At 61.9% G+C, this 113,541-nt stretch carries 105 protein-coding genes, 2 tRNA genes and 1 pseudogene; 79 read left to right on the forward strand and 29 right to left on the reverse strand.

The window, feature by feature from the left end; all coding sequences use genetic code 11:
* The 5 genes and pseudogenes from WBR68_RS01400 to WBR68_RS01420 form a co-directional block, all read left to right on the forward strand.
* Window positions 1-264 (forward strand): annotated as a pseudogene (locus WBR68_RS01400) (ParA family partition ATPase); the annotation flags it as partial.
* Complete coding sequence (locus WBR68_RS01405; RefSeq protein WP_012213889.1) at window positions 261-524, forward strand: hypothetical protein; 264 nt, start codon at window positions 261-263, stop codon at window positions 522-524. The pseudogene WBR68_RS01400 and the gene WBR68_RS01405, both read left to right, overlap by 4 nt.
* Window positions 521-1,069 carry a DUF2840 domain-containing protein gene (locus tag WBR68_RS01410; protein ID WP_023082451.1) on the forward strand — a complete coding sequence of 183 codons (549 nt, stop codon included), beginning with the start codon at window positions 521-523 and terminating at the stop codon, window positions 1,067-1,069. Before WBR68_RS01405 ends, WBR68_RS01410 begins: the two co-directional genes overlap by 4 nt.
* A complete protein-coding gene (locus WBR68_RS01415) occupies window positions 1,066-1,665 on the forward strand; it encodes a S26 family signal peptidase (protein WP_023082452.1) in 600 nt (199 codons plus the stop codon). The genes WBR68_RS01410 and WBR68_RS01415 overlap by 4 nt, the downstream gene beginning before the upstream one ends.
* 448 nt (window positions 1,666-2,113) lie before the next feature.
* Window positions 2,114-4,108: a relaxase/mobilization nuclease and DUF3363 domain-containing protein gene (locus WBR68_RS01420; protein WP_023082453.1), complete on the forward strand. Its 1,995-nt coding sequence runs from the start codon at window positions 2,114-2,116 to the stop codon at window positions 4,106-4,108.
* A gap of 46 nt (window positions 4,109-4,154) precedes the next feature.
* On the opposite strand, the gene WBR68_RS01425 is transcribed toward WBR68_RS01420, so the two are convergent.
* Window positions 4,155-4,880 (reverse strand): sulfite exporter TauE/SafE family protein, encoded by a 726-nt coding sequence (locus WBR68_RS01425; RefSeq protein WP_023082454.1) that lies wholly within the window; start codon window positions 4,878-4,880, stop codon window positions 4,155-4,157.
* A gap of 11 nt (window positions 4,881-4,891) precedes the next feature.
* Window positions 4,892-5,788 carry an oxidoreductase gene (locus WBR68_RS01430; protein ID WP_023082455.1) on the reverse strand — a complete coding sequence of 299 codons (897 nt, stop codon included), beginning with the start codon at window positions 5,786-5,788 and terminating at the stop codon, window positions 4,892-4,894.
* A gap of 75 nt (window positions 5,789-5,863) precedes the next feature.
* Here WBR68_RS01430 and WBR68_RS01435 point away from each other — a divergent pair, with 75 nt between their 5' ends.
* Both WBR68_RS01435 and WBR68_RS01440 read left to right on the forward strand, forming a co-directional pair.
* On the forward strand, window positions 5,864-6,748 hold the full coding sequence (locus WBR68_RS01435; RefSeq protein ID WP_023082456.1) for a MurR/RpiR family transcriptional regulator: 885 nt from the start codon (window positions 5,864-5,866) through the stop codon (window positions 6,746-6,748).
* Window positions 6,748-7,608 carry an EamA family transporter gene (locus WBR68_RS01440; RefSeq protein WP_023082457.1) on the forward strand — a complete coding sequence of 287 codons (861 nt, stop codon included), beginning with the start codon at window positions 6,748-6,750 and terminating at the stop codon, window positions 7,606-7,608. The genes WBR68_RS01435 and WBR68_RS01440 overlap by 1 nt, the downstream gene beginning before the upstream one ends.
* Window positions 7,609-7,652: 44 nt before the next feature.
* Here the strand turns inward: WBR68_RS01440 and WBR68_RS01445 are convergent, their stop codons facing one another.
* A complete protein-coding gene (locus WBR68_RS01445; protein WP_202807818.1) occupies window positions 7,653-8,267 on the reverse strand; it encodes a TetR/AcrR family transcriptional regulator in 615 nt (204 codons plus the stop codon).
* Window positions 8,268-8,356: 89 nt separating this feature from the next.
* On the opposite strand from WBR68_RS01445, the gene WBR68_RS01450 reads away from it, so the two are divergent.
* The 20 genes from WBR68_RS01450 to WBR68_RS01545 all read left to right on the forward strand — a co-directional run bounded on the left by WBR68_RS01450 (window position 8,357) and on the right by WBR68_RS01545 (window position 28,230).
* Window positions 8,357-9,286, forward strand: a complete 930-nt coding sequence (locus tag WBR68_RS01450; RefSeq protein WP_023082459.1) for a ketopantoate reductase family protein — start codon at window positions 8,357-8,359, stop codon at window positions 9,284-9,286.
* Window positions 9,279-10,130: an alpha/beta fold hydrolase gene (locus WBR68_RS01455; protein ID WP_024310275.1), complete on the forward strand. Its 852-nt coding sequence runs from the start codon at window positions 9,279-9,281 to the stop codon at window positions 10,128-10,130. Before WBR68_RS01450 ends, WBR68_RS01455 begins: the two co-directional genes overlap by 8 nt.
* Window positions 10,130-11,107: a DMT family transporter gene (locus WBR68_RS01460; protein ID WP_023082461.1), complete on the forward strand. Its 978-nt coding sequence runs from the start codon at window positions 10,130-10,132 to the stop codon at window positions 11,105-11,107. Before WBR68_RS01455 ends, WBR68_RS01460 begins: the two co-directional genes overlap by 1 nt.
* A 49-nt stretch (window positions 11,108-11,156) precedes the next feature.
* On the forward strand, window positions 11,157-12,101 hold the full coding sequence (locus WBR68_RS01465; RefSeq protein ID WP_023082462.1) for a LysR family transcriptional regulator: 945 nt from the start codon (window positions 11,157-11,159) through the stop codon (window positions 12,099-12,101).
* Window positions 12,098-12,361, forward strand: a complete 264-nt coding sequence (locus WBR68_RS01470) for an EexN family lipoprotein (RefSeq protein ID WP_023082463.1) — start codon at window positions 12,098-12,100, stop codon at window positions 12,359-12,361. The genes WBR68_RS01465 and WBR68_RS01470 overlap by 4 nt, the downstream gene beginning before the upstream one ends.
* A 232-nt stretch (window positions 12,362-12,593) precedes the next feature.
* Window positions 12,594-14,597, forward strand: a complete 2,004-nt coding sequence (locus WBR68_RS01475) for a conjugal transfer protein TraG (RefSeq protein ID WP_023082464.1) — start codon at window positions 12,594-12,596, stop codon at window positions 14,595-14,597.
* The gene (locus WBR68_RS01480) at window positions 14,594-15,070 is read left to right on the forward strand and encodes a ribbon-helix-helix protein, CopG family (RefSeq protein ID WP_023082465.1); all 477 of its coding nucleotides are present in this window, start codon (window positions 14,594-14,596) and stop codon (window positions 15,068-15,070) included. The genes WBR68_RS01475 and WBR68_RS01480 overlap by 4 nt, the downstream gene beginning before the upstream one ends.
* Entirely contained in the window at window positions 15,067-16,110 is a 1,044-nt protein-coding gene (trbB, locus tag WBR68_RS01485; RefSeq protein WP_023082466.1) for a P-type conjugative transfer ATPase TrbB, read from the forward strand. The genes WBR68_RS01480 and trbB overlap by 4 nt, the downstream gene beginning before the upstream one ends.
* Window positions 16,107-16,490, forward strand: coding sequence for a TrbC/VirB2 family protein (locus tag WBR68_RS01490; RefSeq protein WP_023082467.1), 384 nt, complete (start codon window positions 16,107-16,109; stop codon window positions 16,488-16,490). Before trbB ends, WBR68_RS01490 begins: the two co-directional genes overlap by 4 nt.
* Entirely contained in the window at window positions 16,487-16,768 is a 282-nt protein-coding gene (locus WBR68_RS01495) for a VirB3 family type IV secretion system protein (protein ID WP_023082468.1), read from the forward strand. Before WBR68_RS01490 ends, WBR68_RS01495 begins: the two co-directional genes overlap by 4 nt.
* Window positions 16,769-16,778: 10 nt before the next feature.
* The gene (trbE, locus tag WBR68_RS01500) at window positions 16,779-19,229 is read left to right on the forward strand and encodes a conjugal transfer protein TrbE (protein WP_023082469.1); all 2,451 of its coding nucleotides are present in this window, start codon (window positions 16,779-16,781) and stop codon (window positions 19,227-19,229) included.
* Complete coding sequence (gene trbJ / locus WBR68_RS01505) at window positions 19,226-19,963, forward strand: P-type conjugative transfer protein TrbJ (RefSeq protein ID WP_023082470.1); 738 nt, start codon at window positions 19,226-19,228, stop codon at window positions 19,961-19,963. Before trbE ends, trbJ begins: the two co-directional genes overlap by 4 nt.
* Window positions 19,964-19,975: 12 nt before the next feature.
* Complete coding sequence (locus WBR68_RS01510; RefSeq protein WP_023082471.1) at window positions 19,976-20,314, forward strand: hypothetical protein; 339 nt, start codon at window positions 19,976-19,978, stop codon at window positions 20,312-20,314.
* Window positions 20,311-21,675, forward strand: a complete 1,365-nt coding sequence (gene trbL / locus WBR68_RS01515) for a P-type conjugative transfer protein TrbL (protein ID WP_023082472.1) — start codon at window positions 20,311-20,313, stop codon at window positions 21,673-21,675. Before WBR68_RS01510 ends, trbL begins: the two co-directional genes overlap by 4 nt.
* 30 nt (window positions 21,676-21,705) lie before the next feature.
* On the forward strand, window positions 21,706-22,410 hold the full coding sequence (gene trbF / locus WBR68_RS01520; RefSeq protein ID WP_023082473.1) for a conjugal transfer protein TrbF: 705 nt from the start codon (window positions 21,706-21,708) through the stop codon (window positions 22,408-22,410).
* Window positions 22,407-23,399: a P-type conjugative transfer protein TrbG gene (trbG, locus tag WBR68_RS01525; protein WP_023082474.1), complete on the forward strand. Its 993-nt coding sequence runs from the start codon at window positions 22,407-22,409 to the stop codon at window positions 23,397-23,399. Before trbF ends, trbG begins: the two co-directional genes overlap by 4 nt.
* A 125-nt stretch (window positions 23,400-23,524) precedes the next feature.
* The gene (locus tag WBR68_RS01530; RefSeq protein WP_230693370.1) at window positions 23,525-24,289 is read left to right on the forward strand and encodes a TnsA endonuclease N-terminal domain-containing protein; all 765 of its coding nucleotides are present in this window, start codon (window positions 23,525-23,527) and stop codon (window positions 24,287-24,289) included.
* Complete coding sequence (locus tag WBR68_RS01535; RefSeq protein ID WP_230693371.1) at window positions 24,286-26,154, forward strand: DDE-type integrase/transposase/recombinase; 1,869 nt, start codon at window positions 24,286-24,288, stop codon at window positions 26,152-26,154. Before WBR68_RS01530 ends, WBR68_RS01535 begins: the two co-directional genes overlap by 4 nt.
* Before the next feature lie 8 nt (window positions 26,155-26,162).
* Complete coding sequence (locus WBR68_RS01540) at window positions 26,163-27,056, forward strand: TniB family NTP-binding protein (protein ID WP_230693372.1); 894 nt, start codon at window positions 26,163-26,165, stop codon at window positions 27,054-27,056.
* Window positions 27,043-28,230, forward strand: coding sequence for a TniQ family protein (locus WBR68_RS01545; protein WP_230693373.1), 1,188 nt, complete (start codon window positions 27,043-27,045; stop codon window positions 28,228-28,230). Before WBR68_RS01540 ends, WBR68_RS01545 begins: the two co-directional genes overlap by 14 nt.
* A 224-nt stretch (window positions 28,231-28,454) precedes the next feature.
* Here the strand turns inward: WBR68_RS01545 and WBR68_RS01550 are convergent, their stop codons facing one another.
* Both WBR68_RS01550 and WBR68_RS01555 read right to left on the reverse strand, forming a co-directional pair.
* Window positions 28,455-29,897, reverse strand: coding sequence for a hypothetical protein (locus WBR68_RS01550; protein WP_230693374.1), 1,443 nt, complete (start codon window positions 29,895-29,897; stop codon window positions 28,455-28,457).
* A 78-nt stretch (window positions 29,898-29,975) separates the two neighbouring features.
* A complete protein-coding gene (locus tag WBR68_RS01555) occupies window positions 29,976-31,349 on the reverse strand; it encodes a hypothetical protein (RefSeq protein WP_230693375.1) in 1,374 nt (457 codons plus the stop codon).
* A gap of 805 nt (window positions 31,350-32,154) precedes the next feature.
* On the opposite strand from WBR68_RS01555, the gene WBR68_RS01560 reads away from it, so the two are divergent.
* From WBR68_RS01560 to WBR68_RS01630, 15 genes are all read left to right on the forward strand, one after another.
* Window positions 32,155-32,790 carry a sulfotransferase family 2 domain-containing protein gene (locus tag WBR68_RS01560; protein ID WP_230693376.1) on the forward strand — a complete coding sequence of 212 codons (636 nt, stop codon included), beginning with the start codon at window positions 32,155-32,157 and terminating at the stop codon, window positions 32,788-32,790.
* Window positions 32,791-32,822: 32 nt separating this feature from the next.
* A complete protein-coding gene (locus tag WBR68_RS01565; protein WP_230693377.1) occupies window positions 32,823-33,920 on the forward strand; it encodes an oxidoreductase in 1,098 nt (365 codons plus the stop codon).
* Between the two features lie 24 nt (window positions 33,921-33,944).
* Window positions 33,945-34,556 carry a hypothetical protein gene (locus tag WBR68_RS01570; protein ID WP_230693378.1) on the forward strand — a complete coding sequence of 204 codons (612 nt, stop codon included), beginning with the start codon at window positions 33,945-33,947 and terminating at the stop codon, window positions 34,554-34,556.
* On the forward strand, window positions 34,553-35,764 hold the full coding sequence (locus WBR68_RS01575; protein ID WP_230693379.1) for a DegT/DnrJ/EryC1/StrS family aminotransferase: 1,212 nt from the start codon (window positions 34,553-34,555) through the stop codon (window positions 35,762-35,764). The genes WBR68_RS01570 and WBR68_RS01575 overlap by 4 nt, the downstream gene beginning before the upstream one ends.
* Window positions 35,765-35,844: 80 nt before the next feature.
* Entirely contained in the window at window positions 35,845-36,771 is a 927-nt protein-coding gene (locus tag WBR68_RS01580; RefSeq protein WP_230693380.1) for a nucleotidyltransferase family protein, read from the forward strand.
* 6 nt (window positions 36,772-36,777) lie between these two features.
* Window positions 36,778-38,802, forward strand: coding sequence for a glycosyltransferase (locus WBR68_RS01585; protein ID WP_230693381.1), 2,025 nt, complete (start codon window positions 36,778-36,780; stop codon window positions 38,800-38,802).
* Window positions 38,799-40,007: an HlyD family efflux transporter periplasmic adaptor subunit gene (locus WBR68_RS01590; protein ID WP_110238521.1), complete on the forward strand. Its 1,209-nt coding sequence runs from the start codon at window positions 38,799-38,801 to the stop codon at window positions 40,005-40,007. Before WBR68_RS01585 ends, WBR68_RS01590 begins: the two co-directional genes overlap by 4 nt.
* A 35-nt stretch (window positions 40,008-40,042) precedes the next feature.
* Window positions 40,043-40,282, forward strand: coding sequence for a phosphopantetheine-binding protein (locus WBR68_RS01595; RefSeq protein WP_110238520.1), 240 nt, complete (start codon window positions 40,043-40,045; stop codon window positions 40,280-40,282).
* On the forward strand, window positions 40,279-41,415 hold the full coding sequence (locus WBR68_RS01600) for an acyl-CoA dehydrogenase family protein (protein ID WP_110238519.1): 1,137 nt from the start codon (window positions 40,279-40,281) through the stop codon (window positions 41,413-41,415). The genes WBR68_RS01595 and WBR68_RS01600 overlap by 4 nt, the downstream gene beginning before the upstream one ends.
* Before the next feature lie 18 nt (window positions 41,416-41,433).
* Complete coding sequence (locus WBR68_RS01605; RefSeq protein WP_016495554.1) at window positions 41,434-42,525, forward strand: hypothetical protein; 1,092 nt, start codon at window positions 41,434-41,436, stop codon at window positions 42,523-42,525.
* A 16-nt stretch (window positions 42,526-42,541) separates the two neighbouring features.
* Window positions 42,542-43,846, forward strand: coding sequence for a 3-phosphoshikimate 1-carboxyvinyltransferase (gene aroA / locus WBR68_RS01610; RefSeq protein WP_016495555.1), 1,305 nt, complete (start codon window positions 42,542-42,544; stop codon window positions 43,844-43,846).
* 23 nt (window positions 43,847-43,869) lie between these two features.
* Window positions 43,870-44,382 (forward strand): adenylyl-sulfate kinase, encoded by a 513-nt coding sequence (gene cysC / locus WBR68_RS01615; protein ID WP_016495556.1) that lies wholly within the window; start codon window positions 43,870-43,872, stop codon window positions 44,380-44,382.
* A gap of 578 nt (window positions 44,383-44,960) precedes the next feature.
* Window positions 44,961-46,220: an HAD hydrolase-like protein gene (locus tag WBR68_RS01620; protein ID WP_230693382.1), complete on the forward strand. Its 1,260-nt coding sequence runs from the start codon at window positions 44,961-44,963 to the stop codon at window positions 46,218-46,220.
* The gene (locus tag WBR68_RS01625) at window positions 46,221-47,900 is read left to right on the forward strand and encodes a DNA-processing protein DprA (RefSeq protein WP_230693383.1); all 1,680 of its coding nucleotides are present in this window, start codon (window positions 46,221-46,223) and stop codon (window positions 47,898-47,900) included. It abuts the gene before it with no gap.
* Window positions 47,900-49,036, forward strand: coding sequence for a hypothetical protein (locus tag WBR68_RS01630; protein WP_230693384.1), 1,137 nt, complete (start codon window positions 47,900-47,902; stop codon window positions 49,034-49,036). The genes WBR68_RS01625 and WBR68_RS01630 overlap by 1 nt, the downstream gene beginning before the upstream one ends.
* A 144-nt stretch (window positions 49,037-49,180) precedes the next feature.
* Here the strand turns inward: WBR68_RS01630 and WBR68_RS01635 are convergent, their stop codons facing one another.
* From WBR68_RS01635 to WBR68_RS01655, 5 genes are all read right to left on the reverse strand, one after another.
* Complete coding sequence (locus WBR68_RS01635) at window positions 49,181-50,317, reverse strand: lysozyme inhibitor LprI family protein (protein ID WP_230693385.1); 1,137 nt, start codon at window positions 50,315-50,317, stop codon at window positions 49,181-49,183.
* Window positions 50,318-50,591: 274 nt separating this feature from the next.
* The gene (locus WBR68_RS01640; protein ID WP_230693386.1) at window positions 50,592-51,104 is read right to left on the reverse strand and encodes a hypothetical protein; all 513 of its coding nucleotides are present in this window, start codon (window positions 51,102-51,104) and stop codon (window positions 50,592-50,594) included.
* Between the two features lie 239 nt (window positions 51,105-51,343).
* The gene (locus WBR68_RS01645) at window positions 51,344-52,633 is read right to left on the reverse strand and encodes a hypothetical protein (RefSeq protein WP_230693387.1); all 1,290 of its coding nucleotides are present in this window, start codon (window positions 52,631-52,633) and stop codon (window positions 51,344-51,346) included.
* Window positions 52,634-53,084: 451 nt separating this feature from the next.
* Complete coding sequence (locus WBR68_RS01650; protein ID WP_230693388.1) at window positions 53,085-53,537, reverse strand: HAD domain-containing protein; 453 nt, start codon at window positions 53,535-53,537, stop codon at window positions 53,085-53,087.
* A 220-nt stretch (window positions 53,538-53,757) separates the two neighbouring features.
* On the reverse strand, window positions 53,758-54,354 hold the full coding sequence (locus WBR68_RS01655) for a hypothetical protein (RefSeq protein ID WP_230693389.1): 597 nt from the start codon (window positions 54,352-54,354) through the stop codon (window positions 53,758-53,760).
* 345 nt (window positions 54,355-54,699) lie between these two features.
* Between WBR68_RS01655 and WBR68_RS01660 the strand changes: the two genes are divergently transcribed.
* Genes WBR68_RS01660 through WBR68_RS01670 form a run of 3 tightly spaced genes read left to right on the forward strand, consistent with a single transcriptional unit; the run spans window position 54,700 to window position 58,277 of the window.
* Entirely contained in the window at window positions 54,700-55,251 is a 552-nt protein-coding gene (locus WBR68_RS01660) for a hypothetical protein (protein WP_230693390.1), read from the forward strand.
* Window positions 55,248-57,746 carry a DNA methyltransferase gene (locus WBR68_RS01665; protein WP_230693391.1) on the forward strand — a complete coding sequence of 833 codons (2,499 nt, stop codon included), beginning with the start codon at window positions 55,248-55,250 and terminating at the stop codon, window positions 57,744-57,746. Before WBR68_RS01660 ends, WBR68_RS01665 begins: the two co-directional genes overlap by 4 nt.
* Complete coding sequence (locus WBR68_RS01670; protein WP_230693392.1) at window positions 57,747-58,277, forward strand: type II toxin-antitoxin system VapC family toxin; 531 nt, start codon at window positions 57,747-57,749, stop codon at window positions 58,275-58,277. It begins immediately after the preceding gene.
* 42 nt (window positions 58,278-58,319) lie between these two features.
* On the opposite strand, the gene WBR68_RS01675 is transcribed toward WBR68_RS01670, so the two are convergent.
* On the reverse strand, window positions 58,320-60,152 hold the full coding sequence (locus tag WBR68_RS01675; RefSeq protein WP_230693393.1) for a hypothetical protein: 1,833 nt from the start codon (window positions 60,150-60,152) through the stop codon (window positions 58,320-58,322).
* A 39-nt stretch (window positions 60,153-60,191) separates the two neighbouring features.
* Between WBR68_RS01675 and WBR68_RS01680 the strand changes: the two genes are divergently transcribed.
* Window positions 60,192-61,460 carry a TrbI/VirB10 family protein gene (locus WBR68_RS01680; RefSeq protein ID WP_230693489.1) on the forward strand — a complete coding sequence of 423 codons (1,269 nt, stop codon included), beginning with the start codon at window positions 60,192-60,194 and terminating at the stop codon, window positions 61,458-61,460.
* Window positions 61,457-61,702, forward strand: a complete 246-nt coding sequence (locus WBR68_RS01685; protein WP_023082476.1) for a DUF2274 domain-containing protein — start codon at window positions 61,457-61,459, stop codon at window positions 61,700-61,702. The genes WBR68_RS01680 and WBR68_RS01685 overlap by 4 nt, the downstream gene beginning before the upstream one ends.
* Before the next feature lie 264 nt (window positions 61,703-61,966).
* Here WBR68_RS01685 and WBR68_RS01690 read toward each other — a convergent pair whose 3' ends face one another.
* The 9 genes from WBR68_RS01690 to WBR68_RS01730 form a co-directional block, all read right to left on the reverse strand.
* Entirely contained in the window at window positions 61,967-63,262 is a 1,296-nt protein-coding gene (locus tag WBR68_RS01690) for an NAD(P)/FAD-dependent oxidoreductase (RefSeq protein ID WP_024310280.1), read from the reverse strand.
* An 18-nt stretch (window positions 63,263-63,280) separates the two neighbouring features.
* On the reverse strand, window positions 63,281-64,111 hold the full coding sequence (gene fghA, locus WBR68_RS01695; RefSeq protein ID WP_007182551.1) for an S-formylglutathione hydrolase: 831 nt from the start codon (window positions 64,109-64,111) through the stop codon (window positions 63,281-63,283).
* 58 nt (window positions 64,112-64,169) lie between these two features.
* Window positions 64,170-65,504, reverse strand: a complete 1,335-nt coding sequence (locus tag WBR68_RS01700; protein ID WP_019726353.1) for a DUF3422 family protein — start codon at window positions 65,502-65,504, stop codon at window positions 64,170-64,172.
* A 182-nt stretch (window positions 65,505-65,686) separates the two neighbouring features.
* Window positions 65,687-66,085, reverse strand: coding sequence for a VOC family protein (locus WBR68_RS01705; RefSeq protein WP_009459624.1), 399 nt, complete (start codon window positions 66,083-66,085; stop codon window positions 65,687-65,689).
* Between the two features lie 43 nt (window positions 66,086-66,128).
* Window positions 66,129-67,238, reverse strand: coding sequence for an S-(hydroxymethyl)glutathione dehydrogenase/class III alcohol dehydrogenase (locus tag WBR68_RS01710; RefSeq protein ID WP_011871467.1), 1,110 nt, complete (start codon window positions 67,236-67,238; stop codon window positions 66,129-66,131).
* 59 nt (window positions 67,239-67,297) lie between these two features.
* On the reverse strand, window positions 67,298-67,573 hold the full coding sequence (gene frmR, locus WBR68_RS01715; protein ID WP_007182548.1) for a formaldehyde-responsive transcriptional repressor FrmR: 276 nt from the start codon (window positions 67,571-67,573) through the stop codon (window positions 67,298-67,300).
* A 282-nt stretch (window positions 67,574-67,855) separates the two neighbouring features.
* Window positions 67,856-68,746 carry a carbon-nitrogen hydrolase family protein gene (locus tag WBR68_RS01720; protein WP_009459621.1) on the reverse strand — a complete coding sequence of 297 codons (891 nt, stop codon included), beginning with the start codon at window positions 68,744-68,746 and terminating at the stop codon, window positions 67,856-67,858.
* A complete protein-coding gene (locus tag WBR68_RS01725) occupies window positions 68,743-69,351 on the reverse strand; it encodes a GNAT family acetyltransferase (protein WP_009459619.1) in 609 nt (202 codons plus the stop codon). Before WBR68_RS01725 ends, WBR68_RS01720 begins: the two co-directional genes overlap by 4 nt.
* 1 nt (window position 69,352) lies before the next feature.
* Window positions 69,353-69,760, reverse strand: coding sequence for a ketosteroid isomerase-related protein (locus WBR68_RS01730; protein ID WP_009459611.1), 408 nt, complete (start codon window positions 69,758-69,760; stop codon window positions 69,353-69,355).
* 154 nt (window positions 69,761-69,914) lie between these two features.
* Between WBR68_RS01730 and WBR68_RS01735 the strand changes: the two genes are divergently transcribed.
* Window positions 69,915-70,820: a LysR family transcriptional regulator gene (locus tag WBR68_RS01735; protein WP_009459605.1), complete on the forward strand. Its 906-nt coding sequence runs from the start codon at window positions 69,915-69,917 to the stop codon at window positions 70,818-70,820.
* A 150-nt stretch (window positions 70,821-70,970) separates the two neighbouring features.
* Here the strand turns inward: WBR68_RS01735 and uvrB are convergent, their stop codons facing one another.
* Both uvrB and WBR68_RS01745 read right to left on the reverse strand, forming a co-directional pair.
* Window positions 70,971-72,947 carry an excinuclease ABC subunit UvrB gene (gene uvrB, locus WBR68_RS01740; protein WP_009459603.1) on the reverse strand — a complete coding sequence of 659 codons (1,977 nt, stop codon included), beginning with the start codon at window positions 72,945-72,947 and terminating at the stop codon, window positions 70,971-70,973.
* 374 nt (window positions 72,948-73,321) lie between these two features.
* Complete coding sequence (locus WBR68_RS01745; RefSeq protein WP_009459601.1) at window positions 73,322-73,753, reverse strand: DUF488 domain-containing protein; 432 nt, start codon at window positions 73,751-73,753, stop codon at window positions 73,322-73,324.
* 492 nt (window positions 73,754-74,245) lie between these two features.
* Here WBR68_RS01745 and WBR68_RS01750 point away from each other — a divergent pair, with 492 nt between their 5' ends.
* The 3 genes from WBR68_RS01750 (at window position 74,246) to WBR68_RS01760 (ending at window position 78,262) form a co-directional block, all read left to right on the forward strand.
* The gene (locus tag WBR68_RS01750; RefSeq protein ID WP_009459599.1) at window positions 74,246-75,187 is read left to right on the forward strand and encodes a LysR family transcriptional regulator; all 942 of its coding nucleotides are present in this window, start codon (window positions 74,246-74,248) and stop codon (window positions 75,185-75,187) included.
* Window positions 75,188-75,653: 466 nt separating this feature from the next.
* On the forward strand, window positions 75,654-76,868 hold the full coding sequence (locus tag WBR68_RS01755; protein WP_009459598.1) for a glutathione-independent formaldehyde dehydrogenase: 1,215 nt from the start codon (window positions 75,654-75,656) through the stop codon (window positions 76,866-76,868).
* A gap of 503 nt (window positions 76,869-77,371) precedes the next feature.
* The gene (locus WBR68_RS01760) at window positions 77,372-78,262 is read left to right on the forward strand and encodes a LysR family transcriptional regulator (protein ID WP_019726376.1); all 891 of its coding nucleotides are present in this window, start codon (window positions 77,372-77,374) and stop codon (window positions 78,260-78,262) included.
* A 22-nt stretch (window positions 78,263-78,284) separates the two neighbouring features.
* On the opposite strand, the gene WBR68_RS01765 is transcribed toward WBR68_RS01760, so the two are convergent.
* Window positions 78,285-78,578, reverse strand: coding sequence for a helix-turn-helix domain-containing protein (locus WBR68_RS01765; RefSeq protein ID WP_009459591.1), 294 nt, complete (start codon window positions 78,576-78,578; stop codon window positions 78,285-78,287).
* Here WBR68_RS01765 and WBR68_RS01770 point away from each other — a divergent pair.
* Window positions 78,536-79,351, forward strand: coding sequence for a substrate-binding domain-containing protein (locus tag WBR68_RS01770; protein ID WP_023095485.1), 816 nt, complete (start codon window positions 78,536-78,538; stop codon window positions 79,349-79,351). The genes WBR68_RS01765 and WBR68_RS01770 overlap by 43 nt on opposite strands.
* A 118-nt stretch (window positions 79,352-79,469) precedes the next feature.
* A complete protein-coding gene (locus WBR68_RS01775; RefSeq protein WP_009459580.1) occupies window positions 79,470-80,438 on the forward strand; it encodes a Dyp-type peroxidase in 969 nt (322 codons plus the stop codon).
* 37 nt (window positions 80,439-80,475) lie between these two features.
* Here WBR68_RS01775 and WBR68_RS01780 read toward each other — a convergent pair whose 3' ends face one another.
* From WBR68_RS01780 to WBR68_RS01790, 3 genes are all read right to left on the reverse strand, one after another.
* Window positions 80,476-82,419, reverse strand: coding sequence for a tyrosine-type recombinase/integrase (locus WBR68_RS01780; RefSeq protein ID WP_009459572.1), 1,944 nt, complete (start codon window positions 82,417-82,419; stop codon window positions 80,476-80,478).
* A 226-nt stretch (window positions 82,420-82,645) separates the two neighbouring features.
* Window positions 82,646-82,721, reverse strand: a tRNA-Gly gene (locus WBR68_RS01785).
* Between the two features lie 115 nt (window positions 82,722-82,836).
* Window positions 82,837-83,916: a GlxA family transcriptional regulator gene (locus WBR68_RS01790; protein ID WP_050447285.1), complete on the reverse strand. Its 1,080-nt coding sequence runs from the start codon at window positions 83,914-83,916 to the stop codon at window positions 82,837-82,839.
* A gap of 293 nt (window positions 83,917-84,209) precedes the next feature.
* Here WBR68_RS01790 and WBR68_RS01795 point away from each other — a divergent pair, with 293 nt between their 5' ends.
* The 10 genes from WBR68_RS01795 to WBR68_RS01840 are packed head-to-tail and all read left to right on the forward strand — an operon-like array spanning window position 84,210 to window position 96,362.
* Window positions 84,210-85,487, forward strand: a complete 1,278-nt coding sequence (locus WBR68_RS01795; RefSeq protein WP_050447284.1) for a serine hydroxymethyltransferase — start codon at window positions 84,210-84,212, stop codon at window positions 85,485-85,487.
* A gap of 29 nt (window positions 85,488-85,516) precedes the next feature.
* Window positions 85,517-86,518, forward strand: coding sequence for a dipeptidase (locus WBR68_RS01800; RefSeq protein WP_050447282.1), 1,002 nt, complete (start codon window positions 85,517-85,519; stop codon window positions 86,516-86,518).
* Window positions 86,515-87,036 (forward strand): 4-vinyl reductase, encoded by a 522-nt coding sequence (locus WBR68_RS01805; RefSeq protein WP_050447281.1) that lies wholly within the window; start codon window positions 86,515-86,517, stop codon window positions 87,034-87,036. Before WBR68_RS01800 ends, WBR68_RS01805 begins: the two co-directional genes overlap by 4 nt.
* Window positions 87,037-87,044: 8 nt before the next feature.
* The gene (locus WBR68_RS01810; RefSeq protein ID WP_230693394.1) at window positions 87,045-89,108 is read left to right on the forward strand and encodes an NADH:flavin oxidoreductase; all 2,064 of its coding nucleotides are present in this window, start codon (window positions 87,045-87,047) and stop codon (window positions 89,106-89,108) included.
* Between the two features lie 2 nt (window positions 89,109-89,110).
* Window positions 89,111-91,012: a (Fe-S)-binding protein gene (locus WBR68_RS01815; RefSeq protein ID WP_230693395.1), complete on the forward strand. Its 1,902-nt coding sequence runs from the start codon at window positions 89,111-89,113 to the stop codon at window positions 91,010-91,012.
* On the forward strand, window positions 91,009-92,115 hold the full coding sequence (locus WBR68_RS01820) for an electron transfer flavoprotein subunit alpha/FixB family protein (protein WP_230693396.1): 1,107 nt from the start codon (window positions 91,009-91,011) through the stop codon (window positions 92,113-92,115). The genes WBR68_RS01815 and WBR68_RS01820 overlap by 4 nt, the downstream gene beginning before the upstream one ends.
* The gene (locus WBR68_RS01825) at window positions 92,108-92,869 is read left to right on the forward strand and encodes an electron transfer flavoprotein subunit beta/FixA family protein (RefSeq protein ID WP_230693397.1); all 762 of its coding nucleotides are present in this window, start codon (window positions 92,108-92,110) and stop codon (window positions 92,867-92,869) included. Before WBR68_RS01820 ends, WBR68_RS01825 begins: the two co-directional genes overlap by 8 nt.
* A gap of 9 nt (window positions 92,870-92,878) precedes the next feature.
* The gene (locus tag WBR68_RS01830; RefSeq protein ID WP_230693398.1) at window positions 92,879-94,156 is read left to right on the forward strand and encodes an aromatic ring-hydroxylating oxygenase subunit alpha; all 1,278 of its coding nucleotides are present in this window, start codon (window positions 92,879-92,881) and stop codon (window positions 94,154-94,156) included.
* Between the two features lie 9 nt (window positions 94,157-94,165).
* On the forward strand, window positions 94,166-95,281 hold the full coding sequence (locus tag WBR68_RS01835; protein WP_230693399.1) for a hybrid-cluster NAD(P)-dependent oxidoreductase: 1,116 nt from the start codon (window positions 94,166-94,168) through the stop codon (window positions 95,279-95,281).
* Between the two features lie 16 nt (window positions 95,282-95,297).
* Entirely contained in the window at window positions 95,298-96,362 is a 1,065-nt protein-coding gene (locus tag WBR68_RS01840; protein ID WP_083447390.1) for a GlxA family transcriptional regulator, read from the forward strand.
* A gap of 14 nt (window positions 96,363-96,376) precedes the next feature.
* On the opposite strand, the gene fdhA is transcribed toward WBR68_RS01840, so the two are convergent.
* Window positions 96,377-97,573 carry a formaldehyde dehydrogenase, glutathione-independent gene (gene fdhA, locus WBR68_RS01845; RefSeq protein ID WP_050447274.1) on the reverse strand — a complete coding sequence of 399 codons (1,197 nt, stop codon included), beginning with the start codon at window positions 97,571-97,573 and terminating at the stop codon, window positions 96,377-96,379.
* A 247-nt stretch (window positions 97,574-97,820) separates the two neighbouring features.
* On the opposite strand from fdhA, the gene WBR68_RS01850 reads away from it, so the two are divergent.
* From WBR68_RS01850 to WBR68_RS01865, 4 genes are read left to right on the forward strand one after another with little or no spacing between them, the layout of a single operon-like run.
* On the forward strand, window positions 97,821-99,065 hold the full coding sequence (locus tag WBR68_RS01850; protein WP_230693400.1) for a sarcosine oxidase subunit beta family protein: 1,245 nt from the start codon (window positions 97,821-97,823) through the stop codon (window positions 99,063-99,065).
* 15 nt (window positions 99,066-99,080) lie between these two features.
* Complete coding sequence (locus WBR68_RS01855) at window positions 99,081-99,359, forward strand: sarcosine oxidase subunit delta (protein ID WP_127183643.1); 279 nt, start codon at window positions 99,081-99,083, stop codon at window positions 99,357-99,359.
* Entirely contained in the window at window positions 99,356-102,376 is a 3,021-nt protein-coding gene (locus tag WBR68_RS01860) for a sarcosine oxidase subunit alpha family protein (RefSeq protein WP_230693401.1), read from the forward strand. The genes WBR68_RS01855 and WBR68_RS01860 overlap by 4 nt, the downstream gene beginning before the upstream one ends.
* Entirely contained in the window at window positions 102,366-102,971 is a 606-nt protein-coding gene (locus WBR68_RS01865; protein ID WP_050447267.1) for a sarcosine oxidase subunit gamma, read from the forward strand. Before WBR68_RS01860 ends, WBR68_RS01865 begins: the two co-directional genes overlap by 11 nt.
* A gap of 74 nt (window positions 102,972-103,045) precedes the next feature.
* Here the strand turns inward: WBR68_RS01865 and WBR68_RS01870 are convergent.
* Together WBR68_RS01870 and WBR68_RS01875 are read right to left on the reverse strand one after the other, a co-directional pair.
* Window positions 103,046-103,121, reverse strand: a tRNA-Gly gene (locus WBR68_RS01870).
* Window positions 103,122-103,189: 68 nt separating this feature from the next.
* A complete protein-coding gene (locus WBR68_RS01875; protein ID WP_230693402.1) occupies window positions 103,190-103,843 on the reverse strand; it encodes a cytochrome b in 654 nt (217 codons plus the stop codon).
* 339 nt (window positions 103,844-104,182) lie between these two features.
* Here WBR68_RS01875 and gspG point away from each other — a divergent pair, with 339 nt between their 5' ends.
* Genes gspG through WBR68_RS01935 form a run of 12 tightly spaced genes read left to right on the forward strand, consistent with a single transcriptional unit; the run spans window position 104,183 to window position 113,404 of the window.
* Window positions 104,183-104,611, forward strand: a complete 429-nt coding sequence (gene gspG / locus WBR68_RS01880) for a type II secretion system major pseudopilin GspG (RefSeq protein ID WP_050447265.1) — start codon at window positions 104,183-104,185, stop codon at window positions 104,609-104,611.
* On the forward strand, window positions 104,601-105,083 hold the full coding sequence (locus WBR68_RS01885) for a lytic transglycosylase domain-containing protein (protein WP_050447264.1): 483 nt from the start codon (window positions 104,601-104,603) through the stop codon (window positions 105,081-105,083). The genes gspG and WBR68_RS01885 overlap by 11 nt, the downstream gene beginning before the upstream one ends.
* A 1-nt stretch (window position 105,084) precedes the next feature.
* On the forward strand, window positions 105,085-106,278 hold the full coding sequence (locus WBR68_RS01890; protein ID WP_050447263.1) for a type II secretion system F family protein: 1,194 nt from the start codon (window positions 105,085-105,087) through the stop codon (window positions 106,276-106,278).
* A 41-nt stretch (window positions 106,279-106,319) separates the two neighbouring features.
* Window positions 106,320-107,918, forward strand: a complete 1,599-nt coding sequence (locus tag WBR68_RS01895; protein ID WP_050447322.1) for a GspE/PulE family protein — start codon at window positions 106,320-106,322, stop codon at window positions 107,916-107,918.
* Entirely contained in the window at window positions 107,899-108,654 is a 756-nt protein-coding gene (locus WBR68_RS01900; RefSeq protein ID WP_230693403.1) for a hypothetical protein, read from the forward strand. The genes WBR68_RS01895 and WBR68_RS01900 overlap by 20 nt, the downstream gene beginning before the upstream one ends.
* Complete coding sequence (locus tag WBR68_RS01905; RefSeq protein WP_230693404.1) at window positions 108,642-109,169, forward strand: hypothetical protein; 528 nt, start codon at window positions 108,642-108,644, stop codon at window positions 109,167-109,169. Before WBR68_RS01900 ends, WBR68_RS01905 begins: the two co-directional genes overlap by 13 nt.
* Window positions 109,166-109,738, forward strand: coding sequence for a hypothetical protein (locus WBR68_RS01910; RefSeq protein ID WP_127183648.1), 573 nt, complete (start codon window positions 109,166-109,168; stop codon window positions 109,736-109,738). The genes WBR68_RS01905 and WBR68_RS01910 overlap by 4 nt, the downstream gene beginning before the upstream one ends.
* Window positions 109,739-109,749: 11 nt before the next feature.
* Window positions 109,750-110,205: a hypothetical protein gene (locus WBR68_RS01915; RefSeq protein ID WP_230693405.1), complete on the forward strand. Its 456-nt coding sequence runs from the start codon at window positions 109,750-109,752 to the stop codon at window positions 110,203-110,205.
* Between the two features lie 50 nt (window positions 110,206-110,255).
* Window positions 110,256-112,091, forward strand: coding sequence for a secretin N-terminal domain-containing protein (locus WBR68_RS01920; RefSeq protein ID WP_050447257.1), 1,836 nt, complete (start codon window positions 110,256-110,258; stop codon window positions 112,089-112,091).
* A 9-nt stretch (window positions 112,092-112,100) separates the two neighbouring features.
* Window positions 112,101-112,577, forward strand: coding sequence for a type II secretion system protein (locus tag WBR68_RS01925; protein WP_050447256.1), 477 nt, complete (start codon window positions 112,101-112,103; stop codon window positions 112,575-112,577).
* Window positions 112,552-112,941: a type II secretion system protein gene (locus WBR68_RS01930; RefSeq protein WP_230693406.1), complete on the forward strand. Its 390-nt coding sequence runs from the start codon at window positions 112,552-112,554 to the stop codon at window positions 112,939-112,941. The genes WBR68_RS01925 and WBR68_RS01930 overlap by 26 nt, the downstream gene beginning before the upstream one ends.
* A complete protein-coding gene (locus WBR68_RS01935; RefSeq protein WP_230693407.1) occupies window positions 112,916-113,404 on the forward strand; it encodes a type II secretion system protein in 489 nt (162 codons plus the stop codon). Before WBR68_RS01930 ends, WBR68_RS01935 begins: the two co-directional genes overlap by 26 nt.
* Window positions 113,405-113,541 lie beyond the last annotated feature (137 nt).

Below are 113,541 nucleotides of genomic sequence, written 5' to 3' on the forward strand. Positions count from 1 at the left end.
ATCCGTGAGGCACAGGTGTTCCGGCCTGCGCTGCGCGCGGCCTTCGTCATCAATCGGCGCGTCAGCACCACCATCATCGGCAGGGAAGCGCGGCAATCGCTGGCCGAACAGCCGCTGCCGGCGCTGCGCAGCGAAGTGCGCCAGCGCATCGTCTTCGCCGATAGCGTGGCCGCTGGCCGGCTCGCCCGCGAGACAGCGCCCGACAGCGCCGCCGCACGCGAGATCGCCGCGCTCGCCGATGAACTGCTGCGGTGGCCGACATGAGCAGCCCGCGCAGCAAGCGCGTCGGCATCGGCGCACGTCCGCCCGCGAATCCGCACGCCGAGGCGTGGATTCGCCAGGGCGATGCCGATGCGCTCAATAAGGGCGACCTCTACACCGCACGCTTGACCCTCGACGTGACGCCCGCGCTGCGCGCGCGCATCAAGATCGCCGCTTTCGGCCAGGGCGTGACCGTGGCCGAACTGCTGCGCGGACTACTGGAACGAGAGTTCCCCGACAACCGCACGGAGAACCTGCCATGAACGCACCCGCCTTGCCTGCCGCTCAGGCGGCGACGGCTGCTGCGCTGCCGCCTTCGCTTTCGACGCTCGCCGGCCAGGCCGGCAGCGTGCCGCTGACTCGCGTATCGCTCGCCTACATTGAACCGCGATTCAAGCTCTACCTGCGTTTCGGCGAACCGGCGCGCATGCTGCGGCTCGACCGCTGGCGGCGCTGCGCGGTGTTCCTGCCGCGTGCAATGTTCTGCCGCGTGCGCTGGGAAGCAAACGACTACGGCACGATCCGTTGGCAGCTCATGGTGATGCAAGCCGCCACGCCGCTGGACGACATGCAGTGCATCCCCGGCGTGCAGCCGGGCGCACGCCTGCTGCTGCACGCCGAAGGCGAAAACGCGGTGCGTGTCGTGCTGGAACGCATCGACGGCATCGAAGGGCAAGACATCGCCGCCATCGACGTGTCGCCCGCGTACTGGCGCACGCTGGGCAACCGTCTGGCGGCCCGCCTAGCGCTGCCCGAATACACCGCCGAGCGGCACGCCGCTTGGCTGGCCGGAAGGGCGCTGCCATGACGACCCAATCCAACACCACATGCACGCACGAAGTCGCGCCGCATCCTCGCTCGCGCCTGCGCGTTCGCATCGTGCTGGCGGGCTTCGCCGCCGTCGGCTTCGCTGCGCTGGCCTGGGCGGCTTTCGTGTCGCCGCTGCCGCGTCTGACCTACAACCCGTCCGACAGCGTGGCGGTCGGCTGGTATCGCATCGAGCCGCTCGACCTGCGCACCGCCTCGCTGCCACGTCCGTTGTCCGTGGACAGCATTGTGCTGGTGCCGCTGCCCGACAGGGCCGCCATGCTGGCTGCGCAGCGCGGCTACCTGCCGACCCGCGTTCCGCTGCTCAAACGTGTGGGCGCAGTCGCGCCGCAACACGTTTGCATCGTCGCCGGGCAGGTACGCATCGACGGCGTGCCTGCGGCCGCCGCGCTGCCTGCCGACCGGCTGGGCCGGCCGCTGCCATCCTTGCAGCTTTGCCGCCGCCTCGAACCGGGCGAGCTGTTCCTGTTGAGCGTGACCAATCCGGCGTCGTTTGACAGCCGCTATTTCGGCCCGGTCAGCGCATCCGCCGTGATCGGCATCGCGCACCCGGTCTGGCTGGAGACACGCCCATGATGGCCGCCGATTCGCTGCACGTTGCCGTGCCTCTCATCGTGCCATCGAGCATGTCGTTCCAGTGGCTGCTGCCGTGTCGTCGCGCGTGCAGCGCGGGCGCATTCGCGCCGCGCCTCGCGCAACATCCGGCGCAGCCATCCAGCGTGCAGGCGTCTTGCCTCGAACGCGCCCGGCCTGCGGCCATTGGCGCGTTCGCCGGCGCGCTGGCTGCAAGCAGCGCAGCGCCGCCGGGCCGCCGACGCCCGGAGCGACAGCGAGGGGCAAAGGCGGAAGGCAAGACAAAAGGACGCGGCACCGGGCCGCGTCGAAAGCCTGTCTGCACATGGGGGTGGCGCGGCACGGAGCGGCTTCGCCGCCGTGCCGCGTGGGGCGCGAAGGTCGCGCCAATGCAGGCATGTCCGCGTACTTCGCACGACAGGACACGCCAGAGCTTGCAGGGGGAGCGGCCATGACCGACCGCCGCGACGACGACTTCCGCGTGCGCCCCAGCGCCCCGAAGAACCGGGGCAAGGGTCAGGGCCAGAGCTTCGTTTCCAAGGTGCTCAAGCAGGCGGGAAAGGCCAGCAGCGGCAAGTCGGCGGTGCGCCGTCCTGCCACTGGCGGCACCGGCCAGCGGCCCGGCTCGCGCCTGGGACGCGGCCATACGGCGGCGCGCTTCGCCGGGGCGAAGCTATCGCCCATGTCGCGGCGCGTGACCATCAAGACCTTGCTGGTCAATCACCAACGAGCCAGCCCGCAATCGCTCGCCAAGCACCTGCGCTACATCGAGCGCGACGGCGCGGGCCGTGATGGCGAACCGGGCCGGGCCTATGGGCCGCAGGCCGACGAAGCCGACCTGGACGCCTTCAAGGAACGCTGCGCCGATGACCGGCACCATTTCCGCTTCATCGTCTCACCGGAAGACGGTGCGGAGCTGGACGACCTGCGCACCTACACCCGGCATCTGGTGAACCGCATGGAAGCAGACCTGGGAACCCGGCTCGATTGGATCGCGGTCGATCACTGGAACACGGACAACCCGCACACGCACCTGATCGTGCGCGGGCGCGACGACACCGGCAAAGACCTCATCATCGCGGGCGACTACATTGCCCACGGCTTCCGCCACCGGGCCGCCGAGCTGGCGACGGAATGGCTGGGGCCGCGCACCGAGTTGGAGATACAGCAGACCTTGCAACGCGAGGTGGAACAGGAGCAGTGGACGAGTCTCGACCGCACGCTGCAACGCGAGGCCGGCAAGGATGGCCGGGTGCAGATCGAACGGTTCAACGTACCGACGTTGCAGCGTCAGCGCCTGCTGCTGATCGGCCGACTGCAATGCTTACAACGGCTGGGCCTGGCCGACGAAGTGCAGCCCGGCGCCTGGGCCATCCATGCCGACGCCGAGAAGACCTTGCGTGCCCTGGGCGAGCGTGGCGACATCATCAGAACGATGCAGCGGGCCATGAGCGGCCAGCCGCGCGAGCTGGCGGTGTTCGAGCCGGGCCAGAATGACGATGGAAGTGGCCGCAGCATCCTCGGCCGCGTGGCGGCGAAGGGCCTGGCCGACGAGTTGCGCGACCGGGGCTATCTGGTCATCGACGGCGTGGACGGCAAGGCCCACTATGTCGGGCTCAATGCCCGCGACGAGCTGGCGAACTACCCCACGGGTGCGGTGGTGGAAGTGAAGGGTTCAGCCGACGTGCGCGCCGCCGACAAGAACATTGCCGCGCTGGCGAGCGATGGTCTGTATCGCGCCGATCATCACCTGGCCATCGAACAGGGCCGGGCCAAGCCCGGACGCGACCCGCAGGAAGTCGTCGCAGCCCACGTCCGGCGGCTGGAAGCCCTGCGCCGGGCCGGCATCGTGGAGCGCGTGGCCGAAGGGCTATGGAAGGTGCCGGACGACCTGGCCGAGCGTGGCCGCCAGTACGACGCGCAGCGCCTGGGTGGCGTGGCGGTGGAGCTGAAATCGCACCTGCCCATCGAGCGGCAGGCCCGCGTCATCGGCGCGACCTGGCTTGACCAGCAATTGATCGGCGGCAGCCGAGAGCTGGGCGACCTGGGCTTTGGTGGCGACGCCAAGCAGGCCATGCAGCAGCGCACCGACTTCCTGGCCGAACAGGGGCTGGCGGAGAAGCGCGGCCAGCGCGTGATCCTGGCCCGCAATCTGCTGGCGACACTGCGCAATCGGGAACTGACGCAAGCCGCGAGGGACATTGTCGCCGAGACCGGCCTGGAGCATCAGCCAGTAGCCGACGGGCAGCGAGTGGCTGGTATTTACCGGCGCTCTGTCATGCTTGCCAGCGGGCGTTATGCGATGCTCGATGACGGCAAAGGGTTCAGCCTCGTGCCGTGGAAGCCGATCATCGAACAGCGGCTTGGTCAGCAGCTCGCTGCGACGGTGCGCGGTGGCGGAGTATCTTGGGAGATCGGCCGGCAACGTGGGCCAACTGTTGGTTGAAACGGCGTGAATTCAAGCGAGCGATCACACCTTTTTCCGCTTCCGCTCATCCGTTGAGGGAGAGGATCATTCCTGCCGCCCCGGCGACGAGAACCACATCAATGAGAAGCTCGAACGTGTGCAACTGGAGTCGCTGGACGAGACGTTTCGCAATCATGGAACCGGCAAGCAACGCGATGCCGATGGCAAGTCCACGTGTGATGACGGGCGGTGCAAGTACGCCCGACACTCCGAACGTACCCAGCTTGCCTGCGTAGAGCAGGATAGCGCTTGCCGCCTCCGATCCGAGAAACGCGCCACCACTCATTCCGTACCCGGTGAATACCGGCACGCTGAGCGGCCCGGTGGACAGCACGAATCCGGTCAGGAAGCCGACAATCGCCCCGGCAAAACTCATGTGCCAGAGGTTCAGATGGAGGTTCGATCGTCTGATGAGGCGACGCAGCGGGATCATCGCAAGGAAGAAAGCTGCCAGGAACACGTCCACAGTGGCAGGAGAGATCGTCAGCAGCGTGTGCGCCCCGAGCACAGCCGCAGGAACTCCCGCCAACGAATAGGCAAACACCGGCCGCCAACGGATCTCGTGCCACCAGGCAATCACCCGTCCGATGTTGCCGAACAAGGACGCAATCGCCATCACAGGTACCGCGATCCGCGGCCCGTACAGCGTGACGAGGACGGGCAGCATGATGAGCGACGAGCCGGTGCCGACGATGCCGCTGAGCACGCCGGCACCGAGGGCGAGAAAGAAGAGAAGTAACAGCGCGATCATCGACTCTAGGGTCAACCGGGGCCGTCACTCGCAGCCGCAAGAAGCGGCACCAGGATGTCGCTGATCGGGGTCGGAATGCCGTGAACCTGGCCGCGACGCGCAATGACGCCGTTGCGGATATCCCATTCGAGCGGTCGGCCAGCTTCTCGATCCGTGAGGATGGAGGTGCTCATGTCTGTGGGCGCCGCCTGGAACTTGTCGAGGATCTCTTGCGGCACTTCGTCGCCGAGTTCAGCGCCCTCGGCACGTGCCACGGCCAGGCATTCCTGCAAATAAGCCAGCGTAAGTCTGGCGATATCAGCGCGACCGAACATGCCTGAGCGGCGATGCGTGAGTGCCATGAGGCCAGCCACCGCGTTCTGCATCAGCTTGCGCCAAGCCAGTGAGCTGAAGTTCGCGGCCAAATCTACGGCGCACCGTGTGCCTTGCAGCGCCGCGGCCACTACGCGGGAAGCGGACGTGTCCGGCAGGCTGAGGCGCGCTTCGCCACGCAAGCGTACCGAGCCGTCGGATTGCGCCTGCGCAGGGAACCACACGACGGCAGGAACGATTTGCCCATGTGGCGAGTGCGGGCGAACCCTGTCCACCTGTTCGATCCCGTTCTGCAAGACGCACACCACTGTTTCTGGGCCGGCCAACACCGCGAGCCATTCTGCTGCCGCCTCGATTTGCGTTGCCTTGACAGCCAAAAAGACAAGATCAGCCGTGCGAGCGATTTGTGTCGGATTCGTCCGAACCGGACCAGGTACGGTGATGAAGCGGTCGCCATCTTGCAGGGTCAGGTGATCGCGGGGGCGACGTCCACACAGCAATGGCGTGCGGCCGACCTCGTGTAGCGCCACCGCGATCGTGGTGCCAATGGCACCGGGACCGACGACAGCGACGCCAGGGTTGATTTCAGGATTCATGAAAGCGGCCTCCTTTAGCGGCATCTGTCCGCGTGATGGTTGTGCCCTTCACGCGGTGCAGGTAATATATTACACATGAAAAAAGAACTTGGTAATAGCGTTTCAGAGGGCGAGCAACGGTTGCAGCAATGGATCGGCAGCATTCAAGCCCGAAGCGGCGACCTCGCCGCAAGCGAGGCCAAAGTTGTCGATCTCCTGCTCACCGACCCTTTGTTTGTCGGAGCAAGCACGACGGCCCAGGTTGCCGCCCGTGCCGGCGTTTCTCCGCCGACGGTGATTCGCGCCGCGCGTGCGCTCGGGTTCGGCGGATTCACCGAACTCAAGATCGAGATCGCGCGTGCTCGCGGCACAGCCCGGTTCTTCGCGCCTCCTGAAGCACTCGCCGCGGATGCGACGTCGGCCTCAGTGCTGGAAACATCCATTCGTGCGGGTACCGATGCACTGACCGCGCTCGGTGGGGCCATCGAACTCTCTGCGCTGGATAAGGCTGTCGGCTTGATCCAGCGCGCGCGCCAGGTGTTTGCGTTCGGTGCTGGACCGTCCTCCACGGTTGCCGCCGATGCAGTCTTCCGTCTGCGTACGATCGGCGTGATGACCGTGGGCATCACGGATCATTTGTCGGCCATGATCGCGGCACGGCTCCTGGGCGCAGAAGACGTCGTCATCGCGGTCAGCTCGACCGGCCGCACATCTTCAACGCTAGCCGTCGCGGATGCGGCCTCCTCGGCTGGCGCCTCGCTGATCGCCGTCACCAATCAGTACGACACGCCCCTGGCGACCCTCGCCGACGTCGCGCTCGTCGTCGGCGGCGTACCGCTACCGGCACAGATGGCCGCTGCGGGAAGTCGATTGGCTCAGCTCGTCGTTATCGATGCGCTGGTCGCATCCCTGGCGCTGCGCGATCAAGAGCGGACCCGCTTGGCGGAGCGGGCGGGCATCGATCTGCCCGACATTTCCTGATGCAGCCCGGCACCATCGCAATGGTTCTCGCCGCAGCGGTAGCCCATGCGGTGTGGAACCTGGCCTCGAAGTACAAGCGGGGCGACACTTTACTGTTCGTCTGGGCGTATAGCTGTGCTTCGACGCTTCTGTGGGTCCCGATCGGTCTCGTTCTTATGGTTCAGGACCAAGGGGCGATAGATTGGCGGCTCGGGGTGGGAGCGGCTGTTTCGGCGGCATTGCACATTGCGTACTCCCTGACCTTGCAGGTTGGCTACGATCGTGCCGAACTCGGGGTGGTTTACCCGATCGCCCGTGGCACAGGGCCGGTGCTGACGATGCTGTTTGCGATTCTTATTTTGGGGGAGCGGCTCTCCGTCGTTGCGCTTTTAGGGGCGCTCCTCGTCGTCTCAGGCATTCTTGTCGTTACCGGCAACCCGTTTAGAAGCGGAACCCGCCGCCCACTCCAGGGAATGTTTTGGGGAGGTGCTACGGGGGCCACCATTGCAAGCTATACCGTCTGGGACAGCTACGCGGTCACGTCGCTGCATTTGGCGCCCGTGAGCTACTACGCTGGCACACTGTTTCTGCAAACCCTGATCCTGACGCCAAGCGCACTGCGGCGACGGCATCACATTCACACAGTTATCCGTGCTGATGCCGTACCTATCCTCATCGTGGCCGCATTCTCCCCACTGGCCTACATCCTCGTGCTCACCGCCATGCTGACGGCACCGCTCGCGCTCGTCGCCCCTCTGCGTGAGTCGTCGATCATCATCGGCTCTCTCTTCGCGTACAGACTCTTTCGTGAGGGTCATCTCGCGCGCCGCGTGGTTGGGGCGGCAATCGTTCTGGCAGGGATCGCGGCGATTAGTTCTTGATGTTTGACGGCAGCGCACCTACTGCGACTTGGGCCGATGGCTATTCAGGCCTTGAATCCAACCGCCGTGAAAGCATGCCGCGTGATCGCCTCCAGCGTGCGCCGGCTGGGCCGGGTCTTGGCCAGGACATTGAGTCCTTGCGTCGTGCACACGAGGAATGCGGCCGCTTCGGCCGCATCGACGTCCCGCGATAGTTCTCCCGCTTGCTTTGCCCGCTCGATCGCGCCAGATAGGGCCGTTTCCAGCCTGGCCAGGTGGAGTTGGAAGGCTTCGCTGATCTGCGGATCATTCATGGCGAACTCAACGATCGAGTTCGTCACAAGGCATCCCCAGCGCCGTTTGCCGTCCAGCATCGCTTCGATGAGGGCGGCGTAGTAGTCGGCAATCCCGGCCCGACCGGACGGATTGCTGTTCAGGCGCGCGATCGTCTCTCGCGACATGGACGCCATGTAGCTCTTCAAAGCCTCAATGAAGAGGCCGTGCTTGTCACCGAAGGCGGCGTAGACGCTGCCCGGGTTGAGACCGGTGACCCGGCAGATCTCCTGCATGCCAGCCCCGTCATAGCCCCGCTCCCAGAAGACGTCCACCGCGCTCTCAAGCACCGCATCGCGGTCAAAGTTTCGTATTCGGCCCATGGTTTTTAATGATTCATCAATCAAGAATCTTCACACGAATCAAGCATACATTGCCTTGGAGACTTGTTGAAGTTAGAATTTTCTTGAATTCATATTCAAGAATGGAGCCGTGGATGAAAATCGCGATCATGGGCACCGGAGGCGTAGGTGGCTATTTCGGAGCCAAACTGGCCCTCGGAGGCAACGACGTCAGCTTCATTGCCAGAGGGGCGCACCTGGCTGCCATCAAGTCCCAAGGCCTCACTGTGCGCAGTCCGCTAGGGGACATGCATGTCCCCACGCCCAGAGCAACCGACACGCCGTCGAACGTCGGGCCAGTCGATGTCGTTCTATTCGGTGTCAAGCTTTGGGATACCGAGGCGGCCGCCAAAGCGATCAAGCCGCTGATCGGACCCGAAACGATGATGATCTCGTTCCAGAACGGGGTGATCAAGGACGAATTGCTGAGAGCCACGCTCGGAGAAAAGCCGGTAGCAGGTGGCGTTTGCTACATCGCGGCAACGATCGAGGCCCCGGGCGTCATCGGTCATGCCAACAACTTGCAGAAGCTGGTCTTTGGCGAGTACGGCGGCCATCGCAGCGCGCGTATCGAGCGCTTCCATCGGGCCTGCATCCAGTCGGGGATTGATGCCGAAATCAGCGACGACATCGCCAGAGTGATCTGGGAGAAGTTCGTCTTCCTGGTTGGGCTGTCGGCGACCACCGCGTCCACGCGGTGCCCGATAGGCGTGGTGCGCAGTAATTCGGTTTCCCGCAAGTTGCTCGAAGGCGTTATGCAGGAGGTGGTGGACGTCGGCCGGGCCGAAGGCGTCAATCTCGCCGCCGACTTTGCCGTGGACCGACTTCGCTTCTGCGACCAACTACCCGCCGATATGACCGCTTCCATGCTGCGCGACCTGGAACGCGGAAACCGGCTGGAAGTGCAGTGGCTCAGCGGCGACGTCAGCAGCAGAGGCCGACGGCTCGGCGTGCCCACTCCGCGAAATTCAGTGGTCTGCGAAATCCTTGCGGTTCATGCGGATGGGGCGCAGCGCCATGAATAACGAAAATCTTGAAAATGGCTTTCTTGACGTGGCCGGTTACCGCATCGCCTACACGCGCCAGGGCCACGGGAGTGCCATCGCCCTTGTTCACGGCATTCCCACGAGCCGCCATCTTTGGCGCAACGTCATGCATCTCCTCGCCGCATCAGGCCATGAAGTGCTTGCGATCGACCTTCTCGGCTATGGCGATTCCGACAAGCCTTCGGACACGGACCTTGGAATCCATGCGCAATCCGAAATCATCTTTCAGGCGCTTTCGGCCCTGGGGTGGAAGCGCGCGACCATAGTGGGCCACGACATCGGAGGTGGGATTGCCCAGCTCCTGGCCATCAACCATCCCGAAATTCTGGATCGCCTCGTTCTGATCGACTCCATCCTCTATGACTCGTTTCCAGAGCCTGGGATTGCCCGCTTGAAGGAGCCGGCTTGGGACGAAATCCTTGGCGCAGCAGATTTCGATCTGAAGAAGGGCCTGGCGAAAGGCTTTTCACGAGGCATGTTCCATACCGATCGAGTTACCGCTGAACTGGTTGATGCCTATGAGCGTCCGTTCCATGGCATCGACGGGAGGCACGCATACCTGCGTGCAGCCCGGGCGTTGAGGACAGAAGAACTTTCCTCGCGCATGGAGGACGTCGAGAAGCTGGCCGTGCCTACGCTCATCGTCTGGGGCAAGCTCGACACATTCCAGCCGTTGCACTTCGCAGAGCGCCTGGCCGGAAAAATGCCCAATGCCCAAATCCAGGTATTTGATGAGGCTGGGCATTTCCTGCCAGAGGACGTGCCGGAAGCGCTGGCGTCCCGTATCGCTGAATTTACAAGTACCCAAAAAGGAGCACGCTGATGGCACGAAATGTCCACGCTCCTGCATCCAGCCAGGCTGGCTTCCTTGTCACGCTTTTTGCATCGACCTTCTTGATGGGGTCCAGCTTCGTCGCAGGAAAAATCCTGCTACAGCAGGGTTTCACGCCGATGATCCTGGTCGGGTGGCGCTTCTTTGCCGCGGCCTTGGCGACCTTGCCGCTAGTGTTGGCCGGCGAGCGAAATATTGTGGCGGCGCTCCTGCCGGCCAAAGCAGGGCTGCGTGATGTTGCGCTGGTGATCCTGATTGGTTTGCTTCAGACAGCCGCCGTCATGGGGCTGCTTTTCTGGGCCATGCAGTTCATCTCCGCATCGACCGCCGCCATCCTGCTTTTCACCAATCCCATCTGGGTTGCTGTCCTGGGTCGCATCTTCCTTGGCGAAAGCCTGCACCGAGCGAGGCTCGTCGGGTTGCTTCTTGGCGTTGTCGGTGTTGCGCTTGCCATTGGTATCAGCCCATCCATGTTTTCTGGCGGGATGACGCTGGCTGGCGAGATCATCGGCATCGTCTCTGCGCTTTGCTGGGCAAGCGCGACGCTCATCAATAAGCGGGCAGCATTGCCGCTCTCGTCCTGGGCCTTGAGTTTCTGGCAAATGCTGGTGGGCGCGATCGCCATCTTGGCCATCGCCTATCTCGATGGCGAACAATGGCCGAGCGGTGTGACGCGAGAGCAATGGGCTTGGTTTCTCTGGCTTTCCATCCCCGCGTCAACAGGCTCATTTGGCCTCTGGTTCGTGGCGCTGAAAAGAGGTGGAGCAACGAGGACTAGCGGATTTCTGTTCCTGGCCCCGCTCTTCACGGTCATCCTTGCGTATTTCATCCTGAACACGGCAATTTCCTGGATGCAAGCTGCGGGAGGAGTACTGATCGGCCTCGCGCTTTGGCTCGTCAACCGGGAACTTCCAGCAAGAAATGATCGCGAAAAGATCGATGAGGTGATCGCGGAAGGCGAACCGTGATGAACAGTTGATTCATCATCGAGTGCATGAATTATCAAGGCGGTCAGCTATGGAATTACGTCATTTGCGCTGTTTTCTGGCGGTGGCGGAAGAACTCCACTTCGCCCGCGCTGCCGAGCGACTGCACATTGAGCAATCTCCGCTATCGCGCACCATTAAGGAGTTGGAAGATGACGTCGGTGAAAAATTGTTCGTCCGCACCAGCCGAAGTACACGACTGACACCGGCGGGGAAGCTGTTTCTTGAGCATGTGCCTCGCGTTTTCACGGCCTTGCAGCAAGCCCGCGACAGCGTGAAAGCAGCGGCCAATGGCTTCCATGGGCAGTTGCGCATTGCATTGTCCGACGGCATCACGCCGTCGCGCCTGCCGGCCTTATTGGCAATGTGCCGGCAGGAGGAACCCGAGGTAGATATTCGGCTGTTCCAGGTGCCGCTATCGCAGCAGATAAAGGGGCTGCAAGACGATCTGTACGACGTAGGCTTCGCGCAGTCGGATGAAGTGGGTGAAGGCGTGGCTGCAGAAGCTGTATGGAGTGATCCGTTAATGGTGGCAGTGCCCGCCCGACACCATCTGCTCAAGCACAAGCACATCCCACTGGACGAAGTTCTGCAATTCCCATTGGTGTTATGCGATCCATTGACATGCGAAGGTCACGCGCGGCAGGTCGAACGTGTGCTACGTCGCTCTGACAGAGAACCACTGGTGGTTGAGCGCGTCGCTTCGTTCGAGCTGATGATGATCGTAGTGTCGGCCGGCTTCGCCTTGGGGCTGGCCGGCGGCCCGCACATCACGGCAAGTCGGGAGTCTGGCGTCATAGCGCGTCCCTTGGCCGGACGTGCGCCGATGCTGACGACCTATCTGCTGCGGCGCGAAGCCGACGTTTCGGAAGTGCTGTCTCGGTTCATAGAGCGAGTGCAGGCCATCGACTTGCCCGAAGGCACTAGGCCCGCTTTGCCGCCCGAACCTGATCCCCAGGAGGAAATCGAGCTATGAAGAAATCTTTCTGGCTCCTGCTGATTCTGCTGTTGACTGCTTGCGGCCCATCGGACACACCCAGGCAGGCCAGCGTGCCCACCGTGGATGAACTGGCTGCCGATCCGGTACGGTTGAAGGAACTGCGACAGCAATGCAAGACCGACCGCGTGACGCTTGGTGACGTGCTTTGCAATCGAGTCGCTGAAGCCACGCGCAAGCGGTTCTACGGAGATGGGAAGACGCCCTATACATCGTCGGAGACACCGCCGAAGTTCTGATCGTCACCTTCGCCAAGAATCCTGTCTTTCATTGTCAACACGCCGCAGCGCGCTCGCGCCTGCGGCATTTTTATTGGCTTCTTCGCAGCCTGAAACCTGTCTTTTTCGATCATCTTGGTTCCGATAACAGTCTTTGACCGGCACTGACCCGGCACCGATCCTCGCGCTATGCGGCACGTCCATGTGCCGCGTTTGAACGAGGAATCAGCGCAGGGAAATCGGAGGCCAGTCAATGCAAGCTCAGGGCGTGCTGTTCGGGCAGATCGCCGCCGTCTTCGGCATCGTGATCGCCGGTGTATGGAGTGCAACGCAATGGACAGCCGCCGCCCTGGGCTATCAACTACGCCTTGGCTCGCCGTGGTTCGACTTCTTTGGAACGCCGGTCTATCACCCCTGGCGGCTGTTCGAGTGGTGGTTCGTCTTCGATGCCTACGCGCCGCGCATCTTCAACACTGGCGGCGCTATCGCGGGCGGCAGCGGCTTGGTGGCCGTGCTGGTTGCCATCGTCCTGTCGGTGTGGCGCTCGCGGCAATCGCGCCTTGTCACCACCTACGGTTCGGCACGCTGGGCCGATGCGGATGACGTTCGCAAGGCCGGGCTGACCCAGCCCGCCGGCGTTTTCCTCGGCCTGCATCGCGGCCAGTACCTGCGGCACGAAGGCCCGGAACACGTCCTGACCTTCGCGCCGACGCGCTCCGGCAAGGGTGTCGGCCTGGTCGTGCCGACCTTGTTGAGCTGGCCCGCGTCTGTCGTGGTTCACGACATTAAAGGCGAGAACTGGACGCTCACCGCAGGCTGGCGCTCGCGCTTCTCGCACTGCCTGCTGTTCAACCCGACCGATGCGAAGTCGGCCGCATATAACCCTCTGCTAGAAGTGCGGCGCGGCGCGCATGAGGTGCGCGACGTGCAGAACGTGGCCGACATTCTGGTCGATCCCGACGGCGCGCTCGAACGCCGCAACCATTGGGAAAAGACGTCGCACGCGCTGCTGGTTGGCGCGATCCTGCATGTGCTCTATGCAGGCGAAGACAAGACGCTGCGCGGCGTCGCCAACTTCCTCAGTGACCCGGCTTGCCCGTTCGAGCTGACGCTGCACCGAATGATGACGACGAAGCACTTGGGCGATGCGCCGCACCCGGTTGTCGCATCCGCCGCGCGGGAAGTGTTGAACAAGTCGGACAACGAGCGTTCCGGCGTCTTGAGCACCGCCATGTCGTTCCTCGGCCTGTACCGCGACCCGACCGTGGCCGAAGTCACGTCGCGTTGCGACTGGCGCATCGCCGATCTGATTTCCGCCGAACACCCGGTATCGCTCTATCTGGTGGTGCCGCCGTCCGACATTAGCCGTACCAAGCCGCTGATCCGGCTCATCTTGAACCAGATCGGCAGGCGCTTGACGGAATCCCTCGATGGCAGCGACGGCATCGCACGCCGCCACAAGCTGCTGCTGATGCTGGATGAATTTCCGGCGCTGGGCCGGCTCGACTTCTTCGAGTCGGCGCTTGCCTTCATGGCCGGGTACGGCATCCGCAGCTTCCTCATCGCCCAAAGCCTGAATCAGATTGACAAGGCGTATGGGCAGAACCATTCCATCCTCGACAACTGCCACGTTCGCGTGACGTTCGCCACCAACGACGAACGCACGGCGAAAAGGATTTCGGAAACCCTGGGCACGGCCACTGAACTGCGCGCGCAGCGCAACTATGCCGGCCACAGATTGGCTCCGTGGCTCGGGCACCTGATGGTGTCGCGGCAGGAAACCGCGCGTCCGCTGCTGACACCGGGCGAAGTCATGCAGCTTCCGACTGACGAAGCCGTGGTGATGGTGTCCAGCGTCGCACCGATCAAGGCGAAGAAGCTGCGCTACTACGCCGACGCGAATTTCAAGAGCCGCGTGTTGCCACCGCCCGCGCTCGCGGCCGGGCAATACGCCGACGCGCCGCCTGCGCGCCCTGACGACTGGAGCGGCCTGGCTATCCCAGCCGTGCCAACGGCCCCGGCTGCGGGCCTGTCCAGCGATGACGCAGGCACCGCTGATGACGGCGGCCCGCGCCGCCAGCCGGAGCTATCCGAAGTCGCCGAATACAGCCCGGAACCGCAGACCGCAGGCACTGACCTGGGGCTGCTCGATGACGACGACGACCTGCCGTTGCCGCTTCCTCGCCAGTTCGACCCGGCCATGCAGCGCACGGCCCGGCTGGCTTCCCTCGACCCGAACGACGGAATCGACTTATGAGCCAATACCGCCTCAATCTGTTCATCCAGCCCGAGCACGTCAAACGCCTCGAAGAACTGGCCGCCAAGAAAGGCGTGTCCAAGTCGTCCATCGTCGCGGCGGCGCTCGCATCGTGGCTGTCGCCCGATGCCGGCGACCAGCGCGAGGCGGCCATCGCCAAGCGGCTTGATCGCCTGTCGCGGCAGGCCGAGCGCATGGAGCGCGACCAGAACATCCAGATCGAAACGCTGGCGCTGTTCATCCGCTACTTCCTGACCGTCAGCACGCCGGTTCCCGAAGCCCATCAGGACGCAGCCCGCGCGCAGGGAAAAGCGCGTTTCGAGCAATTCGTGGAGCAACTTGGCCGCCACCTGCTGCGAGGCCGCAGCCTGGTGCGCGACGTGGTGGAGGAACTGCATCCCGACCCGGTGCGGATGGATGACGCAGCAGCGCTGGCCGAAGCCCACGAACGAACTACGGAGCGTGCCTCATGAGCGCCGTTCCGCAGACCCCGCCCGAACGCTCATCCAGCGTGACTTCGCTGGATCGCCGTATCCAGATGCTGCGCACGGCCATGGGGCCAGTCATCGCCGCCGCGCTGGCCGACCCGGACGTGGTGGAAATTATGCTCAACCCCGACCGCACCCTATGGGTGGATCGGTTGTCATCGGGCCGCACGCCGCTGGGCGTGGAGCTTTCCGAAGACGATGGCGAGCGCATCATCCGCCTGGTGGCCGCGCACGTTGGTGCGGAAGTGCATCGCGGCCAGCCGCTGCTGACCGCCGAGCTGCCTGAAACCGGCGAGCGGTTCGAGGGCATCTTGCCGCCGGCTGCGCCTGGGCCAGCCTTCGCGCTGCGCAAGCGGGCCGTGAGCATCATCGGTCTGGATCGCTATGTGGCCGACGGCATCCTGACCGCTGGGCAGGCGGACTTCCTGCGCCATGCCGTGCGCGAGCGGCAGAACATCCTGATCGCCGGGGCAACGAGCAGCGGCAAAACCACGCTGGCGAATGCGCTGCTGGCCGAGATCGCCGCCACCGGCGACCGCGTGCTGGTGCTCGAAGACACCATCGAGCTGCAATGCGCCGCCCGCGACCATGTGCCGCTGCGCACACGCGCCGGTGTTGTGTCGATGACCGAGCTGGTACGCGCCACGATGCGCCTGCGCCCTGATCGCGTGATCGTCGGCGAGGTGCGTGGCGGCGAAGCCCTCGACCTCATCAAAGTGTGGGGCACCGGCCACCCCGGCGGTATCGCCACCATCCATGCCGGTTCCGCGATGGGCGCGCTGCTGCGCCTGGAGCAATTGATTCTCGAAGTGGCGGTGAACCCACCGCGTGCGCTGATCGCCGAGGCGGTCAACATCGTCATCCACATCGCCGGACGCGGCCGCAAGCGCCGCGTCGAAAGCATCGCCCGCGTCATCGGCTTCGACGGTGTGGGCTACCGCCTGGCGGACGCGATGGAAACGCCGTTTCCCGAGCTGCCGCCGTTTTCTTCCCCGTCCCCTGACCAACCTGGAGAACTGCCATGACGCAGATGCACATTCCTGCTTTCCGCTTTTCCGTAAATCCGGCTTCGGCCGTCGCTCGCCTGCGGCGACTGGCCGGCCCGGCACAACATGGCCTGCTGCTGGCCGCCGTCATGCTGATGACGGCGGGCACGGCGAAAGCGTCCGGTTCCTCGATGCCGTGGGAATCGCCACTCGAATCCATCCTCGAATCCATCCAGGGGCCGGTCGCCAAGATCATCGCGGTCATCATCATCATTTCGACCGGCCTGGCGCTCGCCTTCGGCGATACGTCGGGCGGCTTCCGCAAGCTGATCCAGATCGTGTTCGGGTTGAGTATCGCCTTCGCGGCATCCTCGTTCTTCCTGTCGTTCTTCAGCTTCTCGGGCGGGGCCGTCGTATGAGCGCCAATGAAGGAGCACCGGGCTTCGCGCCCGGCTTCGAGGTGCCGCTGCATCGTTCGCTGACCGAGCCGCTTCTCATGGGCGGTGCGCCGCGCGCGGTCGCCATTGCCAACGGCACGCTGGCCGCCGCCGTCGGGCTGGGCCTGCAACTGTGGATTCCCGGCGTGGTGCTCTGGATCGTCGGCCACTCGCTGGCGGTCTGGGGTGCGCGTGTCGATCCGCAGTTCATGCAGGTCTTCGCCCGCCACATCAAGCACAAGCCGCTGCTGGACGTGTGAGGGGGATGCCATGCTGAACCTTGCCGAATACCGCCAGCGCCCGGCCTTGCTCGCTGACTGGCTGCCGTGGGCCGGGCTGGTCGCGCCGGGCGTGGTGCTGAACAAGGATGGTTCTTTCCAGCGCACGGCGCGCTTTCGCGGGCCTGACTTGGACAGCGCCACGCAAGGCGAGCTGATCGCCACCACGGCGCGGCTGAACAACGCGCTGCGCCGGCTGGGTTCGGGCTGGGCGCTGTTCATCGAGGCCGAGCGCCGACCGGCCGCAGACTATCCGCACTCGGAGTTTCCCGAACCACTGTCCTGGCTGGTGGACGAGGAACGCCGCGCCGCCTTCGAGGACTCGGGCCACCACTTCGAGAGCGCCTATCACCTGACGCTGGCCTACCTGCCGCCGGAGGAATCCCGCGCTCGCGCCGCCAAGCTGCTCTACGAGCATGCACCCGGCGATGGTGTGGACTGGCGCGGCCGGCTCGATGCCTTCGTCGCGGAAACCGATCGCGTGTTCGACCTGCTCGACGGCGTGATGCCGGAGATCGCCTGGCTGGACGATGCACAGACACTGACCTACCTGCATTCGACCATCTCGACACGACGCTACCGCGTGGGCGTGCCAGAAGTGCCGTTTCACATCGACGCGCTGCTGGCCGATTCCGCGCTGGTCGGCGGCCTTGCGCCCATGCTGGGCGACCAGCATCTGCGCGTGGTGTCGGTGCGGGGCTTTCCGACTTCGACCTGGCCGGGCCTGCTGGATGACCTCAACCGCTTGGGCTTTGCCTATCGCTGGAGTACGCGCTTTCTCTGCCTCGACAAAGCCGAGGCGGAAAAGGAGCTGGGCCGCCTGCGCCGCCAATGGTTTGCCAAGCGCAAGAACGTCATCGCGTTGCTACGCGAAACCATCTTCCAGCAGGAATCGCCGCTGGTGGACACGGATGCCAGCAACAAAGCAGCCGACGCGGACGCCGCCATGCAGGAGCTGGGCAGCGATCAAGTCGCCTTCGGCTACCTCACCGCCACGGTGACGGTGCTCGATGGCGACCCGGCCGCTGCCGATGAAAAGCTGCGCATGGTGGAGCGCGTCATCCAGGGTCGGGGTTTCGTGACCATCCCCGAAACCCTCAATGCCGTCGATGCGTGGCTGTCGTCCATTCCCGGCAATGCCTATGCGAACGTCCGCCAGCCCATCGTCTCGACGCTGAACCTGGCGCACATGATGCCGCTGTCGGCGGTGTGGGCCGGGCCGGAGAAGAACGACCACCTCGACGGCCCCCCGCTGATCGTCACCCGCACCGATGGCGCGACGCCGTTCCGGCTGGTGACGCACATCGGCGACGTGGGGCACACGCTGGTCGCGGGGCCGACCGGCATGGGAAAGTCGGTACTGCTGGCTATGCTGGCCTTGCAGTTCCGTCGCTACTTCGGTTCGCGCATCTTCGCCTTCGACATGGGGCGATCCATGCGCGCCACCATCCTGGGCTTGGGCGGAGAGCACTACGACCTCGGCGCTGATGGCGGTATCGCCTTCCAGCCGCTCGCCCGTATCGACGGCGAGGGCTACCGCACCTGGGCGGCCGAATGGGTGGAAGGCCGCCTGCTGCAAGAAGGCGTGACCGTCGGCCCGGACGAAAAAGCGGCCATCTGGTCGGCGCTGGGCAGCCTGGCGGGGGCGCCACCGGAACAGCGCTCGATGACCGGGCTTTCCGTGCTGCTGCAATCGAACGCGCTGCGGCAGGCGCTGTCGCCGTATGTGCTCGGCGGCGCGCACGGCAAGCTGCTGGACGCCGACCACGACCGGCTGGGTATGGCCGACGTGCAGGGCTTCGAGATGGAAGAACTTATGCACAGCCCCGCCGCCGTGCAGGCGGTGCTGCGCTACCTGTTCGCCCGCTTCGATGAGCGTTTCGACGGTGCGCCCACGCTGCTGATTCTCGATGAGGCGTGGCTGTTCCTCGATGAACCGTCCTTCGCGGCGCGCATCCGGCAATGGCTGAAGACGCTGCGCAAGAAAAACGTGTCGGTGATCTTCGCCACGCAGTCGCTGGCCGACATCAAGGACTCGACCATCGCGCCCGCAATCATCGAAAGCTGCGCCAGCCGCATTTTCTTGCCGAACCCGCAAGCCACCGAGCCGCAGATTCGCACGATCTACGAGGGCTTCGGCCTCAACAGCCGGCAAATCGAGATCGTCGCCACCGCGCAGCCCAAGCAGGACTACTACTACCAATCGCGCCTGGGCAATCGCCTGTTCGACCTCGACCTGGGGCCGGCCGCGCTTGCGTTCGCCGGCGCATCCACGCCGCAAGACCAACGCGACATCGACCGTGTGCTGGCGCAGGCCGGCGCACCCGGCTTTGCCGGCGCGTGGCTACGCCATCGCGGCCTCGATTGGGCCGCCGACCTGCTGCCGTCCTCACCGGCGGCGGCTTCCTTCCTCGCTACTCAACCGCTAGAGGTTTCGCCATGAAAGCCCGTGTCCTTTCCGCTTCGCTCGCCGCCGTGTTGGCCGGCTCGCTGCTGCTCGCGCAGCCGGCGGCAGCACTCACCTTCGTTGATCCCGTCAACTTGGTGCAGAACACGCTGACCGCCATCCGCACGCTGGAGCAGATCAACAACCAGATCAACCAGCTCCAGAACGAGGCGCAGATGTTGATGAATCAGGCCCGCAACTTGACGAGCCTTGACTTCAACATCGTCAACCGGCTGCGCTCGACGCTCGCCACCACCGAACGCCTGATCGCCGACGCGCAAGGGCTGGCCTATGACGTGCAGAGCATGGATGCCACGTTCTCGCGCCTGTACCCGGAGCAGTACGCCGCCACCATCAGCGGCGACCAGATGCTGCGCGATGCGCAGGAACGCTGGAAAAACACGCTGAACGGCCTGCACACGGCGATGCGGATGCAGGCGCAGGTGTCGCAGAACCTGGCGCAAGACGAAAGCGCGCTGGCCGACCTCGTGAGCCAGAGCCAATCGGCCACAGGTGCCTTGCAGGCCATGCAGGCGACGAACCAGCTTCTGGCCTTGCAGGCCAAGCAGTCTATCCAGGCCCAGCAGCTCCAGATCACGCAAGACCGCGCGGCCTCGCTGGAACTGGCACGGCAGGCGGCGGCCACGGAGCGCGCCCGCGAAGTGCGGCGGCGCTTCCTGGGCACCGGCACGCCGTACACGCCGCAGGCCGTCAATTTCTACAACAACTGACGGGAGGCGGCCATGCGATGCGTTCCCGTTCTGTCGGTGTCGCTGCTGGCCGTGCTGCTGACCGCGTGCGGCCAGCAGCCGGCCGAAGACCTGGCCGCCACCTTGGCCGCCGATCCCGTGCGGCTCAAGGCGTTGCGCGCCCAATGCGCAACCGAACGGCGAGCCGCAGGCGAAGACGCCTGCCGGGCCGCCGCCGAAGCCTTCCGGCGGCGCTTCTTCGCCGGCCAGACCGGGCCAGACGAATACCGGACGCTGGCCGAACTGCCGCCGATCCCGCCCAGCTTCGACACGCCCGCCGACGACGCGCCGGAAGGCGATGCGTCGCTCGCCGCTATGGAGGACACGCCATGAATGACGTGACCATCATCGACAAATTCCTCGATACCTTTTCGCGCTACATCGACTCGGGTTTCGGGCTGCTGCATGGCGAAGTGGCGTTTCTTACCGCCACGCTCATCGTCATCGACATGACCATCGCCGGCCTGTATTGGGCCTTGAGCCATGCGACCGGCCAGGGCGAGGACGTGATCGCCAAGCTGCTGCGCAAGGTGCTCTACGTCGGTGCCTTCGCCTACATCATCAATAACTTCAACTGGCTGGCCGGCATCGTCTTCCGGTCGTTCGCCGGCCTCGGTCTGATGGCCGGCGGTTCGACCCTGACGATGGAAACCTTCCTGAAACCGGGCCGACTGGCGAAGACCGGCATCGACGCGGCCGCACCGATCCTCGACCAGATCGGCGACATGGCCGGCTTCCCCGAAGTGTTCGTGAACCTTGACCCCATCGTGGTGCTGTTCATCGCCTGGCTGGTGGTGATCCTTTGCTTCTTCGTGCTCGCGGTACAGCTTTTCATTACGCTGATCGAGTTCAAGCTGACCACGCTCGCCGGCTTCGTCTTGATTCCGTTCGCACTCTGGAACAAGACGAGTTTCCTGGCGGAAAAGGTGCTCGGCAACGTGGTGTCGTCGGGCATCAAGGTCTTGGTATTGGCCGTCATCGTCGGCATCGGCTCGGGCCTGTTCGCGGAGTTCCAGGTTCACCCTGACGAGCCTTCCATTGACCACGCGCTGGTCGTGATGCTGGCCTCGCTCGCCTTGCTGGCGCTCGGCATCTTCGGCCCTGGTATCGCCACGGGCCTCGTGTCCGGTGCCCCGCAGCTTGGTGCGGGCGCGATGGCTGGCGCGGCGGTCGCTGCTGTCGGCACAGGCGTTGCCATCGGTGCCGCCGCGACCGGCGTGGGCGGTGCGGTCATGGCCGGGGCGCGCATGGCGCCGGCCGCCGCGAAGCTGGCCGGGGCTGGTGCACGCGCCGCCACGTCGGCGGCTGGTAGCGCCCGGTCGGCATTCCAGGCCGGTTCCACCGCTGCGGGCGGCGGGGCCAAGGGCGTGGCGGCTGGCATCGGCAATGTCGCCAAGACCGGCGCGCAGGCAGCAGGCCGCCGCGCCGCGTCCGGCGCTTCCGCTGCCGGGCAGAAGGTGGCCGATTCCTTCCGTGCTGGCTGGAACGGCGCGGATGCCGGCGCTGCCGGTTCCGTCCAGGCCGCCGCAGGCGAAGGCGCGGGCAGCGCACCGAAGCAGGAGCAACCTGCTTGGGCCAAGCGGATGCACCGCCGCCAGCAGATCACCCATGCCGCGACCACCGCCGCCCACACGCTGCGCGGTGGCGACGGTGGCGGCTCGGGGCAAGGCCCGAGCCTGCGCCCCGATGAATGACTCGATACCTGACCACACAGGAGAACCCCTATGCGATTCAAGCGACCGCAGGTGCGCTATGCCGACACGCCGCAGCCTGCCACCCCGTATCAATCCGCCGCGCAGGTGTGGGACGACCGCATCGGCTCGGCCCGCGTCCAGGCCAAGAACTGGCGATTCATGGCCTTCGGCTGCCTTACGCTCGCGCTGCTGATGGCAGGTGGCCTGGTGTGGCGCTCGGCGCAGTCCATCGTCACGCCCTATGTCATCGAAGTCGATCAGTCGGGGCAGGTGCGCGCCGTCGGCGAAGCCGCCACGCCATACCGGCCCGCCGATGCGCAGATCGCGCACCACTTGGCGCGCTTCGTGACGCTGGTGCGCTCGCTGTCCATCGACCCCATCGTGGTGCGGCAGAACTGGCTGGATGCCTACGACTACACCACCGACAAGGGCGCGGCCGTGCTCAACGACTACGCCAGCAAGAACGACCCATTCGCCCGCATCGGCAAGGAGTCGGTGACGGTGCAGATCACCAGCGTGACCCGCGCCAGCGACACGTCGTTCAACGTGCGTTGGACGGAACAGCGATTCGTCAACGGCGCGCCCGCTGGCACCGAACGCTGGAACGCCGTGCTTTCCACCGTCCTACAAACCCCGCGCACCGAACAGCGCCTGCGCAAGAACCCGCTGGGTATCTACGTCAATGGCCTGTCGTGGAGCCGCGAACTGGATTCTTCCGAAGGAGCCAAGCCATGAACCTGTCTTTCCGCTTTTACGCTTTACCGTTGATGCTTCTTGTCCTGGCGGGTTGCGCCACGCAGGGAAAACCACCGCCGACCATTTCGCTCGATGAGCCGGTGCAAGCACAACCGCTGCCGGAACCGCCCAAGCCCGTCGAAGTCGTCGCCGTGCCCGAACCGCTGGCGCTGCCCGCGCAGTTGAAGCCGCTGCCCGAGGCAGACACGGCCCCGGCCACGCCGGAGCCGGCCGACGAGAAGGTGCGCGTCTCGCGCGCCAATGCCGAGGCACGCATGGCGCCGACCCATGAGGGCTACGTCAATGCGATTCAGGTGTGGCCCTTCACCGATGGCGCGCTCTATCAGGTCTATGCCGCGCCGGGGCGCGTGACCGTGGTTTCGCTCCAGCCGGGCGAAGAACTGGTGACTGTTGCAGCAGGCGATACCGTGCGCTGGATCGTCGGCGACACGTCCAGCGGCAGCGGCGATGCGCTGCGCGTCAATGTGCTGGTCAAGCCCATCCGTCCGGGCCTCAAAACCAATCTTGTCATCACCACCAGCCGCCGGACGTACCTGCTAGAGCTGACCTCGACGGAAAAGGCATGGATGGCGTCGGTGTCCTGGGACTACCCGAAAGACCGGATGCTGGCCTTGCAGCGCCAGTCGCAGGCGGCCAACGCCGCTGCGCCAGTCGATGCCGGCTTGTCGCTGGAGAAGATCCGCTTCCGCTACGCGGTCAGCGGTAGCAATCCGCCGTGGAAACCGCTGCGTGCCTTCGATGACGGCGAGAAGGTCTATATCCAGTTCCCGCCGGGCATCGCGCAAGGCGAGCTGCCGCCGCTGTTCGTCATCGGCGCGCAGGGCGACGGGCAACTGGTGAATTACCGCTTCCGCTCGCCGTACTACATCGTGGATCGGCTGTTCGGCGCGGCCGAACTGCGTCTGGGCGGTGATGGTGGCGACGTGGTACGCATCGAGCGCACCGATGGCGTGGCGCGGAGGAACTGACCATGAGCCAGGACGACACTCCCGACCTCGCCGCGCCGCAGGCGGCTCTCAAAACTCACGTTTTTTGATAAGGAATACAATGCTAATTGCGAACAACAACCTGCGGCTATTGCCCCGTCTCGTTGATGCAAGACCTTTCCGTGCCCCTAGAAACTTGGCTTCGCCAGATCGTGGGCGAGGCTGATATGCCGGCGCGCAAAGTCGGTTTAAGCCGGTTCAGCCTGACCGGCTATGTCGCCACCGCAAAGGCGGCTAAAGCGCAGGACGCGGAGTCCATGTTGGAACAGGACTTTCTTACTCTTCTTGAGTACGACCGGAACGTCGCGCGGTACCTGGCTCAGCCCTTCACGATCCGGTGGAGCGACTCCGGGCGTCGGCGCCGATATACCCCTGACGTGATTGTGAAGTACAGCTTCGTGGCACAGCAGAACGATCCTCATCTTCGTACGACGCTCTACGAAGTGAAACCGCTCGAAGTGCTCAAGCGCGATTGGCATGAGCTCCGTCCGAAGTTCCGAGCCGCGATTGGATGGGCACGGGAGTACGGGTGCCGATTCCACATCGTGACGGAACGTCAGATTCGGACCCCCTATTTGCGCAACGTGAAGTTCCTGTCGGGGTACATGACCGAGGACCTGCGGGAGGAGGCTCACAGCGTGGCTGTCGCACGTCAGACGGTGATCAAGGACACCTTGTCGGAGCTCGGGACCACGACGCCAAAGGCGCTCTTGGAAGCGATTACAGCGGACCCCATGATGCAAGCAGAACTGCTTCCTTGGGTCTGGAACCTTGTGAACTGCCAGAGGATCGGTGTCGATCTCATGCTGCCGCTCACAATGCAGTCTCCCATATGGCCTATCGCGTATATGGGCGGAGTACGTCAGGCATGAGAGCAACCACACTACGCGTAGGGCCTGGAACGATCATCAAGGTCGGTGACACCCTCATGTGCGTCAAGCGCTGGGAAACGACAACCAGCGTGCTGGCACGCGAAGTGGCGACTCTGCTGGACAGGGTCGTGCCTCTGGCCGAGATCACCCAGAGCATGGCGAACGACCAGACCGGCGACCAGATCGATCTCACCGCTGTCTGCGAGGAAGACTGGGACGCCGCCGTCGAGCGCTACCAAGCAATCAACCCATTGGTAGAAAGTCCAGGGCGAACCCTCGCTCGAGTGACAGAGGTAGCCGACGCCCTCGCTGTATCCGCCGCTACCGTCTATCGTTGGCTAGCCCGGGTTTCCCGGTACGGAACCGTGAGCTGCCTGCTGAGAAAGCAGCGCAGTGACAAGGGCAGCAAGCGGCTTGCCGAGCCGGTAGAGGCGATCGTGAGTACTGTAATTGCCGGGGAGTACCTGACGGACCAGCGTCGCAGCCCCACCGCGGCGCTGCGAGAGATTGAGCGGCTGTGCCGCCAACGCAAGCTGATTGCGCCAAGTAAGGGCACGTTGCTGCGGAGGATCGACGAGATCCTACCTGAAGAAAAGGTACGCAAACGTCATGGACGCAACGCCTCTCTCGACGTCCGAGCGACGCGCGGCACGCTACCCGGCGTGGACCACGTGCATGCGATCTGGCAGATCGACCATACCAAGGTCGACATCATGCTCGTGGACGAGAAAGACCGGATCCCGATCGGACGTCCCTGGATCACCGTCGCGATCGATGTTTTCACGCGCATGGTAGTGGGCTGGTACATCTCGTTTGACCCCCCTGGCACTTTGGCTACGGGCATCTGCATCGCAACGGCCATTCTTCCGAAGGACACTCCTCTCGCACGGCTGGGAGCGGACTACCCATGGCCATGCCAAGGTAAGCCACGCCTGATTCATACCGACAACGCGAAGGAGTTCCGGGGCGAGACGCTGAGGAACGCCTGCCAGGAGCATGGCATCAACATGTCGTTCCGTAAGCTCAAGAAGCCGAACTACGGTGCACACATTGAGCGCCTTCTTGGCACGCTGCTCAAAGAGATTCACAGCCTGGAAGGAACGACCTTTTCGAACCCGCAGGAGCGCGGCGAATACAAGTCAGAAGAACGCGCGACGATGACCCTGGATGAGTTCGAGCTGTGGCTCGCGAACCTGATCCTGCGTGTCTATCACCAGCGCAAGCACTCGGAGCTCGGATGCGCCCCCATCAAGAAGTATCAAGAGGGCTTGCTCGGCGACGGGTCGGTGCCCGGCATCGGCGTGCTTCCGATTGCCGCGGATCCGGAGAAGCTACGCATGGACTTGCTTCCGATGGAAGAGCGGACCATCCAACCCTATGGCGTCGTGCTGGACCACATCCAGTATCACGCCCCTGTGCTCGACAAGTGGATCGGCGCGCTTGATCCGAAGACGCGTAAGAAGGCCAGGAAGTTCGTCTTTCGCAGGGATCCGAGAAACATCAGCCAGCTGTATTTCTGGGACCCCGACGCCAGGCAGTACTACCAGATTCCGTACCGAGATATCAGGCGTCCGGCGATCAGCCTATGGGAGCTCAAGCGCATCCAGGGCTATCTGAATGACCGAGGGAAAGCGGACATCGACGAGGAGATGATCTTCAACGCCTTTGACGAGATGAAGAAGATCGAAGAGACATCGAAGACGCTCACACGCGCCCAGCGCATGAATCAGGAGCGAAGAAGGCGCCATGGAAGAGCGGTCCCCTCCCCCGCGCCGTCAACGGCGGAAGAAGCCCGACCGCTGCCTACAGGCAAGACGTTCGACCCTTCGGCAATAAAGCCCTTCGATGAGATCGAGCAGGCATAGATCCGCCCATGGCCATGCACGTGATTGAACTGTCGCGAGAAGACGAAGACCGAATCTTCCGCTTGAAGGGCAGCAGCTGGATCGGCTACGACCGCGCCGTGGCGATTCGTGCGCAGATGGACGCGTTGCTGCGTCATCCCAAGATGCACCGCATGCCCAATCTCGCGTTGATCGGGGAAACGAACAACGGCAAAACGATGCTGTTGCAGAATTTTTGCCGCCGCCACAATCCACCGGAAGATCCCAACGCGGAGAAGACGGTGCTGCCGGTGCTCATGATCGGCACGCCGCCCTCACCGGACGAAGGACGGCTGTACTACGCCATATTGGAAAGACTCAGCGCGGCAGGCTCCGCCCGAGAACCGGAAGACTCAAAGTTGCGCCGAATCAGGATCATCCTTGGTCATCTCGAGACCAAAATCCTCTTGCTCGATGATTTCTACAACATTGGAGCCGGCACGCCCGCAAAGAGGCGCAAGCTCCTCAACGCCTTGCGAAACATGAGCAACGATTTGCAGATGCCGATCGTGGTTTCGGGCACGCCCGAGACGCTCAACGTGATGTCCGTCGATCCATCGATCTCAAACCGCTTCAAACCCGTTTTCCTTCCCAAGTGGGACAAGCTGGAACTTGAGGAATTCGCACGCTTCGTTCTCTCCATCGAGCCCACACTGCTCCTGAAGAATAAATGTGATCTGCTCAACGAGGTCGCGCTGCATCGACTCCTGACCTTTGGGGAAGGCCTGCTAGGCGAAATCGTGGGTATCTTGAAGCTTCTGGCCGAATCCGCGATCCGGTCTGGCAAGGAATCGATCGACGCGGAGATGCTGACAAAGGGCCGGCTTTCGGCACTTGGGTGGGTCATGCCTTCGGATCGCTCGCGAAACTTTGAGCAGGTTTGACCAGGCCGGTCAGCTTTGGCTGTATCGCACCAAGCCTCAGGAAGACGAACTGCTCAGCTCGTGGCTGGTCCGGCTAGCCTGGGGCTCGGCGATCAAGCTTCAGCATCTGTGCGTGCATGTACTGGGTCAGTCACCCGGGTTTCTCTCCGCGGACATTGATCGAAACCCGCAAGAAGCGCTCCTCGCACAGCTCTGTGAGAGCACTGGCACTCCGCTCGCGCGCGGGTTGCAGATAGGCTTGGCATCGCTAGAGGGGCGGCTGTGGTGTTCGTTTCATAGCAGGGGTCCCGTTCCCTGGTTGATTCCCAACTACCGCGATGGACGCAGGCGGCTCAAGCACGGCCTGCAGTACTGCCCGCAGTGTTTGGCCGAAGACGACCAACCGTACTTCCGACGCAAGTGGCGCCTCGCCTTCAATGTGGTGTGCGAGCGGCATGGGCTCTTTCTGCGCGACGAATGTCCTCACTGTGCAGCGCCCGTGGTCTTCCATACCGGCGACTTCGGACGTCGCCTCCTATCAGCGGCCTCCCCGATTACCCAGTGCCCGAGCTGCCTGCTCGATCTGAGAAAAGACAGGGCGCCGTTGCGCCCCATCCCGGACAGGGCGCTCGTCGAGTTTCACACTCGCTTGATGTCGTGCCTGGCGGCGGGCCATGAGACCACGCTGCCTGGCGCGTCGCTCTACTCCTTCCTTTTCTTTGACGGCTTGCACCTTCTTTGCAGATTGCTTGTGTCGTCGGGCCGTGGAGGGCGACTGCGATCAGAGTTGCTCGACGGCGTCGACGACGCTTTACGCTTGGCCCGGCAGTCTGCCCCCGTGCGCTTTGAGGAACTCAGACTCGCAGATCGCGTACTTGCGATGACTATGTGCGAACGGCTGATCAGCCGATGGCCCTTGATTTTCGCAAGCGCGTGCAAGCGGTGCCGGCTCTCCAGCTCGTACGTCATCCGGTACGACGCATACATGCCGTACTGGCTCTGCCGGGAGCTGCGCTGGGAGCTCAACGACCGCGACTACGCTCCGTCGGAGGAGGAGCGAACTGCCGTGACTGCGTATTTGCAACGACACGGTCTGCCCGCTCATGCAGATGCTGTCGAGAGACTTCTGGGCACGCGGCACGCCGGCCAGCCTGCCATGCCCCGATGGAATCCGCGCGGGTCGCATGCCCGTTGAGGACGAACTACGGTGGAGTCCATCTCCATCCTGCGTACTTCGGCACGACCAAGCACGCTTCCACCATCGCAGGAAGGCGGGCTGGCAAAGATGTTCCGCACCCGCAGCAACAGCTTGCGGCTCAGCACTGCCGCGTCCCCTTGAACCGGCAGGGCCGCGATACCTCGACCGCCGGAGTTGCGACTCCCTGCCTAACGCACTGCCCGAAACGGCCGACGGCTCGACTAGTCGCACGGCATAATCTTTCCTTCCGAAACCCCACACCGGACAACATCCCAAACAGCCTTGTTCGAGAAGTATCCAGTGTGCGCCTTGACCGGGCTGGCGAATACGTGAAGCCAATCTCGGGCGTTCCGGACGAAAACATTCGTGAAGTGGATACCTATGCCATCGCTCGAACCAGCGGACTGGTACCACGGCGGCAGATGCCAAGTCAGAAGGTCGTTGGTGTCGTGGAACGCGACGATATCAAGGGTTGGAACCGACTGAAGCGATCTTTGATGAGCTTCAGCTAGTGCCTGTTGGCGCATCTGGCCGAAGGCATAGAACGGATTCCAGTAGAGGAGTTCTGGACTTGGCTGAGCGAGGATCGCATGCTGCCCCTCCGGCGAGGCCTGCGTATTTGCAGTGGCGGCTGAAGGGGGCACGCCGAAGGGGCTGGGCCCATGATGTGATCGAGCACCAGGCGGCACGTCTGCCAACCCGATCATGGGCAGCTGGTTGGCCAGCATGTAGAAGGCCGGCATGTGGGCCACCATGGTTCGGACCCCATCCCGAGCGGCATCAACCTCCTCTTTGGAGAAGGCGCTAGTCTTGGCCCGCTCAGTACCTGTCAAGTCCAGCAGCATGTCGTAGACGATCCGACTGCCTAGACTATGGGTGACTACGTAGAAGCGGTCGCTCTGGGGCAGCTGCGCAACACTTTCCCAACGACAGGACTGCTCATCGGGAGTGACGATGAGAGCGTGACATATCGCCTCAGCGACGCCACGCTCGATCGTCTTCCCATACGAACCGGCGTAGAGCATAGCGTCCGCCAACTCTCGGTCTAGGACTGTCTCCTTTATGACCTGGTTGATCCTCGCGCGATCAGGCGGTCTGGCCCCCTCCTGAATATCGTCATCGGGGCCTTCAGTGCACGACTGCCGCTCTCCGGCTTTCGGCGTTGCCGACGGCGAGTCATAAGCCAACTGGTTGCTCTTGAGCCACTGAGTAAGTGCCGACCATCGAATTTCGACCGCGTTGACTCGGTAGTCCTTACCTCCCTCCTGCCCGCTATCTGTCAGATGTAACTGGTAGTGGCCTACCGTGTAATCGACCTTGGATCGCGAATCGGTAGGCCCCCCGTGCGAGAAGACGCTGACGTCGATGTGCCTGGTTGTTGGGGGCTGCATGTCGAGCGATCGCAAACGCATGTAAGTCATCGCGTTCGCGTTCAGTACGCCTGATTGCGCGTCCAAGGCATAGCCCACGCAATGGTCGCCGACACCGTGAACGAAGATCACCCACATGGCCCCGTCCTGCGACGGGGGGGCGATTTCTCTCAGAGCAGGCACACTCTCACCGGCCGCTGCTGTGGCGGTCGCATTGAACACCATAGGACTCGATGAACAGGCGTCCAGCACTGCACTCACAGCCACTGCCCAAAGCAATTGAGAAACGCCCATAGAGCCTCCGCAAGATCTTGCAATCAGACGGTCATCACGATCGGTAGAGTCGTGAGCAGGACTGCGCGGGGGCTAGCCCTATGGTTTCAAGCCAACCGCCTTGTTCAACGATGAGGTCAGGTTCTTCTCTATGACATCCTGTTTGCCATGAAAGGCTTGGGCACCTTTGCTAAGGAACCAGGGCACCTTGCTCTGCGTGATGACGTCGACGACGAGTCCAGCCGAATTCGATTCGGGCTCCGTGGGCGGGCCCCTGTCCCACGGTGGCAGCGCAAAAAGAGCCGCCTGAGACGCCTCTACAAGGACCTCACACCGCCGACCCGGGCACTCCAACCGTTTTGTCACTTGCGCCGACTTAGCTCCCGGCGACAACGAGGCCGTGCATGTAGATTTGCCTTCCGGGGTCACAGTTGTGCAGAGCTTTGGTTCTTCAAACAACACGTACAGGCCTTCATCAGCAGTGGTCTTGGCCGTGTCGACTGAGTAGTCAAGTAGCTTCCCGATGTTCAAACCTCTGGTAAGGGTGACCTCGTTCTGTGTGACCACCATAACGTCCATTGTCACGCCAGCACTCAGGTGCACGGTCTTCTCGCTCTCGTTCCTAGACGACACATGACTCAAGTAGAGCCGTATCGGCTCGATACGCAGTTGTCGCGGATGGACCTCGCGGTCGTAGGTCACCTTGGCAACTAAGTCCATGGTCAGTCGTGTCCGATCAATCGTCTCGCCCTCTTTGCGGTCTGCCTGCGGGGGCGTGTAACGAGAGAGGCGGAAGCAGTACGAGCGCTTGGCGGGCCCGCTGGCCAGCGGCTGCCCGGGATAGGAGTTCGCGGGCAGAGTCACCGCGTAAGACGCTGAGGTAAGGGGACGCGAACCAAAGTGCACCAAGGGCGCATAGAAGTCGACCGCGCGGGACTTGAACTGGTCCTTTTGCGCGTAGCTGGCCACGTTGTTGGTGAGCCATGCGTCGACGTCAGATACGGCCAAATGCACTGCTTGCTGCACGAGCCACGCGCCGGCTGCAGCAGCCACGGGCGCAATCGCCACCGCGCTCAATCGCTCGTCGAGCGAGCCCGACTTGGAGGGTGTTGGCGGCAGCTCGGACCCTGAACAGCGGGCATACGCGGACGGCATGTCGGAGTTCAAGGGGTGCAGGTCTAGGTCCGCGAGCGCCGGCGCGTCCCCATCGTCCAGCGAATCGTCAGGCGCATTCGGCAGAGCCGCAAACATAGTCACGGCAGTCGCCTCGTCCCACTGCCGTGGGAACCAGAAATGGAGATCGCCACCGGCCGCGAGCCCGTCTTCTTCATGCGTGGTGGCACAGCCGGCAAACGCGAGCGACATCGCCATCGCCAGTACTTGAAACTTCGGTTTGCTCACTAAGCCTCCGATCTTCGCTTTCCCGCCGTCGCGTTGCCGCGAGAAGGCGCGCAGCGCCGACTTGCGCGACACCACGATTCAACATAGGCCCGACGACAGGTCTCTCCAAAGACGTGTCGCAACCCGCACCCGCGAAAAAACGCACGGGCGTCGTGCGAAAGCGATAGGTCGGTTGGGGGCTGGCGATTGGGCGCGAGGCCTGCGACGTGCGCCAAAGGCTCAGCTATACGGACGGGCCGAATGCATGAACATGCTGCGGTGCGTCTTGCCGCTGGACGGCGCGCTTCCCTGCCAACGACACAGCGCCGCTGACTGCCGTCGCAAGTGCTGGCGGTGTTCATCTGCCTGCAGCCTCTCCGTCACACGAGAAGCTGAACCAGTTGGTTCTCCTCGGAAAAGGCTCTATCTGCCACGAGGCCAGTCCCACACCGGCGCAACGAAATGGAGGTCAACGTCTCTTATAGGCGCGCGCAACCAGGAATTCCGACCGCCGCACTGAAGACTTGCAAAAGAAGCAAGCGCGCTCTCCGTATCGCGCGCAACGGCAACCGGCTAGCCGGACCTCGCCTCGTTGCCGCGACTTGCCGGTTTCCTGTACCGACCCTACCGATCTTGCTACTAACTCCGTCGGCGCGCATGAATCGACGCGATGCTGGCCGTGCATATGGGCGTGCTGCAGGACTCCCAGTAGTGGGATAACCGCATATGCGCGGAAAGCAGCCTCTGCAGCAATAGTTTGAATTTAAGTCTCTCTTAACTTTCTGAGGCAAAAACGGCAATAGCATACTTGTATGACATTTGAGCCCAATACACCGGCTCTGCGTCCGACGTTGCTGACACATACAAAACCAATGCTGCATCTTCGACGAGGCGGTGAATGCTCATTCTCCACAGCAGGAAAGTCATATTCTTGCGCTGCCGGAAAACGGCGAGCACTTCCCTGGAGATAGCGCTCTCTCAGTTCGCAGAAGAGGGTGACATCGTTACTCCCTTGTGCGCACGCGACGAGAGCCTTCGTCTGGAAAAAGGCGGAATCGCTCCACAAAACTATCTCGACAAAGACGGAGCGATCCGTTACTTCAATCACATGAAGGCTGCCGAGGTCCAGGAGCTGGTTGGGCATAGAACTTGGAATGCCTACTACAAATTCTGCGTCGACCGGAACCCTTGGGACAAGGTTGTCTCGCTCTACTACCACCGAAACAAGAACGAGCCGCGAGCCCCGTTCAGCACCTTCATAAATAGTGGCGAGTACAAAGACGCGCTCAACTACCCCATCTACACCATCAATGATCAGGTGGTCGTCGATCACGTGGCGCGCTACGAGGACATCGAAGGCGAGTTGGCCAAGTTGTCCGAAAGGGTCGGGCTGCCGCGACTAGCGTTGTCGAACGCTAAGAGTCAATTTCGCCCAGCGGAATCCGCGTATCGATTGGCGTTTTCAGACGACCAACGCCATGCGGTGGAGGACTACTTCAAGATGGAAATAGACCTGCACGGCTACCGTTTCTAAGAAGAATTCGTATAGCGAAGAAGGAGGGTGTGATGTCGGCAGTGTTCCAAGAGGTCGTCATACGCAGCACGAGCTTTCGCAATCGCATTTGGGTTCCGCCCATGTGCCAGTACATGAGCCCCGACGGCCTGCCGGAATCTTGGCATTTTCGGCACTATGGAACATTGTCAATGGGGCCAGGCGCCGTGATGGTCGAAGCTACCGCCGTTAGTCCATATGCCCGCGTCACCCCGTTTGACTTGGTGTTGGACGCAAATACCCCGCTCAACTCGTACGCCGCGCTTGCGAAAGAAATCGCTGCCGGGGGCGCTGTTCCGGGCATCCAGCTTTCTCATGCCGGGCGAAAGGGAAGCAGGAGCCGTCCGTGGGAGGGGGATCAGCCGATAGCGCTCGGCCAGGGCGGATGGAATCTGCTAGCGCCATCTCCAATTCCGTTTGGCTCCGGCTATGTTTGCCCAGACGAGATGTCCGAGGTCCAGGTACTAGAGACGATCCGCGAGTTCTCAGAGTCCGCTCAAGTCGCGGAAAGAGCCGGCTTCAAGATTATCGAAATTCACGCTGCTCACGGCCGCTTGATACATAGCTTCATCTCCCCTGTAGCCAATGAACGAAAGGACAGGTTCGGGGGTGACGAGCAAGGTCGTTTCCTTCTTCCCGTGTTGCTGGCCAGAGCCCTTCGCGCAGCGCTGAGCGAAACCACCATCGTCGCTTTCAGGTTGTCGTGCGTCGACTGGGTGGAAAACGGCATAGATATAGAGATGACGGTCAGGCTGGCTCAAATGCTCGCGCGCGAAGGTGTCGATCTCATCGATTGCAGCTCCGGTGGCATACGCCGGCCCCAACAAAAGAAGACCGGCCCTGGATATCAAGTCCCATTCGCAAGTCGGGTTCGAATGGCGGGGCTTGCGACTGCGGCGGTAGGGGAAATCACGACATTGGAAGAAGCTGAGGCGATCCTAGAGTCCGGAAGTGCCGACGTCATCATGATGGGGCGAAAGCTGCTCGGCGACCCGCTGTATCTCGTTCGCGAGATGGCGAGTCAAGGCGCCGCGGATTGTGTGCCGCCACCTTACCGGAGAGGACTACGCACTCCGGCGATCAAGCCTACAGAACACATTCCTGAACTGTAACCACATCACGCGGAGATACATGCTGTGCTCATCGAAGTTGCCGGCATCGACGGCTGTGGGAAGACGACGCTGATTCACGGGCTCCGGCGACTTATAAATGAGTCGGGACTGGCATTTGCATACGAACGGCCCTTTCAGAGCGACGGGGTACGGCTTCTTGAGGCCGCAGCTTCGGAGCAGCTCTCTGTGAGGAGTCGGCCGGTAAGGTTCTTCAGCAAAGAGATCGTCGAGTATGTACGCGCGGTCGAGTTGGTTACCGGCAGCAGCAGACTGCGACCCCATATCGGATCCAAGATGCAGTGGTTCTTCACTGACAGCTATATCCTTGAACAAGCAGCCCGTGGCATTCGCGCAGGGCTCGATATGGGCAAGTTCTGGCCGTTGCTCGGTCTCAGCGCCCAGCCAGACCACCGCGTTTTCATCCGGGTAACCGCGGAGGTGGCGGTGCAACGCATGAGTGCACGCGAGAAAGGCGACGCGATCCTTCTAGAAGAGCACCCCGTCAGGGAAGCCGCAAACCAAATAGCCGCTTTGGAGGCTGCCGCGGCGAACTACGGTGAAACGCTGATCGTTGTCGACGGGCACCAAGCGGCGCGTGATCTTCTGAAGGACGTTGCGGCCCGGATCGGACTATGACGACCCAGAGTGCATCTGGGCCGGACCGGCTATGGCCATGGTACTCCGACGACATCAACGACGAATTGACGAAGGTTCTGCGTCAAGGCGATCTCGGCGCCGTCGACATGCATCCCGCGATTTCAAAGCTGGAAAGGGCGTTTGAGGCGCTCGTGTCAGAGGAGGGGTCTCGGTCTTTCGCGGCTTTCTACTCCTCAGGAACCTCGGCTCTGCTTGCAGCCCTTGGTGCGCTCGATCTGCCATCTAATAGCGAGGTAATAGTTCCTGACGTGACGTTTAGGGGAACGGCCACTCCGTGCTGTGTGATGGGCTTGTCGGTAAGATTCGCGAAGACCGATGAGCTAGGCGGTTTGTGTCCCCAGGCCGTTGCCGAAGCGTTGTCCGACGACACTCGCGCGGTAATCGTTAACCATCAATGGGGCGTGCCCGCGGACATCGATACTCTGTGCGACCTAGCCAGAACACGCGGGCTAATGGTCATCGAAGATTGCTCGCACGCACATGGAGGGGTCTATCGAGGCCGAAAAGTTGGGGCTTTTGGAGACATTGCAGTCTTCAGCTGCGGCACGACCAAGCTCGTGTCCGGCGGACTGGGTGGCGTTCTAGTCACGCGCGACCGTCTGCTATACGAACGGGCGATTATCTTCGGTCAGGCGAAACATCGAGTTGCCGAGGAAATATCGGATCCTCGGCTGGACGCAATAGGGAGGCTCGGTGTCGGCCTAAACCTTCGAGGATCGCCGATCAGCGCCACGTTAGCTTTCGATCACTTGTCCAAACTCGGGCAGATTATCGAGGACAAGAACGCCAACCTCGAACAGCTGACAGAGATCGTAGCGCACCGCTTCCCTGCATTGGCACCGCTCCCCCGACGAGAGGGCTGGGAGACGGGCACCTGGTACAAACGTCCATTTCGATACAGCGGTCCACTGCGCACAGCGGAGCTAGTCAAGATTGCTGTCTCGTGCGGTTTGCGTGTCGAGGAAATCCCCCATGACCTGCCCGATCAGTTTGAAGCCGCGGAGCGTGCCTCTGCGCTTGTCACTCCGAACTGCGTGACCGCGTTCCGGCATAGCGTCAAGTCGCGATCGAATCTCCGTGACTATATTCTGTTCGACACCAGAGATTGCTACGGCGAATCGTTTCCATTGCAGGCGCTAGACGCGAAGCTCTCACGCCTCGCTATTGAACACGCCCAGAGGCTTTGAAAATGCCGGTACACATTCCTGCCGCGCTCGCAATCGCTCGGTCCTATGTGGCTCCATCGCGACCCGAAGGATCCATTGTAATGGGAGAGGCGGATCTCGGGTCGGTGGTGCAGCACAAGCTTGTCGGCATAGCGTTGCACCTGGTCGAAACAGGGGCCCTCACTACATCCTCAAAACGACTTGGATCAGCGCTCAGACATATTAGAAGCGGGCAATGCGCCTATCAGAACGCGATGCTTGACGAAGCGTCCGCCATTTGTGTGGAAGCAGCACGGATGGGCATTCGCGTCGCTGTCCGCAAGGGACCAGTCGTAGCCAGCTGGTTCCCAAGAACCGGGGACCGTCAGTTCTCGGACATCGACCTACTGCTTGGCGATCAAGATAAGGCGGCGATCACGAAGGTTCTGGAGGCCCGTGGCTACGTGCCTGGCCTGTATTCGTTCGCAACAACGAGCTTGGCCTCCCACTCCAGGGCCACGCAGATCAGATATGCACTCTCCCCGGACCACTTGCCGCACTTCGCGCGGCTTGACGCTGCAGCGCCATGCGGCGGATTCAACGTGGACGTTGCCTTCACCATAGGGTGGCACAAGGACCAGTTGGCTCTCCCGCTCCAACAGATCCTGTCGCGCTTTGAGTATTGCGACGCGCTCGGGATTCCGCGCCTCACGAATGAGGACTGTGCGGTTGACACGTTGCTGCATGCCTTCCGTGAGACATTTCTTGCTGGAACCACAGCACCGAAGCCTCCTTCGCTACAGCTATTTGTTGACTGCAGGTTCGCCTTGGCGCAGCTCGCGCAACGTGGAGACCGTGGTTGGGCGCATTCCAACCGGCTGGCGATGATGGTGGCATGGATGGACATCGTTGTCGGCCATGTCCTTGACGTCAGCCCCTTCAGCATCGGCGACGCAGCGGAATTACCCTGCGAACCGTGGAACCACAGCCTGCGCGAGGACCAAGTAGTTGAGGCGCCGGACATTCACCGCCGCCTGGGCCTTCTCTAAAGAGCCGTGGACGATCTCTTCTCACTGTTCGCGCTCACGCTCGCGGCTTTCTATGTCGTCGCCGCACCAATTGTGGGCCGCGACTCGGCAAAGTTACGGGCGGCCATGGTTATTGTTGTCCTGTTCTTCTCTTGTCGTTACATGCTCTGGCGTGGGCTGGTGGTTTATGACCGATTTGAGCTCACGCCCACATTCGTTGCGATGGTCATCTTCTTCTTGGCCGAGGCGTTCAACTTCCTCATTGGGTTCAGAAATACTCGCGTACAGCGAGCCATTCGGAGCCGCTCGCGCGACGCAGATCAACAGTGCGGATGGTGGAAGGACGCCCCACCGGCCGTCGCAGTGCTCATCCCCACCTACAACGAGTCGTATCGCGTCCTGGAGCGTACGCTTGTTGGTGCCGCGAACCTGGACTATCCGGACCTTAGAGTCTTCGTGCTCGACGACGGGGCCAGACCGTGGGTCGAGCGGTTGGCGCGAGAGTTTCGTTTTGAATACGTTTCAAGGGAGGACAACGCCGGCTTCAAGGCGGGGAATCTGAACAACGGACTTCGAAACATGCGGGAGTCGGGCTACCGACCGGAGTTCATTGCCGTCTTCGATGCGGACTTTGTCGCCAAGCCGATTTTCATTTCCAGAACGCTGTCTCTCTTCTCACCGGGATATGGGGGGAGGATCGGCATGGTTCAAACCCCACAGTATTTTTTCAATCCGGACCCATTTCAGTACGCATTGGGAGCTCAATCCAGGATTCCGGACGAGCAGCGCAATTGGTTCGATTTTCGCCTCGCCTGCGCTGACGCAAACGGTAGCGTCATTTGTTGCGGCACGTCCTTCCTGGCTCGAATGGATGCGCTCGATGAATGCGGGCACTTTCCGACCGAGTCAATATGCGAGGATGCTTTCACATCCGTAGTCATGCGCCGCAAAGGGTGGGCAACGGCATATCTGAACGAAGTGCTAAGCATGGGGCTGGCGCCCGAAGGGGCCGCCGAGTATCTGACTCAGCGCTATCGTTGGTGCGTTGGCTGGCTGCAGATCTCCCGCATTCAGTGGCTGCGCCACGGCGGCAAGGTAACTGTTAGAGACAGGCTGAAGTTCCTGGAGCAAATTGCCCGGTGGCCGTATCCGAGCGTAATGCGAATCTGCTGGGCGCTGCTGCCGATATCTGCGCTTTTCGCTGACGCTACCGTGTACGCCGTTACGCCCGAAGAGTATCTCGCCGTGATCCTGCCACTGACGGTCGGCAGGCTCGGCCTGAACTGGCTCGCTGGTTTCTCTCTCATGCCGTTCTTCTCCGACGGCCAGGTCCTGTTCCTCGCGCCGACCATCCTAAAAGCCAGTTGGCGCTTTGCGACCGGGAGAGAGGCGGAGCGTTTCTCCGTTACCGAAAAGGACGTGAGCCGAGAGGACTGGGTTTTCCACTGGAAGCTAGCGAGAATCCCCGGCACCCTTCTCATTGCAACCATGCTGACATTGATGGTCACGGTGCTGGACGGCAGCGAAAGTGCGAGCCTGGGGAAGCTGGGAATGATGTTCTGGGCAATGATCAATTGCTTCGGATTCTACGTCGCTCTTATCCCGTGCTTTGAGCCTCCGCAGACCCGTCGCTCATGCCGGTTCGCTCCTGCCGGTAGCGCGGCAACAGTATCCGTTTCCGGCTACTCGCCGGAGATCGCCCAACTCGGCAAATTGATTGACGTTTCGGAATTCGGGGCTCGGCTTAGTCTCCCTATGCAAATGCAACCGCAGGTCGGCGATCGACTAATGGTTGGAATCGGAGGGTTGCATGAGCGCCGCGTTCGGATTGTGCGGAACTACGGTGACGGGGGTATTGGCGTGGAATTTGAACAGGGAGACGCCGAGAGGCGCGAGCTAATTTCGTGGATATATTGCCACGGCGGCCTTGTGCAGGAGCGCCGCACGTGGAGATTCTTTGGCGCAATTGGAGCAGTCGTTAGGCACGCACTGGGCCGGACACCCCATAGGAAGCAGGGGGATCGAAAGGTGGCCGCGGAGATGTCGCAATGAAGCAGGCGAGCTGGAACAAGCTGGGCTTTGTGATTTTCAGGGCGAGATTTCTACTTTCGCTCGCCTTGGTCTCATTGGTTGGGGGGTACGTATATGCAATGTACTTCAGTCAATCCGCGATGTCGGCTGTTCTGTGCGCTCCGGTGCAGGTGTTGATGGCCCCGATTAAAGGGCGCGTAGGAATGTTGAAGCAATTGCGCCCCGGCGCGTTCGTCGATGGCGGAAGTCCGCTGATCGAGATTATCGACGGCCACTTTGATTCGAGGCAGCTAATCGCCCTCCAGCGCGAGGTCGCCATCGCGGAGGACGATGTCAATAAGGCAACGCTGCGACTGCGCGCCCTGGAGCAAACACAAGCGGAGCAGCAGCGCAAGCTGATGTTGGCGCGTGGACTAAAGAAGACCGTACTGGGAGAGCGAACCCAGGCCGCTGCCGCGGCCGTACGGGAGGGCGAGGCAGAGATCGAAGCGCTGAAGACCGACTTGGCGTCAAAACGGCTGCTTGAAGAGGCGGGGTTCTACTCCCACACCGCGATAACGCGCGCTGACCACGAGTTGCGGGCTGCCGAAGAACGGAAACAGAAACTGGAGCGAGACTGGGCCTCCGAAGCAGCAGTGAAGAATGGTGCCGAAGTTGACATTGGCTTTGACGATGACTCCGGTCCGAAATTGGGCCTTCTCGAAGGTGCCGTGTTGGCGACCAAGCGGGAACTGCAGAGCGCGGCCCTGGACCTCGCGTCCGCGAAGAAGCATCTGCGGACATTGCTGGACTCAGAGGGTGCGCTTGCAGCGGCGAACAACGGGCTTCGAAAGGCGACTTTGGCAGCCGGCCAAAGCGGTCGGATAAATACCGTGCTTGTGGGGAGCGGAAGCGAGGTGCCCGCTGGCGAAAGACTCGCATCGCTTGTGGATTGTCACCACCCCTACGCCCTTGGAGTGATCCCCGAGAGGCAGCAGCGGCGCGGATGGCGACTCGGCGATGCAGTGCGTGTGGAGGTGAGCGGCTCGAAATATCGGGGGGAGGTCGTGTCGGTATCCCCCGCACCGCTCGTTGGCATCGGCATGTACCCAGCAATCGATGTCATCTCTTCGAAACCGGATGCGAAGAGTAGCGTCGCCTATGTCCTGGTGAAGATTGCGACTCCGCCAAAGGGACTTCAGACCACCTGCCCGGTTGGCTCATACGTTGAAATGGAACTCATCTAACTGGCGCGTTTCGCCTGTCCTCGAGAAGACAAAGCATGAACACGGTACTGGCACAGATCCTGGGCGACATTCTTTCCGTTGATCGACCATTGGACGGAAGCGAGAGTTTGTCCACCCTAGGATTGGACTCGCTCTCAGTCATACGCTTGGTCGTGAAAATCGAGGAGGATTTGCACGTCCGCTTTCCTGAGGAGGCGCTGCAGGCAAGCACATTCTCGACTGTCAACTCGCTTTCGGCGGTCGTGTTCGATCTCGTTCAGGAAAAGGATATATGAGCGAGCGAGCGCTGCCGGAGCGCACCCGCCTTGCTGCTCGAGAGAACGCGGCGGAGGTGGACAACCGAGGAATATTCCCGGAGCACGCCGTACGAAGTCTCAGAGAAGCTCGGCTCCTTTCAGCCCCGTTTGGCATGCATCCTTTGACGACCAGCGCAGAGGTGGTCGAGGGCTTAGGGACGGAGTGCCTTTCCACCGCGATGGTATATGCCATGCACGTGCAGCAGGCCTGGGCTGTCCGTTCGGTAGAGGAATGGCTAGAGAGCGGTCTTGTTCGCGAGTTCAGGCAGAGTGAAACGCTGGTGGCAAGCGTGACGAGCGAGTACGGCAAGGGCGGAGACGTAGCCAAAGCGCTTGCCCCGTTGGAGTACGCCGGTGCACATGTATTGGTCCGGCGGAAAGCACCCATTGTCAGCTACGGAGAGCACGCCGATAGCTTTCTCATTCTTATGAAGAGTGGGGCCGAGGCATCTGACCGTGACATCTGCTTGGTGATCGCGTCCAGATCCCACGGCGTTACCCGTGCCACGGGCCCTTGGGATTCGTGCGGGATGCGCGGCACGCGCAGCGTGCCGATGGAGTTCGACCTCCGCGTGGGGCGTGAGCGGGTTGCAGCACAGAACGTTGGCGCCGTCATCGCCCAAGCGTTTGTACCCGCGGGCCACATCGCTTGGGCTTCTGCTTGGCTCGGCGCGGCGACCGGACTTCTTACCCAGTCTCTAAGAGTGGCTGCGGATAGCTCCCGCCTCGGCGCGATGCTGACCTCTGATGCATGCAGGGACACAATCGGCAGAGTCAGGGCCGATCTCGCCGCTATTCGAGCGCTAAGGGATCGATGTCTTAATGGCTTCGAACAGATTCAGCTCGGTCGGCGCCCATACGACTACGAGTTCGCCCAAGAGATTTCCTGCCTCAAGGTATTCGCGTCTGAGACCGCCCTGAAAGTAGCTCAAGCCCTGCAGGTTCTCGCTGGGGCTCACAACGGATACGTGCGGCCGGCCGCCGTCCCGATCGAGCGCACCGTACGCGATCTGCTGGCCGCTCCGCTTATGTACCCCAACAGGCTACTGACGAGCGCCATCGCATCGCTGGAGGCCGCACGAATCAGGGAAATTCAAGGCCCAATCATCTAGATGGGGGCGAGAGGAAAAATGCGGCAACTGGCTTCGATTCGGTTCATCGCAGATGGGACCACCTACGACCACCACGGACTCAATTGCTGGCGTGTCAGCAAAGGGTTGGCTGTTGAGCATCTGCTTCCCTACGGCTACGAGGCTTATAATTTCGCGCTGGCAACGATCGATCATTACATTACAGGGAGCCCTTCTTCGCGCTCGGTCGAATCGATGTTCTTTGGTGCGGGAGAAACGCAATGCATTGCCGAAGCACTCGGCATCTCCTTGGAAGTAGCGGCCGTCCCTGCGGCACTGGGTGCCACGCTCAAGTCCCTGCTCGAGGCGGGGCAGCCCGTGTTAGTGCCATGCGTCAAAGGCCCGGAACTGAAATTCGCCGCGAACACGGCTGGAACTCATTTGATATTGGTCCGCGCTCTCGACGAGGAGACGGGCGTCATTGGAACCGTTGACAACTCACAGCTCATCGGCCTCATAAAAGCTGCGCACGCACAGCGTCTCTTTGATTTGCTAGGCGCGGAGTTCGACTCCGGCAAGAGGACTCTGTACGACGTCCTTGGTGACGTCTATGCCGAGCACTTCGACACCCTCGGGCGCCTATCTCTGTTCCATGAGCAATTGTTTAGCGAAGCGACGCACGGGGCGCCCTATGTTCTCACCGCCAGAGTTCGACGCGACTTCCGAGCCCTGCCATCGGTTGAAACGGTCGTGGCAAACGCCATTGGGCGAATCGAATCGGTTAGTACTGCGGTCGAACGTAAGGCCGTTCTCGTCGGCGAGGCTTTTCGTGCCGCCCAAGGCAACGAAGATCGCCTGACCAAAACGCTGCGCTTCCTCGCCAACCAGCGGAGCTGGGCAAGATGGTTGGGGACCATTCTCATGCGAAGCGGATTTTGCCAGCCCGCCGATGTAAACTCGCTGCATCACCTCGCTGACCAGGCGGCACAAGGTTGGCGTGACTATTTCCTGCGGGCGGCCATCGGTCGCCGAGCCGCGGAGTCGGTAAGGGTCGTGGAAGAAAGCGAACAGAGGCTGATCGAATTCATCCGGGGCCGCTGCGCTCCAATGTTGTCAATAAACAATCCCGATAGCGAGAAATTCGCAGTCTAATTCTAGCGAGGCACAAATGAAGGTTACGTTTTCCGGCCGTCTGACCCAAAACCCGACAGTGATTGAGGTTCCTGGCGACAAGTCCATCTCTCACCGCGCGGTGATGCTCGGCTCTCTGGCTAAAGGGGTTACCACGGTTCGGAAGTGCTTGCTGGCAGCAGACGTGGTCAGCACCATCGGAATGATGCGAGCCATGGGAGTAAGCATTGAGATTGCGAACGGGCAGGTAACCATCACTGGGGCCGGCGAGAGTGGGCTCACGCGGCCAAATGCGGAACTGGACGCGGGCAACGCGGGTACTGCGATGAGGCTTATGGCCGGAATCTTGGCCGGGCAGCCCTTCGAAAGCGTGCTGGTTGGAGACCATTCTTTGTCGAAACGGCCGATGGGGCGTGTGGCGACCCCCCTTGGCCAAATGGGGGCGCAAATTCAGCTGTCAGCTTCCGGGACCGCTCCGATGAGGATCACCGGCACGCCAAAGCTTCGGGGCATCACTTACGATTTGCCCGTGGCCAGCGCCCAGGTGAAGTCGGCGGTACTGTTGGCCGGCCTCTATGCGGATGGAGCCACCACCGTGATAGAAAGGAAACCCACCCGCAACTACACGGAAACCATGGTGGCCGCCTTCGGAGGCAACGTCTCCGTCAACGGGCAAGAAATCCAAGTGGAGCGAAGCAGCCTGAAGGGCCGGGACGTTGTTGTTCCCGGCGACATATCGTCCGCAGCCTTTTTTATGGTGGCGGCTGCTATCAATCCTGGCGCCTCAATTACCATCAGGAACGTGGGAATAAATCCGACACGCACCGGCATTGTGGACGCACTGCGGCTCATGGGCGCGCGGGTAGAGCTTTCGGACCGCCGCAGCTCTGGTGGAGAGGAAGTCGCTGATATAACGGTCACCGGTGCCGAGCTGTCCGGAATCGAGCTCGACGCGGACATCGCGCCCCGGATGATCGACGAGTTCCCCGTGTTCTTTATTGCCGCGGCGTTTGCCAACGGGACCACTGTAGTGCGCGGAGCGGAGGAGCTCAGAGTTAAGGAAAGTGACCGTATTGAGACCATGCTCGTCGGGTTGCGCCAGCTTGGCGTAGTCGTCGAATCCAAGCCCGACGGCGCCGTGATATCGGGCGTGGGCAGTCGAATGCTCAAGGGCGGTGTCTCAATTGAGACGGCGTACGACCACCGAATCGGGATGGCTTTCGCCATCGCCAGCTCCCGCTGCGAAGACGGGATAACAGTCGTGGATGCGGAGGCGATCGGGACGTCGTTTCCGGGCTTTGGAGATCTGTGCGCCGGCTGCGGTCTGGCGAGCTCGCAATAAGCAATCTCATCACGAGGGGCGTTATGCGCACAGTTTGGATCACGGGCCTGAGCGGAGCGGGCAAGACAACGCTGTCGGCAGCTATTGCTCGCCAGCTTCGAGTGCGCGGTTGTCCAGTATGCCTCTTGGACGGTGACGTTGTACGGCAGGGCCTGAGTCGAGACTTGGGCTTTGCGCCTGCTGACCGAACTGAGAATGTGCGCCGGGTCGCGGAGGTTGCAAGGCTGGCCAACAACTGTGACATATTCGCAGCCGTCGCGCTCGTTTCCCCCTTTGAGGAGGACCGTAGAGCCGCACGGGACATCATCGGGCCCGACCGATACGTCGAGGTATTCCTTGATGTCCCCCTGTCAGTTTGTGAGGCTCGGGATGTCAAGGGGCACTACCGAAGAGCACGCGCTGGGACTCTACGCGCCTTTACCGGCGTGTCTCAGATTTACGAGGCCCCGAAAGCCCCGCAGATTTGTATCAGCGACCCCGGGTTCGATATTGAGGCCACAGCAGCCGACATCATACGACGCGTCACGGGCACGTGACGTCGCAGAAGACGACCGCCTGGAGGACTAGGGTCATTGTCTGCCGGCGGCGCGCAGGCACCTCTTTTAGATTCCTATCTCTGAGGGTCCAAAGCGCCCCTCACACTGCTTCCGTGCGGAAAGAGGGCCGCGTCCTGAGAGATCTCCGCACGACCGACACGGTCTCGCAGCACCTCTCGAGCTTGTGCGCGTGATCGGACAAAGAACGAATTGCGGTGCAGTCTGCCTGGATGCGAACGCGCCGATCGGCTCTCCAGATCACACAAACCTCAGGCGGTAACCGCCGACACTTGATTCTATTGTCGATGCGCCGCGCAAGCGGGCGAAGCTACTCGCGTGTGCGCAACCGGACTGCGTGCCACTCTGCACAAAATAACATTCTGGCGCTTCGTGCCCCAACTTCCTGCTGACATGCCAGAGGACCGCCCATGCGGCTCGAGGCGCACGCTCACTACCCGAACCGCCGTCGGCGGGAGCCCGAGGTCTTCTGTCCTACAAAGACCCTATACTGCAGACTGCGGATTCGCGCCCCCCGGCGAACTAACCACCATTAGCTCCCAGCATCGAAGAGGATTCGAATGTTCCGCCTGTGCTTATTCGATCTCGACAACACTCTCGTCCACACAGACGATTTGGAATCCCTTCGGTTAGAAAGCAAAAGAGCTACCTCGGCGTTGTTGGCCCAGATTGCCGGTGCTTTGGAAGAGGACGAGGATCGCGTGATCTACTCACGCGATCTATTGGAGAAAATTAGAGCCGACTTTCCGGAGTTGATGCTGGGCGTCTTCACGAGGGCGCCAAGACCGTACGTCGAGACCGTTCTCAAGTGGGCGTATCCGGACTTCGAGTGGGACATTGTTGTTACGTACGGGGACGTAAGGCGCACCAAGCCGTTCGGAGACGGTATTGATCACGCAATGTCCGAACTCAAAATCCAGTACATAAACGAAGTCATAGTGGTAGGAGACAGTGATGCAGATATCCGGTCCGCCTATCATTGCGGCTGCCTCGTGGCACTCGACAAAGGGGGCTGGCCTAACAAGCTGAAGTCCGAGCACTGGCGAGCAATGGGGCACATGCCAGATGCCATCATCGATAGCCCGGAACACCTCGTCGACGTGCTCAAATCCTATGAGAGGTTCCTTCCAGAGCTCGAACGCCTTCTGGGCGGTGGCGGCAGACCGTTTGGCTCCGGGCATCGTTTCGACAAGATCGGCCATTTCATTCCGAGGGAGATTGGCGGCGATACGACCTCCTACCCTATCCATGCGTGCGGCCGTTCTTTCTCGAACTACCAGTCGCTCAAACATCGCCAGATGTGGCACGTTTTGACCCACTCCATTAGCGCCAACAAGGAAGCCGACGCGTTCCCCGAAGCTTGGCTAGTCGCCGTGCGGCATTTCATAAAAAGCGAATTTGCGGCGCAGTCGTTCTTCAGAGAAATGCAGATCATTCTTACCGTGGTTCCCCACCGGCCAGGGCGTAAGCCGCGCCTAGAAACGCTTCTGACGGAACTCGGCGCGCACTTCATCAATGACCCCATCAAGCGAATCGGCGTCTCCGTGGCGCCGGGCTTGCTAGCCTACAAAGCAGGCGTAAAATCCAACCACGGTGATCATCTGAGCGCCCACGAACGATTTGCGAACGTCCGCGATCACTTGTTCGTCGCCCAACAAAATTCCGTTCTGACCGACGCCGTTTATATCGTAATCGACGACGTCGTTACCACGGGCGCCTCTTTAATTTATGCCGGACGGTGTCTGAAGGATTGCGGCGCCACGGACGTAAGACGCTTGGCCTTCGCCAAGAACGTCTCCGATGTACTTCCGAGGGAATAGATGCGCGCCGCCTCTCCCGCCACGAGATTTTTGCTTGCGCTGTCAATGCTGAAAGGCGTAGGCCCGGCGTCGCTAAAGAAAGTGGCCGCGACCCCGGACTTCTTCGGCGAGGAACCTGCTGTCTTGGGGCTTCGGGTGCCCCAGATCGCTCGGTCGCTTGAAACCGAGGACGCTTGGCGCCTTGCTCTGGAAAAGGCCGACCGCCAAATCGATGCCGCCAAGACGGCTCAATCCTTTATTATCTCTGCCGTCGATCCAGAATACCCTCGCCGGCTGGCGACGACGAAGGACGATCCCTTCATTCTGTACGTCAAGGGCAAGCTGGCCCGGGATAGCGATCACTCGGTCGCGGTTATCGGCACCCGTGAGCCGACCGCGCACGGCATTCAAATCGCCCAACGAATATCCAGGTTCTTCGTCGAGAAAGGCTCCAGTATTGTCAGCGGTCTAGCGCTGGGCTGTGACGCAATAGCACACGAAACGGCGTTGGAATGCGGGGGTCACACGGTCGCTGTTCTGGCGCACGGGCTTCAAATGATTTCGCCGTCGAGGCACAAAGACCTGGCCGAACGGATTCTCGAGTCAGGCGGCGCTCTGGTGAGCGAGTACCCTTTCGGTCAATCGGCACAGGCCCAGCAGTTCGTCAAACGGGACAAAACCCAGGCAGGGCTGGCCGATGGCGTGGTCATGATCCAGTCCGACTTAAAAGGGGGAAGCCTGCATGCATCGCGCGCCGCACTGGAGTATGGCCGTTGGCTGGCGGTCCCGTATCCGACCGATCGAGATCGGGCCAACGACGAATCCAAGATTCAGGCCAATTTGCTGATTGCTGAGGGCACGTCAAGCTCCACAACCGCCTTGTTGAGGTGTAGTGAGTCCGCTCTGGCTCAGATCGTGGTACTGCGCAGCAAAGAAGACTATCAGCGACTTCTTGAAAGAGAGCCAGCGGCCACAGTCTTATCGACTAGCAAACAAAAACGCGAGGAGGTATCCGTCGTCGAAGGCTCCGCGAACGGATCCACGTCTAGCGCGCAGCACACCGGGCCAGACGATAGCGGTAGCAAGGCGCACTTCATGATGGATGTGCCCGACGCCTCGGCGGCTCAAGAGCGGATGGCGAACAATGTGATGTTGCTCGTCCGTTGGGAGCATCGAAGGACCCTCTCAGTTTCCGACGCATTGGCAACCATCGAGAGGTTCAAAAGTAGCGCACCCAACGCCGACACGGAATCTCTGGCCAAGCTTGCGTACCGACTGAAGTTTCTCGAGAAAAGTCTCCAGGAAATCTCCAAGCTGCGATCGCCCGACGGCCAGTCGGAGGAAAGGTCGATGTTCCTGCAGTTCTCGGTAGAGAACGCCTGGAGACAAATGAAGAGTGTGGTTGACTCCGCTGCGCATTCGTATTTGGAGGCCTGGATCAGATCTCAGAATGCGAGGGCGCAGGCCCCCAATGATCTGTTGGAATTCGTCCCGCCGCATACGACGCATTCAAAGCCCCCACAGAGCCTGGAAGAAGTGTTGAGCCTATTGCGCGCGGACCTCGCGACTGCAGTTGTCGAACGGTCGCCGACCATCGGGCGCCAGGACACGTCAGTGCGGGAAGTTGATTTCGATGACCTGATAGTCTGGTTCAACGCTTCACTGTCTGTGCCCAACGCCCGACACGAGGATAGTCCGTAATGCTAGCGCTGCTTACGTCGCCCGATGCCCTCATGCGCAGCGGCCGACCTGATGTCGCACTCGCTGCAGTGCTGAAAGCTGGGAGAGCCGCGGGTAATCCGGTCGCACTAGTCTCCAACCATCGCAAGCCTCCTTGGTTTGATGGCCTTTTCCTCGGCAGCGGTGTCCAGTATTTGCAGGCGCGGGGACGTCAGGGGGGGGAGATCGTCAGAGAAAATGCGACGCATCTCGCGATTCAACCCTACGACATCGTCGTATTGGCGACCAAACCCGAAGACGTACAGATGGGCAAGAACGGGCGAGCGCTGTTGGTTGCAGGCGGCTGGGCGAATGATCGGCAAGTGGCTAGTCTCGGAATTCAGGTGGCCAATGCAGCCGAGCTGCAGGAGATTTTGAATCTGACAGCCGGTTGGTCAGGTCAGTGGTGGTTCAATGGCCACGAAGACCGATACAACGTGAAAGCACTCTCGGACCTCTCGGGATACGGGAAGACTCTCGACCAGCAGGCGTTCGCCCAAAGGCTCACGGCCACAGTCAAAAATGGCGGCGGCCGCCTGAATGCGCTGCTGACGCTCACAGCCAGGTCGTTGCTCATCGACGGCACCGACCAGGTCAAGGATCTGATATGGGGCGTCTATCCTTCTTCAAGCAGTTCGAACGACGACAGTGACGTGCTATGCGACTTTGCCCATCGACTTCGAACAACCGTCTCTCGCGTGCGGTACGCGCAACGCGGCATCCCACTTTTTGTCCGGCACATACCATCCGTCAAGCGGTCGCGCGCAGGGGCCTCCGTCGACCGCACTGACCCGAGCGGGCAGATCACGAGCCTGCACTTGAATCCCGCCTATAGAACGAAACTTTCGGGAAGACACGTCATCGTGGTGGATGACTGCACCACCTATGGTGTTTCGTTCGGCGTAGCAGCGGCCTTCCTGAACAAAGCCGGCGCCGCATCGGTCACGGGCATCGCTCTCGGCAAGTTCGGAAATGCTCTGAGGTACTACGACATTGCCATTGGGACGGACCCCTTTGCACCGGTCGCTGTGGGCGACTTCCGGATTGATAGGAATGCCTCGTGGCATGCGAACACGAACCCGGTAAGTCAAACCGTGCTTAACTCGCTGCTGTCGTAACTGGTGGGATACCGACCCGGCACTACCGGCAATTCGGCCCACGCACAAGATGCCGACGGAACGTTTCGTGGCGAGCGCGACCGACGGGACGTCGTCGCGAGGCCCGAGAAGTTGCCGCCGACCGGACCTTTGTCCGGGCGAGCTTCAGGCAGGGAGATTCGGAACGCATGTCCGTATTAGCTTGTCATCCAACGTCTTGTTAATCAGAACGGCGGACCTGACCATATCGCCGTCAAATTGCTCCATCGCCTTAAAGAGTTCCGGCCACACTGCGGGCAGATACTGACACTGCGGATTCTTGCGGTCATAATTTCGCACCGCAAATTCCACTCTTTCAAGTTCGTGAGCCAAGAACTCCCGATCCGTCTTCTCCTTCTCGGCAGCGGCGATACTGTCGGGTTCAGCCACCTCGTGCGCTAGCTCTTTTTGCTCGGACCTCCACTTCTGTTCCAGCGCAGCGAACTTTTGGCCTTCCGAACTGGCGCCCCGGTCCTTGGCCTTCATTTCATCCGACTTTGACATTGCCCCGATCGCAAGCCCCGCCACGAGAGCCACACCCAACGTGGTAGCCATCCTCCTGCCGAGCGAGGCCGCCCTCCAAGCCGCCCCGATCCTTGACGGCCCGGGCAGTTTGAAGAGAACCATAGCTAGCCTGTACGCAATCACGACTACGGCCAACGCAACTAGAATTCGCCAGAAACCGGAAAGAGTCTTCGTGGGCGACGTCGTGAGCGCGGCAGCGCCCAACTCGGTGCGGGCAGCAGCCGGCGATGATGCAAACCCAACCGGTTCAGGGACAGCCGCCGTGTCGGTGACGGGCAGCGGTTGTGTTTGGTCGCTCTGATCTCGGGTTGCGGACGCATCAGGAGCTAGCGCGTTTTGCGACGCAGCCGGTGCACTCGCATCAGCAGATACGGCTGCAGTACTTGAGCCCGCCACCGAAGTGTCGGCGTCTTGGCCAACGCCCCCCTCCTCCCCGCCCGCAAGCCGTTGAATCTGGCCGCGCATCGACTGCTCGATGCATGCGTCGTCTTGGCACTGATTTCGCCGCTTCAACCAAGCGCGCTGGCCAACCTTGATCTCGGCAGGGTTCTCCGCGGCTACCAAGGCTGACCTGTACTGCGCAGCGAGATCCTCATCAAGCTTTGAGAGTGTCGGCGATGCGCACACTTGTTTCTCAACGGCGATTCGAGCTTTGGAGCAATCGAAGCTTGCTGCTTGCGCCGCCATTCCGGGCAAGCCGAAGATGAGAACCAATATAAGCCGCATATAGTTCGCCATGGTGCATGGGCCTTTCTCGCTCGACGGCGCGTGACCATGCTAGACAGAAGGCCGGCGCCCATTTTGCCGCGAATATGGGAGGGCCGATCTTCCTCGCTGGATTCAAGAGATCGATGCAACACACCAGGAGTTGCCTAGGCCCAAAAGGACTCTGGATATGAAAGACCGACCGGCGGAGATGGGCGGGATTCAACCACTCGATCACAAACGATCCCGATTTGCCTTGGCACGCGCCGAGTGCGTGCTGCGTCCGACCCGCGCTGGAACTTAGGCATCAAGCGAATGGGTCGATGAATACAACTCTTAGCTCGCCGTCAGTTCCTCTCTTCATGAAGTTGGAGCCTTTCAAGACGTCTAGATGTACCCCGACGCGAGCGGCTTCGGTACGCAGGGAATTAAACGTCAATCTGAGGTCATACGGATCATCTTGAAACCCGGCAGGCTGCATCTCGGAGCGCAGGCTGGCGAACTCGGCTTTGACCCAATCCTCGACTAGCTGTTGTTCCTCGGCGGACAGCACTGCCAGCAGCTCCAGTTCAGTGACTGTGTATTGGTCGTTTGAGAGAGATTTGAATTCGCCCAGCGGCTTCGTGTGAACGTGTATCACGGGCAAGGCCGGCTGAGGGTTGGACCGCGCGAACTCGGCAAACTTGTCATAAGCCGGGTCTTGGTTAAATTTGACGGCCCGCCCTAGCTCCTTATTGACAAAGACGCGCGAACCGACTCCGGAGTCAGTCTCTATTTCTCGAAAGCTGTGTGCGCGATACTTGTCGATCTGATCCTGCATGAGGAGCCTTCAATCTGGTTGCGCCGTCTAGCGTGGCACGCAAGCCGCGAACAGAGTGCATCGCGCCTTATGAATCTGAGGTTGGTTTGCCGCTCTAAGACCACTCGTCTAACCGCTACTGTCGCAGGCCTGTCCCGTCCTCATCTATTCGGCGCGCCTCAATTTGAGGGGCGTAGGGGCGCTAGCCCGCCTGGGCGGGGCAACATGAACTCGACAACCAGGGCATTAGTGATTGCTGATTACATCAGGCCAGCCGAGCGCCAGACCCCTTTGAGAAGTTCGATGGAGTGCCCGAAACGCTCGGAGCATTGTTTGAGCGCGAGCGCGACAGTGATGTTTCGGTCGCGGCAGTCCTCGCCGAATTGCAGCACTGCAGCCCACTGGACGCAACCACAAGTGCGCCATTGCGCGCTATTAGCGGTCGACACTGGCCCCGATCGCCATCCTTCGGCAGGGCTGAGCGGGGCCGCCTTCGAGACTGCTTTCGACCCGTTAACACGGGCTGTCTTGGTCCCGCCCGAGCGCGGAACGGCCCCAAAGCCTTCATTTTCTCTAGTTGCCAACTCGGTCAGTTGCCGCTCATCCTCCAGGGCACGGTTGCGCGTGCCAGCTTGTCTCGCCAAGGAGGCGGTTGCGACTTCGTGGAGCGACGAGAGCTCCGGATGATGTAGCCAACGCTTGCCTGCGACTTCGTCGACAATCAGTTGCGCGTACTCGCTTCGGGTGACTTCTCCACCGAACTGGCGCACGTCGATCTCCAAGGCCGGGAGGTTGTTCCGCCGGATTCGTTCCAGTCGCTCCTCGGCTATCGCATTCGTCACCGTTATCTCGATCAGTAACGTACCTGTGTTCCAAGGTGGCGGCCCATACATCTGGGCAACGACATCCGGACGGGTTTGACCGATCGGCATCTCCAGTTGGACGTCGCCCAACTCGACTATCGTGCCGGGGAGACGCGCCGATGAGACCAATCGGTCCCCGTTTGGGAGCACGCTATGCGCCGTCGCCACCAAGTCGGGCAACCGGATCTGCCTCTCCTCTTCGAGAATTCGCTTGGCGACCACGTGGAGCAACGATTCCCGGTCCGCAGCCCCCCAATCCAACACGTCGGATGCTTTGGCTACGGCAGCCTGTTCAGCCAGTTGCGCAAGATGACGATCGTCCCAATGCGCGCACCAAATCGCGCGCTCAATATCGATTGTGAGCCGTCGGCGGAGATCCTCGGGGGACATGCTCGCGATCGCCGGATCTTCAACGATGATCGCGATCGTCGGCGTGAGGCATTCATAGACTGTGGCGAGGCTAGTTGCCTCGACCGATCCGACAAGGAGCACGTCCAGGGTTCGGCCATCGTCGAGTGTGAGGGTGGCGCGCGCCGAATCGCGAAAATCAAAGCGGGCGATGCTTGCCGTGTGAGACGGCGCGGTCGCCCAAGCTTTGTGGTATTTCCCCGATAAACCTTGTACGGACCCTTCTCGCTCGCGCAGCGGCAGGCGAAGCGTATCCGCCTCACTCAGCATCTCCAGCACGGCGGCGCGCGCGGATAGCACAAGGCAGTCTTCCCGAATTGCACCGGCTGGATGCCGAAAGTGCGGACGGCGCAGGTAGTTCGGCCTACCCGCGTTGACCGCCAACAAGGGCCTTCCGCAGCTGTAGCACTCGCAATTGCACCGAGTACCCGCGTGTTGCCGGCCGAGTTCGCCGATGTACCGTGGCTCACCCGTGGCGCAATCCCGAGCCCACGCCATTACCAGATCTGAGCGCGTAGGCAAGGTGGTGCGTCCGTTGTCCGCAACGACCGACCAGTCACTCATTGGTGCGTCGGAACATGTTCAATTAGATGAGGTATCAGAATGGTCGAATCGGGCGTTTGATCGCGGCCGGTGGATCGCTTGCGCAAACAGATCCCTCGGGCGCGAAACTGGTCACGCCTTTCCGCGGGCCCCCTCGAACCCCATTTGGGGGCGAATCGCGCGGCCATTAACTCACAGCCCTTAGACGCGCGCGAATCAGCTCGACAGCTTCGGCTGTAAGCCCTTCGCGGGGATCGCACCAGACCACCGGGGCGTCCTTACTGAAGACGTCCCGATCGTCGTCGACCGCCAACCAAGGAGTGTCATCAATACCTTGCGCACGCAGCCAGTCGCGGCACTCATGCTCCCTGATCGGCCATCGGGGACGTCCTTCGTGCTGATGCGCGACGTCTTCGCACACGTTCCTCGGCGTCATATCAACGATGCGATCCGCCAAGGGCTTTGGAAGTTTGGCGGATATGACATCAAGCGTGTAGATGTAACGCCAACTCGTCGACAAAACCACCTTGGCTTCAGGAAACTCGCGCAGGATTGGGAGCAACAAGGGGGCTCGCGCCAAATTGGCGGGCCCCTTATTCAGCGGGTGCAAAACGCCGTCGAAATCGAGGAACAGGATCATGTGAACACCCCGATGCCACCACCCGGCCGTTCAGTACCGCCGCCGAACTGCCGATGACAAGGACCACGATCCGGCGTTTGACCCCGACTAGCCGCGAGTAGCGTCTCACTCGGGACGCCAGGCAGCCGAGGACTTGGGGCAATCCTCATGGGGTAGAAGTAGTTCCACCGCGCGGACTTATCGTGCATAGGAAGCTGCCTCTTTCTTCAGCTGTCTGCCTCTACCGGCTGGCCGACCAGCTGCTGGCGCCCTCCGGGGCCAAGTCGGAGAACATCTCCCGCTCCTGCGCCGCTGCCCACACAACAGGTTTGCGGTCCACGGGCCAGCGCACTATGGGTGCTTCTCCACCGAGAAACTCGTTCGCGGACACCCACCACAATGCGATCTCCCAGCCAGCGTACCAAGCCCTGAGGTCGCCCAAAACCTGCGCGACCTCAGGAAAGGGCTCGCCGAGAGAATCGAACTGCATCGCCGGATATCGGATAAGCCCATCAACGGATCGAACACCGAAAATGCGCCCCTCCAGTTCGAGCATGTGGAGTCGCTCAGCCGGACCTTCCTGAAAGCCTCCACAGCGCAACTCAAACTCTCTGCGCATCAAGACGTTCTGGCGCGCATGGAACAAGTCGACTTCGGAGGCACCAGCAAAGTGTCCAGTCAGATTGGCTAACGCAGCCATGAACTGACGACGGGACTCTGGAGAGATGTCCGAGCCGCAGTCTGCGCCCGGATCGATGCGCAGGCCCATTGCGTCGCAGAGCTGTTCGAGCTCACCAACGAGCTCGGCTAGATCCGGTTCCAGTTTCGTTTCGCTCATAACGGCACATCCAGGAGCGGCGTCCGTACGCTTCGCCACGACCGCCTCTTTATGAGCTTAGCAGTTGCACGCCCCCACAAGAGTCGGCAGCCGAAAAGATGGTCCGCTCGAGGCTCTGTGGGCCAGATCTGCCCCTTACCCCAAGAAATTCGAACGCGCCCCCAACCGCGACACCGGCATGGAGGACTCCGCCCCGGCATTATGGGCACGCGTGCCGCACGACGCTTATTTCGAGCTCACCAGACCCGACTCGCGCATGTCATCTGTGTTGCACCTGCGCAGATTTGTGTCCATCGCACACAGATGTGTGTTGCCTCGCCACAGCTCTGTGCCTATCATGCGCAGATGGGAGAACCAAAGTACAAGACGACCGTAGCCACCTTGTGCGATATCACGGGCTACTCGCGTGATCGGCTCAATGGGCTGCTCAAGGAGCTGCCGGGTTTCGCGGGGCGCGCGAAAGCAGCGCGCGTAGCCGTCGAGTATTCGGGCCGCGATGTCCTTGTCGTTGCCATCTGCTGCGAGCTGGAAAGAAAATTCGGCTTGCAACGTGCCGCAGTGGCATCCCTTGCCGATGTGATCTTGAGGACGGTCTCCAGCCCGCGGCCCGTCGCCCGTAGCGCGCGTCTGGTCTTGAACCTCGTTCCTCCTGCCGCCTCATATTTTGACGGGCCGGTACTGACAGAAGAGGGGCTTGTCCTGCCCTTAGGGCCGATCTTCGAGAGAGTGGATGGATGCCTTCCCTCTTCCTGGGTCAAACAGATCAATCGAACGGAGGAGATGAATATTCCTGCGGTCGTCGGCGGCACGGAGTCAATGGCACAAGCTGTAGTTGAGCCGCCACAGCCGCGGGCTGTCCGCAAAGAACCGCTCAACAAGAAGACGGGGGCCGCATGACTTCGATCGTCGCGCTGAAGCGATGTTTGTCTGCGCTGGGCTATCGCGCAAGTCATCTGATTGCGGACTACCGGTTCGCTGCCCTGGAGACCGAGCGTCATGACGTGCGGCGAGTCGCCCTTGCGGCCTTTCTGGACACGCCGGCCTCTTACAAGAACGCGGCTGTCGGTGTGGTGCGCACTCCGGAAGACGCGGAGGACGCGTTGCAGGCCGAAGTGGCCAGTGTGCGCTCGTTGGGCGCGCCGTTTCTGGTGGTCCTGTCACCCAGCAAAGCTACGGCCTGGACGTACTCGACCCAAGGGCCTGTAAAGATCAAGGAAGCGCCGGCAGACGCCTGGCAAACCCTGTTCGAGGCTTCCGGCAGCTTCTTGCGCGCCGATGCGGTCAAGGAACTGCGATCGCTTCGTCTGCGCGAGACAACGGCAAAAACGCTGTCGCTGTTTGACACATCGTCCGTGTTCGCTCTTCAGCTGCAGGCGCAATCGGCGCTCGACAAGCTGCTGAAGTCGTTCCTGGAGTGTTTCGATGAGCTCGGCGCCACCAGGCTATCCGTGGAGCGGGATTTCGAAGTGCTCTTCCCGATGGCATTTCGACTCCTCTCGGCCAAGATCCTCGAGGACCGCGAAGACGCGCAACTGGCAGGCGTGGATCTGGATGACGTTGTCGCCGTGATCGACAAGATCGATGCGTTGTATTCGCTCGCGCCTTTGCGTCTGCGCTGGAACGACGCCAAGCGCAAGCAGGTGACCCGCGCTTGGCGCGTGCTGCGCGAGGGCCTGTTCATTCGCAACGTGGCGGCCGATGACCTCGCCTTCGTCTACGAGAACACGCTGATCTCACCGGAAATCAGGCGGCACTATGGCACGCACAGCACGCCGCCTAGCGTGGCCGATTACGTGATCCGTTCGTTCAATCTGCCACAGGACGAAGACATTCGGAACCTCACCGTCTTCGAGCCCTTTGCCGGTTCGTGCGTGTTTCTGACGGCGGCGCTAAGGCGCCTGAAGGAGCTGCTGCCATCGAACTGGACGCCGGCGCGGACGCACCAACACCTGGTGCGCCACTTTGCGGCCAGCGAACTGGATGGCTTTGCCTGCGAGATCGCGCGGCTGGCTTTGATCCTCGCGGACTATCCGAATCACAACGGCTGGCGTATTTCGAGGGAAGATCTTTTCGCCGACAACCTATTAACGCAACGCGCAAAAATGGCCCGAATGGTGGTGTGCAACCCGCCTTTCGAGGATTTCGCCAGCAGTCCTGACGGCGGCCTGTCCATACACAAGCCGATCGCGGCGCTCAACGAGATTCTGGCAGGAAGGCCGCAGTACCTTGGCATCGTGATGCCGCCCGGCTTCAGCTCTCACAAGAAGTACTTGGATGTTGCCGACCGCGTGATGAAGATGTACGCGGACGTCGAGATACTGACTCTGCCGGAAGGAACCTTCCGTTTGGCGACCGTGGGCGCGGAAGTGCTAATCGCCCAGAGCCTCAAATCCGACACTGGCGATGCGCGCACTGCGTTGCGACGTACTGAAGTGCGCCGTCAGGATCTTCAGCGGTTCCATGCCAGCCTCCAGAGCGATCTGGTCGCCGAAACACGTGAGGACACGCGTACGTCCCCGGGTCTGATCGGATTGCAGCCGTTGCGTGAGGTGTGGGAATACCTGGCAGAGAATCCCAAGCTCGGAGATATCGCCGAAGTCCATCGCGGTCTGGAGTGGACAATCGATCAGGTGGAGGCAAGCCAGGCGCGAAAAGAACGTGGCTTCCGGCGCGGGTTGCATCGGAGCGCCGGCAGCATCACGCAGTTCAGAATCGACAAACCGGTCTACCTGGATTGCCGTGAAGAGCACCTTCGCGGGGGGGCCATTAACCTTCCATGGTCAACGCAGAAGGTCATCTGCACGGCCGCCAGGACTTCGCGGGGGCCTTGGCGCATTGCCGCAGCAACCGACACCGAAGGTCTGGTGGTATCTCAGCAGTTCTTCGGCATTTGGCTCAGGCCCGAGGCACAGCTAACGCTCGACGAACTCACCTGCCTGCTCAATTCCCCTGTGCTCAATGCGTTCAGTTTCGTCAAAGACCCGGACAAGCGCTTGAGGGTAGGGACCATGCATGACATGCCGATTCCAGGCACCGCCCTTGACGGGACGATTAAGGAGCTGACAGTCGCCTATCTCGCGCAGGAGGACGCGGCGGGTCCTATATTTCGCACGGGCGACAAAGGCGCAGCGGACTTTTTAATGGAGATTGATTCGTATATTCTGGCCGCATATGACTTGCCTCCCAGATTGGAACGTGAGGTCTTGCGCCTGATGAGCCGTGGCAATCGCCCATGCGGTCATGCTTTCCCGACTTACCCGGGCATAGGCGCAGAAGAGGGTGCGCTACCCCTTGGCGTCCGACTGTCAGCAACAACGGGCCAGGACAGGGCTTTGCGGGAAGCATTGGGTAAGCCCCTGCCTGCTGACGTAGCGAATCTATTCAACTATTGAATGTACCTACTTGATACGGTAGCAGCGTCGGATCTATTGAACAGCGAATCCGCTTGGCATGAGCCGGCACGCCTTTTTTTCGACGGGTGTCAGGCAAAGAACGCCAAGGTCTACGCGAGCGTCGTCACGCTGTCGGAAATGCGTTTTGGGATGGAGCTGCTCCCGCTGCGGACGCCTGTGCTTCCGCATGCAGCCATCGATGGAATCAAGACGCGCATCGCGTGGCTCGAGAAGTCTTCGTTGCTCGACATCACAAAGCACGTGGCGCACGAACATGCCGCGCTGCGGGCGGCCTATGCAAACGCGATTGCCCCCAACCTCTTGCAGAAGGCCAAGCTCAAGAGCAAGCCGCCAGAAATGTGGATCGATAAGCTGCCAGCGTCCAAGCTGCTCATCACAGAGAACGATTTATGGCTTGCCGCCACTGCAATCGCGCATGATCTCCGGCTTGTGACGCGCGATGGCGATTACAAACAACTGAGCATTCATCTGCCGCGACTCAAGTTGCAGAAGCTGGGCCCGCTGGCCTGAGCGCGCTTGGCGGGGCCGGGCGCTAAGAACGTAGTGGTGGACTCACAACGAGACCGCCCCCGTATCGGATCTTGTTTTGAGGGGTTTCGCCGAGAAAATCCGCTGAAGAAAGTACTTGGCGGTGGCATCGTCGGCATCTGGCGTCGTGTGATGAAGTCGAGCCCACGGAATCTGCAGGTACACAGCGCTGTCGAGTCGCGCCGCCTCTGCCCGAGCGCAGTCCATCATCAGGACTGCAAGCAAACCACGCGACAGACGCAGCTCCTTGCGCTGCCAAGCGACGAGCGTCGAGCATTCGCCGTCTCTGCGCTGCTGCAGTTCAATGATGTACCGACGGCGACCCTCGAACTCAACCTCGGCAAGAAGCGCCGTCCTGCGCTTCTTCTTTTCGGCGTCGACATACAGCCACGCTCTCGGCTTGCCGTCGAGCTCGTCCGGAAAGACATTGAAATCCACGCCGTGAAGGGTCGCAGAGCAATCCAGCGCGACCAGGAATTCGACCTTCGCCAACTCTGCGTCACGGATTCGGCGAAGGAGTCCGAGAATATCGAGGTATTGCACTCGGCCAATTTCGTCATCGACAGCTGTTACATTCTTCGGAGCTTGCTCGGGCCTGTGCTCCAATGCCTCAATCACCGTGCGGCCTACGATGTCCCCGGACGAAGTGCCGTCGACCACGCTCCCCTGGTAGGCCTCCCTCATTACCGGTTTCCAGTCCTGATGCGCAGCCCGAGTCGTGGCCCCTTCCTGCGGGAGTTTCTGCGCAGGTATGTTGTTCAGCTCGGGAAAGCGGTCCACGATTTCCTGCTCTTGAACACGCGACGGCACGCTTGCCACTGACGGGGGACTGGTGCTAAGCGCAGCTGGCTCTTGTGTATCGTCGTGAGGGACCGACAAGAGACTGGGTTTCCATTCAGTCGGAGGGCGCTCCTCGCGTTTGTTGGGGTCGGAACGGCCGTCGTTGTCCCGATCCCATTTCAGTTCGGTGAAGGGCGGCTTCCAGTCGCAGCTCAATAGCCGCGTGACGAAGATCCTTGGGCGCTCTTCACTGCCAAGTGGTATCCCAAGAAACGTGACTTCTTCAGTGCCTTGGAACGGCGGTAGCGCCCTTATGCGTCGCTCATGCGAAGGCTCGTTGGCAGCGGCGGTACTCAGGAATATCGCCTGGGCTTGGCCGAGGGCGTACTCGTCGAAGGCGAACCTCGCCAGGAACCGGGCATCCGCATCCAGCATCCATTTCCGCAGCCACAGGACCGCTTTCCCGTCAGTCCTCGAGATAGCCGTCTTGCTGGGATTCCAAAGGTAGGCGCCGGGATCAAGAAAACGGTCCTTCAAGAGGTACTTTGCCAGTACATCTGACGTGGCGTAGAAAAAGCGGAACACCTCGACGCAGGGGATGACTAGCGCATAGGGGTCTTCGCCAGATCCGAATGCGACAAACAGTCCATGACGATCATGGTCGCTGAGCTGGCTTGCCCACTTGGCGCGAACGGGAACCACATAGTTGCCTTGGTCGTCCTTGTGGTCGCGAGTGATTACTGTGATGTTCGACCTATCGCAGTTGATCTCCCGGCGCATCCAGCGCTCGAATTCGAGCCGGTCCACGAGGTCGTTCGCGAGGCGTCCGTCATGCAGGACAGCGTTGAGATGAAGGCGCGGAAGCTCGCCAACGGGCACGAGCATCCGCCGCTGACGTCCCGTGACCCTGCCCCAATCCACAGGGGAGTCTTCCCAGTTGGCCAATTCCGCCAGGTCCGCACGGATAAGGAGGTCGCCGGCAGCTGCGGCTGGATTTTCGGTCAGTGCGCCGAAGCTGGTTATTCGCCAATAGCCTGGCAGGAGCAGGCTTTCGTGCTGGACCGGTTCTTTAGCCATGGCTCACGCATTCGCAACAAGCGTTGGCTATTTACACGGATCGCGGCACATTCGCAAATAGCGAAGTCTTTCAGAGCGGCGGGCAAGATCGCGCCCGAGGCGGTGGCGCTGCGCGCGCAGCCGCGCCCGGTCACGCGACTTAACCGGCGCACGCTGGCCATCCTCGCCGGTGGCTTGTCGGTCGCCGTGCTCGGCGCGCTGATGTGGTCGCTGCAACCGCAGCGGCGCGGTGCGAGCGAACAGACCGAGCTTTACAACGTGGATCGCGTGTCGAAGTCGGAAGGACTGGATGCGCTGCCGGCGGATTACTCGAAGCCGCTACCCGCCGTTCCCGAGCTGGGGCCGCCGCTGCCGGGCGATCTCGGCCCGGCCATCGTGAAGTCGCAGCAGCCGGTCACAGCCGCCTACGCGGCCCCCGGCCATGACCCCAACGATGCGCTGCGCAAGGAAGCCGACGCGGCCGCGGCTTCGTCCGTGTTCTTCCGTTCGGGTGCGCAGGCGGCCGCGCCGGTCGCGCAGTCGCAGGTCACTGCCGCGCCAGGCTTCGCCGCCAATGCGGCGTTCGACCCGATGGCCGCCGGGCCGGCCTCGACGGCGGCCCAGCCTGCCGACCCGACCGCCGTGCAGAACCGGCAAGACCAGAAGGAGGCTTTCCTGAAAGGCGGTTCCACGGAAACCCGTAATTCCGGCAACCTGACCCTGCCGGCTTCGCCGTACCAGGTCATGGCCGGAACGGTGATCGCAGGTGCCTTGGTGACGGGCATCAAGTCGGACTTGCCGGGCGACGTGATCGCCACGGTCACGGAGCCGGTCTATGACACGGCCACCGGCAAGTTCCTGCTGATCCCGCAGGGATCGCGCATCCTCGGGCGCTACAACAGCCAGGTCAGCTACGGGCAGAGCCGGGTTCAAGTTGTCTGGAACCGGATCATCCTGCCGGACACGTCTTCGCTCACGCTCGACAACCTGGTCGGCACCGACCCGGCCGGCTATGCCGGCCTGGAAGACGATGTGGACTACCACTGGGGCCGCATCTTCGCCGGTGCGGCGCTGACCACACTGCTGGGCGTCGGCGCCGAACTGGCCGCGCCAGAGAACCGGCAGGACGGCGACCGCATCATCATCGCCGGGCGCGACAGCGCTCAGGACAGCATCAATCAGGTCGGCCAGGAGATGACCCGGCGCAACCTCAACATCCAGCCCACCTTGACCCAGCGCCCCGGCTTGCCGGTACGCATCATCGTCAACCGCGATCTGGTGCTGCGGCCATACCAGCCGCTTTTCTTCAACAGGGGGACTTCACGATGAGCACGACCAAGAAACTACGGCTTGGTCCTTTGCCGCGCCATGACATGACGAAGCTGACCTTTTCCTGCCCGACCAGCCTGAAAGCCGACCTCGACTGCTACGCGGCGCTGCACGCGCAGACCTATGGCGAGATGGTCGATGCGGCCACGCTGATCCCGCATATGTTGGCGGCATTCATGGCCGGGGATCGGGGATTCAGGAAGGGAGGTGCGGGCAAGGCCGCACCTCCGACGCCGAGCTGATGATGCCGGTTTCCGCTGGCGGCCATCTCTGGAACGCGCAGCCCGAAGCTGCGCGTTCTTCGTTCTGGAGGACGGTAGCCGGTCGGGCTATGATGATGAAATGTGGCCGCCGTCTGCTGGCAATCGTCTCTGATGCAGCACGCTCCGGCTTTCTATCGCGACGCTCCTATGTGGCTCCCAGCCCACGATGCCGCCATCCTGCAAAGCGGCCCAAAGTAGAGCTAAACCCGCGCCCCATTTAGACTTTCGGCCATCAGGCTGTTTTCACAAGACGCTTGACACCGGAACTTTTTTGTCGCTAATCGCATGCATGATGATGCGAGAGCCGCGGTAGCCGATGCTGTGGTTCCATACCCAGCTCAAAGCGACGCTGAGACGATTTCGCGTACCGATCAGAAAGTAGATGTGCGCCAGCTTCCAGATCCACCACGCAAAGGCACCACGCAGCTTCACCCGCCCCATGTCAATCACCGCCAGGCTGCGGCCGATGGTGGCCAGGTTCCCCTGATGCCGGTATTTGAAAGGTCCGTCAGCGGGCTTGCCCTTCAAACGCCGTCCAATGAGGTTGGCGACGTACTTCCCTTGCTGTTTGGCGGCCGGGGCGATGCCCGGCACGGGCTTCCCATCGGCCATGGTGCACGAGGCTGTATCGCCGATGGCGAAGACCTCCGGCCGACCGGCCACCGTCAGGTCAGGGCCAACGACCACCCGACCCGCACGATCAGACGCAGCGCCCAGCCAGCGAGCCGCGGGAGACGCCTGGACTCCGGCGGCCCAGACGATGGTCTTGGCCGAAAGGGGCTTGCCACCGTACACCACGCCATCGGCCGAGCATTCGGTGACCGGCGTACCCAGCACGACCTCGACGCCGAGCTTTTCGAGCGCCTGGCGCGTATAGGCCGAAAGATCCTCTGGAAAGACGGACAACAGACGCGGGCCAGCCTCGATCAGTACAACCCGCGACGTGCTCGGGTCGATCGAGCGAAAGTCACGCGCCAGCGTGTCTCGTGCAAGCTCGGCGATGGTTCCGGCCAATTCAACCCCGGTGGGACCACCACCGATGATGACGAACGTCTGCAGCGCGGCACGCTGCTGAGGATCGCTCGTGCGCTCAGCCTCCTCGAAAGCCGCGAGGATTCGGCCCCGAATGGTCGTGGCATCTTCCAGCGTCTTCAACCCCGGCGCGAAAGCCCCCCATTCGTCGTGTCCGAAGTAGGCATGGGTAGCGCCTGTCGCGAGCACGAGCGTGTCGTAGGTTTGCCGCAATCCATTGTTGAGAATGACCTGACGCGCGTCCTGGTCGATACCTTCCACTTCCGCCATCAAGGTGTTCACTTCCGGGCGATTTCGGAAGAGATAGCGAATAGGCCAGGCGATCTCGGATGTCGAAAGTGACGCCCCTGCAACCTGGTAAAGCAAGGGTTGGAACAGGTGATGATTGCGCCGATCGATGATCGTCACATCGACCTCGGCACCAGCAAGCTGGTTGGCAACCTCGATCCCGCCGAAGCCCGCTCCGATAATGACGACGTGATGTCGGTTTTTGGAGGTCTTTGTCATGACCTGATCTCCTCTCTCTCAGCGTTTCAGCGCCGATGCGTGGTGTGCCATATGCTCGCCAATGAAACTGGCAATGAAGTAGTAGCTGTGGTCGTAGCCTGGGCGCAGATTCAACGTGAGCGGGTGCCCCGTCTCGTCGCAGGCCTTGCGCAGCAGGTCGGGCTGAAGCTGGCTCTCCAGGAACTCGTCGCCCAAGCCCTGGTCCACCAGCAACGGCAAACGCTCCTGCACGGTGCGAATCAGCTCCACGGTGTCGTACTGTTTCCACACCTCCCGATCGCTGCCCAGGTACGCCTCGAAGGCCTTGTGCCCCCAGGGAACCTGGGTGGGGGCGACGATGGGCGAGAAGGCCGAGACGCTTCGATAACGGCCCGGGTTGCGCAGGGCGATGACCAGAGCACCGTGTCCTCCCATGGAATGGCCGCTGATGCTCCGCTCCGCTGTCACGGGAAAGTGGGCCTCGATCAGCGCCGGCAGTTCCTGCACGACGTAGTCGTACATCCGATGATTCGCAGCCCAGGGTTCCTGTGTGGCATTGACGTAGAACCCCGCGCCCTGTCCGAGGTCATAGGCAGGATCGTCGGCAACGCCTTCGCCGCGAGCGCTGCTATCGGGCGCGACGACGGCAATGCCATGTTCGGCCGCGTAGCGCTGGACGGCGGACTTGGTGATGAAGTTCTGCTCGGTGCAGGTCAGGCCCGAAAGCCAGTACAGCACCGGCACTTTGCCGTGCTGCGCCTGCGGAGGCAGATAGACGCCGACCTTCATCGTGCAACCGAGCGTCGTCGATTCATGCTGATAAACGTCCTGCCAACCATCAAAGCTGGCGTGATGTTCGATGCGTTCCATGTAGTTCTCCTATGTTCAAAGGAACGGCGCAGCTCTCGCGCGCCAAGACGGCAGCTCGTCAGGAAGATTTCTCTTCCGCCACCGTGTCGCCGTGGGCATGCCTGATCCTGCGCACGATCCACCAGATCGTCAGCATCACCGCAGGCACCAGAACCGCCATCACCGGCGCCACGCTGTCGTGAACCATCGGAATGCCCTTGAGCAAGTAGCCGAGAAGACTCACGACGTAATAAGAAATTGCCGCGACCGACAGGCCTTCGACGGTCTGCTGAAGGCGCAATTGCATCTTGGCCCGGTTGTTCATCGACGCCAGCAGATCGCGGTTCTGGCGTTCAAGCTCAACGTCGATCCAGGAACGCAGCAACGCGATGGCCCGGGTCAGCTTGTCTGAGAGCTTGGCCTGGCGCTCCTTTACGGATTGGCATGTCCGCATGGCTGGAGCGATGCGGCGCTGCAGGAAATCCGCCCAGGTGCAGTACCCGGATACGGCCTCTTCCGAAAGCGCTGCCAGCCTTTCCTCGACGATCTCGTAGTAGGCACGGCTGGCACCGAAGCGATAGAGATTCGCCGCAACTCCAGCTTCCAGCTCGGCAGCCAGGCCGGTCAATTCGGACAGCAGCACGTCGCTGTCGCGCCGTTCCACCAAGCTCGTACACATCTCGTCGGTGATCGCCGCAAGGCGCGACTCCATGCGTCGCAGCTCCGACGTCATCGATCGTGTCAACGGCAGGGACAGCAACGCCAAGGTACGGTAGGTCTCGATCTCCAGCAGACGTTGAGCCAGCGCACCCGCCCGCGCCGGGGTCAAATCGCGGGCCAGGACGAGGATCTGCGTCAGGCCATCCTCATCCTGTCGGAAGTCGGTCAGAATGGCGGCAGAGCCGTTCTCCACCAGCGAGTAGCACAGGCTGGCAGGATCGAAGCGATCGGCCTCCTTCTCCGTTTCCGGCGTCCACGGAAGAAGTCTCAAACGGATGCCGGATACGACCGGGCCGGGAGGCACAAATCCATGCCTGAACGGGTTTTCGCCGCACGGCTCTCCCGTCTCGGAATCCAGCGAAGCGCACCAGAGATACGTCGAGAACTCGGTGTGCTTTTCACAGTGCAGGTCTCCTTCGTCCCATGTCACGCCGTGAAGCGGCGTAGCATGGTCGGGTTCGGCAACGCCGAAGCGATGAGACAACTCGCTCATCGCCATCTGATCCTTGGCCTGGTCGCCTTCGGTCATGAAAGCGAGCTGCAATATGCCGCGCGGGGCCTGAATCAACAGATGCGGGCGCGCATGCACTTCACCCACGGCGGCAGCACGATCGGTGTAGGCCGGCATGCCGTACACGGTGGCGGTCGGGGTGGGTTGTACGGTCGTCGTATTTATGTTGGCCGGCTCTTTCATAACGACCTCATTTCTTCTTGGTTGAAAAACACGCTTCAAAGCAAATGCCCGCAGCCATGCGTTTCGCACATGGCTGCGGGCCGATCTTCATGAGCAGACACCGCTCTACACGGTCCGTCTAATAGGCTCGCCGTGTAGAGGCTTGTGCTGGCCCTTTCAGAACGCCCTCAGCTTCCTAGCTTTCAGACGAAGGTGTACGAGCAGACCTTGTTGCCCGCCGGATCACGCAGGTAGGCCGCATAGGCACCCGGCAGGTGGCCACGCGGGCCAGGCTGGCCCTCGTCGGTGCCGCCTGCGGCAAGGCCGGCGGCGTGGAAGGCATCCACTTCGGCGGGAGTGGCGGCCGCAAAGCCGACCGTCACGCCGTTGCTCGAAGGCGCTTCACCATTGCCCGGACGGGCGATGATGAAAGCCGGCTTTTCGCGACCGAAAAGCACCCATCCGTTGCCGAAAGGACCGAGGTTCTTGATGCCGAGAGCACCCAGGGCGGCGTCGTAGAACGCGGCCGACTTCTGGACGTCGGCGGCGCCGATGAAGACGTGCGAGAAGATGCCGTCGCCGGAAATGACAGGAGTGGACATGGTTAGTTTCCTTGATGGTTGGTGTTGAATGGATAGTGGGTGATCAGTAGTGGATCACCGTGCGAATCGACTTGCCTTCATGCATCAGGTCGAAGGCGTGGTTGATCTCGTCGAGACCCATGGTGTGGGTGACGAACGGGGCGAGATCGATCTCGCCTTTCATTGCGTCTTCCACCATGCCCGGAAGTTGGGTACGCCCCTTGACCCCGCCGAAAGCAGAGCCCTTCCAAGTCCGGCCGGTGACCAACTGGAACGGACGGGTCGAGATTTCCTTGCCGGCACCGGCGACACCGATGACGATCGACTGGCCCCAGCCACGATGGGCAGCTTCCAGAGCCGAACGCATCACGTTGACGTTGCCGATGCACTCGAAGGTGTGATCGACACCCCAGCCGGTCATCTCGATGAGAACCTCGTGAATCGGCTTGTCGAAGTCCTTCGGATTGAGGCATTCGGTCGCGCCGAAGGTACGAGCCAGCTCGAACTTCGCCGGATTGGTATCGATGGCGATGATGCGGCCCGCTTTGGCCTGGCGTGCACCCTGAATCGCGGCGAGACCGATGCCGCCGAGGCCGAAGATGGCCACCGAGTCGCCCGGCTGCACTTTGGCCGTGTTGTGCACGGCGCCGATGCCGGTGGTCACGCCGCAGCCCAGCAGGCAGACGTGCTCGGGATTGGCGTCCGGGTTGATCTTGGCCAGCGAGACTTCGGCGACGACCGTGTATTCGCTGAAGGTCGAGCAGCCCATGTAGTGGTAAAGCGGCTGACCGTTGTACGAGAAGCGAGTCGTACCATCGGGCATCAGCCCCTTACCCTGGGTTGCACGAACCGCGACACACAGGTTGGTCTTGCCGGACTTGCAGAACAGGCACTCGCCGCACTCGGCGGTATAGAGGGGAATGACGTGATCGCCAGGCTTCACGCTGGTCACACCTTCACCCACCTCCACGACGATACCCGCACCTTCATGACCCAGCACGACCGGGAAGAGACCTTCGGGGTCGTCGCCCGACAGGGTGAAGGCGTCGGTATGGCAAACGCCGGTGTTCGTGATCTTGATGAGCACCTCGCCCTTGCGCGGCGGCTCGACGTCGATCTCGACGATTTCCAGCGGCTTTCCTGGCCCGAAGGCAACTGCTGCACGTGATTTCATGATGTCGCTTCCTTTACTAGCTAACTAAATTTGCCCTCACCGAGGGCACCCTGGTGCCTCTACCGCAGATAGGAGCGGACGATAGAGATGGTCTCGTCAATGGACTTGTTCTGCGAATCGCTCCTGATTTCGCTACTGGGAAACTCTTCCCGCAGATAGCTCTCCAGAACCGTTGCCATCAATCCGTTGACTGCCCCACGAACGGCCGCAAGCTGCTGAAGAATTGCAGGACATTCCGCACCTGCATCAAGCGCTTGCTCAAGAGTCGCTACCTGACCTTTGATGCGCCTGATGCGCGTCAGTGCTTGCTTCTTTTCTTCCGGGCTGTGTGGCATCGAACACCTCTCTACTTGGGTACACCGCCGCATTATACAATACTCCCCCATAGTATATGCGGCCGAACTTCGCCACAAAATCTGTGCTCTTCGAGCACGCTTACAGGCTAGTACAGATTTGTTCCCAAGAAGCGCAAAACATTCAAATTAATGAATATTTCTTGCATGTATCGACAGCATCGGGGCAAGTTCAAAACTGGTCAAACTGGAAAAATCTATGCGCAGATAGACGTGGCCTATCTAAGCCGACTCATCGAACTGAAGCTAACAAGATGAGACCGGCTAGGCGACCTGACGACCCGAATACCGAGCCTTCCGCAGTGCAGGCAACATCTGGCCGTCCCAGTCACGATCGACCGCAACCTGGGCCTGTTCCTGGTTTCGTTCGAGTGCTTCAACGTCAAGATCACCGATCGCCCATGTCTGCGTGCCGCAAGTCGTCGCGAGAATGCCATCATCCGGGAATCCACGATCCATTGGTGCATAGATCGTGGCCTCGCCAGTGTTCGTGTCCAACGCCGGACTCCAGTCAGCAGCTCCGGTCGTCACGGCCTGCGCGATGAACATTCGGTTCTCCAGCGCCCGCGCCATGCAGCCCACACGGACCCGGGTTGCACCTGCTTGGGTGTCGGTACAGCTCGGGACCAGCAGCAGGCGCACTCCCGCCTCTCTCTGGGCTCGCACGGGCAATGGAAACTCACTGTCATAGCAAACAGCGATGCCGGCACGCACACCGTTCAGGTCGAACACCTTGAGTTCGTCGCCACCTTCGATGACGCCGGTGTCCTTCTCGAACCCCGTCAACTGCAGTTTGTCCTGGTAGTCGCGTGTACCGTCAGGCGCAAACCACCAAGCTCGGTTGCGGTAGCGGTCCAAACCAACCTGGGTCAAAAACGTACCGGCCTGAATGGTCATGCACAACTCGCGCGACAGGTCGGCATACAGTGCCAGCCAAGCAGGCTGCAAGGCCTGCAGCGCGGCCAGAGAGGCGTTGAAATCACGGCGGATGCTAGGCTTGAACGTTGCAGCCAGTTCGAGGGATAGATACTCGGGCAACACGGCCAGTTCCGCTCCGCCACGGCGCGCCTCCTCCAGAACCAGTCGCTGCCGCGCAGCAAATGCCTCGAAGTCCGTCGGCTTACCCACTGCATATTTCGCAACTGCTACTTTCACTTCGCGTTCTCCAGAGAGTGCAGCCACATCGTGAGCGTCTGCTCGGTTTCGGTCGGCTCACCCACCTCCTTCCAGGGCAGCGTAACCTTCATGTCCGACTGTCGCACGTAGCCACGACGGGTCCAGAAGGCATCATTACTGCGGTAGTTGGAAGGACGCCGGGGATCGTCGTCTGCTCGATCCACCGACGCGAACGATGTCCACTGCATGCCGCCCAACGAACGGGCATGCGCTTCGCGTTCGTCAAAGAAGCGATGGCCCAGGCCAAGGCCCCGAAAGGCTGGGAGCAGGACTGATTCGCCGCAGTAAAACACTGCCTCCATCGGGATTCCTCGATCGGCGAACGGTACCTGGAAGGCCGGCTCCGTATCGCCGAGCGGCAACCCCGTGGACGCACCCACAACCACGTCATCAGCGAGCACGAGCACCAACAGGCTGTCTGCCGAACGGGCGTACATGGAAAGGTAGTGCTTCTCGTATTCGATGTCGCCCTCGTACAGGTATGGAAAGCTGCGGAAGACCTTCGCCCGCAGATGTGCCACGGTGTCGAACCATTCGGCAATGTCCGGCCCACGACGAACCAGCACCTGCACGTCGCTGGTCATTTCAGGCGTCCCCTCCGACCTGTGCGATCCAGTCGCCGAGGTTGTAGTAGTTGGTGACACGAGCGATCTTGCCATCGCGGATCTCGAAGAACGCGCCACCCGGCAGCACGTAGCGCTGGCCCTGGGCGTCCGGCAGCCCGTCGTCCGTCACCTTGTATTCGCCATGCACCACGTACTCCGCGCCTGCGCGCAGGCCGTCGGCGCTGACCATCACCACGATCCCGCGGAGTTGCTCGCCATAGCAGCGGTCCATGCGCTGCAGGAAGGCGCGGAAGGCTTCGCGACCGACCTCACGAGCGCCCTGGTTCAAATCGTGCGCGACGTCATCGGTCAACATTGACAGCATGGCCTCGCGGTCACCGCGGTTGAAGGCGTCGTAGTAGGCAGTGATGAGAGTCGCAGCGTTCATTCGCGTTCCTTGTTGGGTTGTTCGGAGCGGAGCATTCCGGGGTGCTGTCAGTCTGGGCAACCGCGCCTCCCTTGTATATGGAATTGTTGCGATTTTATAATTCCACCATCTGGAACAATTAACGAGCGGCGAAACCGACCATGAGGCGTGCGTCATGAACAAGGAAATGGAACTACTGCGCATCTTTCGGGTGGCGGCCGAAAGCAGCAGTTTTCGCGATGCAGCCGTCCGGCTGGGGACTTCTCCGCAAGGTGTCACCCGTGCCATCCAGCAACTGGAGCAACACTACGGCGAGGTGTTGTTTCATCGAAGCACGCGCCAGGTGCGCATCACCGCCTTCGGCGAAGGGCTGTTAGACCAGGTGCGCCCGGCATTGGAGCGGTTCGAGGATCTGTGGCGAACGCCTGGCTCCGACCAGCAGGCATCCCTGTCCGGTACGGTTCGCATCACCGCACCGCACAGCTTGGGCACCAGAGCGGTGCTGCCGGCACTGGAGCGCGTGGCCGCGCGTCATCCCGACATCACGCTGGATGTGCGCCTGTCCGATCGCATCAGCAATACGGTTGACGAAGGGATTGACGTCGGAATCAGGGTCGGATTCATGCGTGATAGCCGCTTCGTCGCACGCAAGGCAGCCGACATGAAACTTCCGATCGTTGCCGCTCCGCGCCTGATCAAGAAAGTGGGCGTACCTGAAAACATCGATGCGCTAAGCAGCCTGCCAGCTACCGTGGCCTTGGATATCAATACCGGCCGTCCCTGGCCTTGGCACTTCAAGGCGGGACGCCAGTGGACACCTGCCGCACCCACTCTCGTCGCCGACAATGCCGACATGGAAATGGGAGCGGCGCTGGCCGGGATCGCGTTCGCGCAACTGGCGGACTACATGGCCGCCCCCTACATTGCCAGCGGGAAGCTCGTGCGAGTGTTGGAGAGCGAAGAACCTCCGGCATGGGGGTTGTACGTCTATCGGCCTCAGCGTGGCCCCATTCCGGGAAGGGTTCGAGCGGTATTTGATGAAATGCTGGTCGCCGTTGGATCGTTGCCAGCTTTGCGCTGACACGTCGCAAGACACTGAAAGGCACACGCCCTGGAAAGCGGGGCACTGAGCCTTGGCGGCTCGCCCCTCCGGTTGAATGATGAGCCGACCGTCTGCCCGCTTGCGCCAGGTGCAGATCGGTCGGCCATGCAACCCTATGCCGGCAAACGATTAGATGTAAATGAATTGCCGGTACAAACCATCCAACTGACGACGAATATCTTCGACGCGCTGCTCGTCACCGGTATCGGTAAATTCGAGTAGCTGCTGTTCCTTGGCAGTGATCTGATCGCAAAGGTCGGACAAATTCTCGCAGAAAGCCTCGGAGTGAACGGTGGGCTCCTCCGTATTCGTCTCTTCTCCTGCTAGTTTTCGCACAGACGAGGCCGGAGAAATCCCATTTTCCTCGTTAAAGGCAATTTGAAGCTGCCTGCGCCTATTGGTTTCATCGATCGCCTGTTTCATCGCCGGAGTCACCGCGTCGGCGTACAAGATCGCCTTGCCGTTTTCATTCCGAGCGACTCGACCTATCATCTGAATGAGAGCATGGGCCGAACGCAAGAATCCTGCACGGTCTGCATCGAGAATAGCAACCAATGATGCCTCTGGAATATCCAGCCCTTCGCGCAAAAGACTAATCCCAATCAAAACATCGAACTCTCCTGCGCGCAGGCCATTGATGATCTCAACACGATCCTCCGCTTTTATGTCCGAATGCATGTAGCGCGCTCGAATCCCGTTGTCCGTCAAGAAATCCGTTAGCTCTTCTGCACTGACCTTCGTCAGCGTAGTCACGAGCACGCGATTTTTCTTCTTCACGCACTTCGATATTTCGGCAAGCAGGTCATCTATGTATCCGTCCGCTTTCCGCACCTCAACCTTGGGATCAAGCAGTCCCGTTGGTCTGATAACTTGTTCGACAACCCTGTCTTTCGACACCCTCAGCTCGTAGTCTCCCGGAGTAGCGGAAACAAAGATGGTCTGAGGCTTGACCTTCTCAAATTCACCAAAGTTCAACGGGCGATTGTTCTTAGACGAAGGCAAGCGGAACCCGTAATCTATCAACGTCTCCTTGCGCGCCTGATCCCCCCGGTACATTGCGGATATCTGTGGCACCATGACGTGGGATTCATCGACGAACAGAAGCCCATCTTTCGGCAGGTAATCCAGCAATGTGATCGGAGGCGAGGCCGGGTCCCGTTCGCTGAAGTAGCAGGAATAATTTTCCATGCCCGAACAATAGCCTACCTCGCGCATCATCTCCACGTCATGCGTGATCCGCTCGTACAGCCTGTTTGCCTCGACCAAGCGATTATTCCTGTTCAGCTCGGCAACCCGCTCTTCCATATCAGCGAGTATCTTCTTGGACGCGGAATCTATTTTATTCGTGGGCGGTGCAAAAAGCGTCTTTGGCGAAACCAAGTAATGGTCAATTGCCCCAAGCGTTTTACCTGTAACAGGGTCTAGCCATTGAACAGACGCAACAGAGTCATCCAGCAGTTCCACCCGAACTGCCCTATGCTCGGAATCAGCAGGAAAGATATCGATCACATCACCTTGAGCGCGAAACGTTGCACGTTTGAGAGTGCGCTCAGTGCGATCATATTGCAGCAGAGCCAAACGACGAATCAGCTCTCTCTGGTTTAGTTTGACCCCAGGGGACAGAGCGATCTGCAACGCTCGGTACGCCTCCGGGTCACCCAGGCCGTAGATTGAAGACACCGAAGCGACGACGATCACATCGCGGCGCTCAATCAAGGATTTGGTCGTGGACAGGCGTAGGCGCTCAAGGTGATCGTTGATGGCCGAGTCCTTTGGAATGAAACGATCGGTGCCCGGCATATAAATCTCGGGCTGAAAATAATCGTAGTAGGAAACGAAGTACTCGACAGCATTCTCAGGAAAGAAGTGCTTCATTTCACCATAAAGCTGCGCGGTCAATGTCTTGTTAGGAGCCAAGATCAACGTGGGCCGCTTCAGACGATGAATCACATTGGCCATCGTAAAGGTCTTACCAGAGCCGGTGATACCCTTCAGCGTCTGGTGTGTCGCACCTTCTTCTATGTCCGATAGCAGGCGCGCTATCGCCTCTGGCTGGTCCCCCGCCGGCGTATAGCTGGAGTGCAGAATGAACGTACCGGTTGACATTAGATATCTCCTAATTGAGCTACTTCAATTTGTCCTGATGTATCGGCTATTTCGGAAGACCTATAGCAGTACCAAACTGGGGTGTAAATGACGGCGATCCTGCCACGCCCCACCTGGGCGTAGGCGTCGCCAACATGATAGCCCAACACACGGGCGGGCTTCCCAGTGCATATCCGCCGAGCGCCACGACGTCAGCCAGCGGCCCGTCTGCCAATGCACCTGGAGCTACTCGCCTCGTTCAGCGCCGACATCGAGTCGTGGCGGGCGAGATTGCTCTGTACGCCCCATGTGTGGCGGCGGCTCCCGCCGATGCGCGCCTTTGCCTCTCTCAGCCATCAAGACGAGACGCCGGAGGCGTGGAGCTACGTCACCTGCTAAAGATGCACGATCTCAACATTCGGCCATTTGCCTGCAAGGTACTCGGCCACTAGCCTCCGATGGCAGTGATGGGGCTTGTCTTCGCTGCAAAGCAGGCAACTGTTATCAATCTTTTCTTTATCGATTGACTCAATCTTTCGGGACGACATTAAATCCAGAAACTTCCTCGCGTAGATATCCCAATCTCCCCCTTTTATTTTATATGCCTCGAACATGTCCTTGGTTGGAGCAAGTGCTGGCAGGTGCTCATATTCCATCCCACACAACGCCTCGGAAAAATACCGAAGATCCTCGCGCTTTGCGAAGCCGGCCAATTGCGAAACATTATTCAGACGAACATCGACTAGGCGTTTGGCACCAGAATCACCTAATTTGGTGAAGAAGGATCGCGCGGAGGTCTTAGTGAATCCAATCGTGAATATCTTCATCTGCCTTACTCCACTCGTTCCTTCATCCATAAATGGCTGTTATTGATCTGCCGCCAGGTACGCCCGTCAATCGCAGCCAAGGAAACGCCGGGGGCATGGCGTACTAGCTACTCCACAACGGCCACGGCAGGCTCCATTCTCTGGCCGCTTCAACGACTCGCGGCCACGACCCGAGCAGCTCAAGAGCTTAGCACCGCCTTTTGCGGTTGCGTGCTTCACCACTCCCGCTTCTTCCCTTCCAGAACGCGCCAACTGCTAAGCTACATGAGGACGACTCGCCCTACAGCGCGAAGCACCTGTGTTCGCGCTATTGGCTGTCCCGTGCGTTGTGGTGCTGGCCGCCGATGACGAGCCGAGCCTACTGAATGGGCACTGCGCACAACAGCCTTTCATGCGTGCCACCTGCGTGATCAAGGTTGAACGCAGATCGAAGCGTGCACAGGTTTTTTCATAAAAGTATAAAATTCAATCAACTCTATCAGAAGAAAATCTATGATCGTAAGAAACTTTGAATACTTGCTTGCTTTGCACCGTGAAGGCCATTTTGGCAACGCGGCAAAAAGCTGCAATGTTTCTCAGCCGACACTCTCCGCGGGCATCAAGCAATTGGAGGAAGACATGGGTGTCGAGATCGTGCGTCATGGCCGACGCTACGACGGGCTCACTTCTGAAGGAATGCGCGTACTGTCTTGGGCTCAGCAGATGTATGACGACTGCAAAGGACTGGAGCGAGAAATCTCCGCACTACGGCGGGGTATAGAGGGGAAATTCCGGCTAGGGATACTCCCAGGAACTGCCGGCGTAGCACCCACATTAAGCATCGCCCTTGCCGAAAAAACACCTTTACTTCAACAATCAATTCTGGTCTCCGGCGCTTCTTCCCTGCTGCAGGCGATTCGAGAAAACAATCTGGATATCGCACTCATGCATTTGGAGGATATTCCAGGGGAAGACTTCGATACTCACCTTCTGTACCGTGAACGCATTTTCCTTTTTCACGCCGCTAGAACACAGCAACCCCGAAGCACAACGTGGGACCATGTTCTTAATAGACAACTGTGCCTGCTGAACTCGGCAGTACCTGAATCCATTCAAGATAGACTGACGCAATGTACCGCACAGACTATTCGCACTGATTCAATTGACGTGCTATCGGCACACGTGGCGACAGGAAAATATTCGGCAGTTCTTCCGCAATCTCTCGCCGGCCAACTCGCACACATTCCGAATCTCCACGCAATCGGTATCAGTGGACCAATGTCACACTCAAATGTCGGATTCGTTGCTGGGAAAAATGCGTTCGAGGCACCGTCATCGCACGCATTGCTCGAAATGGTGCACACCCCAGAACTGGCCGCCGCTCTTCAATCCGTTATATCGATCCATCGTCGGTTCCAGCCCAAAGCAGACTCATCCCAAAGCCCCTTGAAATAGCGAGTCTCGAAGAGCAACGCTGTATTGCTTCAACCAGGCAAAGATGGCAGGCACGCCGTGTGCGCCGCTAACAGGCGCCACGTGCTGAGCAACCCATCGAAGGCCACCAGGTCTAGGGGCAACACGGGCGACAGGAGTACCTGCTGCATGCGGCCTCCTCATGTCTCGCTGGGTCAAGCTGACTATTCCTAGATCAAGCTAGGAGGCGCGATGTAGTGATGATCGTTGTCCTCTCCCAGCTAGGAGACGAGCACGGCTCGACGAGCCCGTGTAGATAGATCGTGTCTATCTGCACATAGATTATTCCAGTTTGACCACTTCTGAGCTTGATCCGATGCTGTCAAGACCGCAGAAGGAGACGCGGCCAACGGCTAGGCAGTACCACGATCGTTCTTCTTGACAGCGGTAAGTCTCGTTTCCCACTTCGATTTAGAAGATGGAAACATTAACGCACAGAGGTGACGAAATGACTCCGACCGGTAACCGAATCGTGACTTTCGAGAAGCCCTTGGAAATGAAGGTCAACACCTTCAAATTTCCAGAGCTGATAACCCCTCAAGGGAAAAGTGCACCCCACGGCGCTATCCTCAAAATAGTTACCACAAATATCTGTGGCAGCGACCTTCACATTTATCGCGGTTCGTTTGCTGTTCCCAAGGGAATGACCATGGGCCATGAAATGACCGGCGAAGTGATCGAAGTGGGATCAGACGTCGAAGTCGTGAAGAAGGGCGACATCGTTTCCGTCCCCTTCAATGTGGGTTGTGGGCGTTGCTACAACTGCAAGCATATGCGCTCCGATGTATGCGAGAACACCAACCCCGAAATCGACTGCGGAGCCTACGGGTTCAACCTCGGTGGCTGGACGGGGGGCCAAGGTGATTATCTCTTCGTACCGTATGCGGATTTCAATCTCCTGCGCTTTCCTGACAAGGATGCCGCCATGGAAAAGATCCGCGACCTGACCCTTCTCTCTGACGTACTACCCACAGCTTTCCATGGGTTCGCTGGCCCTGATTGGCCAGCCGCACCGGCCTACGTCGTCGGCGAAAACATCCTGATCTTCGGTGCCGGGCCGGTCGGCAGAGCGGGTGCCGCCTGCGCCAGACTTCTGGGTGCAGGCGCCATCATCGTTGCCGATTACATTCAAGAGCGGCTGGACCTTCTCAAGCCACACGGCGTGGAAACCATCAACCTTTCCGACGGCGTGCCGATCGAGGAACATCTCGAACGCATTACCGGGCACAGGGAGGTGGATCGCGTCATCGACTATGTTGGTGTGGACTGCCGCGGGTTTGGCGCGGAGGCTGACAAGATCGTGGAGAGCGCTGTTACCAACGCAATGCTCAAATATGTCCGCTTCGGCGGAATGACCAGCACGGTCGGTGTGTACTGCGCAAACCCGATCTCGAAAGACCCGAAAGCCAAGAAAGGCCATATGGATCTGGAATGGTCCAACGCCTGGATCAAGTCGCCGCGAATGTCGGCTGGTCAATCCCCGACGGCCAATTACAACCACGCGTTAATGCGGGCGATACTGAACGATCGCATGCCTTACCTTTCGCCGATGATGAACACTAAGTTCATCAAGCTCGAAGACGCGCCCGCCGCGTACAAAGAGTTCGACGCGGGTTCTGCATACAAGTACGTCATCGACCCGCATGGTTCAGTGCGGCAGTAAGTATCCGGCGCGGGCTACGCATCAGGATGTCTCACACTTTCTGGTGAGAGACATTCTGGCTCCTCTAGTCTCCGGCCAGCAACTGAAGCCGGCGAATATTTTCGCCGGCATTTGTCTGCTGCCCCAAGGCGTTGTGATTTTGACGGGGTGCTTGCCTTGGCTCGGGCCAGGAGCAGAACCTCAGCAATCCGCAGGTGATGATCAACCGCAGGCGTGTTCGAGCGCCTGGTTCGCAATCGGTCAAGGGTCGGACGGAGAAGATGCGCGGCATCCATTGATGTGCGTGGCTGAACATAGCCTTCGCCTGATCCTGACCACCCCACGGACTTGATCAGTCTCGCCTGGTGTTGTGCCGGCCTCGGGCCATCGCACGATCAGCCCAGCCCTGGCTCATTTAGCCAGAAGTTTCCAAAGACGTGGCCGAACTCGCCGCCGCCGAAATGGCAGTCACTTCTATAGGGAGATAGCACAGTGTTGGATAAGTCGGAACGGGAGGGTGGCCTATGGAGCTGCGCCATCTTCGCTGCTTCGTAGTTCTTGCTGAGGAGCTACATTTCACGCGGGCGGCTGAGCGCTTGCATATCGAACAACCACCGCTATCACGAGCCATCAAGGAACTTGAGGACGAGTTGGGCGTAGTGCTCTTCGACCGAAACCGACGAGGAACAGTTCTGACGGCGGCGGGTGCGGTCTTCTTGCAAGATGTACGCCGTCTATTCACTGTGCTGGAACAGGCTCGTGAAAATGCCAAGGCTGTGGCATCGGGCTTGCGCGGTAGCCTGCGCATCGCAGTATCAGATGGAGCTATCGATCCACGACTGTCGGCATTTCTGGCTCGTTGTCGCGCCGAGGAGCCGGAGATCGAAATACGCTTGTCAGAAGTGCCTCTGGCAGAGCAAGTGCGCGGTTTGCGCTCGGGCGACTTCATGATCGGGTTCGCGCACACGGCCGATGTCGGCGACGGTATCGCTGCCGAGGCAATCTGGCACGACCCGCTGGTGATTGCTGTGCCAGCTCGGCACTCATTGCTCACCTACAAGGAGGTGCCACTTCAAGAACTCCAAGGCCATCCACTTGTCCTGTGCGACCCGCAGGTATGCGAGGGTTATTGCCGCGAACTCAAGCGGCTGCTCAACACGTTGGAGCACAAGCTGAATGTTGTCGAGGAAGTATCCTCACTGGACATGATGCTCACCTTGGTCGGCGCCGGCTACGGCATCGGCTTCATGACGGCGACCAAGATTCCCATCTCTCAACGGCCGGATGTGGTGATCCGCCCCTTGGCGATGGATTCTGCCGTGATCACGACCTACCTGCTTCGGCCCGACGGCAGCAATTTATCGGCTTCGGTAGAGCGATTTGTCGTTCGCCTACGCGACTCATCGGACGGTTGACGGAGCCTGGCAAGCCAGACACTCAGGGATCGGTGTCGGCACGCAGATTGCGTTCGGTCGCCGTCATCAGGTCAGCCGCGCTTATTCCGAGTGCCGTAGAAATTTTCAGTATGAGCGGAAGCGTGGGCACGTGCTCACCACGCTCGATCTTACCCATGTGAGAACGCGAAATGCTTGCCCGAGATGCGAACTCGTCTTGCGCGACTCCTTGAGCGACGCGCGCAGCGCGCACGGCCTGTCCGAAGGCTAACGCCGACTCGGATTCATACGTCGATGTGCCAGAAGGACGGCCTGGCTGAATTGTTGATTTCTGCATTAGCAGAAGCGTCAAACAATCTGCCACAATTAACCACGTTAAAGATAACGACGTTAAACTTCACTCTTTACTGCGACGCTGGTTTGCCTTTCTGGACAGATCGCTTATTGGGGGCCCTCATGCATGACGCCACCAGCCAGTTTTCCCATTTCAGGCTTGCTATCGCACCTGGAGTGCCATCCTCTTGCCTCATAACGCTTCTTGCCCTTCAGCGCGCAGAGGAGCCTGAAGTCACCATCGCGTTCTTTGAGACCTCGGGCGACGACCTGATGACGGGCCTTGAGGAAGGCCGCTACGACGCCGGAATCTCGCTTCGGAACGCTGGTGCTCCAGCCGTGAAAAGCCAGCCGCTCTGGGTCGAGAACGTGGCCGTTGCAATGCCGCTGGGGTCCCCCTTACTTGCCCAGGCGAAGATCACGCTTGCCGAGCTTCTGGACTATCCGGTGTTTCGCTGGCCGGCGGAGGCATGCCTACTGCTCGATCAGCGACTGTCTTCCCTTCCGTTGAGCCAACAGAGCGTGCAGCATGTGACTTCGTTCGAGATGATGGCGCTTTGGGTCACCGCTGGCTACGGTGTGGGGCTCTCGGCGCAATCGCGCATGGAGCGTGCCCATGCGTGGGGGATCACTATGCGACCGCTTTCAGACGGCCCCTACGAGATCGTGACATACCTGCAGCGGCCCCACGGACGAGCCAATGCTGTTTCTGAGCGGTTCGAGCACAGGGCAATGCTGGTTGCCAGGGATAGGGCGGCTTGCTCGAATATCCCATAGCCCGCTCTCGCCGAGGCTGCGTTCGGGTAATTACCGCGGCACGCACCTGTTAGCGCGCCAGTGATAGCGCTTCCATCTTTGGCAATATGATGAATTAACATGGTCTTTGGAGGCACGAATGGTTGGAAGTGGTTGGGACCGAGTACCAATTGACTCGCAAAGCATCGATGCGCCGCTGTCGCGCGCGGCGGTGTTTCTCACGTTGACGGTCGCCGAGGGCCACGAGGCCCTTCAGGCGGTCGCCGGCATCTTGGACGGGCTGGACGACCTGATCAAAACGGTGGGCTTCCGCGATCTCAACGGCCGGCTGTCGTGCATCACTGCGCTGGGATCGGCGCTATGGGACCGTTTCCAGACCGGGAAGCGCCCGAAGGAACTACGGCCCTTCGTGCCCATCGAGGGTGCCAAGCACACCGCGCCTGCCACGCCCGGCGACCTGTTCTTTCACATCCGTGCCGAACGTGAGGATCTCTGTTTTGAATTCGAGCGCCTGCTGCTGGACCAACTGGGCAGCAGCGTGACGGTGGCCGACGAGGTGGTCGGTTTTCGCTACTTCGACTCCCGCGACCTGCTTGGCTTTGTCGATGGCACGGCCAACCCGACCGGGCACGACATCGGCGCCTCGACGCTGGTCGGCAGTGAAGATCAGGCGTTCGCCGGCGGTAGCTACTTGGTGGTGCAGAAGTATCTGCACCAAATGCAGCCGTGGGCTCGGCTCGCCAAGGACGAGCAAGAGCGGATCATCGGCCGGGAGATCGTCAGCAATGTCGAATTGCCCGACGCGACGAGCGGCCAGAAATCGCACAAGACCCTCGCCACAATCGTGGACGACGACGGCACCGAGCACGACATCCTGCGCGACAACATGCCCTTCGGCCGCCCCGGCCAGGGCGAATATGGCACCTACTTCATCGGCTACTCCAGGCATCTGTGGGTGACGCAGAAGATGCTGGAGCGCATGTTCCTCGGCGATCCGCCAGGCATGCACGACCGCCTGCTCGATTTCTCGACGGCGCACACCGGCGCCGTGTTCTTCGCTCCCGCACCGCGCACGCTGAGCGAACTCGTGGAGGCGGTGCAAGCGTAATGCAGGGGCCACAAGGCCCCTGCAAGGTTTGAGAGCCCTATGCTCCGTCTAGAACTACTGCGCTATCCACCAGCCGACGAACGCTTTGCCGCACATCCTCGGGGATGGGGTAAGGGGCAATGGCCTCGGGCATATCCGCATGGTGCTGGTAGTCGCCCATGATGACCCGGATGATCGCCGGCACGTTGGTCGGCGTGACCGCATCAATGGCCGCGCGGTCCCCCAGGTCAGGGTGCGGCTGGGTCAGCATGCGGTACAGATCCCACGAATCCGCGTGCAGGCACTGGTTCATGAGCACCTGGGCCAGCTTGTGCTTGAGCGGCACCAGTTGCCAATCGGGAACACGCTGCCCCCGATTACCCAAACTGATGGACAGCAACTTGCCCGCTTTCAGTTCGCGGTTGATCTGGTCCTTGGACTTTCCAGCCAGCTTGCCGAACAGCGGGACCGGCAAGCTGCTTGGAGACTCGTAGATGGTCAGCATTTCCTCGCGCTCGCGCTGGATCGCGGACACTTCCGGCTCTGGGGCATGCGTCGGAGGCGGCGGCACCTGAGACAGCCGCTGGAACGTGATCCCGCCGCTGCTCGGGGTTACGACAATAGGCGTGGCCACGACGGGCGGGACGCCGGGAGGAGTGGGCTCGGCCATCGTGAGGGTCGCATCCATCGTTTCCTCCACTTCTGCCATTGCCGGCACCCCGTCGATACGGATGGTCAGGTGCGCGCTCGCGGCTTCCACTTCGCCCTGTTCGAGCAGGTCGAGCCGATCGGCCCAGTCCTGCATCATCCGACGGCGCGGCTCAACGTACTTGGCGTGGTTGTAGGACGAACTCACCTTATTGGGGTCGGAATGGGAAAGCTGCGCGTCCACCCAAATCTTCGGGTAGCCAATCTCGTTGAGCGCCGTCGAGATGGTGCCGCGGATGCCGTGGCCGGTCAGGCGCCCCTCATAGCCCATGAGCTGCACGGCCTTGTTGAGGGTGTTCTCGCTGATGCGCTTCTTGAGTTCGCTGCGGTGTGACAGCAGGTACCTCTGCGCCGGCCGCATCACCCCCAGAAGATAGCGCACGATCTCGATGGCCTGCAGGGATAGCGGCACGATATAGGGGGGCACATCCTGCGGCCGCTTCCCTGCCTTGCGCATTTCATCCTGGAGCTGCTTGACGATCTGCGGCGGGATGATCCACAAGCCCCTGTCGAGGTCGAACTGTTCGGGTTCGGCCAACCGCAGTTCGCCGGTGCGCACCCCGGTCAGGAACAGCAGCCGGACGCCAAGCTGGGTCTGCCAGCCACGGGGGTTGTAGAGCCGGAGCTTCTGGAGGAACTCGGGCATCTCGGGCAGGTGCAAGTAGGGGTTGTGGGCTACCGGGGGCTTGGGTTCGGCTACCACGTCCAGGTCTGCGGCCGGGTTGACCTCCAGCCCCTCGGCGATGACCAGGGCATAACGGAACATCTGGTTGAACCAGGTGCGGACCTTTTCCGCAGTAGTGAACGCCTTGCGCTTCTCGATCGCCGCCAGGACGCCCAGAAGCTGAGGGCGGCGAATGTCATAGATCGACATCTTCCCCAGAGTGGGCAGCACGTCTTTGTTAAAGATGCGCAGGATCTGGGAAAGCGTGCTCTGACGGCCTTCCTTGAGTTCCTTACGGCGATGCTCGACCCAAGCATCGAAGACGGTCTTGAAGGTGTATTCGCCCGCCAGCTTGGCCGCGTGCCGTTTCTGGTCGCGCTCGACCTGGGGATCGATCCCCCTGGCAAGCAGGGCCTGGGCCTTGTCTCGCTCGGTCCGGGCTTCACGCAGGCTGAGGGCAGGATAGCCGCCCAGGCACAGGCGCTTTTGCTTGCCCAGCCAGTAGTAGCGGAATTGCCATGACTTGCCGCCTGCGGCTGAGACCATCAGGCCCAGGCAGTCGTTGTCGGAGAGGGTGTAGCGTTTTCCGGTGGTCTTCGCCTGCCGGACGGTCAGATCAGATAGCGCCATTTCGAGACTCCTAAGTAATGACTTAGGCCCTATGCTCGTCATGGTTCCCGCTCAGCCCCAGCAACTATCCGGTAGCCGCCCCACCCGTATTCTTGTGCCTTATTTGGTCACTCAAAAACGGTAGCTGTGGGTGGATTTCCGTGGCACTCGCTGGAATGAAAAAAGGAGCCGAAGCTCCTTTTTTCAATGACCTACAGACCCCAGTAGAAGTCTGTGGATCAAAATTTGGAGCGGGAGACGAGTCTCGAACTCGCGACCTCAACCTTGGCAAGGTTGCGCTCTACCAACTGAGCTACTCCCGCGTTGTACTACTGTACTGCTGCTGATTTCATGAAAGATATTCAGCGCTTTTGGTGAAATTCGAGAAGCTTTTCTCAAAGGCCGTATTCACCAAAGACAGCGATTATACACAGAATCTCAGACTTGTGTAGCGTTAGGGGCGGGCCGGGAAAAAAAGGCGCCCGGGCCCGGATCCGAACCGCGCTGCACCCGCACGCCCGGCCCAAAGCGGTCATGGTCGAACGACTGCGGATTGCGCCGTTCAGAGCTGGGGGCCGCTCCATACAGGGCTCGGTAAGTCTTGCTGAAATGACAGGCCGACTGGAAACCGCAGGCCGACGTAATGCTGGTGATCGACATGGGCGTCTGGCGCAGCAGTGCGCGTGCGTGCCGCAACCTGAGGCTTAGATAGTGTTGCTTGGGCGTGGTGCCCAGGTGTTCGCGGAACAACCTTTGCAACTGGCGTTGTGACGCGCCCGACAGATGCGCCAGTTCGTCCAGCGACAACGGCTCTTTCAGGTTGACCTCCATCAGCGCAATGACTTCGGCCAGTGCGGGATGCGCGGCCGGCATGCGCATTGACGTAGGCATGCGCTGCTTGTCCTTGTGGTCACGCACGTGGCCGATCGTGAACTGGTTGGCGATCAAGGCGACGATGCCGGTGCCCACCGCTTCCCCTACCAGGTTCAGCATCATGTCCAGCGGCGCTGTGCCGCCCGTGCATGTGATGCGGTCGCGGTCAATCACGAACAGATCTTGCGACAAGCGGCTTTTGGGAAATTCACGCTGCAGCTTCACCAGGTCTTCCCAGTGCGTCGCACAGGTGTAGCCGTCGAGCAGGCCCGCCTGCAACAGCGTGCGAGTGCCTGTGCACAGGCTACCCAGCGTCACATCGCGCGCGGCCAGGTGTCGCAGCCATTGCAATGTGGCGTGGTCCCAATCGGCATTTGCGCGTGTGCCGCCGCAAACGAACACGGCGTCGGGCGGATCGGCATCGCTGAGCACGCTGGCGTGTACGGCCAGCCCATTGCTGGCCGCGACCGGCCCGGATGACGCGCTGATGATGGACCATCGGTAATAAGGCCGGCCCAGTAGATGGTTGGCCATGCGCAGCACTTCGATCGCGGTCATGAACGACAGCATGGTGAATTGCGGCAAGGGCAGGAAACCGAAGTGCCGAAGATGCAGGCGATCCGGGCTCTGCAAACGTGCAGGCATGGCGAGGCTCCTTGGTCGGATGTGGTCGCACTTGGATGCCGGCTCCGAGGATTCGGCATGTGACCGTTGCATCGTAGGCCAGCCTTGCGCCGCTGCCCTTAGGAGGAATACGAAAATTCGCAGAACATTGATGCACGAGGCTCTGCGCCCGACGGGTGATTGCCTTTGTCGCAATCGGACAAGATCTGGTCCGGTTCAGATAACAGCGTCCAGGGCCTTTGCGAAAGAATGCTCCAAAGGGCCGGTTCATGCCGGATATCTGAACGTCATTGCTACCGCAGGCAGGGGTCGTCATGTTCCAGTCCTCGTCTTCCTTTTTCTCCGCACCGCTGGCCAAGCGCGACCCCGTCGTAATGGCCATGCAGGAACGCGAGCTGCGCCGCCAACAGACGCAAATCGAATTGATCGCGTCTGAAAACCTGGTGTCTCGCGCCGTGATGGAAGCGCAGGGTTCGGTCTTGACCAACAAGTACGCCGAAGGCTATGTGGGACGGCGCTTCTACGGTGGCTGCGAACACATGGACGAGGTGGAATCGCTGGCGCTGCTGCGCGTGCGTGAGCTATTCCACGCCGATTACGCCAACGTGCAGCCGCATTCGGGCGCCCAAGCCAACGGCGCGGTCATGCTGGCTTTGCTGGAACCCGGCGATACCGTCCTGGGCATGTCGCTGGATGCCGGTGGGCATCTGACCCACGGCGCACGGCCGGCGATGTCGGGGCGGTGGTTCAACGCCGTGCAGTATGGCGTGCGCCAAAGTGACGGCCTGATCGACTACGACAGCGTCCGGCGCCTGGCGCTGGAACACCGGCCCAAGCTCATCATCGCCGGCTTTTCCGCTTACCCCAGGCAGCCGGACTTCGTCCGCTTTCGGCAAATTGCGGACGAAGCCGGGGCGCTGCTGATGGTGGACATGGCGCATATTGCGGGCCTGGTCGCGGCGGGCAGACATCCCAGCCCGGTTCCGCATGCGCACGTCGTGACCTCGACCACGCACAAGACGTTACGTGGTCCGCGAGGCGGCTTCATCCTGACCAACGACGGCGCCATTGCCAGGAAGATCAATTCCGCGGTGTTCCCCGGGTTGCAGGGTGGCCCGCTGATGCACGTGGTGGCCGCCAAGACGGTGGCCTTCGGCGAAGCCCTGCAGGCGGACTTCAAGCGCTACATCGACCGCGTCCTGGCCAATGCGGAAGCCTTGGGTCATGTGCTGATGGCCGGCGGCATCGATCTGGTCTCGGGCGGCACGGACAACCACCTTCTGTTGCTCGATCTGCGTTCCAAGGGGCTTAGTGGGGCCCATGTCGAGCGCTCCCTCGAGCGGGCGGGAATCACCTGCAACAAGAATGCCATCCCTTTCGATACGCAAAGCCCTTCAGTGACCTCCGGCATCCGTCTGGGCTCGCCGGCCGCCACATCACGCGGCTTTGGCGAGGATGAATTTCGCGCCATCGGGGAAATGATCCTGCACATGGTCGACATGCTGGTCACCAGCCCTGACGAGCATGAAGCCACCGAGCGGCGCATTCGAAGCGAGGTCCAGGCGCTCTGTCAACGCCATCCCATCTACTGAACGGTACCTATCCCGGGGGGGGAAACCGCATGACTACGCTTCATCAGAAAAGTATGGTTATCGACGGCCTGATCATCTCGAAATGGGACCGGTCCGTGTTCGAAGACATGAAGCGGGGCGGGCTGACTGCCGCCAATTGCACGGTGTCGGTATGGGAAGGGTTCGAACAGACCGTCGCCAACATTGCCGCAATGAAGGCCCTGATCCGCGCCAACGATGACCTGGTGACGTTGGTACGCACCACCGAAGATATTCGGCAGGCCAAGCGTGACGGCAAGACAGGCATCATCCTGGGCTTTCAGAACGGCCACGCATTCCAAGACAACCTGGGCGCCGTGGAGGCCTTTGCCGACATGGGAGTGCGCGTGGTTCAGCTTTGCTACAACACCCAGAACCTGATCGGCACCGGATGCTATGAACGCGACGGCGGCTTGTCGGGCTACGGCCGCGAAGTCGTTGCCGAAATGAACCGGGTCGGCATCATGGTGGACTTGTCCCACGTAGGCGCCACAACCTCCGAAGAGGCAATTCTGGCGTCGTCCAAACCCACCTGCTATTCGCACTGCCTGCCGGCCGGACTGAAAGCACACCCACGCAACAAGAGCGACGCGCAGTTGCGCTTCATTGCAGAGCACGACGGCTTCATCGGCGTAACGATGTTTCCGCCCTTTCTCAAACGCGGTGTTCAGGCCACCGTGGATGATTATGTCGAGGCCATCGGCTATGTGGTCGACCTGGTGGGCGAAGACGCGGTAGGCATCGGCACCGATTTCACGCAAGGGTATGGCCAGCCGTTCTTCGATTGGCTGACGCACGACAAAGGCCGGCATCGCCGGCTGACGGATTTCGGCGCCATCCGCAATCCCGAAGGCATTCAGACCATCGGTGAATTTCCAAATCTGACCGCCGCCATGCAGCGTGCGGGTTGGAGCGAGATCCACATCCGGAAAATCCTGGGCGAGAACTGGCTGCGCGTGTTCGGCGAAGTCTGGCCCTTGGGCGTGCAGGCAGATCAAGGAGCGGTCAAATGAATCCCCAGCTTCCGATCAACGTCAATGAACAGACCGGCGTCTGGAGCACGGACGGCATGCCGATGCTGTATGTGCCGCGCCATTTCTTCATCAATAACCATGTGGCGGTCGAAGAAGCCCTGGGCCAGGAGGCCTACGCGCGCATTCTATATGGCGCGGGGCATCGTTCCGCTTACCACTGGTGCGAGCAGGAAGCACGCGAACATCGCCTGGCAGGCCTTGGCGTTTACGAACACTATCTGAAGCGGCTGTCGCAGCGGGGCTGGGGCTTGTTTCGGCTGACCGATGCCGACCCCGCCGCGATGACCGCGCGTGTCGTCGTGCGCCATTCCGCCTTCGTGCTGGGCCAGCCGCAGGCGGGCGGCAAATGTTGTCACATGTTCTCAGGATGGTTTGCCGGGGCCATGGACTGGCTGGCCGAGCAGCACGGCGGTGCCACGCGCGCGCAGTGCGTGGAAAGCCAGTGCGCCGCGCAAGGGCACGCCCACTGCGAATTCACCGTTAGCCCCATTGCCTGAGGCCAACCATGCGTTATCCCCATCTGTTTGCGCCGTTGACGCTGAACCGGTTGGTGCTGCGCAACCGCATCGTCAGCACCGCGCACGCCGAGGTGCATGCAGAACCGGGTGGCCTGCCCGGGGATCGCTACATCGCCTACTACGAGGAAAAGGCGAAGGGCGGCCTGGGCCTTGCCATCTGCGGGGGATCCAGCCCGGTGTCGCAAGATAGCCCGCAAGGTTGGTGGCGGTCGGTCAACCTGACGACCGATCGCGTCATCGAACCGCTGGCCAAGCTCAGCGACACCATGCATCGCCACGGTGCCAAGGTCATGATCCAGGCGACGCACATGGGCAGGCGCTCCGCCTGGCACGGTGAGCACTGGCCGCATCTGCTGTCACCTTCCGGCGTGCGCGAACCGGTGCACCGAGGCAACGCCAAGACCATCGAAGTGGAAGAGATCGGACGCATCATCGGCGACTTCGCCGCCGCCGCCAGGCGAGTACAGCAGGCTGGCATGGACGGCATTGAGATCTCGGCCGCGCACCAGCATCTGATCGACCAATTCTGGAGCCCACGCACCAATTTTCGCAACGACGCTTACGGCGGCAGCTTGCGCAACCGCCTGCGCTTCGGCCTGGATGTGTTGCAAGCCGTCCGCGAAGCCGTGGGCGCGGATTTCTGCGTGGGCCTGCGTATGTGCGGTGATGAATTCCACAACGACGGACTCGACCACGAAGCCCTGCGCGAGATTGCGCAGGCCATGGCTGAAACCGGCCTGATCGATTACCTGGGTGTAATCGGATCCGGGGCGGACACGCATAACTCGCTGGCCAATTGCATGCCACCGATGGCGCTTCCGCCCGAACCTTTTGCGTATCTGGCGGCGGGCATCAAGTCGGTGGTGCGAATTCCAGTGATGCACGCGCAGAGCATCCGCGACGCCGTCCAGGCCGAGCGCTTGCTGGCCGCGGGCCACGCCGACCTGGTTGGCATGACGCGCGCGCATATCGCGGACCCGCATCTGGTTCTGAAAATTCGCGACGATCGCGAAGACGAGATCAAACAGTGCGTGGGCGCGAATTACTGCATTGACCGGCAATACGACGGCCTGGACGTGCTATGCATCCAGAACGCCGCGACCGCCCGCGAAGAGACGATGCCGCACGTGGTGTCGCGTTCGAGCGGCCCGCGCAGAAAAATAGTGGTGGTGGGCGCCGGGCCGGCCGGCATGGAGGCCGCGCGTGTCTGTGCCGAGCGTGGGCACGACGTGGTGCTGTTCGAGCAGGGCGCGGCCATCGGCGGTCAGATCCTGCTGGCGGCCAAGGCGCCACAACGCGAGCAGATGGACGGCATCGTGCGGTGGTTTGCACTGGAACTCAAGCGCCTGGGCGTCGACTGCCGGCTGCACGCAATGGCCACCGAGGACATGGTGTTGGCGCAGCGGCCCGATATCGTCGTGCTGGCCACGGGCGGTTCGAGCCACGTGCACGAACAGCCGGACTGGGGCGTGGCGCGCGGGTTGGCCGTCAGTTCCTGGGACATCCTGTCGGGCGCGGTGGAACCTGCCCGCAACGTCCTGGTCTATGACGGCGTCAGCACGCATGCGGGGGCGGGCGTGGCCGACTTTCTGGCCAGCCGGGGCGCGCAGGTGGAGATCGTCACGCCCGACACCAAAGTGGCTGAAGACGTGGGCGGCACCACCTTCCCGATCTTCTATCGCCGCCTGTATGCCCAGCAGGTCGTGTTCACGCCGAATCATTGGCTTCTGCGTGTCAGCGCCGAGGGTGACAAGAAAGTCGCGCTGCTGCGCAACGAATATACCGAAGACCGCGAAGAGCGCCTGGTGGATCAGGTCGTCATCGAAAACGGCGTAACGCCCAACGACGCGCTGTACGGCATGCTCAAACGCAAGTCCGCCAACATGGGGCAGACCGACGTGCATGCGCTCTATGCGGCCGCCCCACAGCCTGCGCTTGGCCAGCCCTTGGGCGACGGCCGCTTCCTGCTCTTTCGCGTGGGCGATTGCGTGTCGATGCACAACATCCACGCCGCCATCTACGACGCATTGCGGCTGTGCAAGGACTTCTGATCATGCAACCGTTCGCCATCGCCATTACCGTGCTGTTCTGGCTGTCACTGCTGGCTCTGGGTGTGGGGGGCTGGCGTCGGGCCGCTCTCTGGCGCGTGGGTCGGTCCGCACCGGTGCGCTGGCGCGACCTGTTGGCCGTGCCCAAGAGGTACTTCGTTGATCTGCATCGCGTGGTGGCGCGCGACCCCTACATTGCACGTACGCACGTGGCGACGGCCGGCGCCGCGGTTGCCGCCATGACGCTGGTGGCGGTGAACTACGGCTTGGCGTTATATGTGCCGGCCTTGGACCATGCCATCGCCGTGGCGGCGCTAGTGATGCTGGGCGGCCTGCTGTTCGTCTGGCACCGGCGCCGCAAGCCGCCCGCGCGGCTATCGCGTGGTGTATGGGACCGCCTGCCCTGGATGCTGGGTGCTTTGGCCATGGGACTGCTCCTGCTTGGAGGGGTGTCGACGTCGTTGCTATCGGGCGCGGCTGGTGTTGCCACTGTGGCGCTTCTGACGCTGGGAGCGTGGGAACTGACGGTCGGCATGGCCCGTGGAGGGCCGATGAAGCACGCGCTGGCAGGCCTGCTGCATCTGGCCTTTCATCCCCGGCCAGAACGATTCGGCGGCGCGTCACCCGGTCAGAAGGCGGCCTTGCGCCCGCTGGCGCTGCTTGCCGACCCGGCTTCCGCGCCCCTGGGCGTCGGCAAGCCGGCTGCCTTCGCCTGGAACCAACTGCTGAGCTTTGATGCCTGCGTGCAGTGCGGCAAATGCGAAGCCGCCTGCCCCGCCTATGCGGCGGGCCAGCCCTTGAATCCCAAGAAGCTGATCCAGGACATGGTGGTGGGCATGGTGGGGGGATCAGACGCGGCTTACGCCGGCAGCCCCATGCCGGGCTTGCCCATTGGTGACAGCAAGGGCGGGGCCAACAGCGCCATCGTGCCGGGGCTGCTCGCCGCCGATTCGCTGTGGGCCTGCACCACCTGCCGCGCCTGCGTGCACGAATGCCCGATGCTGATCGAACACGTCGACGCGGTCATCGACATGCGCCGCCAGCAGACGCTTGAACATGGCGCGGTGCCGGGCACGGCGCCCGCGGTGCTGGCCAACCTGCGTGAAACCGGCTCTGCCGGGGGCTACGACCTGGGCGCGCGCTACCACTGGGCGGTGGACCTTGATGTTGCGGAGGCGCTGCCCGGCAAACCCGTGGACGTGTTGCTGATTGTCGGAGAAGGCGCATTCGGCTTGCGCTACCAGCGCAGTTTGCGAGCGCTTGTCAAAGCGATGCGCGCGGGCGGGGTGGACTTTGCGGTGTTGGGTGCTTGCGAGACCGATACCGGCGACGTTGCCAGGCGCCTGGGTGATGAAGCCACCTTCCAACAACTGGCTACCCGCCTCATGCGTACCTTGTCGCACCTGACGTTCGAGCGCATCGTCACGGGAGATCCGCACATCTTGCACTGCCTGCGTAACGAGTACCCCGCACTGGGCGGCCATTACAACGTGCAGCACCACACCAGCCTGCTTGCCCAACTGGCGGCCACGGGCCGTTTGCGGCTGAAGCCGGCCGGCAACGCTTTGCCGCTGACCTACCACGATCCTTGCTATCTGGGACGCTACAACGGCGAGACCGAGGCGCCGCGTGAGCTATTGCGCCGCTTGGGCCTGACGGTCAACGAAATGACGCGCCACGGTCTCAACGGACGCTGCTGCGGCGGTGGAGGCGGGGCCGCGTTGACGGATATTCCCGGCGAACGGCGTATTCCCGATATCCGCATCCAGGACGCCCGCGATGTAGGGGCACACAGGGTTGCGGTCGCCTGTCCGAACTGCACCGCCATGCTGGAAGGCGTGGTCGGCCCACGGCCGGATGTGCGTGACATCGCCGAACTCGTGGCCGACGCTCTGGAGGCAGGATGAATCGCATACGAAGGGTTGATCCGCGCAGACCTCATGCCGTCACGGAAGCGGGAATCCGGCGCATCGTGCTGGGCGAAAGCATCCCGCTATCCAGGCCGGCCTTGCCAACCGAGACCGCGCGAAAGCCCTTGCGCGCCACCGAGGCGCAACGTTGCGTGCTAGCCGTGGCGCACAGCGCTCGGGGCCAACTGGACCCGCACGCGCGCCAGGCCGTGGCGGCCGCGGCCCTGCTTGCCGAACCGGACACCTTCGTGCATTTGCTGGTGTTCGGCGAATTCGACGGCGACGCCGGGGCATTGGGGGCGGACCGCCTCACTGTCATCACCGCTGCGCCCGCCTATGCGCCTGATGTCGAGCTGGCCATTCTGCTGGCGCTGATTGACAGTGAACGTCCGCTGCATGTGTTCCTGCCTGACAACGGTCTGCCAGATGGCGATCTGGGCCGGCGCTTGGCCGCCGTCACGGGCGCTACCGTAGCGGCCCATGTTCTGGAACTGAGCGCCGATAGCGTGGCCAGTTCCTACATGCGTGGGGGTTTGCGACGGGCGCGCCAGGCCTTGCCGCGCATTGTCCTGCTGGCCCCAGACGCCATTGATGAGCGCTTGCCCTTCGTTGGGCTGGGCGAGCGTGTGCCGGTCATGCCGTTGCCAATGAACTCGGCCTACCGCGATCATGGCACCCGCACGCTACCAGCGATGGAGGTGGGCCTGGAAGAGGCCGATCTGATCGTGTCGGCGGGCAACGGCGTCTGCGATCTGTCCGGTTTCCAGGCCCTGGCTGACGAGTTGGGCGCGGCGGTGGGCGCCAGCCGGGTCGCCGTTGATGACGGGCGCTTCTCGCGGACCCAGCAGATTGGCGCCACCGGCAAGACGGTCAGCGCCAGCGCCTACCTGGCATTCGGCATTTCGGGCGCGGTGCAGCATCTGCAAGGCATCAAAGACTGCCGTCACGTCATCGCCATCAACCTGGACGCCAGCGCGCCCTTGGTCAGGCGTGCGGATCTCAGCATCATCGACGACACCAAACGTGTGGCCGACGCGCTGCTGGCCGAAGTCAGGCAAGCGCGTGCGGCTGGTATCAATCGTGAGGCCAGCCATGGCTAAGCCGCGCATCGTGGTGCTGGTATCGCTAGGCGAGCATCCCGTAAGCGGGGTGGCGCGTTCCAGCCGCAATGACACGCTTGCGCTGGCATTGGCGCGGAGGCTGGCGGGCGGTGAGGTGGATGTCGTCCACGCGGGTGATCCCGCCGCGCCGGCGCTGCGCGACTACCTGGCGCAAGGCGCGGCCGTGATCGAAGCGATTGACGTTCCCCCTGGCCGCGACGTGCTGGAAGCGTTGGCTGAGTATGTGCGCGGCTACGACGTGGTGCTGTGCGGCACGCGGTCGGAAAGCGGCGCGGGCAGCGGTTTGCTGCCTTATCTGCTGGCGCAGGCTTTGCACAGGCCGCTCTTGCCCGCCGTCTTGTCGGCCGAGATACACGCGGGCAGCATCGTCACGCAGCAATGGCTGCCCAAAGGCAGGCGGCGCGAAGTGGCCGCCACGCTGCCGGCGGTGGTGATGATGCATCCCCTGGCCACGCTGGACGTGCGATACGTCTATGCGCGGGAGCGCGCCGGCCAGATCGTGGCGCGCGTACCGCCGGTGGTGCCCGCGCCGCTTGCCGCGTTGCGGATCGAACCCGCGCAGGGGCGTCCACGCAAATTGGCCGCGCGCGAATCCCGGTCGGGCCATGCACGGCTGTTGGCCGCAATCACGATGGAAAGCCGCGGTGGGGCCGTCATCACCGAGGGCAGCCCCCATGAGAAAGCGCAGGCGGTCATCGCCTATTTGCGCACCCACAGCCTGATCGATTACTGAGGTGGATCAATGACCATCATCAAGCAGATGTCCGCTGTTCGCCCGCCCGCAGACGACCCGGTCCGCGCGATGATCGCCCGCCGTCGTCCGGGTTACAGCCTGGAGGCCGATTTCTATCTGAGTCCAGCCATCTTCGATATGGATATGGAAGAGATATTCGGGCGTCACTGGATATTCGTGGCCGTCGAGCCAGACATTCCCGAACCTGGCGACTATCTGGCGGTGGATGTGGGGCGGCATTCCGTCGTGCTGGTGCGTGACGACGACGGGCAGGTACGCGCGTACCACAACGTATGCCGGCATCGCGGCGCGCGCCTTTGCGTACAGCCGCAGGGGTCGGTCGGCAACCTGGTGTGTTCTTACCATCAATGGACCTACACGCTCAATGGCAAGCTGGCGTATGCCGAGCACATGGGCGATGGGTTCGACAAAAGCCTCTACAGCCTGAAGCCCGTGCGGGTCGAGAGCCTGAGCGGCCTGATATTCATCTGCCTGGATCCGGAAGCGCCCAGTGATTTCGGCGTGATGCGCGAACAGGTCGAGCCCTACCTGCGACCGCACCAGATACGCAACTGCAAGGTCGCCGCGCAGATTGACATCATCGAAGACTGCAACTGGAAACTCACCCTGGAAAACAACCGCGAGTGCTATCACTGCGCGGTGAACCATCCCGAACTGACCGTGTCGCTGTTCGAGTTCGGCTTTGGCTATCAGCCATCGCCGTCGAACGCCGAGCAGATGGAGCACTTCGAACGGATATCGGCGGAGCGCTGTCGGGAATGGGAGGCCGCCGGCCTGCCCTCCGCCGAGCTGGAAGCGCTGGACGGCTGTGTGACAGGATACCGAGTGCGGCGGTTGCCGCTGGACCTTGCCGGGGAATCGCAAACGCTGGACGGCAACGCCGCGTCCAGCAAGCTTCTGGGTACGCTGGCGCGGCGCGACCTGGGCGGTTTGTCGCTATGGACGCAGCCCAACGCCTGGTTCCACCTGATGAGCGACCACATCGTTGCGTTCTCGGCGTTGCCGCTGGGGCCGGAACGCACGCTGGTGCGCACCCGTTGGCTGGTGCACAAGGACGCAGTTGAAAACGTGGACTACCACGTCGACAACCTGACCGCCGTGTGGCGCGCCACCAACGCGCAAGACCGCGCGCTGGTCGAACTATCGCAGCAAGGAGTGCGCAGTCCGGCGTATCAGCCGGGGCCTTATTCACCTTTTACCGAGAGCCTGGTCGACAAGTTCTGCAACTGGTATATCGGCCGCCTGGCGGCCCGCTACCTGGATTAAGAGACCGCCATGCCGCATGCGCTTTTACGTATCCACCAGCCGGGGTTTTGGCAGCGGCTGCCTTCGCCGTGGGACAGCAATGTCGAGGAAACCCTGCTGTGCTGTCAGGTGCGGCAAGAGACGGCCGACGTAAAGAGTTTCTATTTCCGTTCGCGCGCCGGGCATGCGTTCCAGTTTTCGCCGGGGCAGTTCCTGACGCTCGAACTGGACATCGATGGCGAACCGCTGAACCGCTGCTACACGATTTCGTCTCCGCCGACACGGCCGCACACCTTATCCATCACGGTCAAGCGCGTGCCGGGGGGCAGGGCGTCAAATTGGTTGCATGACCACCTTGAAGTTGGCGACGTGTTGCGGGTATTGGGTCCGGCGGGCGAATTTTCGTCTGCGCTGCATCCCGCCCAGCGATATCTTTTCTTGTCGGCCGGCTCTGGCATCACGCCCCTCATGTCCATGGTGCGCACCCACCGCGACCTCTGCGATGACCGCGATACGGTGTTCGTGCACAGCGCCCGCACGCCGGACGATATTATTTTCAGCCGTGAGCTGGCGCTGCTGTCAGCGAGCCAGCCCCACTTCCGCGCACACTTCGTCTGCGAAGCGCTGGGCCAGCACGCCGGATGGCACGGGCTGACGGGGCGCCTGAGCTTGCCGCTGCTGGAACTGATGGCGCCCGATTTCCTGCACCGGGAAATCTTCGTTTGTGGACCCGCGCCCTACATGCTGGCCGTGCGTCACATGCTGGAGTCCGCCGGCTTCGATATGGCGCGCTATCACGAAGAAAGCTTCTCGTTTGAATTGCTGTCCAAACCCGTCGCGGGCGCGGCGTCAACCGACGCGGCGCTGGCAAGCATGGTGGAACCCGCCTTCCGCATCCAATTCCGGAAAAGCCAGCGCACCATACAATGCGCGGCCGATCAGCCTTTGCTGGACGCGGCGCGTGACGCGGGCCTGCGGCTGGCGGCGTCATGTACCCAGGGCCTGTGCGGTACGTGCAAGGTGCGCTTGTTGGAAGGGCGGGTAGATATGCGGCATCAGGGCGGCATCCGCCAACGCGAGATCGATCAGGGCATGGTGTTGCTGTGCTGCAGTCGTCCCTTAAGTAATTTGCTCATCGATAAATGACAGGGGCCAAGAGTCAATGACTACGCACCGAGCTGTCGCGCGCCTTTCCGCTGAATCCTGGCCGGTGTTTCAGCCCGCTTCTCAGTCTGTATCGCGGTCGGAAACCGAGCCCCAGCGGCCCGCTGCCGGCGCACCGCAACTGCACTTCGGCTTCTTGCTGTTGCCGAAGTTCTCGATGATCGCCTTTTCCGGGGCGGTGGAAGTGCTGCGCATGGCCAACTACGTCAGTCGGCGCGAGCTCTACCGCTGGTCGGTCATGACCTTGGACGGAGGGGCAGTCGAGGCCAGCAACCACCTGCCGATCGGGCCTCTGGCCCCGGCCGGAAGGGAAGAGGGCTGGGACGCGGTATTCGTCTGCGGCGGCATTCAGGTGCAGGACCACGTCACCGAGCCCGTCGTCAGGCTGCTCCACGGCCTGGCCCGGCAAGGCGTGGCGCTGGGTGGAATCTGTACAGGCAGCTATGCGCTGGTCAAAGCCGGCCTGATGGCGGGATACCGTTGTGCCATGCATTGGGAGAACCTATACGCCGTGCGCGAGGAATTCCCTTCCGTTGAACTGACCGAGGAACTGTTCGCGATCGATCGCGACCGCCTGACCAGTTCGGGCGGCACGGCGCCCATCGATCTGATGCTGGGCATTACCGCGGAGCGCTTCGGGATGGCGCTGGCCGATGGTATTTCGGAACAGTTCGGCCTGGATCGGATTCGGGCGTCTACGGAGCCACAGCACATTCCCATGGTCGCCAGAGTGGGGTTCAACCGCGAGGAACTGGTCAACGTTGCGCAACTGATGGAAGCGCATATCGAAGAGCCGCTGACATTCAAGCAGATCGCGGGCCAGATTGGCCTGTCGCAGCGGCAGTTGCAACGGATGTTCAAGTATTACCTGGGTATGTCGCCCATGCGCTACTACCTGTGGTTGCGATTGCTGCGCGCCCGCGAACTGTTGCTGCAGACGCGCATGACCATCATGGGCGTGACCGTCGCCTGCGGGTTTCAGTCACCCTGCCATTTCAGCAAGGCGTACCGCGCCCGTTTTGGTCGCTCGCCCAGCAGCGAGCGGCGTTTCATCCGGGGCTAGGGCCAGGCGCGTGATCAGGCAGGCAGCATGGCGTGGGGGTCGATCACGAATTTCTTCGGGGCTCCTGCGTCGAAGGCCGCGTAGCCATCGGGCGCGGCGTCCAGCGTGATGACTTGAACCCCCACAACCTGCGCAATATTGATGCGGTCCCACAGAATGGCTTGCATCAAGGCTCGGTTGTACTTCAGCACCGGTGTCTGGCCGGTGTGAAAACTATGCGCCTTGGCCCAGCCCAGCCCAAAGCGCACCGACAGACTGCCGCGACGGGCGGCGGGATCCTCGGCACCCGGGTCGTCCGTGACATACAGGCCGGGGATACCGATGCGGCCGGCAACGCGGGTCACGTCCATCAGGGCATTCAACACGGCGGCCGGTGCTTCCGACTGCGAACCGGTGGCGCCGTGTCCGCGGGCCTCGAAGCCCACGGCGTCGATGGCGCAATCCACTTCCGGCGTACCCAGCAGCGCCGCAATCTGTTCGCCCAGCGTGGCGTCCAAGGACAGGTCGGCCGTTTGAAACCCGACCTGGCGCGCATGCTCAAGCCGCAAGGGGTTCATGTCGCCCACGATGACCACCGCGGCGCCCAGCAGGCGGGCTGACGCGGCCGCCGCCATGCCCACCGGACCGGCCCCGGCGACATAGACGGTGCTGCCGGGGCCGACGCCTGCACTGACCGCGCCGTGATATCCCGTGGGCAGGATGTCCGACAGACAGGTCAGGTCGCGGATCTTGGCCATGGCGTGGTCGCGATCCGGGAAGCGCAGCAGGTTGAAGTCGGCATACGGCACCATGACATATTCCGCCTGGCCGCCTATCCAGTCGCCCATGTCCACGTAGCCGTACGCGCCGCCTGCGCGTGCCGGGTTCACGGTCAGGCAGACGCCGGTGTCTTGTTCCTTGCAGGTGCGGCAGCGGCCGCAGGCCACGTTGAACGGGACCGAAACCAGATCGCCGGCCTTGAGCGTTTCGACGTCGCGTCCCGCCTCGATGACTTCCCCGGTGATCTCGTGGCCCAACACCAGGCCTCGCTGCGCCGTGGTGCGCCCACGAACCATATGCTGGTCGGACCCGCAGATATTGGTGGACACCACTTTCAGGATCACCCCGTGCTCGATCTTGCGGCCGCGTGGATCCACCAGTTTTGGAAAGCTGATCGACTGCACTTCGACCCGCCCGTCGCCCACATACACCACGCCTCTGTTCGCTGCCATGCCTGCGTCTCCCTGCCGGCTTGGCCGGATGGATGCGGACCCGTGCCCGCCAATGGCCGATTTTGGCAAGCCGGATTGTGTGCCACGCGGCTTGGCGCGACAGGAACAAGCGGGTAGGCGACAGGTGGTTGGGAGGTCGGCGCCGGGGAGCGCGCGGCCCTTGGCGGAATCAGGCAAGTTCCCGTCCGGCGGGGGAAGGAGCGGCTAGCGCCTTCAGAGAAGAATGGGTTCCTGCCTAGGAGCCAAGATGAGCCGCTATTCCCTGTTCAGCCTGATCCGCAATGGGTTGTCGAACCACGCCCGCTGGCCCCGCGCGTGGCGTAGTCCCGAACCCCGACGCATGTACGACATCGTGGTCGTGGGCGGCGGGGGGCATGGCCTGGCCACCGCGTATTACCTGGCCAAGGAGCACGGGCTGAAGAACATCGCGGTGCTGGAAAAGGGTTGGGTGGGTGGAGGCAACACCGCGCGCAACACCACCATCGTGCGCTCCAACTACCTGTGGGACGAATCGTCCCAGTTGTACGAAAAGTCGATGCAGCTCTGGGAAGGGCTGTCGCAGGACTTGAACTACAACGTCATGTTCAGCCAGCGCGGCGTGATGAATCTGGCGCACAACCTGCAAGACGTGCGAGACACCCAGCGTCGCATCACCGCCAACCGCTACAACGGCATCGACGGCGAATGGCTGACGCCCGCGCAGGTCAAAGAAATCGTGCCGATCATCAATCTCGATTGCCGTTACCCCGTGCTGGGAGCCTCGTTTCAAAGACGGGCCGGCGTGGCGCGCCATGACGCGGTGGCATGGGGCTATGCGCGCGCGGCGGATCGGCTGGGCGTGGACATCATCGAGAATTGTCCGGTCACCGGAATTCGACGCGAAGACGGCGAAGTGCGTGGCGTGGAGACGGGCCGAGGGTATATCCAGGCAGCCAAGGTGGCCGTCGTGGCCGCGGGCCATTCCAGCGTGATCGCGGACATGGCCGGCATACGCCTGCCCCTGGAAAGCCATCCGTTGCAGGCCTTGGTGTCCGAACCGCTCAAGCCGGTGCTGGACACCGTCGTGATGTCCAACGCCGTGCATGCCTACATCAGCCAGTCGGACAAGGGCGATCTTGTCATCGGCGCGGGCATCGACCAGTATGTGGGCTACGGACAGCGTGGCAGCTTTCACCTGATAGAAAGCACGTTGCAGGCCATTGTCGAGATGTTCCCTTCGTTCAGCCGCGTGCGCATGAACCGCCAGTGGGGCGGCATCGTGGACGTGTCGCCCGACGCCTGCCCCATCATTTCAACCACGCCCGTCAAGGGCCTGTATTTCAACTGTGGTTGGGGCACGGGTGGCTTCAAGGCAACGCCGGGGTCGGGATGGGTCTTTGCCTACACGGTGGCCAACAATGCGCCGCACCGCCTCAACGCGCCTTTCTCCCTGGCCCGTTTCCAAACTGGCCACTTGATCGACGAGCACGGCGCCGCCGCCGTCGCGCACTGATTGTGGAGCTTGATCATGCTGATGCTGACGTGTCCCTACTGCGGCCCGCGCGCCGAAACCGAATTCACCTGCGGTGGCGAAGCCGATATTGTCCGCCCCACGGATTGCGACGCACTCACCGATGCCCAGTGGGCGGACTATGCCTTCATGCGCAAGAACGTGCGTGGCCGGGCGCGAGAGCAGTGGCAGCATGCGCATGGCTGCCGGCGCTGGTTTCTGGCCGAGCGCGATACCATCAGCCACGAGTTCCATGCGTTCCACACGTTTGACCACGCGGCGGGAGATCGCAAATGACGCAATCCAACCGGCTGGCACGCGGCGTCAGCATCAATCCCGCGTCGTCTATCGAGTTCACCTTCAATGGCCGCACGTACTACGGCTGCCAGGGCGATACGCTGGCCTCGGCGCTGCTGGCCAACGGCGAGCATTTCGTGGCGCGTAGTTGGAAGTACCACCGGCCGCGCGGCATCATGACGGCTGGCGTCGAAGAACCAAACGCGCTGGTGCAGTTGGAAGAGGGCGGTCACACCGTGCCCAACCCCTGCGCGACGACGATCGAACTCTACGACGGCTTGCGTGCCGTCAGCGTCAATGCGGCGCCCGACCTGGAGCGAGACCGCATGGCCGTCTTCCAACGGCTGGGGCGCTTTATTCCCGCGGGCTTCTATTACAAGACCTTCATGTGGCCCAAGCGTTTGTGGCCATATTACGAGCGTCTGATCCGCAAAGCGGGCGGCCTGGGGCGCGCACCGCGGCAACCCGACCCCGATCACTACGACAAGCGCTATGCCCATTGCGACGTATTGGTGGTGGGCGGGGGGCCGGCCGGCCTGGCGGCGGCGATGGCGGCGGCAATGGCGGGGGGCCGCGTGATGCTCGTCGACAACCAGCCTGAACTGGGGGGCAGCCTGCTGTCCAGTCCGGCCTTGATCAATGGCGCGGCCAACCTGCACTGGATCCGGCAGGCACAGGCCGAGTTGCAAGCCATGAAAGAAGTCCGCATCCTGACGCGCAGCACGGCGTTCGGCTATCACGACCAGAACCTGGTGACCGTGTGCGAGCAAGTCACCGACCATCTTCCCCTGTCGCAGCGCCGGGGCGTGCGTCAACGGCTATGGAAAGTACGCGCCAGGCAGGTCGTGCTGACGACAGGCGCGCACGAAAGGCCGCTGTTGTTCGGCAATAACGACCTGCCGGGCATCATGCTGGCTTCGGCGGTGTCAACCTACGTGCGCCGCTTTGCCGTGCTTCCGGGACGGCGAGTGGTGCTGTATACGAACAACGACGGCGCCTACCGCACCGCGCTTGACCTGCGCGAGCAGGGCGCGAACGTCACCGTGGTCGACCCGCGTCCGGCCGGACGCGGCGCGCTGCCCGATGCGGTGCGCAGCGCGGGCATCGACGTACGCAATGAAACGGTGCTGCTGCAGGCCCGCGGGGGACGGCAGGTGTCAGGCGTGGTGTTGGCGCCGTATACCGCTGGCCGGGCCGGCCCGCCCAACGCCAGGCTGCCCTGCGATTTGGTGGCGATGTCGGGTGGCTGGAACCCCGCCTTGCATTTGCACGCGCAGTCGGGCGGGCAGACGCGCTGGGACGATGTTCGGGCCTGCTTCGTGCCTGACGGTTCACCGCAGGCGCAGGCAAGCGCGGGCGCGGCAAACGGAGAATTTTCTCTGGCGCAGGCGCTGCATGGCGGCGTCATGGCGGGCGAGCTCGCGGCAAGCCGGGCCGGCGTGAACGGCGCCGCTTCCTTATCGTGGCGCACGGCCGACATCGCCGAAGATCCGCTGCTGCCAATTTGGCAGGTGGCAGACGGGCGCCGGCCCGGGCGCGGCGCCAAGCAGTTCGTTGATTACCAGAACGACGTGACCGTGGCCGACATCCACCTGGCGGTCCGCGAAGGCTACCACTCGGTCGAACACGTGAAACGCTATACCGCCATGGGATTCGGTACCGACCAGGGCAAGCTGGGCAACATCAATGGCGCAGCCGTGCTGGCCGCCGCGCTGGGCCAAACCATTGCGCAGACCGGAACCACCACCTACCGGCCCAACTACACCCCAATCACCTTCGGTGCGCTGGCGGGCTGCGAACTGGGCGACTTCTTCGACCCCATCCGCAAGACCTGCCTGCACGAATGGCATGTGGCGCAAGGGGCCGTGTTCGAAGACGTGGGCAACTGGAAGCGGCCTTGGTATTTCCCGCTGGCGGGTGAAAGCATGCAGGCGGCCGTTGCCCGCGAATGCCTCGCCGTGCGTAACGGCGTCGGCATGTTGGATGCATCCACCCTGGGCAAGATCGACGTGCAGGGCCCGGATGCCGCAACCTTGCTGAACTGGGTCTACACCAACCTCTGGACCAAGCTGGAAGTTGGCAAGGGTCGCTACGGGCTGATGTTGGATGAAAACGGCATGGTGTTCGACGACGGCGTCACCATGCGCCTGGGCGAACAGCACTATCTGATGAGCACCACCACAGGGGGCGCGGCGCGCGTGCTGACCTGGATGGAGCGTTGGCTGCAGACGGAATGGCCGCATCTGGATGTGCACCTGACCAGCGTCACCGACCACTTCGCCACCTTCGCGGTGGCAGGACCACGGTCGCGCGAGGTTCTGCGCGCGGTCTGCCCGGATATTGATTTTTCCAACGCGGCCTTTCCCTTCATGACCTTTCGCGAGGGCACGGTAGCAGGCGCCGGCTGGTCCACCCCGGCGCGCATCATGCGCATCAGCTTTTCGGGGGAACTGTCCTATGAGGTCAATGTGCCCGCCAATCTCGGCCAGCGTGTGTGGAATGCACTGATGGAAGCCGGCCACGAATACGGCATCACGCCCTACGGCACGGAAGCCATGCACGTCCTGCGCGCGGAAAAGGGCTACATCATCGTGGGCCAGGATACGGACGGGTCGGTAACGCCGCAAGACCTGGGCATGGGTGGCATGGTCGCCAAGTCCAAGGATTGCCTGGGCAAGCGTTCGCTGTCGCGCGAACACACAGCCAGCGGCAATCGCAAGCAGTTTGTCGGCCTGCTGTCGCGGGATCCGGCCGTGGTGCTGCCGGAAGGCAGCCAGGTCATGAACCATGCCAACCGCGCGACGATGGCGTCGATCATTCCAATGGTTGGCCACGTCACGTCCAGCTATATGAGTCCCACCTTGAACCGTTCGATCGCGCTTGCTCTGGTCCAGGACGGCCAGCAACGCATGGGGCAGCAGGTCGAGGTGGCGTTACCCGGCGGCGGCTTCCTGCCGGCCACAATCGGCAGCCCGGTGTTCTACGACCCCGAAGGAGCACGCCAGCATGTGGACTGAAACGTATCTGGAATCGCCCCTGAAGGGCTTGGAACCCGTTCACCTGAGTGCCCAGACCGCGGACGCCCGGCGCTTGGGAATCATTGAGCGGCCATTCCTGGACCTGGCCGTGTTGCGCGGCAACGCGCGCTCGCCGGACTTTGCGAAGGCGCTGGAACGCACCTTGGGCACGGCGCCACCCCTGGCCCCCAACACCGTGGCGCATGGCCATCGGCACTTGCTGGTTTGGATGGGGCCGGATGAATGGTGGCTGCAATCGCTGGCGCCCGCGCGCCCCGAGCTGGAGCAAACGTTGCGTCCGGTGCTACAGGGCTTGTCCGCCTGCGTGGTGGATGTAAGTAGCGGGTACACGGTGCTGGAACTGTCGGGCGAGCACGCGCGCGACGTGCTGGCAAAAGGCTGTCCGCTGGATCTGCATCCGCGCGTCTTTGGTCCAGGCCAATGCGCGCAAAGCCACTATTTCAAGGCGGGCGTGATGGTGCGCGCGCTGGATGAAGGGGGAGTTGAAGTGGTGGTGCGCCGCAGCTTCGCGGACTATGTCGGACGCATGCTGCTGGAGGCGGGGCGGGAATACCTGCCGGCGGGCAGCAAATAAAAAAAGGCCAAAACAAAGTTTTGGCCTTTTTCAATCTTCCATGGACTGCTATGCATCTCCATGGAAAAAAATCCTGGAGCGGGAGACGAGTCTCGAACTCGCGACCTCAACCTTGGCAAGGTTGCGCTCTACCAACTGAGCTACTCCCGCAGGGGTACTTCTTTGCTTGCCGTACCGTCTTTCGACGTCGTTTTTTTGCAAGCGAGGCGGAAGTATACCTAATTTTTTGAAAAATGCACGCCGGCCGTTTGGGCTTGCCGCGGCGCGCGTGCGCGCGTGGGTTTGGCTGGCCCGTCATTGGCAAGCCGGCGCGCGGGGCGACGCCAGGCCATGCGCGCCAGGGTGTCATCCCGGAAGATGTAGTGGTGCCCCAGCGCCGCGACGATGTGCAACGCCAGCAGGCCGTACAGCGCCCAGGCAAGCAGGTCGTGGATCCATACCGTGGTGGCGACCAGGGCGGGGTCGGCCGAGACCAGCCGGGGAAACTCCAGGCCGGTGAATGGCACGGGCACGGCCAGCCCCTTGGCGTTGACGATCACCCAGCCCACCAGGCACGACGCGAAGATGAACGCATAGATGCACAGATGCACCGCGTGCGCGCAGGCGTCCTGCATGCAGAAGCCGTCGCCCACGGCGCGGCGGTGCGAGATGCGCACCACCGTCCGCACCAGCGTGACCGCAAGCAGCGCCATGCCGCAACCAATGTGCACGATCATCACCGAGCGCATGGACACGCCCGTCTGGGCCGTCAGCAGATGGCGCAACTCACCCGCAAGCACCAGGATGCTCATCAGGCTGACGCTCAGCCAATGCAGGGCGATCTGCGCTTTCGTGTAGGCCTGGGTAGCCAGGGTGGTGGGAGGGGAATGCATGGTCTTCCTTCTAGCGGGGTCAGCCTGCTCCCGCTGGCGGCGGGGCATGGTTTGAGAGGCGAGATTGAAGCGTCGCCACGGCTGCCGCGCCATCTTCCTCAACACTTCCTGAAGCCCGTCCAGCGCCTGCCGCGCTGCGATTTAGGCTCTCTTTAGAAACGTTGTTGGCCCATCGCCCGCGTGGAAATATGCCGGCCTGCGTAGAGATTTTTCCGCCTTTGATGCGCTCGGCCACGCCGACGCTCGGACCCGCATCGTTCCTCACGATGCTTGCCTCTGCCCGCACTTCACTCCAGGTCGCCGCCGCGCGGTGATCGCTCAATCAGAAAAAGTGGACTCATGAAGACTCTTACCTTCCGACGCCGTCTTGGCCTGCAGCAGGGATTCACCTTGCTGGAATTGCTGGTCGTGCTGTTGATCATCGCGTTGCTGGCCGGCTATGTCGGCCCCAAGCTGTTTTCCCAGGTCGACCGCGCCAAGGTCCGCGCCACGCAGGCGCAGATGAAGACGCTGGGCGACGCCTTGACGCAATACCGGCTGGACGTGGGCAGCTATCCCACCACCGAGCAGGGCCTGGAGTCCCTGGTGAAGGCGCCGCAGGGTGCGTCCAACTGGCACGGCCCGTACCTGGCCAAGGATGTGCCTGCTGATGCGTGGGGTCGTCCTTATATGTTGAACGTGCCCGGGCGCAGCTCGGACGCTGAAGTGGTTTCTTTCGGCGAAGAAGGCCGGGCGGGAGGCAGTGGTGAACTGGTTTATGGCCTCTAAGTCGGCGGCGGCCGTGCTCGTCGGGATGACGTTGTCCACCGCCGCCGCCGCCAGTTGCTGGCAGCAATCGGGCGACCGCCATGGCGTGGACCCGCTGCTGCTGTATTCGATCGCTAAGGTGGAGTCGTCACTGAACCCGCGCGCCATCAACAACAACACCAACGGCACCCAGGACGTTGGGCTGATGCAGATCAACAGCATCCATCTGCCCGGCTTGGCCAAGCGCGGCATCACACGCCAGCGCTTGCTGGACGAACCCTGTCTGTCCATCGACGTGGGAGCCGAGATCCTGGCGGGCTTCGTCAAGCGTTATGGCTACACCTGGCGCGCGGTCGGGGCGTACAACGCCGGCGGCGCGGCCAATCGCGAAGCCGCGCGCAAGCGCTACGTGAGCCGCGTGTGGCAACACTATCTGCAACTGAGCCAGGCGCGCGACGCCCGCTATCGCCAGTCGCAACACGCGGAGCGTTGACATGAACGAGTTCAGGATCCGCTTGCTCAAGCAGGGAACGCTGCGCGTGCACACCGTGCGCGCCTCAAGCGAAGGCGAGGCACGCGCGCAGTTGAGCGATGCCGACGGCATGGTTCTGGACATCCAACGTTCGGCCGTGCGCCGTGGCATCAAGTCGCGCGGCAAGAAGGCCTTTTCGCTAGGGCTGCTGCTGCAAGAACTGTCCACGTTGCTGGACGCCGGGCTGGCCTTGATCGAAGCGCTTGAGGCGCTGAGCGACAAGGCCGGCAAGGGCAACAAGGCCTTGCAGGCATCGCTGGGCCAGTTGCTGCGTTCGCTGTATCAGGGCCAGCCGCTGTCCAAGGCGATGGAGGCGCAGCCGCTGGTGTATCCCGCGCTGCTGGTGGCCACCGTAGCGTCCGCCGAAGGCAGCGGGCAACTGCCGGTGGTGCTCAGGCGCTATCAGTACTACGAAACGCGCATTGAAAACATCCGCAAGAAAGTGGTGGGTGCGCTCGTGTACCCGCTGGTGGTGATTGCGGTGGGCTTCGGCATTTTGCTGTTCATGCTGTTCTTTGTCGTGCCGCGCTTTGCGGTCGTGTTCGAAAGCATGCGCACCTTGCCGGCCACCGCCGAGGCCATGTTGTGGTGGGCGCGCCTGGTGCAGTCAGACGGTCATTTGCTGGGCGCGGGCATAGGCGCAAGCCTGCTTGCCGCCGCGTTGGCGCTGCGCACGCAGACGGTGAAGGCGGCGTTGATGAATCTGTTCTGGCGCCTGCCCAAGCTGCGCGATGTGGGCAACCTGTTCGTGCTGGCGCGCTTTTATCGCACCGTCGGCTTGTTGATCGAAGGCGGAACGCCGGCGTTGCAGGCCTTTGAACTGGCCGACCGCATCCTGCCGCCCGCCTACGGCGAACGCCTGGATCTGGCGCTGCAGGAATTGCGGGCTGGCCGCAGCGTGTCGGAAACCTTGGCACGCCACGGCTTGACGACAGCGGTGGCCGAAAGGCTGCTGCGTGTGGGCGAGCAAAGCGGCGACTTGGGCGGCATGTGCGAACGCATCGCGCAGTTTCACGATGGCACGCTGGACCACGCCATCGAAGTCTTTGGAAAGGTGTTCGAGCCGTTGCTGATGCTGGTCGTCGGCGGGCTGGTGGGCGCCATCGTCATCTTGCTGTACATGCCCATCTTCGAGATGGCCGGGAGTCTGGGATGAACCTAATGCATGAATTCGAAATCAGTCAGGAGGAGGGCGCAATGGAAAGCACGACCGTGGCCGACGAGGCATGGTGGCTGTGGCGCGAGCGCGCGGCGGAACTGAGCCTGTCCCTGGCCGACTATCTGGACGAGGAATTGGCACGCCGCCCGCAACTGCTGCCGGTGCTGGCGCAGGCCTTGGGCATGGAGCCCCTGACCGCCCAGCAATGCCGCCAGGCTACGCCGCGCTTTGACGTCTTGCCGCTGGCGGACGCCATGGCGTGCCGCGTGGCGCCCTTGCAGGTGGAGGGCGAATTCCTGCTGGCCATGGCCGCGCCGTTCTCGCGCGATGCGCGCCTGAAGCTGCAAGCCATGCTGTCCGGCCATGCGCTGCGCTTTGCCGTGTGCCCCACCGGCGTGGTGGATGCCTGGTTGAAACAGGCCGAAGCCACCGAGCGCGTGCTGGACGGCGTGGCCGTGGACATGGCGGACGACTCGCTGGCCAAGGCGGTCGAATCCATTTCCCTGGCCTCGCTGGCCAAGGACGAAAGCCCGGTGATCCGCCTGGTGAACATGACGCTCTATGACGGTCTGCAAAGCCGCGCCAGCGACATTCATCTGGAATCGGACGAGGAAGGCTTGTTGATCCGCTACCGCATCGACGGCGTGATGCTGCGCATCCGCAAGGTGCCGGGGCAGGTCACCGCCAACCAGGTGATGTCGCGTCTGAAAGTGCTGTCCAGCCTGGACATCGCTGAAAAGCGCGTGCCGCAGGACGGCCGCTTCAAGGTGGTGCTTCAGGGCCGCGAAGTGGATTTTCGCGTCTCCATCATGCCGGGTAACCATGGCGAGAACGCCGTCTTGCGTCTGCTCGACCGCTCGCAGCGTGGTGACAAGCTGAGTCTGGACACCTTGGGCTTCCCGGCGGAAACGGCGCGCCGCATCCGTGCGTTGGCGCAGCTTCCCTATGGGCTGACGCTGATCACCGGCCCCACGGGCAGCGGCAAGTCCACCACCTTGTACGGCGCCTTGTCGGAACTGAACAGCGGCGACGAAAAGCTGATCACCATCGAAGACCCGGTGGAATACGAGATGAGCGGCATCCTTCAGATTCCGGTGAACGAAAAGAAGGGCCTGACCTTTGCGCGCGGCCTGCGTTCCATCCTGCGCCATGATCCGGACACCATTCTGGTTGGCGAAATCCGCGATGCCGAAACGGCGGCGATTGCCGTGCAGTCGGCGTTGACCGGCCACCGCGTGTTGTCGTCGGTACACGCCAATGATGCGTTCAGCGTGATCGACCGCTTTCTGTACATGGATGTGGAACCCGCCACCTTCCTGGAATCGCTTAACGGCGTGGTGTCGCAGCGCCTGGTGCGGCGCTTGTGCCCGCATTGCGCGCCGCCGGGCGAGGCGCGTGCCGGCCCGGGTTGCGACGCCTGCCGCCACACGGGATTCCTCGGCCGCATTGCGCTGGCTGAAGTCCTGCGTCTGGACAGCCGCATGAAGACCGCGCTGCTGGACCGCTCGCCCGAACGCCGGTTAGAGGCGCTGGCGCAATGCGCCGACTATCAATCGATGCGCGACGCCGCCCACGAGGCCGTCGCGCACGGACTGACGACTTATCAGGAGGTTTGCCGTGCGGTCGCTATGGAATGAGCAAGCCGTTCTGATCGATGCGGAACAGGTCAGCCTGATGTCGCCGACGAAGGCGATGGGCGATCGTCTGCGGTATGGCCACGGCGGCGAACCGGCCGAGGCCGTGGCCGCCTTGCTGGCCACCTGCACGCGGCTGCGCCCGTGGTGGCGCAACCGGGTGCATGTCTGGCTGGGCTATCCGTGGGCGCACACGCTGCTGCTGCCCTGGCAGCCGGGTCTGCCTGGCGGCGATACGCACTGGCGCGGCTACGCCCAGGCGTTGCTGCGCGAACGCGGCATCACCTTGCAGACGCGCGTGCGGCTGGGGCCGGCGCGCCATGGTCATGCGCGCCTGGCCGTTGCGGCGGACGCGGTGATGCTGGACGCCCTGGAAGGCAAGCTGCGCGAACAGAAATGGACGCTGGCCGGCTGCCGCGACCTGCTGTCCGCAAGCCTGCAACGTTATCACCGCGCCTCGAGCACGGAAGGCGCATGCCTGGTGCTGGCGGAGGCAAGCGCGGTGACGTGCCTGTGGCCGTCGGCGCAAGGGTGGGAAGACGTGATCACCCTGCAGCGGTCGCCCGGGCAGTCGCACGCCTCGGCGGTTGCCGCCGCGCAGGCGCTGTGCAACCAGCCCATCGTGCCGGAGTGCAACTGGACGTCAACCTTGGCGCCGGCGGATCTGTCCTTGCCGCCACAAGCGCGTTGGCTGGGCTTTCCCCACGCCATGTTGGGAGCGCGATCATGCCCGGCCTGAAGATGAACAAGCTTGATTTCACCAAGCGCGGCGCCACGCGACCCTGGGCCGCCATCATCGTGCTGCTGTTGCTGTGCGTGGCCTTGTTGAGCGCATGGCGGGAATGGAACCTGTGGGCATTGCGAGTGGAAGTCACCCGCTCCGAGAGTCAGTTGGTCGAGCGCCGCATGCAGCATGAACGCGAACAGCGCCGCGTCCTGGCGCAGTCGCCGGAGGAAAAGAGGGTTGATGCCATGCTCTCCGCGCAAAGCGCCGAGGACCGGTTGCGGCCCGTCCTGCTGCGCGCCATCGAGCAGGCCTGGAGCCCGCGCCTGGCCGTGATGAACCTGAAGATCGAGGGAGCTGGCAAGTCCGTCCAGCTTGAACTGATGACGGTGGACCTGACCGAAGTATTCGCCTTCGCGGTCCGCTTGAACGCCGAGGCCGGCTTGCGCGCCACGGTAATGCGCCACGGCATCAAGTCGGGTGATCCCAACCTGGCCACGATGTCTACCGTGCGGGTGGAGCTGCGATGAAATCCTTTACCGAAATTCGTCGCCGCCTGGCTGCGCTGCGCCAGCGCGAGGCCGGTTCACCCATCCGGTGGCACTGGCAGTGCTGGGCCGAGCGGCTTGGGCGTGGCGGGCTCCTGGCGCTGGTGGCCTTGTGGATCCTGATCGTGCATTTCGTCGTGGTGTTGTGGCCGGAAAAGGGCGAGCTGCAGTTGCGTGCCTTGGAGCTGCACGCAGAGATCCATGCCTGCACCCCGCACGTCGCCCCGTCCGGCAATGACATGGACGAGCTGCGCGTGCAACTGCGGCTGGACCCGGACGAACGCAAGCTGGCCGTGATGGAACAGTTGGTGCGCTCCGGCCTGTTGCTGGTCGACATCCAGTATCAGGGCGAAGACACCATCCAGGGCCGCTTGCGCCGCACGTCGGTGGACGTCACTGCCGTGGGCTCCTACCAGGACCTGAGCGCGGGCTTGCGCAAGCTGACCGATGAGCCGCTGCTGCGCCTGGAGTCGCTGTCGCTGGACCGGCAACGGCCGGAGAACATGCTGGTGAACGTAAAGATGCGCTTGAGCATGTTGGGGGTGGTGTGATGAAGCGTTGGATGACCGCGGTGTTTGTCGCCCTGGCGCCCGCCGCCGCCGCGCTGGCCGAGCCGGCTCGCGAAGTGGATCTGTTTCCGTCGCAAAGCTGGGCCTCATTGTTGGATCGCGGCAATGCCCAGGCGCGGGACGATGCCGCCGACGCCGTCACGGCGCAGAGCGACGTTCCGGCGCTTGACCTGGCCTTGCCGACCACGCCCGAGGGTAACGGCGCGGCCAGCATGCCGACGTTCACGGCCATCGGTGAATGGTCCGACACCGGCCGCCGCATTGTGGTGCTGGCGCATCAAGAAGAGACCTACCTGCTGTGTGAACGCTGCGACATCGCCGGCGCGGTGAGGCCCGGCGGCATGTTGGCGTCGCAATACCGGTTCAAGGCGCTGGAACCAAAGCGCGTGGTGTTGCGGGACGCGCGGGGTCGCGAGCTGCACGTGGACCTGGCGCCGCTGGCGCAATGAGCCTTGGGGCTCATCGAACTGAATAATTCTTTTGGGAATGGCAAGACATCATGATTGCAAAACCTGTTGTATTGGCGGCCTTCTTCAGCCTGTTGCTGGGCGGATGCGCGGCCCCCGAGTCACTGAAGCGCGCACTGGGCGGCGAGCCCATGACGGCCGCCGACCGCCTGGCCGCCGGCCGGGAGAAGCTGGAAAAGAACCCCAACGATATCGAAGCGGGCAAAGATGTGGCACGCGATGAAGTCGCGCTGGCACGCGAAATTCTGCAACGCGTGCGCGTCAAGATGGAGGCGGGCGACGATGAAGCCGCGCTGCAAGACGTGTTGGAGCTGCTGGCCGTCAACCCTGGCAATATGCGCGCCCAACAGCTCAAGACGCAGTTGGAGCAACGCGTTCACCTGAACGCGGAACTGGCCGACGCTGTCCGGCTGCAGTTCGACCACCCGCGCGAGGCGCTCTACAAGGTCAACCGCATCCTGCAGGAGCAACCGGGGTTTGCGGCGGCCGAGGCGCTGCGCGTGCAACTGCAACGCCGTGACGTGGGCCGCCAATCGGTCAAGCCGCGTCTGGCAGATGCGCTGCGCAAGCCGGTAACGCTGAACTTCAAGGCGCAGCCCATCGTGCAGATCCTGGACACGATTTCGCTGGCCGCCGGGGTGGACTTCGTGCTGGACCCTGACGTGCAGACCAGCATGCCGGCCAGCATCATGGCCCGGCAGACCACGGCTGAAGACGCCATCAACCTGCTGTTGCGCACCAATCAGCTGGAAAAGAAGGTACTGGATGCCCATACCTTGCTGATCTACCCGTCGCGCCCGGACAAGGACAAGGAATACCGCGAGCTGATGGTGCGCGTGTTCTACCTGAACCACGCGGATGCCACGCATGTGCTGGCCGCGTTGCGGCAGATCAGCGCGCCCAAGAACGTGCATCTGGACGAACGCGCCAATGCCGTGCTGGTGCGCGATACGCCGGAGGTCATGGCGGTGGTGGAGCGCGTGGTGGCGGCCCTGGACATTGCGCAGTCTGAAGTGACGATGGACGTGCAGGTGCTGGAGGTCAACGCCAGCGACGAGCTTGAAGTGGGGGTGGATTACCCCAGCGACTTGCGGTTTTCCATTCTGCCGCAAGGAGAAAACGGCAGGATCACGGTAGGTGATCTGCTGGGCCTGAATCAAGGCAAGATCGGCGTGACCAGCCGCAATGACCTGTCGGCCGCGTTGAATCTGCTGCAAAAGCGCGGCAAGACCAAGGTGCTGGCAAATCCGAAGATCCGCGTGCGCAACATGGAAAAAGCCAGCATCAAGATTGGCGAAAAGGTGCCGGTCGTAACGACCACCAACGCCAACGGCGTCGTGACGGAATCCGTGAACTACCAGGATGTGGGCCTGATTCTGCAAGTGGAGCCGCGCATCAGCCTCAGCAATGAGGTCAGTGTCCGGGTCAGCATGGAAGTCAGCAACTTGAAGGGCGAGGTCAAGACGGCGGGCGGCGGTGTGGTCTACCCGATGAGCACGCGCAACGCGGAAACCGTGATGACGGCGCGCGATGGCGAAACCCAGGTGTTGGCCGGGCTGGTCAACCAGCAGCAGTCGCGCAGCAGCAGCGGTTTGCCGGGCGTGAGCCTGATGGGCTGGCTGGGCAGCCTGTTTGGCGGTCAGAAGAAGACAGATCAGAACACCGAGATCGTGCTGCTGCTGACGCCGCACATCGAACGCTCGATGGCCTTGCCGTCGGCCGCCGATAGCTACTTCCCGTCGGGCACGGAATCGCGGGTCACGGTGATGCCGATGACCACGCAGGCGCCTGCCCCCGCCCCGGATGCCCCGGTCGCGGCGGGTGATGCTCCGGCGCTGGATGCCGTGCTGGCCAAGCCGCCCTTCTAAGGACGGGCCATGCGAAAGCAATCCGGTTTCACGCTGATCGAAATGATGGCGGCCATGACCTTGCTGGCCCTGCTGTTGAGCGTTGCGCTGCCATTTTCCGCGTTGATCAAGCAGCGCGCGCAAGAGCGCGAGCTACGCCAAAGCCTGCACACCCTGCGCAACGCGATCGACGCCTATTACCAGGCCAGCCGCGAAGGCAAGGTCGACAAGCCGCTGGACCGCAGCGGTTACCCGCCGGACCTGGATTCACTGGTCAAGGGTGTGCAGAACAAGACGGACCCCAACGGGGGCATGCTGTATTTCCTGCGCCGTTTGCCGGCCGACCCCATGTGCGAGCACTGCGAAAACCGATCGGCCGCTGACACCTGGGACACCCGTAGCTACGACAGTACGGCCGAATCTTTCTCATCGGGGCGCGACGTCTTCGATGTGCGTTCAAAAAGTCAACGAAGAGGCCTCAATGGCGTTCCGTACAAAGAATGGTAAGCGCGGTTGCGCCGGCTTTACGCTGATTGAGCTGATGGCGGTCATGGCCATCATCGGCGCCTTGATGTCCTTGGTGGCGCCGTCGTTTTTCAAAAGCAACGACCGTGCGCGTGAAACGGTACTGCGCCATAACCTGCAGGCGATCCGGCACGCCATTGATGATTATCGCGCCGACCACGGCAACAACCCCGAGTCCCTGGGCGCGCTGGTCACGGACAAGTACCTGCGTGAACTGCCCATGGACCCGGTGACGGGCCGGCGCGACAGTTGGCTGCCGCAGACGGGCGAAGCGCCGGGTGTGAACGATGTGGTCAGCGGCGCCCAGGGCAGGGGTTTGGATGGGCTGGACTATGCGCGGTGGTAGGCGTTGCGCGTTGCCGCGTCAGGCGGGGTTTGGCTACCTGACGGTGCTGATGCTGGTCGTGGCGTTGGCCACCGGGCTGACCGCGGTGGTGCAGCCGTGGTCCATGCAGAAGCTGCGCGACCAGGAGGCCGAACTGCTGTTTGTCGGCACACAGTTCCAGCGCGCGCTGGCGTCCTATTACCAGTCCGGCACGGCGCCGGCCTATCCCAAAACCCTGGATGCGCTGCTCAAGGACGACCGCGTGTCGTTCACCCGTCGCCATTTGCGCCGACTGTATGCCGACCCGATTACCGGCGGCACGGAATGGGGCATCGTCAAATCGCCGGACGGCGGCATCATGGGGGTATACAGCTTGTCGGAACGAAAGCCGATCAAGCAGGGTGGGTTTGACGCCGAGCTGGGTGATATGTCTGGAAAATCCAGTTATCAGGATTGGAAGTTTGTATTCATGGGCGTTAATTAATCAATGAATGGAAATTCGGGGTGCATTGTTAATAACCCTGGTTGTGTCTATTTTGAGGAGAATAAATAAGTACGTATTAACGGCTTATTTTCATATCTTGAGATCTGTCTTTCTTGGTTTGGCTTTGAGAAATTTCT

The organism is Achromobacter sp. JD-1 (assembly GCF_038594925.1).
Lineage (GTDB): Bacteria > Pseudomonadota > Gammaproteobacteria > Burkholderiales > Burkholderiaceae_B > Achromobacter > Achromobacter spanius_C.

Excerpts from the sequence above, each read along its gene's own strand:
- WBR68_RS01405 (WP_012213889.1), top strand. The coding sequence starts at position 261 with ATGAGCAGCCCGCGCAGCAAGCGCGTCGGCATCGGCGCACGTCCGCCC.
- WBR68_RS01410 (WP_023082451.1), top strand. The coding sequence starts at position 521 with ATGAACGCACCCGCCTTGCCTGCCGCTCAGGCGGCGACGGCTGCTGCG.
- WBR68_RS01415 (WP_023082452.1), top strand. The coding sequence starts at position 1,066 with ATGACGACCCAATCCAACACCACATGCACGCACGAAGTCGCGCCGCAT.
- WBR68_RS01420 (WP_023082453.1), top strand. The coding sequence starts at position 2,114 with ATGACCGACCGCCGCGACGACGACTTCCGCGTGCGCCCCAGCGCCCCG.
- WBR68_RS01425 (WP_023082454.1), bottom strand. The coding sequence starts at position 4,880 with ATGATCGCGCTGTTACTTCTCTTCTTTCTCGCCCTCGGTGCCGGCGTG.
- WBR68_RS01430 (WP_023082455.1), bottom strand. The coding sequence starts at position 5,788 with ATGAATCCTGAAATCAACCCTGGCGTCGCTGTCGTCGGTCCCGGTGCC.
- WBR68_RS01435 (WP_023082456.1), top strand. The coding sequence starts at position 5,864 with ATGAAAAAAGAACTTGGTAATAGCGTTTCAGAGGGCGAGCAACGGTTG.
- WBR68_RS01440 (WP_023082457.1), top strand. The coding sequence starts at position 6,748 with ATGCAGCCCGGCACCATCGCAATGGTTCTCGCCGCAGCGGTAGCCCAT.
- WBR68_RS01450 (WP_023082459.1), top strand. The coding sequence starts at position 8,357 with ATGAAAATCGCGATCATGGGCACCGGAGGCGTAGGTGGCTATTTCGGA.
- WBR68_RS01455 (WP_024310275.1), top strand. The coding sequence starts at position 9,279 with ATGAATAACGAAAATCTTGAAAATGGCTTTCTTGACGTGGCCGGTTAC.
- WBR68_RS01460 (WP_023082461.1), top strand. The coding sequence starts at position 10,130 with ATGGCACGAAATGTCCACGCTCCTGCATCCAGCCAGGCTGGCTTCCTT.
- WBR68_RS01465 (WP_023082462.1), top strand. The coding sequence starts at position 11,157 with ATGGAATTACGTCATTTGCGCTGTTTTCTGGCGGTGGCGGAAGAACTC.
- WBR68_RS01470 (WP_023082463.1), top strand. The coding sequence starts at position 12,098 with ATGAAGAAATCTTTCTGGCTCCTGCTGATTCTGCTGTTGACTGCTTGC.
- WBR68_RS01475 (WP_023082464.1), top strand. The coding sequence starts at position 12,594 with ATGCAAGCTCAGGGCGTGCTGTTCGGGCAGATCGCCGCCGTCTTCGGC.
- WBR68_RS01480 (WP_023082465.1), top strand. The coding sequence starts at position 14,594 with ATGAGCCAATACCGCCTCAATCTGTTCATCCAGCCCGAGCACGTCAAA.
- trbB (WP_023082466.1), top strand. The coding sequence starts at position 15,067 with ATGAGCGCCGTTCCGCAGACCCCGCCCGAACGCTCATCCAGCGTGACT.
- WBR68_RS01490 (WP_023082467.1), top strand. The coding sequence starts at position 16,107 with ATGACGCAGATGCACATTCCTGCTTTCCGCTTTTCCGTAAATCCGGCT.
- WBR68_RS01495 (WP_023082468.1), top strand. The coding sequence starts at position 16,487 with ATGAGCGCCAATGAAGGAGCACCGGGCTTCGCGCCCGGCTTCGAGGTG.
- trbE (WP_023082469.1), top strand. The coding sequence starts at position 16,779 with ATGCTGAACCTTGCCGAATACCGCCAGCGCCCGGCCTTGCTCGCTGAC.
- trbJ (WP_023082470.1), top strand. The coding sequence starts at position 19,226 with ATGAAAGCCCGTGTCCTTTCCGCTTCGCTCGCCGCCGTGTTGGCCGGC.
- WBR68_RS01510 (WP_023082471.1), top strand. The coding sequence starts at position 19,976 with ATGCGATGCGTTCCCGTTCTGTCGGTGTCGCTGCTGGCCGTGCTGCTG.
- trbL (WP_023082472.1), top strand. The coding sequence starts at position 20,311 with ATGAATGACGTGACCATCATCGACAAATTCCTCGATACCTTTTCGCGC.
- trbF (WP_023082473.1), top strand. The coding sequence starts at position 21,706 with ATGCGATTCAAGCGACCGCAGGTGCGCTATGCCGACACGCCGCAGCCT.
- trbG (WP_023082474.1), top strand. The coding sequence starts at position 22,407 with ATGAACCTGTCTTTCCGCTTTTACGCTTTACCGTTGATGCTTCTTGTC.
- WBR68_RS01530 (WP_230693370.1), top strand. The coding sequence starts at position 23,525 with ATGCAAGACCTTTCCGTGCCCCTAGAAACTTGGCTTCGCCAGATCGTG.
- WBR68_RS01535 (WP_230693371.1), top strand. The coding sequence starts at position 24,286 with ATGAGAGCAACCACACTACGCGTAGGGCCTGGAACGATCATCAAGGTC.
- WBR68_RS01540 (WP_230693372.1), top strand. The coding sequence starts at position 26,163 with ATGGCCATGCACGTGATTGAACTGTCGCGAGAAGACGAAGACCGAATC.
- WBR68_RS01550 (WP_230693374.1), bottom strand. The coding sequence starts at position 29,897 with ATGGGCGTTTCTCAATTGCTTTGGGCAGTGGCTGTGAGTGCAGTGCTG.
- WBR68_RS01560 (WP_230693376.1), top strand. The coding sequence starts at position 32,155 with ATGCTCATTCTCCACAGCAGGAAAGTCATATTCTTGCGCTGCCGGAAA.
- WBR68_RS01565 (WP_230693377.1), top strand. The coding sequence starts at position 32,823 with ATGTCGGCAGTGTTCCAAGAGGTCGTCATACGCAGCACGAGCTTTCGC.
- WBR68_RS01575 (WP_230693379.1), top strand. The coding sequence starts at position 34,553 with ATGACGACCCAGAGTGCATCTGGGCCGGACCGGCTATGGCCATGGTAC.
- WBR68_RS01580 (WP_230693380.1), top strand. The coding sequence starts at position 35,845 with ATGGGAGAGGCGGATCTCGGGTCGGTGGTGCAGCACAAGCTTGTCGGC.
- WBR68_RS01590 (WP_110238521.1), top strand. The coding sequence starts at position 38,799 with ATGAAGCAGGCGAGCTGGAACAAGCTGGGCTTTGTGATTTTCAGGGCG.
- WBR68_RS01595 (WP_110238520.1), top strand. The coding sequence starts at position 40,043 with ATGAACACGGTACTGGCACAGATCCTGGGCGACATTCTTTCCGTTGAT.
- WBR68_RS01600 (WP_110238519.1), top strand. The coding sequence starts at position 40,279 with ATGAGCGAGCGAGCGCTGCCGGAGCGCACCCGCCTTGCTGCTCGAGAG.
- WBR68_RS01605 (WP_016495554.1), top strand. The coding sequence starts at position 41,434 with ATGCGGCAACTGGCTTCGATTCGGTTCATCGCAGATGGGACCACCTAC.
- aroA (WP_016495555.1), top strand. The coding sequence starts at position 42,542 with ATGAAGGTTACGTTTTCCGGCCGTCTGACCCAAAACCCGACAGTGATT.
- cysC (WP_016495556.1), top strand. The coding sequence starts at position 43,870 with ATGCGCACAGTTTGGATCACGGGCCTGAGCGGAGCGGGCAAGACAACG.
- WBR68_RS01620 (WP_230693382.1), top strand. The coding sequence starts at position 44,961 with ATGTTCCGCCTGTGCTTATTCGATCTCGACAACACTCTCGTCCACACA.
- WBR68_RS01625 (WP_230693383.1), top strand. The coding sequence starts at position 46,221 with ATGCGCGCCGCCTCTCCCGCCACGAGATTTTTGCTTGCGCTGTCAATG.
- WBR68_RS01630 (WP_230693384.1), top strand. The coding sequence starts at position 47,900 with ATGCTAGCGCTGCTTACGTCGCCCGATGCCCTCATGCGCAGCGGCCGA.
- WBR68_RS01635 (WP_230693385.1), bottom strand. The coding sequence starts at position 50,317 with ATGGCGAACTATATGCGGCTTATATTGGTTCTCATCTTCGGCTTGCCC.
- WBR68_RS01640 (WP_230693386.1), bottom strand. The coding sequence starts at position 51,104 with ATGCAGGATCAGATCGACAAGTATCGCGCACACAGCTTTCGAGAAATA.
- WBR68_RS01650 (WP_230693388.1), bottom strand. The coding sequence starts at position 53,537 with ATGATCCTGTTCCTCGATTTCGACGGCGTTTTGCACCCGCTGAATAAG.
- WBR68_RS01655 (WP_230693389.1), bottom strand. The coding sequence starts at position 54,354 with ATGAGCGAAACGAAACTGGAACCGGATCTAGCCGAGCTCGTTGGTGAG.
- WBR68_RS01660 (WP_230693390.1), top strand. The coding sequence starts at position 54,700 with ATGGGAGAACCAAAGTACAAGACGACCGTAGCCACCTTGTGCGATATC.
- WBR68_RS01665 (WP_230693391.1), top strand. The coding sequence starts at position 55,248 with ATGACTTCGATCGTCGCGCTGAAGCGATGTTTGTCTGCGCTGGGCTAT.
- WBR68_RS01670 (WP_230693392.1), top strand. The coding sequence starts at position 57,747 with ATGTACCTACTTGATACGGTAGCAGCGTCGGATCTATTGAACAGCGAA.
- WBR68_RS01675 (WP_230693393.1), bottom strand. The coding sequence starts at position 60,152 with ATGGCTAAAGAACCGGTCCAGCACGAAAGCCTGCTCCTGCCAGGCTAT.
- WBR68_RS01685 (WP_023082476.1), top strand. The coding sequence starts at position 61,457 with ATGAGCACGACCAAGAAACTACGGCTTGGTCCTTTGCCGCGCCATGAC.
- WBR68_RS01690 (WP_024310280.1), bottom strand. The coding sequence starts at position 63,262 with ATGACAAAGACCTCCAAAAACCGACATCACGTCGTCATTATCGGAGCG.
- fghA (WP_007182551.1), bottom strand. The coding sequence starts at position 64,111 with ATGGAACGCATCGAACATCACGCCAGCTTTGATGGTTGGCAGGACGTT.
- WBR68_RS01700 (WP_019726353.1), bottom strand. The coding sequence starts at position 65,504 with ATGAAAGAGCCGGCCAACATAAATACGACGACCGTACAACCCACCCCG.
- WBR68_RS01705 (WP_009459624.1), bottom strand. The coding sequence starts at position 66,085 with ATGTCCACTCCTGTCATTTCCGGCGACGGCATCTTCTCGCACGTCTTC.
- WBR68_RS01710 (WP_011871467.1), bottom strand. The coding sequence starts at position 67,238 with ATGAAATCACGTGCAGCAGTTGCCTTCGGGCCAGGAAAGCCGCTGGAA.
- frmR (WP_007182548.1), bottom strand. The coding sequence starts at position 67,573 with ATGCCACACAGCCCGGAAGAAAAGAAGCAAGCACTGACGCGCATCAGG.
- WBR68_RS01725 (WP_009459619.1), bottom strand. The coding sequence starts at position 69,351 with ATGACCAGCGACGTGCAGGTGCTGGTTCGTCGTGGGCCGGACATTGCC.
- WBR68_RS01730 (WP_009459611.1), bottom strand. The coding sequence starts at position 69,760 with ATGAACGCTGCGACTCTCATCACTGCCTACTACGACGCCTTCAACCGC.
- WBR68_RS01735 (WP_009459605.1), top strand. The coding sequence starts at position 69,915 with ATGAACAAGGAAATGGAACTACTGCGCATCTTTCGGGTGGCGGCCGAA.
- uvrB (WP_009459603.1), bottom strand. The coding sequence starts at position 72,947 with ATGTCAACCGGTACGTTCATTCTGCACTCCAGCTATACGCCGGCGGGG.
- WBR68_RS01745 (WP_009459601.1), bottom strand. The coding sequence starts at position 73,753 with ATGAAGATATTCACGATTGGATTCACTAAGACCTCCGCGCGATCCTTC.
- WBR68_RS01750 (WP_009459599.1), top strand. The coding sequence starts at position 74,246 with ATGATCGTAAGAAACTTTGAATACTTGCTTGCTTTGCACCGTGAAGGC.
- WBR68_RS01755 (WP_009459598.1), top strand. The coding sequence starts at position 75,654 with ATGACTCCGACCGGTAACCGAATCGTGACTTTCGAGAAGCCCTTGGAA.
- WBR68_RS01760 (WP_019726376.1), top strand. The coding sequence starts at position 77,372 with ATGGAGCTGCGCCATCTTCGCTGCTTCGTAGTTCTTGCTGAGGAGCTA.
- WBR68_RS01770 (WP_023095485.1), top strand. The coding sequence starts at position 78,536 with ATGTGCCAGAAGGACGGCCTGGCTGAATTGTTGATTTCTGCATTAGCA.
- WBR68_RS01765 (WP_009459591.1), bottom strand. The coding sequence starts at position 78,578 with ATGCAGAAATCAACAATTCAGCCAGGCCGTCCTTCTGGCACATCGACG.
- WBR68_RS01775 (WP_009459580.1), top strand. The coding sequence starts at position 79,470 with ATGGTTGGAAGTGGTTGGGACCGAGTACCAATTGACTCGCAAAGCATC.
- WBR68_RS01780 (WP_009459572.1), bottom strand. The coding sequence starts at position 82,419 with ATGGCGCTATCTGATCTGACCGTCCGGCAGGCGAAGACCACCGGAAAA.
- WBR68_RS01790 (WP_050447285.1), bottom strand. The coding sequence starts at position 83,916 with ATGCCTGCACGTTTGCAGAGCCCGGATCGCCTGCATCTTCGGCACTTC.
- WBR68_RS01795 (WP_050447284.1), top strand. The coding sequence starts at position 84,210 with ATGTTCCAGTCCTCGTCTTCCTTTTTCTCCGCACCGCTGGCCAAGCGC.
- WBR68_RS01800 (WP_050447282.1), top strand. The coding sequence starts at position 85,517 with ATGACTACGCTTCATCAGAAAAGTATGGTTATCGACGGCCTGATCATC.
- WBR68_RS01805 (WP_050447281.1), top strand. The coding sequence starts at position 86,515 with ATGAATCCCCAGCTTCCGATCAACGTCAATGAACAGACCGGCGTCTGG.
- WBR68_RS01810 (WP_230693394.1), top strand. The coding sequence starts at position 87,045 with ATGCGTTATCCCCATCTGTTTGCGCCGTTGACGCTGAACCGGTTGGTG.
- WBR68_RS01815 (WP_230693395.1), top strand. The coding sequence starts at position 89,111 with ATGCAACCGTTCGCCATCGCCATTACCGTGCTGTTCTGGCTGTCACTG.
- WBR68_RS01820 (WP_230693396.1), top strand. The coding sequence starts at position 91,009 with ATGAATCGCATACGAAGGGTTGATCCGCGCAGACCTCATGCCGTCACG.
- WBR68_RS01825 (WP_230693397.1), top strand. The coding sequence starts at position 92,108 with ATGGCTAAGCCGCGCATCGTGGTGCTGGTATCGCTAGGCGAGCATCCC.
- WBR68_RS01830 (WP_230693398.1), top strand. The coding sequence starts at position 92,879 with ATGACCATCATCAAGCAGATGTCCGCTGTTCGCCCGCCCGCAGACGAC.
- WBR68_RS01835 (WP_230693399.1), top strand. The coding sequence starts at position 94,166 with ATGCCGCATGCGCTTTTACGTATCCACCAGCCGGGGTTTTGGCAGCGG.
- WBR68_RS01840 (WP_083447390.1), top strand. The coding sequence starts at position 95,298 with ATGACTACGCACCGAGCTGTCGCGCGCCTTTCCGCTGAATCCTGGCCG.
- fdhA (WP_050447274.1), bottom strand. The coding sequence starts at position 97,573 with ATGGCAGCGAACAGAGGCGTGGTGTATGTGGGCGACGGGCGGGTCGAA.
- WBR68_RS01850 (WP_230693400.1), top strand. The coding sequence starts at position 97,821 with ATGAGCCGCTATTCCCTGTTCAGCCTGATCCGCAATGGGTTGTCGAAC.
- WBR68_RS01855 (WP_127183643.1), top strand. The coding sequence starts at position 99,081 with ATGCTGATGCTGACGTGTCCCTACTGCGGCCCGCGCGCCGAAACCGAA.
- WBR68_RS01860 (WP_230693401.1), top strand. The coding sequence starts at position 99,356 with ATGACGCAATCCAACCGGCTGGCACGCGGCGTCAGCATCAATCCCGCG.
- WBR68_RS01865 (WP_050447267.1), top strand. The coding sequence starts at position 102,366 with ATGTGGACTGAAACGTATCTGGAATCGCCCCTGAAGGGCTTGGAACCC.
- WBR68_RS01875 (WP_230693402.1), bottom strand. The coding sequence starts at position 103,843 with ATGCATTCCCCTCCCACCACCCTGGCTACCCAGGCCTACACGAAAGCG.
- gspG (WP_050447265.1), top strand. The coding sequence starts at position 104,183 with ATGAAGACTCTTACCTTCCGACGCCGTCTTGGCCTGCAGCAGGGATTC.
- WBR68_RS01885 (WP_050447264.1), top strand. The coding sequence starts at position 104,601 with ATGGCCTCTAAGTCGGCGGCGGCCGTGCTCGTCGGGATGACGTTGTCC.
- WBR68_RS01890 (WP_050447263.1), top strand. The coding sequence starts at position 105,085 with ATGAACGAGTTCAGGATCCGCTTGCTCAAGCAGGGAACGCTGCGCGTG.
- WBR68_RS01895 (WP_050447322.1), top strand. The coding sequence starts at position 106,320 with ATGGAAAGCACGACCGTGGCCGACGAGGCATGGTGGCTGTGGCGCGAG.
- WBR68_RS01905 (WP_230693404.1), top strand. The coding sequence starts at position 108,642 with ATGCCCGGCCTGAAGATGAACAAGCTTGATTTCACCAAGCGCGGCGCC.
- WBR68_RS01910 (WP_127183648.1), top strand. The coding sequence starts at position 109,166 with ATGAAATCCTTTACCGAAATTCGTCGCCGCCTGGCTGCGCTGCGCCAG.
- WBR68_RS01915 (WP_230693405.1), top strand. The coding sequence starts at position 109,750 with ATGACCGCGGTGTTTGTCGCCCTGGCGCCCGCCGCCGCCGCGCTGGCC.
- WBR68_RS01920 (WP_050447257.1), top strand. The coding sequence starts at position 110,256 with ATGATTGCAAAACCTGTTGTATTGGCGGCCTTCTTCAGCCTGTTGCTG.
- WBR68_RS01925 (WP_050447256.1), top strand. The coding sequence starts at position 112,101 with ATGCGAAAGCAATCCGGTTTCACGCTGATCGAAATGATGGCGGCCATG.
- WBR68_RS01930 (WP_230693406.1), top strand. The coding sequence starts at position 112,552 with ATGGCGTTCCGTACAAAGAATGGTAAGCGCGGTTGCGCCGGCTTTACG.
- WBR68_RS01935 (WP_230693407.1), top strand. The coding sequence starts at position 112,916 with ATGGGCTGGACTATGCGCGGTGGTAGGCGTTGCGCGTTGCCGCGTCAG.